Here is a 112843-nt window from a genome sequence, read left to right as displayed (position 1 = left end):
CGGCTTCGCCGTCGTGGCGCGCGTAGTACGTGCCCATCGTGCCCTGCAGTTCCGGAAACTCGCCGACCATGTCGGTCAGCAGGTCGGCCTTCGCGAGGCGCGCGGCGCGCTTCGCTTGCGTGGCGTCGGCGCCGATCGCGGGGGCGATCTCGCCGGCCAGCGCCTCGAGGCGTTCGACGCGCGCGAGCGCCGAACCGAGCTTGTTGTGATAGACGACGTTCGCGAGCTGCGGCACGCGGTCGGCGAGCGGCTTCTTCTTGTCCTGCTCGAAGAAGAACTTCGCATCGGCGAGGCGCGGGCGCACGACGCGCTCGTTGCCTTCGATGATCTCGCCCGGCGTCTTCGTCTCGATGTTCGACACGATCAGGAAGCGCGAGCGCAGCTTGCCGGCGACGTCGGTCAGCGCGAAATACTTCTGGTTCGTCTGCATCGTGAGGATCAGGCATTCCTGCGGAACCTGCAGGAATTCGTCCTCGAAGCGGCACGGATAGACGACCGGCCATTCGACCAGCGACGTCACTTCGTCGAGCAGCGATTCGGGCATCACGACCGTGTCGCCGTTTGCATGCTCGTTCAACTGCGTGCGGATCGTTTCGCGGCGATCGGCGAAGTGCGCGATCACGCGGCCCTTGTCGCGCAGCGTGTCGGCGTACGCGCGCGCATGCTGGATCGCGACCAGGCCGTCGGACAGGAAGCGGTGGCCGAGCGTGGTGTCGCCAGCATCGACGCCGAACGCGGTGACGGGCACGACGCGGTCGTCGTGCAGCACCGTCAGGCGATGCACCGGGCGCACGAACTTCACGTCCGAGCCGTCCGGGCGCTGGTACGTCATGAATTTCGGGATCGGCAGCTTCGCGAGCGCTTCGTCGAGCGCGGCCTGCAGGCCGTCGGCGAGCGTGGCGCCGGCCGCCGAGTAGTTGATGAAGAACGCTTCGGCCTTGCCGTCCTGCGCGCGCTCGAGATCGGCGATCGACAGGTTCGGGTGGCCGAGCGCCGCGAGCTTCTTCGCGAGCGGGGCCGTCGGCTTGCCTTCGGCGTCGAGTGCGACCGACACGGGCAGGACTTTTTCGCGGACTTGCCGGTCAGGCGCGACCGCGCGCACGTTCTGCACGACGACGGCGAGGCGGCGCGGCGTGGCGTAGCGTTCGAACACGAGTTCGCCTTCGACGAGGTCGCGCGCCGCGAGGCGTTGCGCGAGACCTTCGGCGAATGCGTCGCCGAGGCGCGCGAGGGCCTTCGGCGGCAGCTCTTCGGTCAGCAGTTCGACGAGCAGGGGGGCGGGATGATTGTGCGTCATGATTGGAATAAATCTCGTCTCGTCAGTCCTGATCGATCTTGCGTTCGACCTTGAGCGGCGGCGCCCATGCCGGCTGCGCGGCGTCCTGGGCGTCGGTGGTGAGGCCCGGCACGCCCGGCGGATTGCCGAGCATCGGGAAGCCGAGCTTCTCGCGCGAGTCGTAGTAAGCCTGCGCGACGAGACGCGACAGAGCGCGGATGCGGCCGATGTACGCTGCACGCTCGGTGACCGAGATCGCGCCGCGCGCGTCGAGCAGGTTGAACGTGTGGCCGGCCTTCAGCACGAGCTCGTACGCGGGCAGCGCGAGCTGCGCGTCGATCATCTTCTTCGCTTCCGCTTCGTAGCTGTTGAAGAACGTGAACAGCAGGTCGACGTTCGCGTGCTCGAAGTTGTAGGTCGACTGCTCGACCTCGTTCTGGTGGTACACGTCGCCATACGACAGGCGCCGCAGCTCGGGGCCGTTCGGGCCTTGCTCTTCCCACTCGGTCCACACGAGGTCGTACACGTTCTCGACCTTCTGCAGGTACATCGCGAGGCGCTCGAGGCCGTACGTGATTTCGCCGAGCACCGGCTTGCATTCGAGGCCGCCGACTTCCTGGAAGTACGTGAACTGCGTGACTTCCATCCCGTTCAGCCACACTTCCCAGCCGAGGCCCCACGCGCCGAGCGTCGGGTTTTCCCAGTCGTCCTCGACGAAGCGCACGTCGTTCTGCTTCAGGTCGAAGCCGAGCGCTGCGAGCGAGCCGAGGTACAGGTCGAGGATGTTTTCCGGCGCCGGCTTGAGCACGACCTGGTACTGGTAGTAGTGCTGCAGGCGGTTCGGGTTCTCGCCGTAGCGGCCGTCCTTCGGGCGGCGCGACGGCTGCACGTACGCGGCGCGCCACGGCTCGGGGCCGATCGCGCGCAGGAACGTGTGGACGTGCGACGTACCCGCGCCGACTTCCATGTCGATGGGCTGGAGCAGGGCGCAACCCTGCTTGTCCCAGTAGGACTGCAGCGTCAGGATGATTTGCTGAAACGTAAGCATGAAGAGCCTTCGTGGCGCTGGCGCTCCGTTGCGGGCGGCGCTCCGGGCAGGGCCCGGAGGGTCGGCTCGCGCGGCGGCGCGGCTTGTTAGTGTGCTGAAACGCGTAATTTTACCGGATCGGCGGCCGGATGCGACCGGAACGCAGGCGAGGCCGCATCCGGCCGGCTTCCCGCGGCCTGCGCACGCACGACCCGCGGGCGCCGCGCGGCTGCGTGCGGCCCGCCGCGACGCGCATGCCGCGCCGCTTCGCGCGGGCGTTAAGATTGCGCCTATTGCGGCGCGCGCCACGCGTGCCGCGTCACCGCTTGCCGACGCCGACTGCATGGACGCCCCGACCGACATCCTCATTCCGCTGCTTCCGCCATTCCTCGCACTGCTCGGGCAGGCCGCCGACGCGCAGGCGCGCGGCGAGCGCGCCGCGCACGACCTGTGGCTCGCCGCCGCCGCCCATCTGCATGCGGTCGATGCCGACGCGCTCGCGCAGCTCACGACGACACTCGTCGCGCGGCAGCGCACCGCCGACGCGCTGGCGCTTGCCGGATGCGCGGCGCGCGCGCAGCCGGGCGCGGGCACGTACTTCAATCACGGCTATGCGCTGCAGATGGCCGGCCGCCACGCGGATGCCGTCGCGCCGTACCGCGCGGCGCTGGCGATCGATGCCGGCCGGCCGTCGCTGCGCAACAACCTCGCGATCGCGCTGCGGCTGTCGGGCGGCGACCGCGCGGAGGAGATCGCGCTGCTCGACGCGGCCGTGACGCACGATCCGCAAGACGTGCAGGCGTGGATCAATCTCGTCGTCGCGCGGATCGCGACGCACGACCTCGACGGCGCGCTCGCGTGCGCCGCGCGGCTGGCCGCCCTCGCGCCCGACAACGCGCTCGCGATGAACAACGTCGCGATGGCGATGAAGGAGGCGCAGCGCTGGGACGATGCCGAGCGCTGCGCCGTACGCGCGTGCGAGCTGGCGCCCGACGATGCGTCGTACCGCTTCAACCTCGCGATCATCCAGCTCGTGCGCGGCAACTACGCGGCCGGCTGGCGCGGCCACGAGGCGCGCTGGGACGGGGCGGGCGAGTTGCGCGGCCGCCTGCCGGCGCTGCCGGGCCCGCGCTGGCAGGGCGAGCCGCTCGCGGGCAAGACGCTGCTGGTGTGGGGCGAGCAAGGGCTCGGTGACGTGCTGCAGTTCTGCCGCTACGTCGCGCCGCTCGCCGAGCGCGTGCATCGCGAGGGCGGCCGGCTCGTGTGGAATACGTTCCCGCAGGTCGGCACGCTGATGCAGCGCAGCCTCGGCGCGCATGCGGATGGTTTCGGCGCGGGCGGCGGCGTCGACGTGCTGCCGGCATTCGATTACGAGGTGCCGCTGATCGGCCTGCCGCTGATGCTCGGGATGGAAGCGTCGACGCTCGCGTCGTCGGTACCGTACCTGCGGGCCGACCCGGATGCACGCGATGCGTGGCGCGCGCGGCTCGCGGGTGACCGCCGGCTGAAGGTCGGGCTCGTGTGGACGGGCAGTGCGGGCCACCAGCGCAACCCGTTCCGGCGCGTCGGGCTCGAGCGCTATGCCGATGCGTTCCGCGGGATCGACGGCGTCGCGTTCTATTCGCTGCAGCCGGGCGCGCAGGCGGACGTCGAGGCGGCTCGTGCGACCGGCTTCGCGATCGAGGACTTCACGGCCGAGCTGACGAGCTTCGACGATACGGCCGCGTTCATCGGCGCGCTGGATCTCGTGATGACCGTGTGCACGTCGGTCGCGCACCTGGCGGGCGCGCTCGGCGCGCGCACGTGGGTGCTGCTCGACGTGAATCCGCACTGGCCGTGGCTGCTCGAACGCACGGACAGCCCGTGGTATCCGACCGCGACGCTGTACCGGCAGCCGGCGTTCGGTACCTGGGCGCCGGTGATGGAGGCGGTGAGTCGCGACCTGCGAAGCCTGGCCGCGCAGCCGGTTCAACCGGCCCGGCAGGCCTGAGCGGCCGGCCGGTTCGCGGTCATGGGCTGCCGCACGCAGCGGCGGCCGTCTGCGTCATTCGGGCTGGCCGTCGCCGTTCTTCCGGCCGTTGCGCCGGCGCAGCCCCGGCCCGAACGTGAAGCCGAACGCGAGCAGCACGAACGACACCGCGAGCACGATGTTGTTGCCGCTCGTCACGTACGGCGTGAAGCCGCTCGTGCCTTCGATCCGCACGTCGAGCGAGCCGATCGTGAACGGCTTCAGCTGGCCGAGCACGCGCCCGTGTGCGTCGATCGCGGCGGTCATGCCCGTGTTGGTCGAGCGCAGCATCGGCCGGCCCGTTTCGAGCGACCGCATCCGCGCGATCTGCAGGTGCTGGTCGAGCGCGATCGTGTCGCCGAACCATGCGAGGTTCGTCACGTTGACGAGGACGCCGGGCGGCTGCGGGTTGTCGCGGATCGTCGCGGCGATTTCCTCGCCGAACAAGTCCTCGTAGCAGATGTCGGCCATCACGGGCTGGTTGTGCACGAGGAACGGCTTCTGCACGGGCGCGCCGCGCGCGAAGTCGCCGAGCGGCATCTTCATCAGGTTGACGAACCAGCGGAAGCCCCACGGGATGAATTCGCCGAAGGGCACGAGATGGTGCTTGTCGTAGTGATAGATGTCGCGCGAGTTCGGCGTCACGCCGTACAGGCTGTTCGTATAGTCGACGTAGTGGCCGTCCTCGGTCACCGACGCGCCGACCGCGCCGAACAGCACGGCCGAGCCCGTCGTGTCGCTGAATTTGCGGATCGCGACGGCGAACGGCTCGGGCAGCTCCTGGATCATCACCGCGATCGCGGTTTCGGGCGTGACGATCAGGTCGGCCGGCTTTTCGACGATCATCTGCTGGTACATCTTGATCGCCGCGTCGATGCCTTCCTGCTCGAACTTGATGTCCTGCTTCACGTTGCCCTGCAGCAGCCGCACCGTGAGCGGCGCGTTCGCGGGCACGGTCCACGTGACCTGCGACAGCCCGAGGCCGGCCGCGACGAGCGCAACCGCCACGCCGGCCGGCGCGGCGATGCGCACGCGTGCGTAGCCGTTCGCGCTGCCCGCCCCGTCGTCACGCACGGGCGACGGGCGCGCGGCGACGAGCGCCTGCACGACCAGCGCGGCGAACAACGCGAGCACCCACGCGATCCCGTACACGCCGACCACCGGCGCGAAGCCCGCGAACGGGCCGTCGACCTGCGGGTAGCCGCTGGCGAGCCACGGAAAGCCGGTGAACAGGGTGCCGCGCAGCCATTCGCCGAGCGCCCACGCGCTCGCGAAGGCGAACGCGCCGTGCCAGGTCGGCGAGAACGGGCGGGGGTCGGGGGTGCGGCGATGCCACGCATGGCCCGCGCAGAACGACCACAGCCCGGCCGAGAACGCCGGGTACAGCGACAGGTACAGCGCGAACAGCACGAGCGCGCCGCCCGCGAGCGGCGCGGCCATCTCGCCGTACACGTGCATGCTGATGTAGAGCCACCAGATGCCGCTGATGAAGTTGCCGAAGCCGAATGCGCCGCCGGTGAGCGCGGCGCCGCGCCAGCTCGACGTGCGCGTCAGTTGCGCGAAAAACCAGACGAATACGACGAGCTGCAGCCAGCCGCCATGCGGCGTCGGTGCGAAGCTGAGCGTATTGGCCGCGCCGGCGAGCAGCGCGGCCGGGTAGTGCCAGCGCGGCAGCGCGCGGCCGGGCGCCGGCGCGAGAAAGCCGCCAGCCGGGCGGGACGGGATCGGATCGTCCATGTGAAGCGGAAGTGGGCGAGCGGTTGAAGGAAGCGCGGCTGGCGCGGAACGGTCAGTCTTCGTGCGAGGTTTCGGCGCGGCGGCTGGCGAGCGGGTTGCGGCGCACCAGCAGCACGTGAACCTGGCGCGCATCGCCGCGCTGGATTTCGAACACGAGGTTGCCGAGCTGCAGCTTCTCGCCGCGGTGCGGCACGCGTCCGAAATGATGGGTGATCAGCCCGCCGATGGTATCGACCTCGTCGTCGGGGAAATCGGTGCCGAATACCTCGTTGAACTGCTCGATCTCGGTGAGTGCGCGCACGCGATAGCGGCCGTCCGGCCCCGAGATGATGTTGCCGGCTTCCTCGTCGAAATCGTATTCGTCCTCGATGTCGCCGACGATCTGTTCGAGCACGTCCTCGATCGTGATCAGGCCCGCGACACCGCCGTATTCGTCGACGACGATCGCCAGGTGATTGCGGTTCACGCGGAAGTCGTGCAGCAGCACGTTCAGGCGCTTCGATTCCGGAATGAACACGGCCGGGCGCAGCATTCCGCGTACGTCGAACTCGTCTTCGGCATAGAAGCGCAGCAGATCCTTCGCGAGCAGCACGCCGATGACGTTGTCGCGGTTCTCCTCGTACACCGGGTAGCGCGAGTGCGCCTTTTCGAGGACGAACGGGATGAAATCCTCGGGCTTGTCGGCGATGTTGATCGCGTCCATCTGCGCGCGCGGCACCATGATGTCGCGGGCGCACAGATCGGATACCTGGAACACGCCTTCGATCATCGACAGCGAGTCGGCGTCGATCAGGTTGCGTTCGTGGGCGTCCTGGAGGATTTCCAGCAGCTCGCCGCGGGATTCGGGCTCGGGCGAGATGAAGTCGGTCAGGCGCTCGAGCAGCGAGCGCTTTTCTTGCGGTTTGTCGGTTGGCTTACGACTGGGATACGAATCGTTCATGGTGGTGCGCCCGGGTCATGCCGGGGCGCGCGGTCACGGAGTAGGCAAGGATACACCAAGGGCACGACGCGACCGTGTCACCCCGGCCGCACGGCCAGGGTGGGCGGCTCGCGCGGGCCCCGCTCGCGGACGGCCGCGCCGGGCGCGACATCGTCCTCGGGTCCATCCTATCTCAGAAAAAGGGCGAAGGCGCAGCAGCGGTAAAAAACGGGGGCGGAAAGACCGGCGAGGCGCTGCGCGGCAGGCGGCCCGTGTCGGCGGCATTCTGCCGCACGCGCGCGCCGCCGGTGCGCGGTTCAGAACCGCATGCCGGCCGAGCAGCCGCCGCCGGCCGCGCCGTTGGTCGCGGCGCCGCCGCAGCCGAGGATCCCGCAGCCTGACAGCGCGACGCTCGCGGCGACGATCAGCGTGGCGATCCGGTAACGCGACCAGCGTGACGGTTTCATTGGCGGTGTCCTCGTTCGAATGCGCGGGCGTCGTGCCGCATCACCGGCATCGCGCGAGCAACCCTTCCAGCGCACGGTCGGGAATGCCGCTCGCGCGCAGCGCGTCGACCGTGCGGCTCACGTAGTCGAGCGTCGTGCCGTAGCGGCCGGCCGCGCAGCTGAACACTTCCTTCACGACGGGGTCGGTCAGCTTGCCCGTATAGGTCGGTACGTCGCGGCGCATCACGAACGCGAGCGCGTTTACGCGTTCGCCGGTCTCGAGCGAGCACGGCAGCCACGCGGGCCGGTACGAACCCATCGGCATTTCGCGCTTCCACAACGTCTCGAGATGCGGCTGCGCGGTCGGGCCGGAGAGCCGGAATGCGATGCCCGAGCACGAACCGCCGCGATCGAGCGCGAGCACGAGGCCCGGGCGCTCGGGGGTGCCGCGGTTCACGCGCGACCACAGGTAGAGGCCGCGATGGTAGCCGTGCACCTTGCCGCGCACGGCGGCGACGGTCGGCAGACCGGGGTTCCAGATCAGCGAGCCATAGCCGAACAGCCAGAGATCCTGCCGGCCGTCCCAGTCGCGCATCGTGTGCGCGAGCGATGCCGCGAGCTCGTCTTCCGTCAGCAGCCGGCCCGCGCCGATCGACGGCGGGTAGGCGGGCGGCAGCGTCGCGGTGTTGCGCATCGTGCGGACGGCTTACTGGTACGGGTTCGGGAAACCCAGCTTCGCGAGGATGTCGACTTCGAGCGCTTCCATTTCGGCCGCGTCCTCGTCGCTCGTTTCGTGATCGTAACCCTGCGCGTGCAGCGCGCCGTGCACCAGCAGGTGCGCGTAATGGGCCGTGAGCGGCTTGCCCTGTTCGTGCGCTTCCTTCTCGACGACCGGGCAGCACAGCACGAGATCGCCGATCACGGTGCCGTCGGGCGCCGCGTCGTACGCGAAGGTCAGCACGTTGGTCGGGTAGTCCTTGTGGCGGTAGCCGGCGTTCAGCGTGCGGCCTTCGTTTTCGCCGACGAAGCGCACGGTGAGCTGCGCGCTCGCGAACAGCGCCGGCTCGATCCATTCGGCGATCAGCTTGCGCTTGGGCAGCGTCTTGCGCACGTCGCTCGTGATCTCGTCGCCGTACTGCACGGACAGCTCGAGTTCCAGCGCGCGCGGCGCATCGTCGAGGTCGTCTTCGCGCGGCGCGAGCTCGGCGCCGACGTGCAGCGTCACGCTGTCGTAGTGCTCGGGCTGCAGCGCGAGCTTCGCGCGCATCGCCGGATCGTTGTGCTGCGCGACGATCGCGACAGCCGCGTCGCCCGAGCTGCCCGACAGGTCGAACATCAGGCTGCGGCCGTCCGGGAAGTCGATCCGCAGCCCTTGTGCGTTGACGGTCCGGGCCTTGCCCTTCGCATCGAACAGCGAAAGGCGGGGAGATTCGGGCGCGGCGGACTCGGCGCGACCGGACTTGCGGGAACGGGAGGATTTCATGACGCGTGCGGCGATTGGGACGCGTTGAGGATACACCAAACGGCCGATCCCACCCGAATTCAACCAGGCGAAAAAAAGCCCGGCGCGCCGTGTGGCGGGCCGGGCCGGCAGGCCGGGGCAGCACGCGTGCGCGGCCGCTCAGCCGTCCTGATGCTGCGCGTGGAACTCGTCGTATGCCTCGACGATGCGCGCGACGAGCGGATGGCGTACGACGTCGGCGCTCGTGAAGCGCGTGAGTGCGATGCCGCGCACGCCGCCGAGCACCTGCTGTGCTTCGACGAGACCGCTCTTGTGGCCGCGCGGCAGGTCGACCTGGCTCGTGTCGCCGGTCACGACCGCCTTCGAGCCGAAGCCGATCCGCGTGAGGAACATCTTCATCTGCTCGGGCGTCGTGTTCTGCGCCTCGTCGAGGATGATGAACGCGTGGTTCAGCGTGCGGCCGCGCATGTACGCGAGCGGCGCGATCTCGATCATCTGGCGCTCGAACATCTTCGCGGTCTTGTCGAAACCGAGCAGGTCGTACAGCGCGTCGTACAGCGGACGCAGGTACGGGTCGACCTTCTGCGCAAGATCGCCCGGCAGGAAGCCGAGCCGTTCGCCGGCCTCGACGGCCGGGCGCGTCAGCACGATCCGCTTGACCTGGTCGCGCTCGAGCGCGTCGACCGCGCATGCAACCGCAAGGTAGGTCTTGCCGGTGCCGGCCGGCCCGATGCCGAGCGTCACATCGTGCGACAGGATCTGCTTCAGGTACTCGCGCTGCGCGGGCGTGCGGCCGCGCAGGTCGGCACGCCGCGTGTACAGCTTCGGCCCGGGCTCTTCTTCCGGCTCGCTGGCGTCGAGCTGCACGACGGGCTCGTCGAACGGATGGTCGGGGTCGCCGCGGAAGCGCACGTCGACCGTGTCCTGGCGGCCGTTGCCGGTCGTGTGGCGCACTTCGACCAGCGCGAGCTGGATGTCGTCGACCGACAACGGATCGCGCGCGCGGTTGTAGAAGTTTTCGAGCGCGGCGAGCGCGAGCTTGGCGCCGCGCCCGCGGATCGTGATCCGGTGGCCGCGCCGCGCGAGCGTGACGTCGAGTGCCTGTTCGATCTGCCGCAGGTTCTCGTCGAGCGGGCCGCAGAGGTTGGCGAGGCGCGCGTTGTCGTCGCGCGGGGCAGTGAATTCCAGTGCTTGGACGGTCTTCAAAGTAGCGTCGGGCTCCTGTTGAGCGTCAATCAGTGGGTGGCCGCGCTCGCGTCGTCGCTGACGAGCACGAGCTCGCCGCGCAGCGAGTGCGGGTACGCGTGGTTGATCTTCACGTCGATCATCTGGCCGATCAGGCGCGGGTGCGACGCAAGCGGCGCCGGGAAATTCACGACCCGGTTGTTCTCGGTGCGGCCCGCGAGTTCGTTCGGGTCCTTGCGCGACGGGCCCTCGACGAGGATCCGCTCGACCTTCCCGACCATCGACTCGCTGATGCGCGCGACGTTTTCCTCGATGGTCGCCTGCAGATGTTGCAGGCGTTTGAGCTTCACTTCGCGCGGCGTGTCGTCGTGCAGGTTCGCGGCCGGCGTGCCGGGGCGCGGGCTGTAGATGAACGAGAAGCTCGTGTCGTAGCGCATCTCGTGCACCAGCGCCATCATCTTGTCGAAATCGTCCTCGGTCTCGCCGGGGAAGCCGACGATCATGTCGGTCGACAGCGACAGGTCGGGGCGGATCGCGCGCAGCTTGCGGATCACCGACTTGTATTCGAGCACCGTGTAGCCGCGCTTCATCGCCATCAGGATACGGTCGGAGCCGTGCTGGACCGGCAGGTGCAGGTGGCTCACGAGCTTCGGCACCTTCGCGTAGGTGTCGATCAGGTGCTGCGTGAATTCCTTCGGGTGCGACGTCGTATAGCGGATCCGCTCGATGCCGGGGATGTCGGCGACGTATTCGATCAGCGTCGCGAAATCGGCGATGTCCGACGAGCCGGCCGCCAGCGCGCCGCGGTATGCGTTCACGTTCTGGCCGAGCAGCGTGACTTCGCGCACGCCCTGGTCGGCGAGGCCGGCCACTTCGGTCAGCACGTCGTCGAGCGGGCGCGACACCTCATCGCCGCGGGTGTACGGCACCACGCAGTAGCTGCAGTACTTCGAGCAGCCTTCCATGATCGACACGAATGCGCTCGGCCCTTCGACGCGCGCGGGCGGCAGGTGGTCGAACTTCTCGATTTCCGGGAACGAGATGTCGACCTGCGCGCGGCCGCTCTCGCGGCGCGCGTCGATCATCTGCGGCAGGCGATGCAGGGTTTGCGGGCCGAACACGAGGTCGACGTACGGCGCGCGCGACACGATCGACGCGCCTTCCTGGCTCGCGACGCAGCCGCCGACGCCGATCAGCAGGCCGGGCTTCGCTGCCTTCAGCTCGCGCGCGCGGCCGAGATCGGAGAACACCTTCTCCTGCGCCTTTTCACGCACCGAGCACGTGTTGAACAGGATGATGTCGGCGTCTTCCGGCGTGTCGGTCTTTTCGAGGCCTTCGGAGGCATTGAGCACGTCCACCATCTTGTCCGAGTCGTACTCGTTCATCTGGCAGCCGAAGGTCTTTACGTAAACTTTCTTGGTCATGGGGATTCGCCGTTCGCAGTGGTTGACCTGGGGGCGTCGTCAAGGGTGAATCGGGACGGCCGTGCGCTGCACGCAGATGCGCGCAGCGAGCAGGAAAAGCCGTCGGGAAAGCCTTCCATTATAGCTTTTCGCGCCGCTCGGGACGGGCGGCGGGTTGCGGCCGCGCGACGCCGGCTGTCAGGTTCCGACCCCGGATCGGCGATGCGCCGGCCGTCAGCGGCACGCGTTCAGCAGGTCGTCGAGCGCGGCTTCCTCGCGCGCGAAGCGTTCGGCGAGAAAGTCGAGCAGCACGCGCACGCGCGGCGCCATGTAGCGCTTGCCGGGGTAGATGGCGTGCAGCGGCGCACCCTGGTGCCGCCAGTCGGGCAGCAGGACCGTGAGCCGCCCCGCGCGTATGTCGTCGGCGACATCCCAGATCGAGTTCAGCACGATGCCGTGCCCGCGTAGCGCCCACTCGCGGGCGAGGCCGCCGTCGTTGGTCTCGAACGCGGTGGCGAGCGGCACCGTGCAGGTTTGCGAGTCGCCGTCGCGCGTGAAGTGCCACGTGTTCATCGGCCCGGACGCGACCGTGATCACGTTGCAGGGAAATCGGGCGAGATCGTGAGGATCGCGCGGCGCGCCGTGACGGGCGACGAACGACGGCGCCGCGCACGGCACGCGCCGGTCCGCGGCGAGCCGGCGGGCGATCAGCGCGCCATCGGGCGGGGCGGCGAAGCGGATCGCGAGATCGATCTCGTCCTGCCACAGGTTGACCGTCGAGTCGGACGCCGTGAGCGAGAACGTGACGTCCGGGTAGCGCACGGTGAATTCGTCGAGCCAGTCGAGCAAGCGGCGGCGGCCGAAATCGGATGTCGCCGACAGCCGCACCCGGCCGCCGACGACGTTGCGGCCGGCCTGCAGCAGCGCGTTGGCGTCGTCGAGCGCCTGCAACCCCTGCCGGCACCCGTTCAGGTACAGGCGGCCCTCGTCGGTGAGCCGCAACTGCCGGGTCGAACGGTCGAACAGCCGGGTCGCGACTGCCGCCTCGAGCTTCGCGAGGCGCGCGCTCGCGGCAGCCGGCGTGAGGTTCAGCTTGCGCCCGGCGGCCGACAGGCTGCCCAGTTCCGCGGCTTCGACGAACAGCCGGATATCGCCCAGTCGGTCCATGCGATTTTCCAGAAATATTTGAAAATGGTTCAAATGCCACGCCAATTATCAAATATAGGCGTCTTCGGGACAATGCGCGCACATCCCGCTTCTTGTGCGGTGCGGCACCGACCGGTCGCCGCGGCCGCCGCCTTCCGGAGAACGTCATGCCCATTCCGTTACTGGCGCTCGCGATCAGCGCCTTCGCCATCGGCACCACCGAATTCATCATCATGGGCCTGCTGCCCGAAGTCGCGCACGACCTGGCCGTGTCGCTGCCGTCGGCCGGCCTGCTCGTCACCGGCTATGCGCTCGGCGTCGCGGCCGGCGCGCCGCTGCTCGCGGTGCTGACGAGCCGCATGCCGCGCAAGGCCGCGCTGCAACTGCTGATGGCGATCTTCATCGTCGGCAACGTGTTGTGCGCGACCGCGTCCGGCTACGCGATGCTGATGGTCGCGCGCGTCGTCACGTCGTTCGCGCACGGATCGTTCTTCGGGATCGGCGCGGTGGTCGCCGCGTCGCTCGTGCCGACCGACAAGCGCGCGAGCGCGATCGCGCTGATGTTCACCGGGCTCACGCTGTCGAACGTGCTCGGCGTGCCGTTCGGCACGTTCGTCGGCCAGCTGCTCGGCTGGCGCGCGTCGTTCTGGATCGTCGCCGCGCTCGGCGTGCTGGCGCTCGGCGGCGTGGCGGCGCTCGTGCCGAACCGTCATGACAGCGGGCCGGTCGGCCTCGGTCACGAAGTGCGCGTGCTGAAGGAGCCGCAGGTATGGCTCGCGCTGCTGATGACGGTGCTCGGCTTCGGCGGCGTGTTCGTCGTGTTCACGTACATCGCGCCGATTCTGGAAACCGTGTCCGGCTACTCGCCGCGCGCGGTCGCGCTGGTCCTCGTGCTGTTCGGCGCCGGGCTGACGATCGGCAACACGCTCGGCGGCAAGCTCGCCGACCGCGCGCTGATGCCGTCGCTGATCGCGATCCTCGTCGCGCTGATGGCCGTGATGGCCGTGTTCGCGAAGACGAGCCACCTGCCGGTCGCGGCCGCCGTCACCGTATTCGTCTGGGGGATCGCCGCGTTCGCGACGGTGCCGCCGCTGCAGGCGCGCGTGGTCGAGAAGGCCGCGAGCGCACCGCATCTCGCGTCGACGCTGAACATCGGCGCGTTCAACGTCGGCAATGCGGGCGGCGCGTGGCTCGGCGGCCTCGCGCTGGAACACGGCTTCGCGCTCGACGCGCTGCCGTGGGTCGCGGTTGCGGTGACGTTCGCGGCGCTGGTCGTCACGTGGTTCGCGATGCGGCTCGACGCGCGCGGCCCGGCACGCGGCGCGGCGCCGGCCGCGCAGTGAGCGTTGCCGCGGCGAGCAGGCGGTGACGCGATAGCGGCAGGAAAAGGTTCGCGAGAAACGCATTCCTCCGCGATGCTGATAACGGTGTGAAGATAACTTCGTTTGCCCGTGCAAGGCCGGGTGATAGCGTTTCGATACGCGCCAAGGCTGGCGCAACCCGATTCCGATCCCGGCTTACCCCATACGCAGGGCCGCGCAGCGGCCCGGAGGCAATGCTATGTCTTCATCCCTGGCGCTCGTGCGCGACGTGTCTTCCTTCGAGTCCGGCAATGCTGCCGACCTGCGCGCGTCCGCGTCGCTCGACCTCCTCGAGCAGGTCGTCGGCGTGAACCTCGCGCGCTTGCGCGCCGAGCGGCAGCTGTCGCTCGATGCGCTCGCGCGGCTGTCCGGCGTGTCGCGCGCGATGCTCGCGCAGATCGAATCGGCGCGCAGCGTGCCGTCGATCAAGGTGCTCTGCAAGATCGCAGCGGCATTGAAGGTGTCGGTCGCTGCGTTCCTGCGCCGCCATGCGGTGAACGGCTTCGAGCATCTGGCGGCCGAACGCGCCTCGCGCGTCGTCAGTTCGAACGGCCGTTTCTCGGCACGCGCGCTGTATCCGGAAGGCGAGCCGGCCGCAGCCGAATTCCACGAGCTGCGGATCGCGCCGCTGCATACGGAGCCCGGCGCGCGCCGCGCGCCCGGCACGACGGTCAACCTCGTCGTCAGCGAAGGCACGCTCGAAGTCAGCGTGCACGACCGTCGCCAGTTGCTCGCGACCGGCGACGCGATCGTGTTCGATGCCGACCAGCCGTACAGCCTGCGCAACCCGGGCGACAGCGAAGCGCGCGCGTTCCGCGTGACGGTGAGCCCCGAGGTGCCGCCGCGCTGGCTCGTGCCCGACGCGGCGCACGCGGCCCACTGACCGGGCGGGCAGTACGAGTACGGAACGGCCGCTTTGCCGCTGTTGCGCGGGAGCGCGGCCAGGTGATCGGCCGTTCGGACGATGCCGTTAGACGGAGTCGTCAGTAAGGTTTTAGGTGTGGTTCGCTGCGCTTCGCGCGCGGCTGCGGTATGCTTGGCCCGCCGGTGACGGGGAACCCCCGTCCGGCAATCAGTGCGTCTTCAGGGCGGGGCGAAATTCCCCACCGGCGGTAGGCTGGCGTAAGCCGGCGAGCCCGCGAGCGCCCGCGCATCCGCGCGGGGTCAGCAGATCTGGTCGAATGCCAGAGCCGACGGTCATAGTCCGGATGAGAGAAGATGTGCAGATAGTCATGTCCGTCAGGGCCGCTTCGCGACGCATGCGAAGCGGGTTGTCGTTCTGTCTGTTTGCAATGCCCTGAAACGTTTTTCGCCCAAATCGTATTTGCGAGGAGCGTTTCACATGTCCTTGATGTCCGTATCGTCGGCACCCGCCGACGCCTTTGCCGATCTCCCGTTGCTGGATTCCGAACCGGTGCCGCCGCGCATCGCCGCTGCGCTCGACGCGATGCGCGCAGGCCGTGCGGTCGTGCTGCAGGATGACCACGACCGCGAGAACGAAGCCGACCTGATCGTCGCCGCCGAGCGCATCACGCCCGAGACGATGGCGCTGCTGATCCGCGAGTGCAGCGGCATCGTGTGCCTGTGCCTGACCGACGACACGGTGCGCGCGCTCGAACTGCCGCCGATGGTGCAGACCAACGAGAGCCGCAACGGCACCGCGTTCACGGTGTCGATCGAAGCGCGCGAAGGCGTGCATACCGGTGTGTCGGCGGCCGATCGCGTGACGACGATCCGTGCGGCGATCGCGGAAGGCGCAAAGCCGCACGACATCGTGCGGCCCGGCCACGTATTTCCGTTGCGTGCGCAACCGGGTGGCGTGCTCGCGCGCCGCGGTCACACCGAAGGCACGGTCGACCTGTCGATCCTCGCGGGCCTGAAGCCGGCCGGCGTGCTGTGCGAGCTGATGAATCCGGATGGCACGATGACGCGCGGCGACGAGGTCGAGCTTTTCGCGCAACGGCACGGGTTGCCGATGCTGACGATCGCGGAACTCGTCGAGTTTCGCGAGGCGCTGGCGGCCGCGCGCGAGCGCTGCTGCGAACCGGCCTGAGTGAACGGAAGGCGGGTGCGTTCGCGCACCCGTGGCGGGCCGGATCGACCCGATCCGGCCTGACTGGCAATCAGGACTGCACGTCGCCGAATTCGCCGCGCATGCCGGCTTCGACGAGCGACGGCAATTCGTCCATCTTGCGCATGATCCGCGTGATGCCCATCGCACGCAGCGCGTCCGCGTAGTTGTCGGGGATGTGGCTCGCGCCGACGAACGCGATCGTCTTCATCCCGGCCGCGCGCGCGGCATTCAACCCCGATACGCTGTCCTCGACGACGATGCAGCGCGCCGGCGCCACGCCGAGCGTCCGGGCCGCATGCAGGTACACGTCGGGGTAGGGTTTCGGGCGCGCCACCTGCTCGGAACTGAATACGCGCTCGCCGAAGATCTCGGTGAGCGCCGCGCGTTTCAGCGAGTTGCGCACGCGTACGAGCCGGCTGTTCGATACGACGGCCGCCGGCAGCGTGACCTTCAGCAGCGCGTCGCGCACGCCGGAGATCGGCGCGAGCGATTGCGCGAGCGCGACCTCGATGTTGTGCTCGATGGTCTCGATGAAGTTCGCGGGCATCTCGATCCCGAAGCGGGATTCGATCCCGGCGAGGAAGCGCGACGTCTGCTGGCCGAATGCCGATTTCGCGGCGGCTTCGAAATCGAGGTTCGGGAACGTGGCGGACAGCGTATCGAGCAGCACGCGGTCGGCGATGACTTCGCTGTCGACGAGCACGCCGTCGCAGTCGCAGATGAGGTGATCGAGCATGGTGATGAAAATGCGGTAGACCGGCGACGCCGATCAATTCGCCATCATACGTGCTTTCACGCGCGTGCCGCGCGACGTTTCGGCAAATTTGCCCGATGCGGGCGCGCGGTTGCCGCATTCCGTGCCGCCGCCGCGCCGATCGCCCGATGGCGGCAGCCCGGGTGCCCGGGCCGCCGCTGTTTGTCGCGTTACAGCTCGATCACGCGCCCCGTTTTCCACGACGTCATCGCGGCTTCGGCCAGCTCGAGCGCGGCGAGTCCGTCGTCGATCGTCGTCCGGACCGGCGTGCCGTCGCGCAGCGCGTCGACGAAGTGCGCGATCTCGGCCGCGTACGCATGCCGGTAGCGCTCGAGGAAGAACGGCTGCGGCACGTCGGCCGCGATGCCGCCGGCGAGCCAGGCGCTCACCTCGGTCGGCCGCACGTTGCCGGCCTGCAGCATCCCGTTGCTGCCGAGCAGCTCGAAGCGCTGGTCGTAGCCGTAGGCCGCGCGCCGCGACGTGTTGATCTGGCACAGCAACCCGCGCCGCGTGCGGATCGTCACGGCCGTCGAATCGATGTCGCCTGCTTCGTGTACGGCCGGGTCGGTCAGGCAACTGCCGGTTGCGTGCAGCGTCTGCGCTTCGTCGCCGAGGATCCAGCGGAACACGTCGAAGTCGTGGATCAGCATGTCCTTGAAGATGCCGCCCGAGCTGCGGAGGTAGTCGGCCGGCGGCGCGCCCGGGTCGCGGCTCGTGACGACCAGCATTTCCGGCGCACCGATCTCGCCGCGCTCGACACGTGCCTTCAGCGCCGCGAACGTCGGGTCGAAGCGGCGCTGGAAGCCGATCATGCAGGTCACGCCGGTGCGCCGCACGACGTCCGCACACGCGCGCGCGCGTTCGACGGTCAGGTCGACCGGCTTCTCGCAGAACACGGCCTTGCCCGCGTTCGCGGCCGCGACGATCAGGTCCGCGTGCGTGTCGGTGCTCGACGCGATCACGACAGCCTGCACCGACGCGTCGCCGAGCGCGCGCTCGATGTCGGCGACCTGCGCGCCGTGCGCGTGCGCGAGCGCTTCGGCCGACGGCGCATGCCGGTCGATCACGTACCTGAGCTTCGCGCCCGGATGGCGCGCGAGATTCGCCGCGTGGATCTTGCCGATCCTGCCCGCGCCGAACAAAGCGAATTCGATCATTCCGTTCTCCTGTTGATTCGATTGTTTTCCAGGCACGCGACATGCGTCGGCAGCGTGCCCTGATGCTGTATCAGCGATCCGCCAGTTCACCGCGCACGTAGTCGATGCTCGCCCGCAGCCGCGCTTCGATGTCGCCGGCCTCGGCGATCTCGCTCGCGAACGGCTCGAACGAGAACGCGCCGCGGTAGCCGCGTGCAAGCAGTTCGCGCAGTTGCCGGAGGTTGCCGAGCCGGTCGGCGCGGCCGACCAGCACGCGGTGGCCGTCGCGCATCCGGTCGACCGGCAGGTCGGCTTCCTCGACACCGGAGATGTGCACGAGGCCCGTCAGGTTCGGGAAGAAGATGTCCTCGCCGGACAGGTGGTGGTGGAACGTGTCGTGCACGAGCCGGAACACCTGTTCGCCCGCCGCGTCGTAGAGGCCTTTCACCGCATCCGACTTGCGGCGCAGCGCGCATTCCTCGAAGCCGAGCGGCTCGATGAAGCCGAGCAGGTTGCGTGCTTCGAGGATCGGCTTCAGCGCCTTCAACGACTTCACGAGATCCGCATGGCGCGCGTCCGCGTCGCGCGTGTCGTTGCGGCTGTTGGTCGGGCACAGCACCAGCGCACGCGCGCCGCATTGCGCCGCGTAGTCGGCCAGCACGGTCGCTTCGTCCGCGCGCTCGGCGTTCCATTGCTCGAAGCGCTGCAGCGCGTTGATCGTCAGGATCGTCACGCCGCCGGCTTCGGCGGTTGCGCGCACGGCCGCGGCCGGCGTGCCGTCGGCGATCTCGACGCCGTCGAGATCGTTGCGAATCTCGATCGTGTCGACGCCGAGGCGCCGGCACAGTGCGACGTAGCGGTCGAGCGGCAAGCGCGGCGCGCTCATCCGGTTCAGCGAAAAATGGAAGGCTTGCGTCATCGTTCTGTCCTTGGGGCTTGAGTGGGGGCGGGGTCCGAATCAGGTGCCGGTGCGCGTGGCGAGGGCGTGCCACGTGTCGCGCAGCCAGTGCGCACACGCGACGTTGTTGTCGAAGATCGAATAGCGTGCGCCGCCGCCGTAGTCGGGAAACGGGATGAACTCGCAACTGATCTGTTCGAGCTGCGTCGGCCGCGCGTGAATCTGCGCGCGCAGCAACTGACGCAGCGCGGCTTTCCACGTGTCGAGCGCCGCCGCGTGCCATTCGCCGTGATAGGCGCCCGGCGCAGGCGCGACGAACGGGTACTGGATGCCGCGCCCGGGCCGGCCGTCCGCGCGGCGCATCCAGCGGTTGTCCGGATTGTTCGGCGCGACGCTGCGCGCATGCGCATGCCGGACCCAGCCGCGCGCGATCCAGTCGGTGTAGAAGGCCGCGGGCGAAGCCGGGTCGAGCCGCGCGCGGCCGTCGTCGGCGGGGTCGCGCAGGCCCGATGCATCGAGTTCGGGGCGATTGCCGATCTTGAACAGCAGGTGCGAATGATCGAGCGTGATCCGGAACGGTGCGCCGGCCTGCTCGACGTGCTGCGCGACGCGCGCCACGCGCGCGAAATCCTCGCTCCACATGTCGACGTGCACTTCGAGGCTCGGCAGGCAGCCAACCGGCTCGCCGCGTTCATAGGTACGCAGGTAGAAATCGGCGACTTCGCGGTCCGACAGAGGGTGGCCGTCCGCGTGATGCGCGAACAGCTGGCAGTTGAGCACCGTGCTGCCGAGGCGTGCGCCCGCGTCGACGATCTCGGCGACGTGCGCTTCGTCGCGGCCGGCGCGCCAGATGCCGCCGATCACGCGAATCGGCAGCGCATGGCGGTCGACCCGCGCGAAATACGGCGACAGGTCTTCACCGCGCACCGGGTTCTTTTCGACGTAATCGAACACGCCGGCGCCGGCGACCATCCGGAAGCGTTCGGCGGGCGCGGGCAACGGCAGGCCGTCGTGTTCGAGCACGCCGTCGAGGTTCACGCCGATGAGGATCGGTTCAGCCATCGTCTCCTGTCCATTGCTGTCCTGCGGATGGCTGTCCAATGTACGGATGCGCGGCGCGGGCTGCATGACCGACGTTGACGAAAAATCGCCAATGCGGCGGTCGATTTTTTCGCCAGGCGCACGCGGCGCGTTGCGCGGCGCGATTCACGGCTGCAGGTACGCGCTCGTCCTCACGTTCGCCGGGCAGAACACGCGGAATTCGACCGGGTCGCCGGGTGGCGGCTGTTCGACGATCCCGCACGCATGCAGCACGTGCTGCAGTGCGGAAATCGCCTGGCCGTCCGGATCCTGGTCGATCGCGAGATCCATCGCGCCGGCTTCGATGAAGGCGCGGTGCTGGTCGATCATCTCGTGGCCGATCCACACGACGCGCCCGATGGCGCCGGCCTTGCGCAGCGCCGCTTCGATGCCGGCCGAGCCGGCGCCGCTGTTGTAGATCGCGACCACGTCGTCGTGCGCCTGCAGCGCTTTCGTCACCGCACGGTAGCAGCGGTCGTCCTGGTCGAGCGTTTCGACCGGCTCGTCGTCGCAGCGGATCGCGGCGAACGCGTCGGCGAGCTGGTCGCGGCAGCCGGCCATCCGGTCGGCGTGCGCGCGGTAGCCCATGCGCCCGCCGAGCAGCAGCGCGCGGCCGGGGCGCGCCGCGAGGCGGCCGATGTAGTAGCCGGCCGTGCGTCCGGCGCGGTAGTTGTCGATGCCGGCGAAGTGCGCGCGATCGATGCCGCCGATGTCGGTGACCATCGTGACGACGGTCTCGCCGCGCGCGATCGCGCCGGCCAGTGCGTCGCGCACGCGAGCCGTGTCGCGCGCGGTGACGATCAGCGCCGCGCGCCGGTACGCGGGCCGTTCGATCAGCGCGGCGGCGCGTTCGTCGTCCGCGGCGGGCAGGATCGTCCGGTGCACGACCACGCGCCGGTCGAGCATCTGCAGCGAGCGCTGCAGCGCCTGCTGGAGCCGCCGGAAGAACGGCGCGTCGGTGTCCGGCAGCAGCACGTCGACGTGGATCAGCCCGTGCCGCGTGTCGGGCAGCAGCCGCGGCACGCCGAGCTGCCGTGCGGCCGCCACCACGCGTTCGCGCGCCTGCGCGGACACGCTGCCGCGCTCGTTCAGCACGCGGTCGACGGTGGTCGTGCTGACGCCCGCGAGCGCCGCGATCTCGTCGAAGCGCGCGGTGCGCTTGCGCCAGCGCGGCCCGGATTCACCTGCCATGGTCGTCTCCATCGTTGGGGTCGCCATCGATCGCGTGGCGTTGCCGGACACGCTAAAGCGATGGCGAAATTTCGTCAACGTTTCGATTGAGCAGCGCAGGCCGGGGGCCTAATTTTGATTCCATGGCGAAGCGCTCGTTGCGCTTTCCCCGCACCAGAAACCAGGGAGACAGACGTGGCTCAACCCGACCACCCGGCGCGCGACCGCATGGCGGCACGCCGTCAGGAATACAGAATGACCGGCGGCGCCGGCGAGCGCGCGCAAGCGGCAGGGCTCGTCAACGCCGCATGGTACCGGTGCGCGGTGCCGCGGCCGCTGATGAAGCGGCTGATGCAGCGCGGCGATGCGCGTGCGATCCGCGACACGCTGATCTGGTACGCGGCGATCGCGATCAGCGGCGGGCTCGCGTGGCTGGCGTGGCGCGCGCATTCGGCGTGGGCGATCCCCGCGTTCTTCGTGTACGGCACGCTTTACTGCAGCCCGGCCGACTCGCGCTGGCACGAATGCGGGCACGGCACCGCGTTCCGCACACGCTGGATGAACGACGTGCTGTACCAGGTCGCATCGTTCCAGGTGTTCCGCCGCGCGACCGCATGGCGCTGGAGCCATGCGCGGCATCACACCGATACGCTGATCGTTGGGCGCGATCCCGAAATCGCCGCGCCGAAGCCGACCGACTGGCTTGCGCTCGCGCTGAACGTCGTCGCGCTGAAGCATGTGGCCGGCGAGCTGCGCAAGATGATCGCGGTGTCGTTCACCGGCCGGCTCGACGACGAGGAGCGCACCTATGTGCCCGAATCGGAATGGCGCAAGGTCGTGCGCGAGTCGCGCATCCATCTCGCGGTGTACGCGCTCGTGGCCGGTGCGTCGTCGTATTGGCACACGATCCTGCCGCTGCTCTACATCGGCCTGCCGAGCCTGTACGGCGCGTGGCTGTACCTGTACTTCGGCCTGACGCAGCACGCGGGCATGCCCGAGAACGTGCTCGATCACCGGCGCAACTGCCGCACCGTGATGATGAATCCGGTGTTCCGCTTCCTGTACTGGAACATGAACTATCACGTCGAGCACCACATGTTCCCGATGGTGCCGTTTCACGCGCTGCCGGAACTGCACGACGCCGTGAAGGCCGACATGCCGCCGCCGTACCGCAGCACGCTGGCCGCGTACGCGGAGATCGTGCCGGCGCTGGTCCGGCAGACGCGCGACCCGTCCGACTATGTCGTGCGGCCCGTGCCGGACGCCGTGCGTGCATGACCGTCATCGAACCCGCCCACCAAGGAGACACGCAACATGACGCAATGGATCGACACCGGTGCGCTCGACGACATCGACGATGAAGACGTCGCGCGCTTCGACCACGACGGCCGTACCTACGCGATTTACCGGATCGACGGCGAGGTCTATGCGAGCGACGGCCTGTGCACGCACGAGCAGGTGCATCTCGCGGACGGGTTCGTGATGGATCACGTGATCGAATGCCCGAAGCACAACGGGCGCTTCGACGTGCGCGACGGCAGGCCGCTGTCGGCGCCCGCGTGCGAGAAGCTGCGCACGTACCGCGCGAAGATCGAAGACGGCCGCATCCTGATCGAGGTGTGACGCGATGATCGACGACCGGGTGATGGCGATCGTCGGCGCCGGCCACGCGGGCGGCCGCGCGGCGCAGGTGCTGCGCGAGTCCGGCTGGCGCGGGCGCATCGTGCTGATCGGCGCGGAGGCGCACCTGCCGTACGAACGGCCGCCGTTGTCGAAGGGCGTGCTGACGGGCGAGCGCAGTGCGGCGCAATGCCGGTTGCGCGATCCGGACGCATGGGCGGCGGACGGCATCGAGCCGGTGGTCGGAACCGTCGAGCGCATCGATCCGCACGCACGCGAAGCGCGCGTGTCGGGCGGGCGGGTGTTTGGCTACGAGGCGCTGCTGCTCGCGACCGGCGGCCTCGCGCGCCGCCTGGCTGTTCCGGGTGCGGCGCTCGATGGCGTATTCGCGTTGCGCACACTCGACGATGCGGCGGCACTCGGCGCGCGGCTCGTGCCCGACGCGCGGATCGTGCTGATCGGCGGTGGTTTCATCGGTCTCGAAGTGGCGGCGTCGGCACGATTGCGCGGTTGCCGCGTGAGCGTGCTCGATGCGGCGCCGCGCCTGCTCGGGCGCGCGGTACCGGAGACGATCGCGGCGCGCGTGCACGCCCTGCACGAAGCGCAGGGCGTGGCGATCCGCGTGAACCGGAAACCCGTTGCGATCGAGCGGACGTCCGGCGGTGCGCTGGCGGTCGTGCTCGACGATGGCGACACGCTGATCGCCGATACGGTCGTCGCCGGCGTCGGGATCGAGCCGGCCGACGAACTGGCGCGCGACGCGGGCCTCGCGGTCGAGCGCGGGATCGTCGTGAACGCGCAGCTCGAGACGTCGGCGGAAGGCATTTTCGCGGCTGGCGATGTCGCGGTGTTTCCGAGCGCCCTGTCGGGGCGGCCGGTTCGGCAGGAGACGTGGCACGGCGCCGAGACGCAGGCACGCATCGCGGCCCGCAACATGCTCGGTGCGGGCGAGCCGTATCGCGATACGCCGTGGTTCTGGTCCGATCAATACGACGCGCAGTTGCAGGTGGCCGGGGAGCCGGCGCTCGGCGAGCGGTCGGTTGCGCGCGTGCTCGACGACGATGCTGAAATCCATTTCCATTTCGATGCGGGCACGCGGCTCGTCGCTGCAAGCGGCTTCGGCCGTGCATCGGGATTCATCAAGGAAATGCGCGTGGCGAGAATGCTGGTCGAGCGCGGGATCGACGTGACGCCGGCAGCCGTCGCGGACGTCGACGTGAAGCTGAAATCGCTGGTGAAGGCCGTGAGTGACCGGTAGCGGCCGGGAGGCGAGACGGGGAAATGAAGCGCGCGACGCCGAACGCCGCGCGCTTCGTTCAAACCGCGATCAGATCGTGGTGTGCAGGTGCAGATACAGGCCGGCGGCCGCGGCGCCGCCGAGCAGCGGGCCGACGACGGGCACCCATGCATAGCGCCAGTCGCTGTCGCGCTTGCCGGGAATCGGCAGCAGCGCGTGCATGATGCGCGGCGACAGGTCGCGCGCGGGGCTCATCGCATAGCCGGTCGGGCCGCCGAGCGAGATGCCGATGCCGAGCACGAGCAGGCCGACGGGCAGCGCGTCGAGTGCGCCGAGGCCGACCTGCGGCGATGCGAGGTACAGCACGCCGAGGATCAGCACGAACGTGCAGATCGCTTCGGTCAGCACGTTGTGCGTGACGCTGCGGATCGCCGGCGCCGTGCAGAACACCGCGAGCTTCAGGTCGGCATCGGCTTCCTTCGCGAAGTGCTGGCGATAGGCGAGCCACACGAGCAGCGCGCCCGCCATCCCGCCGAGCATCTGCGCGAGGATGTAGCCGCCGACTTTCGACCACGCGAACTTGCCCGCGAGCGCGAGGCTGATCGTGACGATCGGGTTCAGGTGCGCGCCGCTGAACGACGCGGTCACGTAGACGGCGACGAAGACGGCCATCGCCCAGCCCATCACGATCACGATCAGGTCCGCGCCTTTGCCCTTGGTCTTTGCAAGCAGCACGTTTGCGACCGCGCCGTTGCCGAGCAGCACGAGGATCGCTGTGCCGATGAATTCTGCAATATAAGGTGACATGGTTGTCTCTCGTATGTCGCGGCGGACTCGCGGGTGGCGCGGTCCGCCGGTGTTGTTGTATTTCGTTGGGAAGTGTCGGGATTACTGGGCGTCGTCGGCCCAGGCCTTCGCGGCGCGCACCGCACGCTGCCAGCCCGACATGCAGCGTTCGACCTGCTCCTTCGGCATCGACGGCGAGAAGCGGCGATCGAGCTGCCACTGGTCGCGCACTTCGTCGAGGTTCTTCCAGTAGCCGATCGCGAGGCCCGCGAGATAGGCCGCGCCGAGCGCGGTCGTCTCGGTGATCTGCGGACGCACCGCGTCGACGCCGAGCAGGTCGGCCTGGAACTGCATCAGCAGGTTGTTCGCGCTCGCGCCGCCGTCCACCCGCAGCTCGCCGATGCTGATGCCCGAATCGGCTTCCATCGCGGCCAGCACGTCGAGCGACTGGTACGCGATTGCATCGAGCGCCGCACGGGCGAGGTGCGCGGAGGTCGTGCCGCGCGTGACGCCGAACACCGAGCCGCGTGCCCGCGCATTCCAGTGCGGTGCGCCAAGGCCGGCGAACGCGGGCACGAGGTAGACGCCGTCGGTGTGCGGCACGCTCGCGGCGAGCGCTTCGATTTCAGCGGCCGTCTTGATGATGCCGACGCCGTCGCGCAGCCATTGCACGACCGCGCCCGCGATGAAGATGCTGCCTTCGAGCGCGTACTGCACGTCGTTGCCGATCTGCCAGGCGATCGTCGTGACGAGGTTGTTCTTCGACTCGATCGGCTTGTCGCCGGTGTTCATCATCAGGAAGCAACCGGTGCCGTAGGTGTTCTTCACCATGCCGGAGGTCGTGCACATCTGGCCGAACAGTGCCGCCTGCTGGTCGCCGGCGATACCCGCGAGCGGGATCTTCGACGCGAACACGGTGGTCTTCGTGTGGCCGTAGATTTCCGACGAGGCCTTCACTTCCGGCAGCATGCTGCGCGGGATGTCGAGCAGTTCGAGCAGCTCGTTGTCCCATTCGCGCGTGTGGATGTTGAACAGCATCGTGCGCGATGCGTTCGTCACGTCGGTCACGTGCAGTTCGTGCTTCGTGAAATTCCACACGAGCCAGCTGTCGACGGTGCCGAACGCGAGCTTGCCCTGCTTGGCCTTCTCGCGTGCGCCCGGCACGTTGTCGAGGATCCAGCGGATCTTGGTTCCGGAGAAGTACGAGTCGATCGGCAGGCCGGTCTTCGCGCGCACCTTCGCTTCGAGACCCTGCTTTTTCAGCGAGTCGCAGAAGTCGGCCGTGCGGCGGTCCTGCCAGACGATGGCGTTGTAGACGGGCTGGCCCGTTTCGCGATCCCAGACGATGGTCGTCTCGCGCTGGTTCGTGATGCCGATCGCGGCGATCGACGTGCCGTTCATGCCCGTGCGCGTGACGGCTTCGGCGGCGACGCCGGCTTGCGTCGACCAGATTTCCTGCGGGTCGTGCTCGACCCAGCCGGGTTGCGGGTAGATCTGTTCGAATTCCTTCTGGGCGATCGATACGATATTGCCCTGGCGGTCGAACAGCATCGCGCGGGAACTCGTGGTGCCCTGGTCAAGCGCGAGGATGTACTGATCCTGCATGTCTCTCATCTCCATCCGTGAATTGGCGTAGTTGTGATGCGCGCCGCATGGTGGGCGGCGCGTCGGTGAATCAACGTCGGTAAGACAACTGCAACTGCAATCGGATCACGCGTGCGGCGCGTGCGCGGCGGCGAACCACGCATCGACCGCGGCCGTCACCGCGTCCAGCGTGCCCGGCGTGACGTGCAGGCCGAGCTTCGAGCGGCGCCACAGCACGTCCTGCGCGCAGGTCGCCCATTCGGCGTCGCGCAGGTAGCGCAGTTCGGCGTCGTGGATGCCCGGCGCGATTTCGGCGCCGAGATCGGCGAGTGACGTCGCGCCGTCGACCACGCGCTCCGCGCGCGTGCCGTATGCACGCGCATAGCGGCGGGCGAGCGCGGCGGGCAGCCACGGATGGCGTTTCGCGAACGCGCTGGCGAACACGTCGAACTTTGCGTTCGCGATGTCGCCGCCCGGCAGTGCGACGCCGGCCGTCCAGGTTTTCGCGTCGCGGCCGAGCGCGCGGCACAGCATGTCGCCGGCTTCTTCCGCGAGCTTGCGGAACGTCGTGATCTTGCCGCCGAACACCGACAGCAGCGGGGCGCCCGCACCGTCGTCGAGCTCGAGGCGGTAGTCGCGCGTGACGGCCGACGCGTTTGTCGCGTTCTCGTCTTCGAGCAACGGGCGCACGCCCGAGTAGGTCCAGTGCACGTCGGCCGGCGAGATCTTGCGCTTGAAGTAGCGGTTGATCGAATCGCACAGGTACTGCGTCTCGTCGCGATCGATCGCGACCTTCGCGGGATCGTTCGTGTATTCGACGTCGGTCGTGCCGATCAGCGTGAAGTCGTGTTCGTACGGAATCGCGAAGATGATCCGCTTGTCCGGGTTCTGGAAGATGTACGCGTGATCGTGATCGAACAGGCGGCGCGTGATGATGTGGCTACCCTTCACGAGCCGCACGCTGTGCTGCGCGCCGCGGCCGAGCGCGCCGTGCAGCACGTCGCCGACCCACGGGCCGGCCGCGTTCGCGATCGCGCGCGCATGCACGACGCGGATCGAACCGTCGGCGTGCTGCAGTCGCGCTTCCCATTCGTCGCTGCGGCGTTCGGCGGAGACGAGCTTGGTGCGCGTCAGGATCTCGGCGCCGCGCTCCTTCGCATCCATCGCGTTCAGCACGACGAGGCGTGCGTCGTCGACCCAGCCGTCGGAATACACGAAGCCGCGCTTGATCGAATCGATCAGCGGTGCGCCGGCCGCATGGCGGCGCATGTCGATGCCGCGCGAGCCGGGCAGCAGTTCGCGTTTCGCGAGGTGATCGTAGAGGAACAGGCCGATGCGGATCAGCCAGGCCGGACGCAGGTTCGGCATGTGCGGCATAACGAAGCGCAGCGGCCACATGATGTGCGGTGCCGCGCGCAGCAGTGTCTCGCGCTCCTGCAGCGCCTTGCGCACCAGCCCGAACTCGTTGTACTCGAGGTAACGCAGGCCGCCGTGAATCAGCTTCGTGCTGGACGACGACGTGTGCGACGCGAGGTCGTCCTGCTCGCAGAGCATGACCGACAGGCCGCGGCCGGCCGCATCGCGCGCGATGCCCGCGCCGTTGATGCCGCCGCCGACGACGAGCAGATCGTAGCGATTCGGTTGGGTCACCTGCTGTCCTTATCGTCTGTTGAAATGGGGTGAACACGAAATGTTCGAATTCGAAATTTAACGAACGAAATCGAAAAAGTAAAGTTCGAAAAAGCGGGGCCAGTAGCGTCCGGCGCGATCCCGGACGATACTGGCGGAATCGACCGTTTCGCGAGGTGAATCATGCGTATTGGGATGTGGGCCGGCGTGTGCGCCGTCTTTCTGGCGGGGTGCAGCGCGGGCATGCCGCCGCTCACCGGCAACTGGCGGGCGCCGTCGTTCGTCGACCTGCAGACATCGTGCGGCGGCACGGCGCGCGACTGGGGCGCGGACGCGCAGCCGGTCTACTCGACGCTGTACGACGCGTATGTGGCGAAACGGTATCGCGGGCTGACCGAAGCGAACTATTGTGCGTTCGTAAACGAACTTTCGACCCACTATGTGGCGCCTGACGCGGCGGCGCGCGCCGGCTGGATCGCGTATTTCAACGGGGCGCGCGCACAGGCCATCAGCTGGCGGGCGGCGGTCGATCCGACGCTGCGCGGCGGTTGAAGCGGGCTGCGGAGAACGGGCGGGACAAGCGGAAGCGACCGCGTGGCCGGGGATCCGGCTACGCGGTCAGGTCAGGAACGGCGGAATTTCACGAATAGCGGTACTTGATGGATCGCAGCGCGGCGTCGCCGGTCTCGGTCACGCAGTATTTGCGCCCCGAACCGAGCCCTTCCAGGCGAACGAGCTGCTGTTCGAGCAGGATGTCCAGTTCATCCCGATCCATGTCGCGCTGATCAGGCGCGTCCTTCACAAGCAATAGCGTGGCGAATTCATGCGGACTCAGCATCGTTCTCTCCATGGCAATCGGACTGCCCGCGCGGCCGGCGCACACGCCGACGCGCGATACCCCGCGGGGTATGGCTTGGGGGGAAAGCTGTATTCGCCGGCCCTGCGGTTCGCACTCGCCCTGGCACAGGCGGATCGGGCGAACGGGCCGGGGAACTGGAGTCTAGTCGAGCACGCAGGCAACGACAAATCGTGCCCCGTTAATTTTCCGTTTGACAGGAGCGGGCACCGCAAGCGGTTCGCGCGCGGCGCCAACTTCTTGATTTCACTTGAAGTTTCAGGTGCGGTGCAGCATCGCAGCCGTCATTCCGCGATGTACACCTGGGTGCCGGCGGCGGCCACCGTATCGGCCATCTCCGGCGGCAGCGGCTTGTCGGTGAAAAGCGCGTGCACCTGGCTCAGATGGCCCTGGCGCACCAGCGCCGGGCGGCCGACCTTCGAATGGTCGGCCACGAGGTAGACCGTGCGCGCGTGCTGCATGATCGCCTCGGCCACGCGCACCTCGCGCGTGTCGAAGTCGCGCAGCGTGCCGTCGGCCTCGATCGCCGACGTGCCGATGATCGCGTAGTCGACCTTGAACTGCCGGATGAAGTCGATCGCGAGCTCGCCGACGATCCCCTTGTCCCACGGCCGCACGATGCCGCCCGTGATCAGCACCTCGCAGTCGGGGTAGCCGCTCATCATCGACGCGACGTTCAGGTTGTTCGTGATCACGTGCAGCCCGTGATGGCGGTTCAGCGCGCGCGCGACTTCCTCGGTCGTCGTGCCGAGGTTGATGAACAGCGATGCCTGGTCGGGGATGTGCGACGCCGCGAGCGCCGCGATGCGCCGTTTCTCGTCGTGGAACATCCGCTGGCGCGCGGTGTACGACACGTTCTCCGAGCTGGTCGGCAGGCTCGCGCCGCCGTGGTAGCGGCGCAGCAGGTTCAGGTCGGCGAGCCAGTTCACGTCGCGGCGGATCGTCTGCGGCGTCACCGCGAAGTGCGCGGCGAGATCGTCGACGGTCACGAAGCCGTCGCGCTGCACCCATTCGAGCAATTCCTGCTGGCGCGCGTTGAGGGTGAGGCGGGGATCTCGGGTCATGGCTCGATGGTCGTGTCGTGAGACGGAGCAGGTATTGTAAGGGCGGCAACGCCGTTCGGCCGGCCTGGCCCGCACGGCGATGCTCGATTCATGCGGAAATCGCATGGATTCATGTGACAAATGAATTTGTGCGATTCCACCGATCGCGCTGCAATGGCGGATTGCCCGCGCGCGCGGGCGCGTTCATTCAGCTTTCGACGAGGTGGCATCGATGACTGGCTTCAACTGGCACAACCCGTATCCGACGACCCGCATTCCGGTATTCGCGCGCAACGTCGTGTCGACGTCGCACCCGCTGGCCGCGCAGGCCGGGCTGCGGATGCTGTGGAAGGGCGGCAATGCGGTCGACGCGGCGCTGGCCGCCGCGGCTGCGATCACCGTCGTCGAGCCCGTGTCGTGCGGGCTCGGCGGCGATGCGTTCGCGCTCGTGTGGGACGGTGAGCGGCTGTCCGGGCTGAATGCGTCGGGGGTCGCGCCGGCCGCGTGGAACGTCGACTACTTCCGCAAGCGCCACGGCGAGGATGCGCGCGGCTTCGCGAACAAGCCGACGCGCGGCTGGGACACCGTCACCGTGCCGGGCGTGATCGCGGGCTGGGAAGCGCTGCATGCGAAGTTCGGTTCGCTGCCGTTCGCGGACCTGCTCGAGCCGGCGATCGAGATCGCGGAGCGCGGCTATGCGGTGCCGCCGATCGTCGCGCACAAGTGGGCGGCGGCCGTTCCCGAACTGCAGGGCCTGCCGGGCTTCGCGGACACCTTCATGCCGCGCGGCCGTGCGCCGCTCGTCGGCGAACGCATGTGCCTGCCCGGTCATGCACGGACGCTGCGCGCGCTCGCGAAGGACGGTGCCCGTTCGTTCTACGAAGGCGCGCTCGCCGAGCGCATCGCGGCGTTCTCGCGCGAAGGCGGCGGCGCGATGACCGAAGCCGACCTGCGTGCGTACCGGCCGGAATGGGTCGAGCCGATCGGCAAGCGCTTCGGCCGCCACACGATTCACGAGATCCCGCCGAACGGGCAGGGCATCGCCGCGCTGATCGCGCTGGGGATTGCCGAACATGCGGGCGTGACCGATTGGCCGCTCGATTCGGTCGACTCGCAGCATCTGCAGATCGAGGCGATGAAGCTCGCGTTCGCGGACGTCTATCGTTACGTCGCCGATCCGCGCGCGATGGACGTCACGCCGGAGCAGATGCTCGACGATGCGTATCTCGCCGGGCGCGCGAAGCTGATCGACCCCGCGCGTGCGACGCACTTCGGCGCCGGCCGGCCGCATTCGGGCGGCACGATCTACCTGTCGGCCGCCGACGAGCGCGGGATGATGGTGAGCTTCATCCAGTCGAACTACATGGGCTTCGGTTCGGGGCTCGTCGTGCCGGGCACCGGCATCGCGCTGCAGAACCGCGGGCACGGCTTCTCGATGGACCCGGCTTCGCCGAACGTCGTCGCGGGCGGCAAGCGGCCGTTCCACACGATCATCCCCGCGTTCGTCACCGAGGAAGTCGACGGCCGCACCGAGGCCGTGATGAGCTTCGGCGTGATGGGCGGCGACATGCAGCCGCAAGGCCACCTGCAGACCGTCGTGCGGATGCTCGGCTACGGCCAGCAGCCGCAGGCCGCATGCGATGCGCCGCGCTGGAAGGTCAACCGCGACTTCACGCTCGACGTCGAATCCACGATGAATCGCGCGACCGTCGACGCGCTGGCCGCACGCGGTCATACGATCAAGTCGATCGACGATCCTTACATGGATTTCGGCTCGGGGCAGTTCATCTGGCGTCTCGACCGCGACGATCGCGAGCGCGGCTACGTGGCCGCGAGCGACAGCCGGCGCGACGGCCTGGCAGCCGGTTTCTGACGGATCGCTTCCGTTTTGCGCGCTCGACGGGCGGCCGAATGGCCGCCCGTTTCGTTTGGCGCGGCCATACCATCGAACGTGCGCAAGCGGTTTGAAGGACTCGTCTAACGAACGGCAACAGACGCTGTGGAACTGCGCTTGTCCGGTATGGTCAGTGCTCTGGAGCACGAACATCAAAGTCCGGCTAAGATGCCTGGATGGTTCGGCCGGACCAATTCACTATAAACGACGTAAAACGCCGCCTGCGGGAAGGCTGGCGCCTGTGCCGAAGGCATGGGCCGGCCCCCGCGCGACGACTGGGAGCGCACCACCATGGACACCAAAACGACGCATGTGATGCCGTGGCGTATCGAGGACATCGACCTGAACCGGATCGATCGTCAGCGTGCGGCCGCGAACGAGGATCTGCTGCTGCTGCTGTGCGCGTCGTCGTTCATCGAAAGCGGCTCGGATCTCTACACGAGCAATCTGAGCACATTCTTCAATGACGATCCGGAAGTCTCCGCATGGCTCAACAATGCATGGGAGCACGAAGAATTGCAGCACGGCCGCGCGTTGAAGGCGTACATCGCGCACGTATGGCCCGAGTTCGACTGGGATACCGCCTTCGCGAATTTCTTCGCCGAGTACTCGAAGACCTGCTCGGTCGAGGCGTTCGAGAAGACACGTGCACTCGAGATGGTCGCGCGCTGCGTCGTCGAGACCGGCACGGCCACGCTCTATCGCGCGATCAACGAGTGCTCGGACGAGCCGGTGCTGAAGGAAATCACCGACAACATCCGCACCGACGAAGTGCGCCACTACAAGCACTTCTTCAAGTTCTTCAAGAAGTACAACCAGGTCGAAGGCAACGGCCGGCTCGCGGTGCTCGGCGCGCTGATGCGCCGCGTGATGGAAATCAAGAACGAGGATTCGGAGATCGCGCTGCGCCACGTGTTCGCGATCCGCTACCCGGATCGCATCGGCGACAATCAATACAACCGCGAGCGTGCCGCGCGCATCAATTCGCTCGTCCGGCGCAACCTGTCGGCCGACATGTGCGTGAAGATGCTGCTCAAGCCGCTCGACCTGCCCGCGAAGATCCAGCCGGGCGTCCACTATCCGCTCACGAAGATCACGCGGCACGTTTTCCTGCGCTGATCGCCTCGGCGCGGCCTGCCGCGCGTATGCTGGTGCCTTCGCATCCGATCCGCACCAGAGCCACGCCATCATGACCGATACCCATCGCCACGCACTCGAACAATGGACGTTCGACGCGTGGCCGCCGGCCGTCGTTTCGCTGTTCGACGGCACCGCGCTCGAGCGTCATGCCGACATTGCCGCATCGCTGATCGTCGCGACCGACGACGGCCAGTTGCGCACGACGCTGCTCGGTGTCGGCGAGATCTATGCGCGCGATGCGCGCACGCTGCTGATCGCGCTATGGCCGCAGTCGCGGGCGGCGCGCGCGATCGCGCAACGGCGCACGGCCGCGTTGACGCTCGTCGCGGACGGCGCGTTCTTTCAGGCGCAACTGGAGATGATGCCGCTCGAAGGCGACTTCGGCGGCCTGGCCGGATTCGCTGCGACGATCGCGCACGGCGATGCGCAGCGGGTCGGCTATGCGCGCCTCGCGACAGGCGTCACGTTCACGCTGGAAGGGGAGCGCGCGGCGGTGCTCGCACGCTGGCAACGCCAGGTCGAGCACCTGCGGCGCGCAGCCGCGCGGCTTCAGTGACCGCGCTGGCCGCTGCGCGACGAGCGGTTGCGGTTCGGGTGCGCGGCATTGCCGTTCGCCGGGCGTGCGCCGTTGCCGCCACCCGCCGGACGTCCGCCGCTATTCCCGCCGGCGCCGGCACCGCCTTGCGTGCGCGGCTTCGCGGCCTTCTGCTGCGACGTCTTCGGTTGCGCGTTGCCTTCGCGTTTCGCGGCCGGCTGGCCTGAGCCGCCTGCACGCGGCTGGCGATTGCCGCCGCCACCGCCACCGCCGCGCGGTTGCTGCTGGCCGCGGCGCTGCTGGATCGGCTCCGGCTTCGCGTGCGGATCGGGTTCGAAGCCCGCGATCACTTCCTGCGGAATCTCGCGCTTGATCAGCCGCTCGATGTCGCGCAGCAGCTGCTTTTCGTCGACACACACGAGCGACACGGCTTCACCGGTCGCGCCTGCGCGGCCCGTGCGGCCGATCCGGTGCACGTAATCCTCGGGCACGTTCGGCAGGTCGAAGTTGACGACGTGCGGCAGCTGGTCGATGTCGATCCCGCGCGCGGCGATATCGGTCGCGACGAGCACCTGCAGCGTGCTGTTCTTGAACTCGGCCAGCGCGCGCGTACGGGCCGACTGGCTCTTGTTGCCGTGGATCGCCATCGCGCTGATGCCGTCCTTCGTCAGCTGTTCGGCGAGCCGGTTCGCGCCGTGCTTGGTACGCGTGAACACGAGCACCTGGAACCAGTTGTGTTCGCGGATCAGGTGCGTGAGCAGCTCGCGCTTGCGATCGCGGTCGACCGGGTGGATCTTCTGCGCGACGCTTTCGGCGGTCGTGTTGCGGCGCGCGACTTCGATCAGCGCGGGCGAATCGAGCAGGCTGTCCGCGAGCGCCTTGATTTCATCGGAGAAGGTGGCCGAGAACAGCAGGTTCTGGCGCTCCGGCGGCAGCTTCGCGAGCACGCGCTTGATGTCGTGGATGAAGCCCATGTCGAGCATCCGGTCGGCTTCGTCGAGCACGAGGATGTCGAGATCCGACAGGTCGATGGTCTTCTGCTGCATGTGGTCGAGCAGGCGGCCCGGCGTCGCGACGACGATGTCGACGCCGCGCTTGAGCGCATCGATCTGCGGATTGATGCTGACGCCGCCGAACATCACGGTCGAGCGCAGCTTCAGGTACTTGCTGTATGCCCGGACGCTTTCCTCGACCTGCGCGGCGAGTTCGCGCGTCGGCGTGAGGATCAGTGCGCGCACCGCGCGCTTCGCGCCGCGATTGTCCGCGTAGAACGTGTGCAGGCGTTGCAGGATCGGCAGCGTGAAGCCGGCGGTCTTGCCGGTGCCGGTTTGCGCGCCGGCGAGCAGGTCGCCGCCGCCGAGGACGGCAGGGATCGCCTGCTGCTGGATCGGAGTCGGCGACGTGTAGCCGAGCTCGTTGACCGCCTTGACCAGCGGTTCGGCCAGGCCGAGAGATTCGAAAGACATAGATACCACTCTTGAGTTTTATGATCGGCGACACCTCGCGCGGCCCGCGCGGGGACTGGCATCGCAAAAAGCAAAGGGGCGCGGCTGCGGTTTCCCGCAGCCGCGCCCCGTTTGCGTCACGCGTTATTTAGTCAAGCGGCGCGGAACGCAGGTCACTCACCTGTTGTGGCGAGATCGGCGTACCGTTGTTGCCCCACGACATCCGGATGTACGTTACTACTGCTGCGACTTCCTGGTTCGACAGCGACTGCGCGAACGGCGGCATGCCGTACGGACGCGGGTTCTTGAACGTGCTCGGCGGATAGCCGCCATTCAGCACCATGCGGATCGGGTTGACCGCCGATTCCATCATGATCGAGTGGTTGCCCGCGAGCGGCGGATAAGCAGGCGGCTTGCCCGCGCCGGTTTCGGCGTGGCAGGTCGCGCAGTTGTCCGCGTAGATCTTCTTGCCCTGGTCGAACAGCGCGTTGCCGAATTGCTTCGACGGCTCGTATTGCATGTTCTTCGGCGCTTCAGCCTTCTGCGGGATCGACTTCAGGTACGTCGACATTGCGCGCGTATCTTCGTCGGTCATGTACTGCAGGCTGTTGTGGACCACGTCCGCCATCGGGCCGAACACCGCGCCCTTGTTCGACACGCCGGCCTGCAGCAGGTCGGACAGCTCCTGCACGTGCCAGTCGCCGAGGCCGAGTTCCTTGTCGTTCGTCAGCGACGGCGCATACCAGTTCTGCAGCGGGATCAGGCCGCCGGCGAACGCCGACGAGCTCACCGGGCCGCCCATCATGTTGATCGACGTGTGGCACATCGAGCAGTGGCCGAGGCCTTCGACGAGGTAGGCGCCGCGGTTCCATTCGACCGATTTCGTCGGATCCGGCTTGTACTCGCCTTCCTTGAAGAACAGCGTGCGCCAGCCGATCAGCAGGTTGCGGTTGTTGAACGGGAACTTCAGTTCGTGCGGACGGCTCGGCACCGATACCGGTGCGACCGAGCGCAGGTACGCGTAGATCGCGTCCGAATCCGAGCGCGTGACCTTCGTGTAGCTCGCGAACGGGAAGCCAGGATACAGCAGGCTGCCGTCCTTCGAACGACCGGTGTGCATCGCGCGGTAGAAGTCGTCCGACGTCCACTTGCCGATACCGTTCTGGTCGTCCGGGGTGATGTTCGGCGTGTACATCGTGCCGAACGGCGTCGCCATCGGCAGGCCGCCCGCGAACGACTTGCCGCCGCGCACGGTGTGGCACGCGATACAGTCGCCGACGCGCGCGAGGTATTCGCCCTTCTTGATCAGCGCGGCCTGGTCGGCCGGCGTGGCCGCGACGGCGGCAGCGCCGTGCAGCGTGTCGTTGCCCGGCCACAGGACCGGCACGAGGGCGGCGGCCGCGACGATCGCGACGGCCGAGAGTGCAAACAGGGACTTGCGTTTCATTGTGTCTGTCTCCCTTGCCTTATTGCGGTTCGCTGCCGCAGGCGAGCGGAGTCTTCATCGAACGCGCCGGGGCCGGCACGGGGTTGGCGGGCGCCGGTTGTGCGGCGAGCCATGCGGTCACGGCCGTCACGTCTTCGTCGGACAGCTTCGACGCGATGTCGTGCATGCAATCCGGTGCCTTCGCGTGGCGGTTGCCCGAGCGCCAGGCGCCGAGCTGCGCGCTCAGGTAATCGGCGTGCAGGCCGACGAGGCCCGGGATCGCCGGCTGCATGCCGGTCAGCCCTGCGCCGTGGCAGGCCACGCAGGCCGGCAGCTTGCGGGACGGATCGCCCTGCGTGACGAGCTGCTTGCCGCGTGCGAGCGTCGCGGCCGGCAGCGTCGGCTTCGCCGGCGTCGGGTACGGCGGACGTTCGGCCGAGAAGTGCTCGGCGATTTCGCGCAGGTAGTCGTCGTTCAGGTACGTCAGCAGGTAGTTCATCGGCGGGTACTTGCGCCGGCCGTCACGGAAGTTGACGAGCTGGTTGTACAGGTACTCGGCCGGCTTGCCGGCAAGACGCGGGAAATAATCGTTGTCCGTGCCCTGGCCGTGAACGCCGTGGCATGCGGTACAGCCGCGCACGCGCTCGGCCATGGTATCGGGTGCCTTGAGCGGCGCCTGCTGGGCGTGCGCTTGCTCCGTGGGCTTGGTCTGCGCTTGGGCAGCGCTCATAAGGCCCGCGCCGCCGATCATCAGAACGGCGAGCAGCGGACGGAAGAGGCGTCTTGAAGACACACGAGACTCCATGTTTATTCGTCGGGGACCTTGTCCGGGCTACGATCGGCTCGGCGCATGGACGGCAGGACAGCCGGGCTGCTGCGACGCGGCATTCTATCATCGATGGGTAATGACGGCTATTTGGCAAAAGGACATCGGTTCCTGTCTGTTTGCGACTTGCGACAATTTGACGCGCATTGCTGCGCCGCTGTGTGAACCGGCGTGCGTTTTCACCATCGAAGACCGTACACTCGCGGGTCGCGCGGCGCCGCCTCCGCCGCTGGTCCAGTCATTTCTCCCGTTTCCGGATTCATCGATGACGTTTTCTACCGTGCCGTTGCTTGCCTCACGCTGTCCGTCCCGTTGCCGCCGCCTTGCCGGCCCGTCGCTGTCGGGAGGGGGCGCGCGATGAAGTTCGACAGCTTGTGGATCGGTCAGGTCGCGCTCGCGGCGCTGATGGACGCCGCGTTCGCGATGGCGGTCGGCTCGGCGCTGCTCAAGGCGTGGCTCGGCAAGGACGGCGCACGGCCGGTCATCGCGCCGTCGCATCCGGCGTGGCTGCGCGCGCAACATTCGCTGGTCGCGGCGGCGCTGGCGCTGGTGCTCGCCGATCTCGGCTGGCTCGTCTACGAGGCCGCGACGATGAGCGGCTCGGGGCTCGGCGGTGCGTTCGCCGCGATTCCGACCATGCTGATGCAGACGCACACGGGCTTCGCGTGGAGCGTCGCGTTCGCCGGTGCCGTGCTGCTCGCGATCGTCGCGCTCGCGAAGCCGGACGGCCGGGTCGCACACGCGGTGCTGTGGCTCGCGGTGATCGTGGTCGCGGCGGGCAAGGCGTCGCTCGGCCACGCGGCCGATACGGGCGCGCTGTCCGCGGCGGTCGGCGTGCACACGCTGCACCTGCTCGCGACGGCCGTGTGGGGCGGCCTCGTGCTCGCGGGCGGGCTCGCGGTGCTGCCGACGCTGGGTTCGTCGGTCGCGCGCGGCGCGCTGATCCGCATCGGCCAGCACCTGTCGCGCACGTCGATCATCGCGGTCGTGTTCGTGCTCGGCACGGGCGTGCTCAACGCGATCCGCGGGCTTGGCGGTTCGCTTGCGCCGCTCGACGGCAGTACGTGGGGTCGCGTGTTGCTGCTGAAGCTGCTGCTCGTCGCGCTCGCGCTCGTGCTCGGCGGCCTGAACCGCTTCTCGGCGCTGCCGCGCCTGCGCCGCACCGCGTCGACCGAGGATGCACACACGTTCCGCAACATCCTGCATCTCGAAGGGATGACGATGATCGGCGTGTTCATCGCGGCGGCCGTGCTGTCGTTCAGCGTGCCGGGGTTCGCGGCGCTCGGCTGACCGCGGGTTCCGTGCGGGGCAGCGTAGCGATGCTCGTTGTCGACGCCCCGCGGATCGCAGAAGCAAAAACGGCCGCCTGTCGGGCGGCCGTGTCGAAGCCGGTGCGCGGCGTGATCGTCGCGCATGCCGGTTCATCCGATTCCTTCATCACCACTCGGCGACGCTGCCGTCCGCATGGCGCCACACCGGGTTGCGCCAGCGGTGGCCCGTCTTCGCCATCTCGCGCACCTTTTCCTCGTTGACGTCGATGCCGAGCCCCGGGCCTTGCGGGATCGCGACGAAGCCATCCTCGTAGCGGAACACTTCGGGGTTGCGCAGGTAGTCGAGCAGGTCGTTGCCCTGGTTGTAGTGGATGCCGAGGCTCTGTTCCTGGATGAACGCGTTGTAGCTGACCGCGTCGAGCTGCAGGCACGCGGCGAGCGCGATCGGGCCGAGCGGGCAATGCAGCGCGAGCGCGACGTCGTAGCTTTCCGCGAGCGTCGCGATCTTGCGGCACTCGGTGATGCCGCCCGCGTGCGACGCGTCGGGCTGGATGATGTCCACGTAGCCGCCCGCGAGGATGTGCTTGAAGTCCCAGCGCGAGTACAGCCGCTCGCCGAGCGCGATCGGCGTGTTGGTCTGGTTGACGATGTCGCGCAGCGCCTCGGCGTTCTCCGACAGCACCGGTTCCTCGATGAACATCAGCTTGTACGGGTCGAGCTCCTTCGCGAGCACCTTCGCCATCGGCTTGTGCACGCGGCCGTGGAAGTCGACGCCGATCCCGACGTGCGGGCCGACCGCGTCGCGCACGGCCGAGACGTTCGCGATCACCTGTTCGACCTTGTCGTAGGTATCGACGATCTGCAGCTCCTCGGAGCCGTTCATCTTCACGGCCTTGAAGCCGCGCTCGACGACCGCGCGCGCATTGTTCGCGACGTCGCTCGGCCGGTCGCCGCCGATCCACGAATACACCTTGATGCGATCGCGCACCTGGCCGCCCAGCAGCGCGTGCACCGGCACGCCGTGATGCTTGCCCTTGATGTCCCACAGCGCCTGGTCGACGCCGGCGATCGCGCTCATCATGATCGGGCCGCCGCGGTAGAAGCCCGCGCGGTACATCACCTGCCAGTGGTCCTCGATCAGCAGCGGGTCGCGGCCGACGAGGTAATCGGCCAGCTCCTGCACGGCGGCCTCGACCGTATGCGCGCGGCCTTCGACGATCGGTTCGCCCCAGCCGACGATGCCTTCGTCGGTTTCGATCTTGAGGAACAGCCAGCGCGGCGGGACGACGAAGGTTTCGAGGCGGGTGATTTTCATGACGCGAGTCTCCATGGTTGACCGGCGCGGCCGCTCGGGCGCGGCGCACGGTCGCGTGCTTTCACGGTTATCCTAGCGTAGCCCGATAAAAAATAGTATTAATAGCATTATTGTGCAGATAGTGGGCAGCCGGCCTGCCGGCTCACCGGAGAACGATCATTCAACGCGACCTGCATGGACAGACGGCCTTCCGGCTCGCGACGGCGATCCTGCGCGGCGACTATCCGCCCGAATCGCTGCTGCCGAGGGAGCCCGACCTGATGGAGATGTACGGCGTGAGCCGCACGGTGATGCGCGAGGCGCTGCGCACGCTGACGTCGAAGGGGCTGGTCGAATCGCGGCCGAAGGTCGGCACGCGCGTGCGGCCGCGCCGCGCGTGGAACCTGCTCGATGCCGATCTGCTCGACTGGTACGCACGCGTCGCGCCGCCGCTCGCATTCGCGCTGAAGCTGCAGGAGATGCGCGAGATGATCGAGCCGTACGCGGCCGCGCTGGCCGCGCGTACGCATACGCCCGAAGCATTCGTCGCGATCGACGACGCGGCGCGCACGATGGCCGCCGCGCGCAACGTCGACGAATGGGTGCGCGCCGACCTGCGCTTTCACCTGAGCGTGCTCGAGGCCGGCGGCAACGAGCTGCTGGTGCCGCTCGGCGCGCTGATCGACCGCACGCTCGAGGCGCAGCTGCACCTGAACGCGCGCCGGGCCGACGTCTACAACGCGTCGCTCGCCGAGCACGTGGCCGTCAGCGACGCGATCCGCGTGCGCGACGAGGACGGCGCGCGCCGCGCGATGGCGACGCTGCTCGCGGTGACGCGCGCGCGAATCGAGATGTCGTGACGGAAAGGGGCGGGCGGCGAGGCGCCGTCAGGCGTTCGCGCAGCCGCCCGGCTTGACGATGCGTTCCGTCGACGCCGGGTACTTCGCGAGCAGGCTCGCCGAGCGCCGCGGGCGTGCGACCAGGTCGCCGCCGCAGTTCGGGCAACGGCCCTTCAGCACGTCGTCGGCGCAGGTCGCGCAGAACGTGCATTCGAACGTGCAGATGCGTGCTTCCGTCGAATCGGGCGGCAGGTCCTTGTCGCAGCATTCGCAGCCGGGGCGCAGTTCGAGCATGACGGTTTTCCTTGGTTGGATAGGGTCGGGACGCGCGCCGCCGGAGATTGCGTGCGACGCATGCGAGCGCTACTGTACGCGTTTGGATCGGCCTGGCCAACGGTGTTCCGCCCCGGGTGCCGTCGATGCGCACGGGCCGCACCGGGAGACGACCATGCTTTATCGCGGCAGCTGTCACTGCGGAGACGTGAAGTTCGAGGCGGAAGGCGACCTGCAGGGCGTGATGGCCTGCAACTGCTCGATCTGCCAGCGCAAGGGCGCGCTGATGTGGTTCGTGCCGCGCGATCACATGACGGTGCTCACGCCCGACGAAAATCTCGCGACCTACATGTTCAACAAGCACGTGATCCAGCATCGCTTCTGCAAGCGCTGCGGGATTCACACGTTCGGCGAGGGTGTCCATCCGAACGGCACCGCGATGGCCGCGATCAACGTGCGCTGCCTCGAGGGCGTCGACCTCGACGCGCTGCCCGTCACGCACTACGACGGCCGCTCGCACTGAGCGGCGCGCCGGCGCGTGCGCACACGCGCCGCGATCAGGACGGTTGCACGGCCGCCGTGCCCGGCGCAGGCGTTTCCGCTTGCGGCGCGGGGCCGGCGGTGCGCGTGCCGGCGTTGGCCGGACGTTCGATCAGCGGCGCGAGTGCCGGCGCCATCGACTTCAGCAACTGCACGGCCATCGCGCTCGTGAAGTCGTAGCGGGCTGCGTACGGCTCGTGCGCGGTCGCCGTCAGCACGCCGAAGAACCGGTCGCCGATCACGAACACGAAGGTGCCGCTGCGGTTGACCTTGCGCGACTCGATCAGGCGCGCGCCACGCGCATAGACGTTGAAGCGCTGGTCGCCCGTGCCCGTTTTGCCGTATACATCGAGCGTCTTGCCGTCCGGCAGCGTGAGCCCGCCCGCGAGGCGGCGCGCGGTGCCGTTGAGCACGACGTCGCGCAGCAGCGTGTGCGCGACGTTGACGATTTCCGGCGACAGCATCGGCTGCGGCTGGGCAGCCGCGCGCACGAAGCGCGTTTCGTACGGCGTGCCCTGCGCGAAATCGAGCCGCGTGATCGTCTCGGTCGGCGCCTTCTGGCCGCCGTTTGCGATCAGGCCGATCAGTTTCGCGAGCGCATCGGGCTGGTCGCCCGATGCGCCGATCGCGGCCGCATAGGACGGCGTGACTTCCGCGAACGGGTAGCCGAGCGCGCGCCACGACTTCGTGATCTCCGCATACGCGCGCAGCTCGACCATGCGGCGGATGCGCCGGTCCTGCGTCGCGTGGTATCGCGTCTTGTACAGCCACGAATACGTGTAGAAGCGCGCGTCGCGGCTGTCGCGCTGGACGTCGGCGAGCGGCGCGGCCGGGTGCGCGCGCAGGTAGTTGAGCGTCCACAGCGCGAGCGGATGCACGCTCGCGATATAACCGCGGTCGTTGAGGTTGAAGCGGTCGATCGCGTACTTCGCGTAGAGCGCGGCGAGATCGTCGTCGGACAGCGACGCGGCAGGCGTGCCCTTCAGCTGCGCGCGCATCTGCGCATCGAACCACGCGAGCGATTCGTTCGGCGCGACGCTGCGCAGCACCGTCGCGATCTTCGGCGGCGACTTACGCACGTCCTTCAGCATCAGCGCGAGCGCTTCGTCGGGCGCCTTGCCCGCATAGCGCGTGTAGTAGCGCTTCACGTAGACCTGGCTTTCGCCGTCGACGAACTGCTGCAGGTAGTGCTGGCGCTGCACGGGATCGTTGAGCCACGACGACGACGGGCCGGCCGCCTGCAGCGTCTCGTAGTGGACGATGTCGCGCATCAGCCGTACGAACACCAGGTTGACCGAGTGCTCGAACGCCGCGTGCAGCGTCAGGATGCGGCCGTTGTCCGACTTCTCGAAGTTCGAGAACACCTGCGCGCCGCCGCCCGTGTAGAACACGTCGGGGCTCGCCGAGTACTTGCGTTCGACGGCCGCGTCGAGCATCGCCTGGAGCGAGCGGTCGCGCGTATGCGACAGGTAGTCGAGCGCCCAGTGCGACAGCCCGTCGATCGGATCGGGCTTCACGCGCGCAAGCTCCGCGTTCGACAGGTTCGCGTAACGCGCATGCAGGTCCGACACGATCTGCAGGTACGTGATCAGCGTGCGCAGCTTCGCGGTCGAGCCGAGGTTGATGCGGCCGCCGCGGTTCACGTCGAACGGCTCGTTCACGCTGTCGGTCTGCACGCGCAGCATGTTCGCGCCGTTGCGGCGCTCGTACAGCGTGAAGCTGTACGTGAGGTGCGACGGATCGTCCTTCGGCGCGAGCATTTCGAATCCGTACAGCCCGGCGGCCTGCGCGCCGTCGCGCGTCGACGCCAGCGCGAGCCGTGCGGCGACGGCCTGCTGCACGCCGTTGTCGAGCGTGCTCGTCGCCTGCAGGTCGAGCTGGTCGAGCTGGTACAGGTCGCTGATGCCGAGCGCCGACAGCAGCGACGCGCGCGCGGACGTCACCGCCTTGCGCGACACGAACGACTGCACGTGCGCGGCGGCCGGCGGCGCGCTGCGTTCGATCTGCGCGGCGAGCGCGGCATCGCGCAGCGCCGGCGAGATCACGCCGCCGGTCGACAGCAGCCGCAGGTAGCTGTCGGTCAGCTTCTGCAGCGCCGGGTAGCCGCGATTGAGGAAGTACGACGGCGCGCGTTGCGCGATGATCAGCGACAGCACCTCGCGGAACGTCTTGCCCTGTTCGTCGACGTTGTCGCCGGTGGTCGGCGCCGACAGGATCCGGTTCACGTCGTTGAGGTCGCGGCCGTACCACGCGGCGAGACCGTCGCCGATGCCGGTGATTTCGCCGATGTGCGGCCGCGCGGCGAGCGGCACCGAGTTCAGGTAGCGCACGACGATCGTGCGGCGCGCGAGCATCGTCTGCGGGCCGTTCAGGTACGCGCGCACCGACGCGGACGCGATCTGCCGCAGCTTCTCCGGCGGCGTCGCGGTGCGGCCCTCGGGCGAATGGCGGAACTTCTCGATCTGCGTCGCGAGCGTGCTGCCGCCCGGGCGCGCCTGATGGCGGTTGACGACGTGCAGCGCCTGGTCGGCGAGCGCGCGGCTGAAGCGCCCCCAGTCGATCGCCGGGTTGCGGTTCGGCTCGTTCGCGTCGAGCAGGTAGCGATCCTCGATGAACAGCAGCGAGTCGGTGATCACGTGCGGCACCGTGTCGAAGTCGGCATAGACGCGCTGCGGGAACACGGTCGCGAACAGCGGCGAGCCGGTCGAATCGAACAGCATCAGGCCCGTCTGGTCTTTCTCTTCGTAAGGGAGGAACAACCCGCGATCGCCGAGCGACAGCATCCGCTGCGAATCGCGCGCCTGCTTGCTGACGACGAAGCCGCGTGCGAGCAGCCGCTGCTGGAACGCCGGAATCAGCGCGTAACCGAAGCGCTGGTCGTACGGGCCGTTCGCGGGGAAGCGGATGTGATCGCTCGGGCCCGTTTCGACCGTGTAGCCGACGTCGCGGGTGAGCTCGGACAGGTAGTGCGCCTGCATCCGGGACGTTTCGATCTCGGTCTGCACGAGCCGCGCAACGATCGCCACCGCGATCAGCAGTGCGGCGAGCAAAGACCACTTGACCCACGTCCAGACCGATGCAAGGCCGGTCACACGCGGCAGGATACGATTCAGCGGCCGATTCATGGCGGCGTCTCCCTGAGGGCGCGGGTTGTCCGGCCGCACCCCATTAAGGATTAGTGTAGTCCTCCGCAGCGGGCTGCCAAGGGCGGTTGACTACCGAGATGCGTGGATGCAACGCGCGTGCCTGCGACGCACGGCAGCCTGCGCTGCGGTGCGGTGGTGCACGCCGTCGCGGCGTAACGTTTGCGCGTCTGGCGCGGACGCGTCCGCGCGGCAGGGATGCCGGCGGGCAGGCTCGCGCAGCCGGGCTGGCGGACGACGCACCGGTTTCGTGCGCTGCGGCATCGCTGCAAATCGGGCCGGAACCCGTTCAGGAAATGGTCGTCGCCGCATGGCGGCGCTACGGGTTTCCGCGATAGCCGCGCGCGCCGGCGGCGAGTAGGATCGCCGGATGTGCGGCGCATTTCCGCTGACGCCCGGAGTCTCATGACGATCCATCCCGTCGCGCTCGTGTGCACGGCCATCCTCGGGCTGCTGCTGTTCGGGCTCGGGCTCGTCGTGTCCGTCACGCGCTTTCGGCACACCACCGGAAGCGGGTGTGCGCCTGATCCGGAGAACGGGCTGCACAAGGTCGTGCGTGCGCACGGCAACACGGCCGAATACGCGCCGTTTCTCGCGGTGCTGTTTCTCTATTCCGGCGCGCACGATCCGTCGCGCGGAATCCTCGCGCTGATCGTCGCGGCAACCGTGTGCCGCTGCCTGCTGGTGATCGGATTGCTCGCGTGGCCGACGATGGCCGACCCGAATCCCGTGCGTTTCATCGGCGCGCTCGGCACGTATCTGTGCGGCGCCGCGCTGTGCATCGCGCTGTTCTTCTGAGCGACGGCGCTACCGCCACAGCAGCTTCGCGCGATCGTGCCGGCGCACGGCCTCGACGAAGCAGTGGATCAGGTAGTCGCAGGCAATCGTGTTCAGCGCGTCACGGCGCGTGAGCACGCCGACCGACACGGCCGGAATCGTTTCTTCCACGTCGATCGCGACCATCCGCTCGCGAATCCAGTCGACTTCCATGAAGCGCTTCGGCACGCACGACACGGTGTCGGTATGCACCGACAGCGAAAACGCCGCGCTGAACGACGTGCATTCGACGATCGGCTGCGGCGCCGGATAGCCGTGCGCGACGAACACGTCCTGCAGCAGCCGGCCGATGCTTTCCGGTGACGTATTGAGGATCCACTGCGCATCCTGCAGCTGCGCGAGCGACGTGCAGTGACGCAGCGGATTGCTTGCGCGCGTCATCAGGATCAGTTCGGATTCGAGCAGCGGCCGGAACGTGAATTCCGGCGACAGCCGTGTCGCGTCGACGATCGCAATCACGAAGTCGAGCGAGCCGTCGCGCAGCCGCGGCAGCGCGGTGTCGAGAAACCCTTCGCGCACGTCGAGGCGGATCGTCGGCATCCGCTGGCGGAATGCGTCGAGCGCGGCGGGCAGGAAGCCGAGCGACATCAGCGGCGTCAGCGCGCATGCGAGCGCACCTTCCTTGCCGCCCGACAACTGGATCACATCGTCGCGCGCGTGCTGCATCTCCGCGAGGATCAGCCGCGCGCGCGCGTAGACGGCCTGCCCGAAACGCGTGAGCTGCGCGCCGCGCGCGTTGCGCGTGACGAGCGGCACGCCGAGATCGAGTTCGAGTTCGCGGATCGCCTTTGTCAAAGCGGGCTGCGACAGGTGGATCGCGCGCGCGGCCGCGCGCAGGCTGCCGTGTTCGGCGATGGCGGCAAGTGCCCGGAGCTGGTGGTGTTTCACGGCGTGGCGGGGCGCGGCGGCAGTGGCGACGTTCGTATCCTACACCGCGCCGTCGCGTGGAAAGCACGTGATAACCGTGCGTTATCACGATCGAAAAATGTCGCTCCGGGCTGCGTATTTTGAATGCCTAGACTGCATGCGCAGGCCGTCGAACGGGCCGCGCACACGATACGCACAACCAGTACGGAGACACACCTTCATGAAGGCGCCCCGAGCGGACAGCATGTTCGGCGGGCATGTCGGCGACGTTGCCGCATCCCCGTCCAATCGTCAGTTGATCGTCGCCATCACGATCGGCAACGGCCTCGAATTTTTCGACCTCACCGTGTTCAGCTTCTTCGCGGTGCTGCTCGGCAAACTGTTTTTCCCGGCGGTCTCCGCGCAGCAGCAGTTGCTGATGTCGGTCGCGACCTTCGGCGTCGGCTTCATCGCGCGGCCGGTCGGCGGCGTCGCGATCGGGCTCGTCGCCGACCGCTTCGGCCGCGTGCCCGCGATGAACCTCACGCTCGTCACGATGGCGATCGGCACCGGGATGATCGGCGTGCTGCCGACCTATGCGCAGATCGGCATCGCGGCGCCCGTGCTGGTCGTCGTCGCGCGGCTGCTGCAGGGTTTTTCGGCCGGTGGCGAGGTCGGCGTATCGACGTCGCTGCTCGCCGAGCGCGCGCCAGCCGGCGAGCGCGGCTACTACACGAGCTGGCAGTTCGCGAGCCAGGGCGCCGCGGCGCTGGCCGGCTCGTTCGTCGGCTTCCTGCTGTCGTATTGCCTCGATACCGCCTCGCTCGAATCGTGGGGCTGGCGCGTGCCGTTCCTGCTGGGCGTGCTGATCGCGCCGATCGGCCTCTACCTGCGCGCACGCTTCAGCGCGATCGAGCAGCACGCGCCGGCCGCCGCCGCGCGGCGCTCGTCGGCGGTGCTCGGCACCGTGCTGCGGCGCGACGGCGGCGCGGTGCTGACCGCGCTCGGCCTCGTGGTCGGCGGCACGGCCGCGCACTTCATCGTGCTGTATTACATGTCGACGTACGCGATCAAGGTGCTGCACCTGCCGATGGATACCGCGCTGTGGTGCGGGATCCTGTCCGGCGCGGTGATGTTCGTCGCGGCGCCCGTCGGCGGGCGGCTGTCGGACCGCATCGGCAGCAAGCGCGTCGCACTGTGGTCGCGCATCGCGCTGACCGTGCTGATCCTGCCGGGCTTCTGGCTGATCCGCGCGGTGCCGTCGATCGCGACGATGTATGCGGTCGTGATGCTGCTGGCCGCGCTGCATTCGGTCAACGCCGGCGCGAACGGCGTGATCCTCGCCGAGCTGTTCCCGAAGAGCACGCGCGCCACCGCGCTGTCGATTGCGTATGCGGGCGGCGTGTCGATCTTCGGCGGCTTCGCGCAATTCATCGTCACGTGGATGATCGGCGCGACCGGCAATCCCGCGGCGCCCGCGTGGTACGTGATCGTCTGCGGCGTGCTGTCGCTCGTCGCGCTCGCGTTCGCGTCGGATCGCAGCGAACACGATGCGTGATCGCCGCCGCTTCCTTCTTTCCTCTTCGCTCCGAACCGTATGACCGCCACCGTTTCGCTTTCGTCCCCGCCCGCCGACGTCACGGCCGGCGACCTGTGCGACCTGCCCGCCCGCACGATGCTCGACCTGCTGAAGACGCGCCGGATCAGCGCGTGCGACCTGCTCGACGCGCATCTCGCAAGGATCGCAACGGTCAACCCGCGCGTGAACGCGCTCGTGACCGTCGTCGATCCCGACGTGCTGCGTGCCCGTGCGCGTGACATCGACGCCCGCTGGATGCGCGGCGAATGGCAGGGGCCGCTGCACGGGCTGCCGGTGTCGCAGAAGGATCTCACCGCGACGCGCGGCGTGCGCACGACCTACGGTTCGCCGTTGTTCGCCGATCACGTGCCGCAGCATGACGCGCTCGTCGTGCGCCGTTGCGCAAGCGCCGGCGCGTTGACGATCGGCAAGTCGAACACGCCCGAATTCGGCGCCGGGTCGCATACGTTCAACGACGTGTTCGGCGCGACGCGCAACCCGTGGGACCTGACGCGTTCCGCGGGCGGCAGCAGCGGCGGCGCGGCGGCCGCGCTAGCGTGCGGGATGAACGCGCTCGCCTGCGGCAGCGACATGGGCGGCTCGCTGCGCAATCCGGCGGCCTGGAACAGCGTCGTCGGATTGCGGCCGTCGCCGGGCCGGGTGCCGCGCGCGCCGGACCTGAACGGCTGGACGACGCTCGGCGTCGACGGGCCGATGGCGCGCGACGTGGCCGATACCGCGCTGTTGCTTTCGGCGATCGCCGGGCCGAGCGGCGAGACCGCGACCGAGCTCGCGGAACCGGGCGCGCGCTTCGCTCAGCCGCTCGAACGCGACTTCCGCGGCACGCGCATCGCGATGTCACGCGGCTTGCCTGGCGTGCCGGTCGATCCCGAGATCGAGCAGGCGGTCAACGCGCAGGCGCGCGTGTTCGCGGCGCTCGGCTGTGAAGTCGAGTTCGACGATCCCGATCTGTCGGATGCGGAGGACGTGTTCCGCATCGAGCGCGCATGGATGATCGGCACGCTGGTCGACGGATTCGACGATGTGCAGCGCGCGGCGCTGAAACCCGAGATTCACGACGAATACCGGCTGCATCGCTCGCTGACGGCCGCCGATCTCGGCCGCATGTTCGTGCGCAAGACGCGGCTGTTCGAGCGGATGCGTACGTTCATGCAGCGCCACGCGTTCTACGTGCTGCCGACCACGCAGGTGATGCCGTTCGACGTCGACCTGCGCGCGCCCGCGCACGTGCAGGGCGCCGCGAGTACGTCGTACATCGACTGGATGCGGGTGTGCTGGTACCTGTCGTCCACCGAGGCGCCGATCCTGTCGGTGCCGTGCGGCTTCGGCGCGGCCGGTTTGCCGATCGGCATGCAGATCGTCGGTCGCTACCGCGACGACTGGGGCGTGCTGCAGTTCGGCCACGCGTACGAAGTCGCCGCTGGCCGCCGCTGGACCCCGCCCGCGGTCGTCGCCGACGCGATGCGCTAGCCGTCTTCCCCGATGCACCCCTGACCGTTCCGGTTCGCACCGGAGCAGGCCGCGCGCCTGCGGGGGACGCGCACGCCTGCGTTTTGCCATTCGACCCGCGCAATGGAGATCTTCCGATGAAAAAACGGCTGTTGGCAGGCGCGGGTGTCGCGCTGATCGCGGGTGCGGCGCACGCACAGAGCAGCGTGACGCTGTACGGCATTATCGACGAGGGGCTGACCTACACCAGCAACCTCGCCGTCGCCGGCCCGAACGGTACCGTGAGCGGCAAGCCGGCGTGGCGGATGCTCGGTGGCGTGCAGCAGGCGAGCCGCTGGGGGCTGCGCGGCGTCGAGGATCTCGGCGGCGGGCTGGCGGCGGTCTTCACGCTCGAGAACGGCTTCGATCCGAGCACCGGCAAGCTCGGGCAGGGCGGGCTGATCTTCGGCAAGAAGGCGTTCGTCGGGCTGTCGGGGCCGTTCGGCACCGTCACGCTCGGGCGGCAGTACGACACCAACGTCGACTTCCTCGGGCCGCTCGAGGCCGCCGCGCTGTTCGGCGGCTACATGGTTGCGCACCCCGGCGACCTCGACAACGTGAACAACGCGAACTCGACCAACAACGCGATCAAGTTCACGAGCAACGACTACGGCGGATTCCGCTTCGCGGCCATGTACGGCGTGGGCGGCATCGCGGGCGCGGCGACGCGCAACCAGGTGTGGTCGATGACGGCCGGCTACACGCGCGGGCCGCTCGCGGTCGCGGCCGGCTACCTGAATGCGCGCAACCCGAACGTGTCGTTCTTCGGCACGACCGGCAGCCCCGCGCCGGTCACGGGCGGCGTGCCGGGCAACAACATGCTGTCGCCCGTGTATTCCGGCTATGCGTCGGCGCGCACGCTGCAGGTCGCGGCGGCGGGCGGCACGTACGCGATCGGCGCGGTGACGTTCGGCGCGATGTACACGAACACGTCGTTCCGCCAGCTCGGCGACCTGTCGTCCGGGCCGAACCCGGGCGGCGTGTCCGGCAATGCGGTGTTCAACAATGTCGAGGCGAGCGTGCGCTACCAGTTCACGCCCTACCTGTTCGGCGGTGTCGCGTACGACTACACGCGCGGCGGTGGCGTGAACGGCCGCGACGGCGCGACCTATCACCAGGTCGCGGCGGGACTCGACTACTTCCTGTCGAAGCGCACCGACGTGTACCTGACCGCCGTCTATCAGCGCGCGTCGGGCACCGATTCGACGGGGCGGGCGGCGGTCGCCGCGATCAACGGCCCCGGCGCGTCCGCGAACGACCGCCAGTTCGAGGCGCGGATCGGCATGCGGCACAAATTCTGACGGGCGCGCGTGCCGCTGGCGGTGATAAGCTCGCGGGACGCCCGCGACCGACGGGCGGATTCCGATTGCCCGTGCGCGGCCGCGCTGTCGCGTTGCGGCGCGTTTCCGAGGGAAGAACCGACATCATGAGCCGCAAATTCATTCTGAAGGGCGACACGACCGACCATGGCGGCGTGGTGCTCGAAGGGATCGCCAATGCGTCGTTCGACGGACGCGAACTCGCCTATCTCGGCGCACCGGTGTTCTGCGCCGCATGCAAGACGACGGGCGTGATCGTGTCGGACGGCGGCGAGCGGACGATGACCGTGATGGGCAAGGTCGTCGCGCTCGAACACGACCTGTGTCAGTGCGCCTGCACGCCGCTGCCGAAACTGATTCCGTCGCAGGGAACGGGGACGATTTCGGGCTGAAACCCGGCGCGCGGATGCGGTGCCCATCCACGCGTTCTCGATGTGCCGCCGCCAGCCGTCAGACGCTGCCTTCGGTTTCGATCACGAGGATGCGTGCCACGCCGAGCGGATGCGCGACATGCTCGGTACCGGCCGTCGCGTGGAACACGTCACCTGTCTCGAGCACCGTCGCGTGCTCGACGCCGGCTTCGCGGTAGCGCATCTCGACACGGCCGTCGAGCACCGCGAATACCTCCTCGCCATCGTTCACGTGCCATCGATAGGGTGTGTCGGTCCAGTGCAGCCGGACCGTGATGCCGTTCAGGTTCGCGATGTCGAGCGCGCCCCACGCGCGCTCCGCCGTGAATTTCGCACTCCGGATGATGTTCATCGATGGGTTCCCCGGGGTCCGCATTCAGCGCGACATCGCGCGCAGTGCCTGCTCGACGATCGCCTTGCGCTTCGCGAAGCCGGCCGCCGAGCGTTCGGTGACGCGCTTCACGACCGAGGCCGGCGCGGTGTCGGGCGAACCGGCGTCGAACGGCGGTGCGGGCGCATATTCGAGCTGCAGCTGAATCGCCTGCGCTTCTTCGTCGCCGGCCAGTTCCGCGGCGATCGTCAGCGCGAAGTCGATGCCGGCCGTCACGCCGCCGCCGGTGATCAGGTTGCCGTCGCGCACGACGCGCGCGCGCACGGGCACCGCGCCCAACGGTTCGAGCAGCGCGTGGAACGCCCAGTGCGTCGTCGCGCGCCGACCGCGCAGCAGGCCGGCCACGCCGAGCAGCAGCGCGCCCGTGCAGACCGACGTCACGTAGCGCGCGGTGGCCGCGCGTTCCTGCACGAACGCGATCGTGTCGGCATCGAGCAGCAACTCGTTGATTCCGATCCCGCCCGGAATGCAGATCACGTCGAGCGGCGGGCAGTCGTCGAACGTGCAGGTCGGCGCGAGCGCGAGGCCGCTGCTCGACGCGACCGCGTCGCGCGATTTCCAGACCAGATGGACGGCCGCGTCGGGCAGCGACGCGAGCACGTCGTGCGGGCCGGTGAGGTCGAGTTGCTGGACGCCCGGAAACACGAGCAGGCCGATGTGCAGGGTCATGCGAAAACTCCGTGTGGAAGTGACATGCGCCGTCGCCGGCACGGGATGGACAGATCGATTCTAGGCGCGTAGTGTTTGGCGAAATTGCCATATCACCCACGTTTTCAGCCAATCGCCATGCCTGCCGCCCCGCGCTCGATCCTGGTCCTCGCGTTCCCGCGTGCACAACTGCTCGACGTGACGGGGCCGCTGCAGGTGTTCGCCTCCGTCAACGAACTCGCGCTGGAGCGCGGGCAGCCGGCGCCGTATGCGCCGCGCGTCGTCGCTGTCGAAGCGGGGCCCGTCGAAACGTCGTCGGGCCTCGTCGTGATGGCCGAGTCGCTGCGCTCGGCCGCGCGCCATCCCGATACGCTGATCGTTGCCGGCGGCAAGGGCGTGCATGCGGCGTCGAAGGATGCGCGGGTGGTGCGCTGGGTGCGGCAGCAGGCCGGGCGCGCGCGGCGCGTGGCGTCGGTTTGCACCGGCGCGTTCCTGCTCGCCGAGGCCGGCCTGCTCGACGGGCGGCGCGCGGTCACGCACTGGGCGCGCTGCGACGAATTCGCGGCGCGTTACCCGAACGTGCGCGTCGAATCCGACCCGATCTTCATCCGCGAAGGCGCGCTGTGGACGTCGGCCGGCGTGACGGCCGGCATCGATCTCGCGCTCGCGCTGGTCGAGGAGGATCTCGGGCGCGCGACCGCGCTCGACGTCGCACGCGAACTCGTCGTGTTCCTGAAGCGCCCCGGCGGACAGGCTCAGTTCAGCGCGATGCTGTCGATGCAACGCACCGACGACCGGTTCGGCGAACTGCACGCATGGATGGCCGAGCACCTGACGGCCGACCTGTCGGTGCCCGCGCTGGCCGGGCGCGTAAGCATGAGCGAGCGCAGCTTCGTGCGCCACTATCGGGCGGGAACCGGCCGTACGCCCGCGCGAGCGGTCGAGCAGATCCGTGTCGAGGCTGCGCAGCGCCTGCTCGGCGAAACGGCATGGCCCGTCAAGCGGATCGCCGCGCGTTGCGGCTTCGGTTCGGAGGAGACGCTGCGGCGCAGTTTCGTGCGCGTGCTGGGCGTGTCGCCGCAGGGTTATCGCGAGCGGTTCGTGCGGTGACGCACGGCGCGTGACCGGGGCCGGCGCGGTTGCTATCCGGCCTGTCCGGGACTGAACGGAAACCGGTCGGTTTCCAGTCCGAAATGCCGAAACTATTCAGGATCGGAGAACAATAGGCGGGGGCTTGTGCCGGGCCTGCCGCGCGCTTTATTCTGTTCCGTTGGCGATCCGATGGGGGATGCAGCATGGACCGAATCCAGGCAATGGAAGTTTTTACTCGTGTGGTCGACGCGAACAGCTTCACGCGGGCTGCCGATACGCTCGCGATGCCGCGCGCGTCGGTGACGACCATCATCCAGAATCTCGAAGCGCTGCTCGGCGTGCGCCTGATGCACCGGACGACGCGCCGGCTGTCGCTGACGCCGGAGGGCGCCGCGTACTACGAGCATTGCATGAAGATCATCTCGGAAATCGCCGAAGCCGACGCGAGTTTCCAGACCGGCAACCGCAAGCCGAGCGGCGTACTGCGCGTCCACATGCCGAGCTCGCTCGGGCGCCGCATCGTGCTGCCGTCGCTGTCGATTTTCCGGCAGCGCTATCCGGACATCACGCTCGAGCTGGGGCTGTCCGACCGCTATGTGGATCCGGTCGAGGAGGGCATCGACTGCATGATCCGCGTCGGGCCGCTCGAGGATTCGTCGATGGTCGCGCGGCGGATCGGGATGCTGAAGCGCGTGACCTGCGCGTCGCCCGATTACCTCGCCCTTCACGGCGAGCCGCACGAGATTGCCGATCTCGCCGAACACCATGCGGTGAATTTTCGGTCGAGCCACGGCGCGCGGGCGATCCCGTGGGTGTTCATGATCGACGGCAAGCCGTTCGAGGTACGGATGAACGGCGGCGTCACGGTCAACGATTCGGATGCCTATGTGACGTGCGGGCTCGAAGGATTCGGGATGATCCAGCCGACGCTGTTCATGGTGCTGCCGAACCTGCTCGACGGCTCGCTGGTCGAGGTGCTGCCGGACTGCAATCCGAAGCCGAAGCCGATCTCGATCGTTTATCCGCACAACCGCCATCTGTCGCAGAAGGTGCGCGTGTTCGCCGACTGGATTGCCGAGGTGTTCGAGTCGACGCCGTCGCTGGAGGGCGGGGAGAACTGGCGCGGGAAGGTGCAGGAAAAGGCGGCGGTGGCGGCGTAGGACTGCGCGACGAGGCCGGGCGGAAGTAACGGGTGCTGATGCCGCATGCCGCTCGCGGAGCACGGGCGACTTTGAGGAGCAATGAAAAAAGCCGCTGTTTCTTTCGAAACAGCGGCTTTTCGCATTTGGTGGCGAATCAGGGATTCGCGGAAATGCCCTGAAACCCTTGTCCAGCCTCGTTCTGCGGCTGCTACACGTTTTCAGGATAGCAGGTCGGGGTAGCAGCACCTAGCCCTGCTGACGCGTCTGTTCACGGGCAGACCAAATTTATTTGTTGCGGCCCTTATTTTTGTGCCGTGCGCCCCAACGCGCCAAAGCACTGCAATCGTGTAGGGACCTGTCCATGTACCAATCGTCAGGTGTTCCCTCAATTTCTCGGGCAAATATGCCGTAATATCCTGTGTCGCGGTAAAACGTGCTGACGCGGCCTGTCGTCGTGGCGACTGCGCAACCCTGTCAGACCTTCGCACCGCGCATTGACAACGCGCGTCTGTCGCCTGGCTTACATCGTCTATAGCCGGTCGGAAGGCACGGAAGAAAAAGTTAAGTCCTCGCCGAGGGGAGACCGAAGTTGAACACCCAGTCGTACCTGGCCGCCGTGCCTGCACCGGTGCTCGTTACCAGCGTCGCGCTGGCCGCGCTCGTCATCGCCGTCGTTGCTGCATTTCTCCTGCCTGCCCTGAAACACTGGTTCCGGCTGAGAGATATCCAGAATCGGATATCTCAATTCGCCCCCCAAAATTACCCCGCCCAGTTCAAGGCCGTGTTCAAGAGCGACCGTCGCCTTGCTCATCTCTGGAGCGAATACGAAGAGTCGCTGCACGTTCAGCGGGAGGAGCGGGATGGGCAGATGGTTGTGCGCGCGGTTCGCGCCACCGTGCCCGCTGAGCTGTATTTCAACGGCCAGGTCGTGGTCGACAGCCGCCTGCGCACGGAGTTTTTTAAGCATGTTCCGGGTATTTTCACCGGCATCGGTATTATCGGTACCTTCAGTGGACTGATTGAAGGTCTGGATGCATTTCAGGTGAGCGAGAACGCTGCCACCGTACGCAACAGTCTTGAGTCGCTGATGCATTCCGTGGGGGAGGCGTTTCTTGTGTCGGCCTCCGCGATTGCCGCTGCGATGATAATGACGTTTCTCGAGAAGCTTCTGCTGGCCGCGCTCTACCGGCGGACAGAGGAAATTGCGCATGCGATTGACGCGTGCTTCGAAGCTGGGGCCGGCGAAGAATACCTGTCGCGATTGGTCAAAGCGTCGGAGGAGTCGGCCAGTCAATCGAAAATCCTGAAGGATGCGCTCGTCAGTGAGCTGGGTGAACTGCTGCGCGAATTAACGGGTGCGCAGATAGCCGCCGGCAGAGAGCAACAAACGCTGGCTGCTGAAGCGGCTCGCCAGAACAACGTCGCTTTGGGTAACGCGATTGCCGAAAGCATCCAGCAGGGTCTCAAGGGACCGCTCGAAGAAATCGCCGCCACCGTGAAAAGCGCCAGTGGTGACCAGAGTGAGAGCGCGGTGCGCATGCTGCAGGATGTGATGGCGAGCTTCAGCCAGCGGCTGAATGACCTGTTTGGCGGCCAGATTTCCGGTCTCAACGAACTCAATCAGCAGACTGCCAGGAGCATCCAGGAGGCTGTGGGCACGTTGCACACGTTGGTCGCAAACATCGAGGCTTCGAGTCAACGTTCGACTGACACGATGGCACAGCGGATGGCTGAGGCCATTGAGAAGATGGAATCTCGGCAGGAAGCGATAAACGCCCAGTCCGCCGCATTTGTCGAGCAGATTCGCGAGCTCGTTGCGACTTCCCAGTCGGAGACAAGCCAGAAGCTGCAGACGACGCTGGAAACACTCGGCACGCAGGTCACCCAGATGCTGGCGACGCTCAGCGGGGCGCAGAAGGAAGTATTTGAGAATAACCGGGCGCGTGAGAGTGCCATGGCGGAACGAGCCACGGGTGCGGTCGCAACGATGTCCGAGTCGGTTGATTCTGTTGTCAGGGAGCTCGGAGCCGCGACTACCCAGATGGCTCAGAGTGTCGCCGCCCTGACGCAAGCCACGACATCCTCGGTGGACCGGATGAACGCAGGCGCCGAGGTGCTGGGTACGGCATCGCGCAACTTTGCGGCGGCAGGCGAGCGCGTTTCGGGCGTGATGGGGCAGGCAGCCAGCGTGTCAACAAAGCTGGCCGAGACGTCGGGCAGTTTGACGAGTGGGGCGGGGGCAATACAGGAGCTGTTGAGAGATTACCGTGCTCACCGGGACGCTATTGGTCAGCTGGTTACCGAACTACGCGCAACGGTCGACGCCGCTCGCAAGGAAGCGACGCTGACCGGCGATATTCTCAGTCGTATTGAGAGCTCCGCAACCCGTCTTGGAGCGGCACAAGTGCAGGCCGACGAGTACCTTGCTGGCGTCAGCCGGGTGCTCGGGGAGGCACATACTTCCTTCGCCACGGAGGTCAGGCGCACGCTCGACAAGGCAAATACTGAATTCCACACGAAACTCACGTCGGCAGTCGGGCTACTTTCGTCTGCAGTGGGCGAGCTCGAGTTGACGCTCGCGTCAATGGGGACACTCGTACCGGTGAGGAAGTAAGCGATGTTCGGAGCCCGGATAGTCGTCAAGCGCGGCGGTCGCGATGAGGCAGAAAAGCCGTTCTGGATATCATTCGCCGACCTGATGACCGCACTGATGGTGCTCTTTCTCGTCGTCATGGGCGTAGCGTTGCTTGCAGTGACCAAGGATGTGACCGAGAAGGAAAAGCGCGAGGAGCAGCACCGCAAAGACATTGAGCTTATTCTGGACCGCTTTCAAAGCGCCGCGAAGCGGTATAACGGTATCAAGGTAGACCGCGACCGACACGTTATCGACTTTGGTGACCGCGCTCGCTTCGCATTCGGGAAGTCGAATCTGGCGCCCGAACAGGAAGAAGTACTGCGCCAGTTTGTTCCCGAAATCTTGGCACGGGCGAATGACGACCTCGGTAAGCGAGTCCTGAAGCGGGTCGTGGTCGAAGGCTACACGGACAGGACTGGCACGTATCTCAGCAATCTGAATCTCAGCCTGCAGCGCAGCGAACGCGTGTTATGCAGCATGTTCGCAACTGATGGCGCGAGCCTGCTCAACGAGGACCAGAAGGAGAATGTGCGCAATCTGTTTCTGGTCGGCGGGTACTCGTTCAATGACTCCAAAGACACGGACGAAGAGAGTCGCCGCGTCGAGATGCGTATCGAGTTTCTTGGTGTCGGTGAGCAGCGCCCGCCGGTAGCTGCGCAAATAGGCAATTTCGGCGACTGTGCATTGCGATGAGTGCACTTGACCATTTGGCGTCCCTGCTACGCCCATCGCTCGGCGAAGGCGCCAAAACAACGATATCGGGCGGTGGCATTGATGCCCTGCTGGTAGAGATGAAGGCGCGCTTGAAGTCTGGAGGTGGCAGAACACCTTCGGAAGACCATCAGCTTGACGCCGTACGCCGCTACTGGGATAGCCAGGAAGTAAGCACCTTTCGGGATGCCTATCTGCTGGCGTGGAGTCTTTGCATACCTCATTGTCCACGCGGCCCGTGTGTATTGGAGGACCGACCTCGCCTGCAAGGCGTTCTGGACGGCATCGATGGGTACAAATCCAAGACGAGCGCATACAGACGCTGCTATCAGGGACTGGTCAAGAGCTACTTCACCTATGACGCAGACGCGCCCGAAGTGCCTCCCGTCGGCCGAAAAAACTGGGGCGTGTTGCGGGACTACCTTCACGACAACAACGGCGATATTCGCGACAGAGGGCCGGGTCCGGAGTGGGTCGACACCGCCGCCAAAAACAGGCAGCTTTTCGGGGAGGCACCCTGTGCGCCCTACGTAAGCGCTCTGCTGCAGGGTGACGCGTCATGCATTGACGACCTGTGCGAGCAGCTTCAAATCGGGAAGGGGTCCTGGTTTTTGCGACAACTGGTTCTTGCTCAGGTGGAGGGCGCCACGAAGCTGGGTCACGGTGAGTTCCAGCATCTCCTGCCGCGACTGCTCGGTCTGCTAGCCAATAATGAAGTGCTGCGCGACCGCGGGATGATTATGGTCCTCGACCGCTATGCGCAGGTGCCCGGTACCATCTTGCATCCGGGTCTCCGTGACCATGCCGTTTCCTGGTGGGGGAATCCGTGGCTTCCGTCGAATGCGACACGTTGGGGAGGCGTTGTGCCGGCGGCGCGTTCAATGGTGGCTGAGTGGCTGAAGCTCGAGTTCATCGAGACATTTTTTACCAAGCTCGCGGAGGACGGACTTGGCGACCCGCGTCGGATGGAGTTCTGGAAACGGTACGTCAAGGCCATCGACCACATCGAGTTTGCATTGGGTTCGTTCGCGCGAAATTCAAGGGAGCAGGACTTCGTCGCACTGCGCAGGAAAATGGCAGGGCTTACCTGCGAGCTCGAGGCTCCAGGGGCAAACAATGCTTTCATCATGACGATGGGCAATCTCGTCGCCGTGGAATTCAGTGGACTGGGAAATGCTCTGTATGGCTACGATGCCGGGCGTTCGATACCGTTTGATACGAGCCGCACACTGGGGCTATCGGTAGGCGGAAACAATTCGCTGAAGCAGAAACGAAGGAGCATCCTTTGGCTCAGCCATCAGGACGGTATTCACGGTTGGTCAAAATGGGAAGACATGTTTGAGGCGACGTTGCGCAAGGAGTTTGGCATTCTCCCGTCCGCTTCAGCGCCGTGGGGCACCGATAGAAGTTCGCAACCCCTGCAGTCGTTGTCCTCCGGGAAGCGTGGCGCTGCTGACTCATCGTTGAATCGGGACAAGACGCACCCCGAGTCCTACTCGCATGTCGCCCTCCGACGCTTCGCTGCGATACATGGACTGGAAGTCGACGACAAGACATCTATGGGCGGCAACCTTTGGGTCCGCGGCGCCAGTAGCGACGAAATGGTCAATCAGGTGCTGACGCGGTGGGGATTCCGCGCCAAGCCGGGCAAGGGGTGGTGGAGATAGGTCGAACCGTGTTCAAGCTATTCAAGAAAGCAAAAGAGCGTGACCTCACGTCATGGAGACGATTCTGGTCACCCGCCGGACTAGTCCTGACCCGCCATCCGGCAGCGGACGGCGTGGCGGTTGATGGGAGTCTGGTCGAAGGCTATCTCACTCAACTGACCGATGACGGACTGGCCGGGCAAACCGAAGACGGATTCCTGCTGGATTGGGATTCGCTGTACGCGGCGATTGAGCGGCCGGACTACGCGGCATTGCGCGACATTCTTCAACTTCCCTCATTCACTGCGACCCGTCCTGTTCTTCGAAGCAGTCATTCGTTGACGGACCGCGACTTTGCTATTGCACTGGATGGATGGTATGCCGACGATGGGGGCCAATTTCGTGGTGCACTCACCGGCCCGGTCATGGCGGACGGACCCACGGAGGCGCTCATGCGCCCCGCCCAGTGGGAGCTGTTCAAGACCGTGGTTGCGTTCTCACGGCGTGGAGAAGACGAGCGTACCGATGTGGCCAATCGCCAGGGCTGGGGGCGAATCCGCAAGCTTGCGCTTGCAGCGGGTGCTCGACTTGATGATTTCCTTTACCGGTCGGTGGTGCTGAGCCCAGAAAAACTTCATATCGGGCTAAGGCGCTCGGACAGCGTATCCGATGACCACGTGGTTGAAATTGAGCCGGGTTTCGAAGGAGCCCCTCCGGACTGGCTCGACACGTTTGACCGGGCGCGTGAGATTCGTGACCGATATGACATCGTCACCCCGGAGGGTATCGTTCAGGTTCTGGTCACGCCCAAAGTGCGGACCGTGTTGCGCGAAATCAAGCGACTGCCCGGGCGGCGTGTAGCCGGCTCGCGAGCTCAGGCGTTCCTGCTGAATCCCTATGCCGCGCTGGGCGCTGATGCTATCGACGTCATCGAAGAGGCGCAGTTTGAGCAGGCGCGTGAGGAGGCTGGTCTTGATTACGAGCGTTTCGTGCCGATATTCGAGCGCGACGGCGCCGGCTATCCGGTGCAGGTTGGCCTGCTTATCGAAACAGCGGTAGCGAGTGGCCCAACTTCCTCTGAAAGCCATTGGCTCGACGACCACGAACTATCAGCTTTTATCAAGGCGCTGTCAAAGGCGCTCGCGCTTGGTTATCAACTCCTCGCTTGGCAGGGCTATGACTTGGTCGTGCAAGGGGATGCCGAGCAGCATTTAAGGGACCTGACGGCAGCGCTGATGCAGCGTCAGACTCCGCCGACACTTGTTTCCTATGCCCAGATACATGACCTGAGCGGTTATTCAGCTCGCATCGAGTCCATTGGTGTTGAAAAGCCTTACCACTCAGCGTACATCGCGAAGAAGAACGAGCAGGAGGGGTGGTTTCCTGACAATGTCCTGCCGGTCGTGGTCTACCAACCGAAAGATGGAGGCGAGCCGGTCGCGGTCCCAACCAGCAAACCTGCCATTGAACAGCTCAGGAAGGTCATGCAGGCCGCCGAGGCCAAGGGCACAACCGAGCTTGATGTCTCGTGGCTGAAGGACCCGATTTCGCTATCGGACGCGAAGGAGATGGTTACGACGTTCGAGAACGTCTTTTCCTCGCTGGATTCCGATAAGCCATTTGACCCGGAGCATATCCCACGCTCGCGACGCGAGGAGCGAAGCCCCAAAAAGCAGCTTGTGCTGCGGGCAAATATCCAGGCGCTCGAGTATGAGGAGATACGCCGTGAGGCATTGCAGGCCGTGCCGGCGCAACCGAAGCTCCCCACGAGCATCCGGCCTGAGTTCACGCTTCTGCCGCACCAGCATGCTGGGCTCGCGTGGATGCAGCATTTGTTCAGTCTGCAGGCCGATTACCAAGTCAGGGGAGCAATCCTCGCAGACGATATGGGGTTGGGCAAGACGTTCCAGCTGCTTGCGCTGATGGCGTGGCTGCTAGAGCGGGAGCCGGATATGGACCCCATGCTGGTTGTCGCTCCCGTCTCACTGCTCGAAAACTGGGCAGAGGAGGCGAATAAGTTCTTTGAAGCCGGTGCGCTCCCGCTCCTGACTGCCTATGGCGAGAGTCTCACCGGACTTCGAGTGCCACGTGGTCAGATTGACCAGCGTCTGCAAGCTGAGGACGGTCTCGTCAAGTTTTTGAAACCGGACTGGGTTGGCGACGCAAAGGTGGTCCTGACGACGTATGAAACGCTGCGAGACCTGGAATTTTCCTTCGCCGCCCAGAAGTGGTCATTGATGGTGTGCGACGAAGCCCAGCGCATCAAAAACCCGGCCGCAATGGTGACGCGTGCTGCGAAGAAACAGAACGTTGCGTTCAAGATTGCCTGTACTGGAACACCAGTTGAAAACACGCTGGCGGACATGTGGTGCCTGTTTGACTATGTGCAACCCGGTTTGCTGGGCGCCCTGAACGATTTCGGTCAGCGGTACCGAAAACCGATTGAAGCCAAGACCGACGAGGAAAAGGCGCGTGTCGAGGAGTTGCGGGCACGTATCTCGCCGCAGATTCTCCGGCGTCTCAAGACGGAAGTCGACACCGGACTGCCGCCCAAAATTGTCGTCGAAGACTGCAGAAAGCTAGCGATTTCGAATGTCCAGCGCAATCTGTACGCCAAAGCAGTAGAGAGTTTTGCGAAGCGCAACGAACCGAACCATACGACACCGTTCAAGAACCACCTCGGACTGCTGCACTACCTGAGGCTGCTATGTACGGACCCACGACCCTATGGCCTGGGCGTGTTCAAGCCAGAACCCTTGGGCGAGTATCGCGCGAAGTCACCCAAGCTCGACTGGCTTCTCAAGCAGCTTCACGAAATCGAGGTCAAAGGCGAGAAGGCTATCGTTTTTTGTGAATTTCGCGAGATTCAGCGTCTATTGCAGCACTACATCGAGGCCGAGTTCAGGTTACGTCCGGACATCATCAATGGTGATACGAGCGCGTCGTCGAGTCATGTTGCCAGTCGCCAGAAGAGAATCAAGTCATTCCAGGATACGCCCGGCTTTGGTGTCTTGGTGCTTTCGCCAGTTGCTGTTGGGTTTGGCGTCAATATCCAAGCGGCAAACCATGTCATTCATTACACGCGTACCTGGAACCCCGCCAAGGAGGACCAGGCCACTGACCGCGCGTACCGCATCAATCAGAAGAAACCGGTCTACGTCTACTACCCCGTTGTTCAAGCACCCGACTTTACGACGTTCGACGTCAAGCTCGACCAGTTGCTCGTCTATAAACGGGGCCTCGCCGAAGACATGCTGAATGGTGCAGGCGATGTGGCGCCGGCGGACTTCAATATTGCGGATGTCGTCCCAGAGGCACAGAGCGCCAATATTGATGAGCGCATCACTCTCGATTTGGCGCTTCGCATGAGCTGGCAGCACTTCGAATGTCTTGTGGGAGCGCTTTGGAGCAAGCGTGGCTACAACTGCTACCGCACGCCTGGAACAAATGACAACGGCGTCGACGTTGTTGCTATTGACGGTAACCGAGGACAGCTTATTCAGGCTAAGACGAGCGGAACCGATGGAACAAGGTTGGGATGGGAGGCCGTTAAGGAAGTTGTGGCCGGGGAGGCGTTCTACCGCCGTAGACATCCCGGCGTGGCTTTCGAAAAGGTCTGTGTGACGAATCAGTTCTTCAACCGGCAGGCGCATGAGAACGCGGCATTAAACGTTGTGGAACTGTTGGACCAAAAGCATCTCGCGGACCTGCTTGAGCGACATGTCGTGACAATGCTTGAGGTGGAGCGGATGTTGTTCGCCGAATGGCAGACAACGGAATCAGTAGTGTGAATTCTGTCCAGGCGTGTTGATTAACGGAAGCGGCCACCTGCCTGAGGGAACTACACGTTGACCTGTTGTATATCGCCAGTCCGCTACTGTCCTAGCGCGGTTCCACGAGCTCGTCATCAGGAGCTGAGCGACGGTCGCAGAATCGTTCGGATGTCGCTCTAAGTTGAATGAAGGCGCTCCTATCTGGGCGCCTTCATTGATTATCCGCTCTGACGATACTGTGAGTGTTGATAGCCGACCAAAACTGACCCGTTTGCGGCAAATTTTTTCATCGAAAATTGACCCACATGTTCGAATGCCTGCTTGGGACGCCAAGCAGGAGAACCGGAGTGATTACGGTGAGCATGTTGGCCAAAATCCGGCGGATGCACTTCCGCGATGGCGTCCCTCTTCGGGACATTTCTCGACGTACCGGGTTGTCCAGAAACACGATCCGACGATGGCTGCGAGAGCCATCCACTGGCGAGCCAAAGTATCCGAAACGTGCAAGCAAGAGTGTCATCGACGCTTGAGCGGAACAACTGCGTCAGTGGTTGATTGCTGACTCACGTCGGCCCAAGCGAGATCGACGCACAGCAACGCAGATGTATGAGGAATTGCGCGCTGCTGGCTACGACGGGAGCTATCAACGCGTCTGCGCATTTGTGCGGAGCTGGAAGCAGGAGCGGGATGAGGGTCCGCAGCGCGGTGCGTTCGTGCCTATGTCATTCGAATATGGGGACGCGTTCCAGTTTGACTGGAGCTGTGAAGACGTCTTCATCTGTGGGTTGCGCCGGCGCCTCGAAGTGGCGCATGTAAAGCTCGCTGCAAGCCGGGCATTCTGGCTGGTCGGGTACCACACCCAAAGTCACGAAATGTTGTTCGATGCACACGCCCGCGCCTTCGTCGCGTTCGGCGGGGTGCCTCGTCGCGGCATTTACGACAACATGAAAACTGCGGTCGACAAAGTTGGTCCCGGCAAGGAATGGGCTATCAACGCCCGCTTCCATGCGATGTGCAATCACTACCTGTTCGAGCCGGAATTCTGCAACCGTGCCGCTGGCTGGGAGAAAGGAGTCGTCGAGAAAAACGTTCAGGATCGGCGTCGCCAGATCTGGCATGAGGCGATCCGGATGCGTTGGGAGTCGCTCGACGTTCTTAATATCTGGCTAGCGGAGCGCTGCCGTCAGGCATGGGGGTGATGGCCTCGGTCCGGCACGGCGTTTCCAGGCTCAGCCAGATTTCGGTCCGGTCGAGCAGGGGGGGCGCAGTTGCAGCGGCACCTTGCGGCGGAAGTAGTAATGGGTCGAATCGGCGCGGGTGGTCAGGTAGGGGTGTTTCACGGTGTGCTCTCCAGGTTGAGGTAACAGTGGCGTGTAGCACCCGCGCTCGGAAAATCGCCCGCATCTAAAACGGTTGGCCGCTTTAGATGCGTAATGCGCCTGTTCGGGCGCATTACCGGCATTCCAGAACAAAAAAGCCGCTGCTTCTCACGAAGCAGCGGCTTTTTCTTGAAACTGGTGGCGAATCAGGGATTCGAACCCCGGACCTGCGGATTATGATTCCGTCGCTCTAACCGACTGAGCTAATTCGCCGTGAAGAATCAAATTATGTAGACATACCGCCGGGCTGTCAACAGCTTTTTCCATCTTCCGTGAAAAAAGTTGCCGGCCGGCCCATGGCGACCTGGCGGCGGGGCGGGTTGCCGGCCGCCGGAACGACCGTCCGGCAACCGCTTCCCGCCCGCCCGTACAACCTCAATCCTGCGCGTAGATGTTCGAGTCCTTCGTCTCCTTGACGAACAGCAGGCCGATCACGAACGTGGCCAGCGCGATCACGATCGGATACCAGAGCCCGGAATAGATGTCGCCCTTCGCCGCGACGATCGCGAACGCGGTCGCCGGCAGGAAGCCGCCGAACCAGCCGTTGCCGATGTGATAGGGCAGCGACATCGACGTGTAGCGGATCCGTGTCGGGAACATCTCGACCAGCATCGCCGCGATCGGGCCGTAGACCATCGTCACGTAGATCACGAGGATCGTCAGGATCACGATCGTCATTGGCCAGTTGAGTTGCGCCGGATCAGCCTTCGCCGGGTAGCCGGCTCCCTTCAGCGTCGACGCGAGCGTCTTGTCGAACGCCGCGCCCTGCGCCTTCGCGTCGGTCGCCTTGCCGTCGTAGGTCTGGATCACCGTGTCGCCGACCTTGATCTCGGCCTGCGTGCCGGCCGGCGCCGCGACGTTCTCGTAGTTCAGGCCGGCCTTCGAGAGCGCGCTCTTCGCGATGTCGCACGAGCTGGTGAACTTCGACGTGCCCACCGGGTTGAACTGGAACGAGCAGGTGGCCGGGTCGGCGACGACCGTGATCGGCGCCTTCTGCGTCGCGAGCTCGAGCTGCGGGTTCGCGTAGTGCGTGAGCGCCTTGAACAGCGGAAAGTACGTCAGCGCCGCGATCAGGCAGCCCGCGAGGATGATCGGCTTGCGGCCGATCTTGTCCGACAGCGAACCGAAGAACAGGAAGAACGGCGTGCCGATCAGCAGGGCGATCGCGATCAGGATGTTCGCGCTGGCACCGTCGACCTTCAGCGTCTGCGTGAGGAAGAACAGCGCGTAGAACTGGCCCGTGTACCACACGACGGCCTGGCCGGCCGTCAGGCCGACGAGCGCGAGGATCACGATCTTCAGGTTCTTCCACTGGCCGAACGCTTCGGTCAGCGGCGCCTTCGACGTCTTGCCTTCCGCCTTGATGCGCAGGAACACCGGCGATTCGTTCAGCTGCATCCGGATCCACACCGACACCGCGAGCAGCAGGATCGACGCGACGAACGGCACGCGCCAGCCCCAGCTGCCGAATGCTTCCTCGCCGATGAACGTACGCACGCCGAGGATCACGAGCAGCGACAGGAACAGGCCGAGCGTGGCGGTCGTCTGGATCCATGCGGTATAGAAGCCGCGACGGTTCGCCGGCGCATGTTCGGCGACGTAGGTTGCCGCACCGCCGTACTCGCCGCCGAGCGCGAGGCCCTGCAGCAGCCGCATCGCGATGAAGATCACGGGCGCGGCGATGCCGATCGACGCGTAGCCGGGCAGGAAGCCGACCACGAACGTCGAGATGCCCATGATCACGATCGTCACGAGGAACGTGTGCTTGCGGCCGACCATGTCGCCGAGCCGGCCGAACACGATCGCGCCGAACGGCCGCACCGCGAAGCCGGCGGCAAAACCGAGCAGCGTGAAGATGAACGCGGCGGTCGGATTGACGCCGGAAAAGAAACTCTTGCTGATGTAGGCCGCGAGTGAACCGGCCAGGTAAAAGTCGTACCACTCGAACACGGTGCCGAGCGACGACGCGAAGATCACCTTCTTCTCTTCGCCCGTCATCGGCGAGTGCGAAATTTGCCCGCCTAACGTTGCCATGAATCGTCTCCAAGTCCCTTGATATAGATGTGCGGCCGCCTTGGGTGGGCGGGCCTGTCGACGATTATTGGCATGGAAACTTACGGCGGACTGACTCGCGCGTACAAAACGACTGCGCGTTAACCCGCGCCGAATCGGCTGCTTCTGGTGTCGATCATGCGGTGAACGTCCGGCAAATTGCCGGTTTCGACACAATTGCGCCGGGCCGCGGACGCGTGAGTCAGGGTTAATCCGGGGCCGTACCGGTCAGCGGCAGGCTGACGCGCACGAGCGTGCCGGCAAGGCGCGGCGTGCGCTGGTAGACGTGATCGTCGAGCGTCAGCGTGCCGCCGTGCTGCGTGGCGATCTCGCGCACGATCGCGAGCCCGAGGCCGCTGCCGTCGCCTTCGCGGCCGAGGATCCGGTAGAAGCGCTCGACGACGCGCTCGCGTTCGGCGGCCGGGATGCCGGGGCCCGTATCCTCGACTTCGAGATGCACGAACCGCGCCGCCGGGTCGGCATGCACGCGCACGGTGATGCGGCCGCCTTCGGGCGTGTAGCGGATCGCGTTGTCGATCAGGTTGCCGAGCATTTCGCGCAGCATCACCGGATTGCCGTCGACGTCGAGCGGTGCGTCGTCGGGCGGCCCCTCGTAGCCGAGATCCATCCGCTTCGCGAGCGCGGCCTGCACCCAGTCGCGCACCGCGCGCCGTGCAAGCGCGGCGATCTCGACCGGTTCGAACGTGAGCCCGCTCGCGCGGTTCTCGGCGCGCGCGAGCGCCAGCAATTGCGTGACGAGCCGCGCGGCCTGCTCGGAACTCGTCGCGATCTGTTCGAGCGAGCGCTGCACGTCCGGCGGGACCGGGTGGCGCAGCGCGAACTCGGCCTGCGTGCGCAGGCCCGCGAGCGGCGTTTTCATCTGGTGCGCGGCGTCGGCGATGAAGCGCTTCTGCAGCGCCATGTTCTGTTCGAGACGCGCGAGCAGGTCGTTGAACGACGTGACGAGCGGCTCGATCTCGGGCGGCGCGCGCTGCGCCTCGACGGGCGACAGGTCGTCGGGCCGCCGCGCGCGGATGTGCGCCTGCAGCGCGTTGAGCGGCGCGAGCCCGCGCGACAGCCCGAACCACACGAGCAGGATCGCGAGCGGCAGGATCACGAACTGCGGCAGGATCACGCCCTTGATGATGTCGTTCGCGAGCGCGTTGCGCTTGTCGAGCGTTTCGCCGACTTGCACGAGCACGGGCTGCGTGCCGCCCGATTGCGGCAGTGCGACCGTCGTATACGCGACGCGCACGTCGTTGCCGCGCAGCAGGTCGTCGCGGAACACGACGACGCCCGGCGGCGGGCGGTCCTCGTCGCGCGGCAGCGGCATGTCGGCTTCGCCCGCGACCAGTTCGCCGCGCGTGCCGAGCACCTGGAAGTAAACGCTGTCGACGTTGTCCGCGCGCAGGAAGTCGCGCGTCTGCTCCGGCAGCGTCAGCTCGGCGACGCCGTTCACCGGATGGATCTGCCGGGCGAGCACGTACGCGTTGGTTTCGAGCGCGCGGTCGAACGGGCTGTTCGCGATCGTCTTCGCGACGAGGTAGGTGACGGCGATGCTCATCGGCCACAGCAGCAGCAGCGGCGCGAGCATCCAGTCGAGGATTTCGCCGAACAGCGAGCGCGGGCGCGGTGCCTCGGGCGATTCGGTTTCGTCGGGCGGCGCGAACGGGTTCTCGTAGCGCGCGTCGCGCGCTTCGTCGGCGGCCGACGACGGTGCGCCGGTCGGGGGGCGGGAGTGGGCCGGCGTGGCCATCGCGGCGACGCCCGGTGTCAGCGCAGCGGCGTGCCGGCCACCGCGGGCTGGGGCGCTGTCGCGTCGGCCGGCGCGGCAGGCGCGACCTTCTCGAGGCAATAGCCGAGGCCGCGCACGGTCGAGATCCGCACACCGCTCGGCTCGATCTTCTTGCGCAGCCGGTGCACGTAGACTTCGATCGCGTTGTTGCTGACTTCCTCGCCCCATTCGCACAGGTGATCGACGAGCTGCTCCTTCGACACGAGCCGGCCGATCCGCTGCAGCAGCACTTCGAGCAGGCCGAGTTCGCGCGCGGAGAGATCGAGCACGTGATCGTTCGCATACGCGATGCGGCCGACCTGGTCGAATGCGAGCGAGCCGTGCCGCACGACGGTCGGGCCGCCGCCCGCACCGCGCCGGGTCAGCGCGCGCACGCGCGCCTCGAGCTCGTTGAGCGCGAATGGCTTGGCCATGTAGTCGTCGGCGCCGAGGTCGAGCCCCTTCACGCGTTCGTCGACGCTGTCGGCGGCGGTCAGGATCAGCACGGGGAGGTTGGAATTGCGCGCGCGCAGGCGCTTGAGCACGTCGAGCCCGGACATTTTCGGCAGCCCGAGATCGAGGATCAGCAGGTCGAAAGTCTGCATCGACAGCGCCGTATCGGCATCGACGCCGCTCTTCACGTGGTCGACCGCATAGCCCGATTGGCGGAGTGACCGGGTGAGTCCGTCCGCGAGTATGCTGTCATCTTCGGCGATGAGGATTCGCATGTTGCTGACCGATGGCCGGCGGGGCATTCGCGCCGACGCGGCTGTCTCCGGAGTTATTCGTGTACAACGCCCTGAATTGCGGGCTTGCATAAACTACTGTTTTTTTATACAGTGTCTGCATTCGGCGGCGCTTGAAAGCGGGCGCGCCTCTAACAGACGCTGCTCATCATAGCAAAGGACGATTCATGGAAGATAGCAAGAAGGGCTCCGGGATGACCGCCGAGAAGAGCAAGGCGCTGGCGGCCGCACTCGCGCAGATCGAGAAGCAGTTCGGCAAAGGGTCGATCATGCGCATGGGCGACGGCGAGGCGGCCGAGAATATCCAGGTCGTCTCCACGGGCTCGCTGGGTCTTGATATCGCACTAGGCGTCGGCGGCCTGCCGCGTGGCCGGGTCGTCGAGATCTACGGTCCGGAATCGTCGGGTAAAACCACGCTCACGCTGCAGGTCATCGCCGAACTGCAGAAGCTGGGCGGCACCGCAGCGTTCATCGACGCCGAGCACGCGCTCGACGTTCAATATGCCGCGAAGCTCGGCGTGAACGTGCCGGAGCTGCTGATCTCGCAGCCGGACACCGGCGAGCAGGCGCTTGAAATCACCGACGCGCTGGTGCGCTCGGGCTCGATCGACATGATCGTCATCGACTCGGTCGCGGCGCTCGTGCCGAAGGCCGAAATCGAAGGCGAGATGGGCGATTCGCTGCCGGGTCTGCAGGCCCGCCTGATGTCGCAGGCGCTGCGCAAGCTGACCGGCACGATCAAGCGCACGAACTGCCTCGTGATCTTCATCAACCAGATCCGGATGAAGATCGGCGTGATGTTCGGCAACCCGGAAACCACGACGGGCGGCAACGCGCTGAAGTTCTACTCGTCGGTGCGTCTCGACATCCGCCGGATCGGCTCGATCAAGAAGAACGACGAGGTGATCGGCAACGAAACCCGTGTGAAGGTCGTCAAGAACAAGGTATCGCCGCCGTTCCGCGAAGCGATCTTCGACATCCTGTATGGCGAAGGCATTTCGCGCCAGGGCGAGATCATCGATCTCGGCGTGCAGGCGAAGATCGTCGACAAGGCGGGCGCCTGGTACAGCTATAACGGCGAGAAGATCGGCCAGGGCAAGGACAACGCGCGTGAATTCCTGCGCGAAAATCCGGAAATCGCACGCGAGATCGAGAACCGCATCCGCGAATCGCTCGGTGTCGTCAGCATGCCCGATGGCGTGAGCCACGAAGCCGAGGCGATGGACGAAGAAGAGTGATGGTTGCGCGCCGAGGTCAGGCCGGCGAGCCGGAAGAGAGCGACGCGCCCGAAGCGGCGGGTCGCTCTGGCCGGCGAGCCGGATCCTCGGGCGCCGGCCGGCGGGTTGCAGGCAGCCATGCCGCGAACCGCACCGCGACGAGGGCATCCGATGATGCCCTCGTTTCGTTTGAGATTGCCGCGCCGGACGACCCGTTCGACGACGGCGAATCGTTCGACGCACACGACCGCTCCCGCCGTCGCGTGTCCGGTGTCCGCTTCCCGGGCGATCGCGCCGCCGACGCGTCGGCGCCGGCAAGGGAAGACGTCTACACACGCAGCAGCCAGCATCCACGCCGCACGCGCCGTGCGTCCGGCGCTTCTTCCAGTACGTCATCAGGCGACACGCCGGGCGCCACCGAACGCAAGTCGTCAAAACCGCAACGTTCGTTGAAGGGCCGCGCGCTCGGCTATCTGTCGAGGCGTGAATACAGTCGTGCGGAACTCGCGCGCAAGCTCGCGCCTTACGTCGGCGAAGACGAATCCGTCGAACCGGTGCTCGATGCGCTGGAAAAGGAAGGCTGGCTGTCCGACGCGCGCTTTGCCGAGAGCCTCGTGCATCGCCGCGCATCGCGTGTCGGCGTCGCGCGGATCGTCAGCGAGCTGAAGCGTCATGCAGTCGGCGACACGCTCGTCGAGGAAGTAAACGCGCAGCTGCGCGAGACCGAATGGGCGCGTGCGCAGGCGGTCTGGCGCAAGAAATTCGGTGCACTGCCGCAAACGCTGGCCGAGCGTGCGAAGCAGGCACGCTTTCTCGCCGCGCGCGGCTTCTCGAGCGCGACCATCGTGAAGTTGCTGAAAGTGGGCGACGATTTCCCGATCGACGATTGAGCGGCCGATCGCGCGCGTGACGCGCGATATTGCTGCAATGCAACCGTTTCCGGACAGGCGGGAATACCCGCCGTCGCGTCAAACTGTCTCAAATACCCAATATGCTAAAATCCGTGGGTTTTCCTCTTCGGCCTCAACCTCCAGCATGCCGCTATCCGAGCCCGTGCCCCGTCAGTTGCGACATCGACGCGCAATCCGAGCGGAAGCCTACGAGCGCGGCGACGGCTTGTGGGACATCGAAGCCTGCCTGACCGACCACAAGCCGCGGGATGTCGCGCTTGCGTCGGGCATCCGGCCCCAAGGCCTGCCGATCCACGAACTCTGGCTGCGCGTGACCATCGATCGTGACCTCAATGTCGTCGACGCCGAAGCGTCTTCGGAATGGGTGCCCTATCCCGGTCACTGTCAATCCGCCCCTCCTGCCTATCGGGCCCTCATCGGGCTCAATCTCTTCCGCAATTTCCGCCGCAACGCGAACCGGCTGCTCGCCGGCGTCGCAGGCTGCTCCCATCTCACCGAACTGTGCGCCGTGCTGCCGACGGCAGCGATCCAGGCGTTCGCCGGTGACGTGTGGAACGTGCGCGAAGAGGGCGGCGAAGGACCGGATCACGACGGCGCGCACGCCGAACCGCCTTTCCAGCTCGGCCGCTGCCGTGCGCTGCGGTTCGACGGCGAGGTCGTGCGGCAGTACTACCCGCGCTGGTATGGCCCGATTCGGCCGGATATGCCCGGTGAAGGCAGCACGAAGGAATGAACGGAAATCATTCGAAGAAGCGTCTTAAGCGACTTTTCATCCAACTCTCAGACTGAAGGGAATCACGCATGAAGATTCACGAGTACCAGGGTAAGGAAATCCTGCGGAAATTCGGAGTCGCGGTACCGCGCGGCAAGCCGGCGTTCTCGGTTGAAGAAGCCGTCAAGGTGGCAGAAGAGCTCGGCGGCCCGGTATGGGTCGTGAAGGCTCAGATCCACGCCGGTGGCCGTGGCAAGGGCGGCGGCGTGAAGGTGGCGAAGTCGATCGAGCAGGTCCGCGAATACGCGAACCAGATCCTCGGCATGCAGCTCGTCACGCACCAGACCGGTCCGGAAGGCCAGAAGGTCAACCGTCTGATGATCGAAGAAGGCGCCGACATCAAGCAGGAACTGTATGTCAGCCTCGTCGTCGATCGCGTGTCGCAAAAGATCGTTCTGATGGGTTCGAGCGAAGGCGGCATGGACATCGAAGAAGTCGCCGAAAAGCACCCGGAACTGATCCACAAGGTCATCGTCGAGCCGTCGACGGGCCTGCTCGACGCTCAGGCCGACGACCTCGCCGCGAAGATCGGCGTGCCGGCTGCTTCGATTCCGCAAGCGCGCGCGATCCTGCAAGGCCTGTACAAGGCATTCTGGGAAACCGACGCATCGCTGGCTGAAATCAACCCGCTGAACGTCTCCGGCGACGGCAAGGTCACCGCACTCGACGCGAAGTTCAACTTCGACTCGAACGCGCTGTTCCGCCATCCGGAAATCGTTGCGTACCGCGATCTGGACGAAGAAGATCCGGCTGAAATCGAAGCGTCGAAGTTCGACCTCGCGTACATCTCGCTCGACGGCAACATCGGCTGCCTCGTGAACGGCGCAGGCCTCGCGATGGCAACGATGGACACGATCAAGCTGTTCGGCGGCGAGCCGGCGAACTTCCTGGACGTCGGCGGTGGCGCGACGACCGAGAAGGTCACGGAAGCGTTCAAGCTGATGCTGAAGAACCCGGATCTGAAGGCGATCCTCGTGAACATCTTCGGCGGCATCATGCGCTGCGACGTGATCGCGGAAGGCGTGATCGCCGGTTCGAAGGCCGTGAACCTGAACGTGCCGCTCGTCGTGCGCATGAAGGGCACGAACGAGGACCTCGGCAAGAAGATGCTGGCCGATTCGGGCCTGCCGATCATCTCGGCGGACAGCATGGAAGAAGCTGCGCAGAAGGTCGTCGCGGCTGCCGCAGGCAAGTAAGCGCGCGCTAATGAACACGCATGGCGGCGCGGTTTGCACGCGACGCCAATCGAACAGAGGTCAAAATACATGTCGATTCTGATCAACAAGGACACGAAGGTCATCACGCAGGGCATTACCGGCAAAACCGGTCAGTTCCATACGCGCGCCTGCCGTGAATATGCAAACGGCCGCGAAGCATTCGTCGCGGGCGTGAACCCGAAGAAGGCCGGCGAAGATTTCGAAGGCATTCCGATCTACGCAAGCGTCAAGGAAGCGAAGGCAGAAACCGGCGCGACCGTGTCGGTCATCTACGTTCCGCCGGCAGGCGCAGCGGCTGCGATCTGGGAAGCGGTCGAAGCCGATCTGGATCTCGCGATCTGTATCACGGAAGGCATCCCCGTCCGCGACATGATCGAAGTGAAGGACCGCATGCGTCGCGAAGGCCGCAAGACGCTGCTGCTCGGGCCGAACTGCCCGGGCACGATCACGCCGGACGAACTGAAGATCGGCATCATGCCGGGTCACATCCACCGCAAGGGCCGCATCGGCGTCGTGTCGCGTTCGGGCACGCTGACGTATGAAGCCGTTGCGCAGCTGACGGCACTCGGCCTCGGCCAGTCGTCGGCAGTCGGTATCGGCGGCGACCCGATCAACGGTCTGAAGCACATCGACGTGATGAAGATGTTCAACGACGATCCGGATACGGATGCGGTCGTGATGATCGGCGAAATCGGTGGTCCGGACGAAGCCAATGCGGCAGAGTGGATCAAGGACAACATGAAGAAGCCGGTCGTCGGCTTCATCGCGGGCGTCACGGCGCCTCCGGGCAAGCGCATGGGCCACGCCGGCGCGCTGATCTCGGGCGGTGCGGATACGGCCGAAGCGAAGCTGGAAATCATGGAAGCGTGCGGCATCACCGTCACGCGCAACCCGTCGGAAATGGGCCGTCTGCTGAAGAAGGCGCTGTAATATTTCCCTTGGGTTCGTCCTGCAGAAAACGCCGGCTTTGCCGGCGTTTTTTGTTATGCTCGCGCAATGAATTCGTAAGCACCGGGCATGCATCGCGCATGTGCCGGCGATGAACCGGGCCGCCTGCGAGGCGGCCGCTGTCCTGTCCTCACCGCCATGCTCGAATTCCTGACATCGCTGCATTGGGGCGCCGTTCTCCAGATCGTCGTCATCGATATCCTGCTCGGCGGCGACAACGCGGTCGTGATCGCGCTCGCCTGCCGCAACCTGCCGGCGAACCAGCGGTTGCGCGGCGTCATCTGGGGCACCGCGGGGGCGATCCTGCTGCGTGTCGCGCTGATCGCGTTCGCGGTCGCGCTGCTCGACGTACCGTTCCTGAAGCTCGGCGGCGGGCTGCTGCTATTGTGGATCGGCATCAAGCTGATGGCGCCGGCCGGCGACGCGCACGACGACATCAAGCCAGCCAGCCGGCTGTGGGATGCCGTGAAGACGATCGTGATCGCCGATGCGGTGATGAGCCTCGACAACGTGATCGCGATCGCCGGCGCGGCCGAACAGGCCGATCCGTCGCACCGGATCGCGCTCGTGATATTCGGGCTCGTCGTCAGCGTGCCGATCATCGTGTGGGGCAGCACGCTCGTGCTGAAGCTGCTCGACCGCTTCCCGATCGTCGTGGCGTTCGGCGCCGGGCTGCTCGGCTGGATCGCGGGCGGGTTGATCGTGAACGACCCGGTCGGCGACCGCTGGCCGGTGCTCGATACGCCGCAGGTGCTCTACGGTGCGAGCATCGCCGGCGCGCTGTTCGTCGTGGCGATCGGCTTCGCACTCAAGAAGCGCCACGGCGCGCCGCGCACACACTGACTGGCCGTCCGGCCGACTGCCGGTTTCGCGGCCCGCTGGCTACGATCGAAACGCCTGCCTTGATCGGCAGGCGTTTTTCGTTTCCGGAGCCTGCCATGTTCGAAGCCTTTTCCGTTTCCCTGTTCCGTCGCGTTGCCGCCGATCTGCGGCGCGCGAACCGGCCCGTGCCGCGCTGGCGGCTGGCCGGCTTCACGCTGATCGAATTGATGATCGTGCTGGCGATCGTCGGCGTTGTCGCCGCCTATGCGATTCCCGCGTACCAGGATTACCTCGCGCGTTCGCGCGTCGGCGAGGGACTCGCGCTCGCGTCGTCTGCGCGGCTCGCGGTCGCCGACAACGCGGCGAGCGGTGCGAGCCTCGACGGCGGCTACAGCCCGCCTGCCGCGACCCGCAACGTCGAATCCGTTGCGATCGACGCCGCTACCGGCCAGATCACCGTCGCGTTCACCACCCGCGTCGCCGCGGCCGGCACGAATACGCTGGTGCTCGTGCCGTCCGCGCCCGACAAGGTCGACGCGCCTACCGCGCGTGTGCCGCTTAAAAAGGGGGCGATACAGGCCGGCGCGATCGCGTGGGAGTGCTTCGCGGCCGGCAAGGACGCGTCGTCGCTGCCGGCGCCGGGAGCCGGGCCGTTGCCGGGAGATGCCGCGACGCTGCCCGCGAAATATGCGCCTGCGGAGTGCCGCGCGTAGCGCGGGAAGGAGGCGGCGGCGGTGCGTGCGAGGTGCCGGCCGCCGCTTCGGCCGGCGGGGGCCGCCACCCCGCGCCGGGTCGTGGCGCGATGGCCCCGCACAGAGGGGGGAAAGTTTTGTATAGTGCGCCGGTTGCTGACATCCGGTTCGCTCATGCCTTCTACTTTTTCCCGTTCGTTGTCGCTCGTTGCGCTGGCTGTCGCCCTGATCGTGCCGTACGCGATCACGAATCACACGTATCCGATCCCGACCTTCTATTCCGAGTTTTCCGCGCTGGTGCTGTATTTGCTGGTGGGGCTGTCGGTTGTGCTGCTTACCCGCAGCAACCGCCAGGCCCAGCCGTTCGCTGCGCCGGCCGCGTTCGTCGTGCCGCTCGGGTTTGCCGCGGTGCTGATCGCGCAGACCGTGCTGATCCCGCTCAAGGTGCCGTCGATGAACTGGCTGGCGGTCGGCTACCTCGCGGCCGCGCTGGTCGCGATGCAGGCCGGCTATGCGCTCGCGCGCGACGGGATGGCGGAAGCCGTGTCGCGGATGATGGCCGGTGCGCTGCTCGTCGGCGGTGTGTTCGCAGTCGGCACCCAGTTCGTGCAGTTGTTCCACCTCGAGTCGGCCGTCTCGCCGTTCGTCGTGGTGTACAACGTCGCGGTCGACCGCCGTCCATACGGCAACATGGCGCAGGCGAACCATCTGGCCAGCTATATCGCGTTCGCGCTCGCGGGCGCGCTGTACCTGGTGCAGACGCGCCGGCTCGCGGTATGGGCGTGGTTCGTGCTGTCGCTCGTGCTGTCGGTCGGTCTCGCGCTGACGGTGTCGCGCGGGCCGTGGCTGCAAGTTGCGGTGATGGTCGTCGCGGGCTTCTGGATGGCGTGGGTCGAATCGCGTCGCGCGCAGGGCAATGCACGTGCATGGCTGATACCGGTCGTGCTCGCGGTCGCATTCATCGCGGTGAACGTCGCGGTGCGCTGGGCCAACGTGCACTATCACCTGAATCTCGCCGAGTCGGCGGCCGACCGGATGCGCGACGCGGGGCAGATCGCGCCGCGCCTCGCGTTGTGGAAGTACGGGCTCGCGATGTTCCGCGAGCATCCGCTGCTCGGGGTCGGCTGGGGTGAATTCCCGTCGCACCAGTTTGCGCTCGTGCGCGCGCTCGGCGGCGTCGAGATCGCGAACAACTCGCACGACATCTTCATCGACCTGCTCGCGAAATCCGGTCTCGTCGGTCTTGGTGTGCTCGTCGTCACGCTCGTGACGTGGTTCGTGCGCGCGGTGCGCGCGCCGCAGTCGAGCATGCGCGTGTTCGGCTTCGCGCTGATCGGCATCCTGCTGATGCATGCGCTGGTCGAGTATCCGCAGCAGTACATGTTCTTCCTGCTGCCCGCGATGTTCGTGATCGGGCTGCTCGACGTGAAGCCGCTGCGCATCCTGCCGGGCCGCGCGGCATTCGGGCTGTTCGCGGTGCTGTCGTTCGGCGGCGTGCTGGCGGCCGTGCCCGTGCTGCGCGACTACCAGCGCGCGGAAGTGCTCTATTACGGCAGCGATCCGGCCGCGCAGTACCGCGATGCGCCGTCGCTGCTGTTCGGCGCGTGGGGCGAGTACGGTGCGGCGACGCTGCTCACGATTTCGCCGGACGATTTGCCGGCCAAGCTCGCCGCGCATGAGCGCGCGATCGCGCTGCTGCCCGGCGAGACGGTGCTGCGCCGCTATGCGGTGCTGCAGGCGCTGGCCGGGCGCGAAGCCGATGCGCTCGATACCGTCGCGCGCCTGCATGTGTTTGCGAAGGAATTGAAGGACTGGCCGCAGCAACTGGCGCTGCTGTACAAGCTGTGCGACCAGCAACCGGCGCTGAAGACGTTCAGGGCGGCTGTCGTCGCGAAGTACGGGGAAGTGCCGGCCGAGGCCGCCGACGACTCTGACGACGACGATTCGGATTGATGTGCGATGGCGCTCGCCGGAACGGGGAATGCCGGCGGTCGTCGCGCCGCGGTGAACGGGAAGCCGACGCCGGGCAGGGCGGCCCGGCGCGCACCGTGCGAATCCGGTCGGGTATCGATTACCTCGCGGATTGAAGGATTCCGGTCGAATGGGCGGTGATTCGCGTCAATCATTGTCAAATCGCCGCCGCTGACCGGGCGGCGCGTGCACAATGCGCGAAAGCGCTCGCGTGCCAGTCTGCGCGGGGGCGTAGCCGGCGCGAACAGGGAAGGCTTCCTGGCTATCCGGGAAGTCCACCGGGCAGGATCGCGGCCGAACATTGATCGGCCGTGCGGCCGTAACGGGGCGCCGGTCCGATGGCCGCGGCGCAGTGCGACACATGCCATGCGGCCGGGGGAGGGCTTCCGGTGCGTGGCGCGTGCGTCCAGAACAGTGCTGAAGAACGATATTCGACCATGGCCATTCGCTCGACCTACCTGATCCTGCCCGCCGTCGCGATGCTGTTTTCCGGCTGCGCGATGCTGTCGTCGTCGCAGGAAAGCAAGCTCACCTGCCACATTCCGCGCGCCGTCTATCCGGACACCGCGAAGCCGCTCACGCGGCCGGCGACCGTGCTTGTGCGCGCGCTGATGACGACCTCCGGCGAAGCGCAGAACGTCACCGTGACGACCAGCAGCCGCAATGCGGCAGCCGACCGTGCGGCCGTCGAAGCGATGACGCACGCAAGCTGCGTGCAGACGGGCGCGACCGCGAATCCGTTCCTGCTGACCCAGCCGTTCGTATTCGAACCGCAACGCAGCCAGTGACGCGCGCGGCGCAGGTCAGCGATTCATTCGTTGTATGGATGGGCTTTTCGGGGCGTCCGTCGTTCGAACGCGGCGTCGTTACGTCCGATGATTCCCGGTGAAGCGCGCGATCATCCTGCGACGTCTTCCGCCTTCCAGTCTCCCGACTTCCCGCCGCGCTTTTCCCGCACGCTCACGTCGGTGATCACCATCCCGCGATCGACGGCCTTGCACATGTCGTAGACGGTCAGCAACCCGACCTGCACGGCCGTCAGCGCTTCCATCTCGACACCGGTCCGGCCGAACGTCTCGACCTGCACGACGCAGTGGACGCCCGGCAACGCGTCGTCGAGTTCGAACTCGACGGCCACGCGCGTCAGCGCGAGCGGGTGGCACAGCGGAATGAGATCGGCCGTGCGCTTGGCGCCCTGGATCGCCGCGATGCGCGCGACGCCGAGCACGTCGCCTTTCTTGGCCTTGCCGTCGCGGATCAATGCGAACGTGGCCGGCAGCATCCGGATCGTGCCGCGCGCGATCGCGATGCGACGGGTTTCCTGCTTGTCGCCGACGTCGACCATGTGCGCATGGCCGGCGGCATCGAAATGGGTAAGTCCTGACATGTCTTCCTCTAGTGGAGCGGAGTGCGCGCGCACGTCCCTCGATCCTGCGTCGCGATCGGCCGGGGTGCCGAGTCCCATACCGGCGCCACGAACCAATCCAGCGTCTCAACGGGCGCCTATCATAGCAGCGGCATTCGCGTCCCCGGGGGCGCAGATGACGCGCGCGCGGCACGGGACAGTCGCCGCGGCGCCGGTACAATGGCCCGAATATTCAGACCAAACGCCGCGATGCGCGCCGCTCGCGCGGGACGGCGTCGTTTTCATCCTGCCATGCGTGTGAAACAGTTGCTTGCCGTGTCGCTGTCGGCGGCGCTCGCGCTGCCGCCGGGCGGCCATGCGCAGAGCGCGTCCGCGCCACCGCTCGAGCCGGCGGCCGGCGGCTCGACGTCGATTTCCACCGTGCCGTCCGGCATCGCGACTGGCGTGTTCGGTACGTACGGCGGCGCGGAGAGCCGGTTCTCGGGCGCCGTTGGCGCATCGGCGCCGGTCGCGAGCCTGCGCGCGCCGCTGCGTGCGCTGGAACTGCCCGACCTCGGCGACGGCTCCGGCGGTTCGCTGACGCCGCGGGCCGAGCGCCGGCTCGGCGAGCGCGTGATGCGCGAAGTGCGGCGCGATCCCGATTATCTCGACGACTGGCTCGTGCGCGACTACCTGAACGCGATGGCGGCGCGGCTCGCGGCCGCGGCGGCGGCGCGCTTCATCGGCGGCTACGCGCCGGATTTCGACCTGTTTCCGGTGCGCGATCCGCAGATCAACGCGTTCTCGATGCCGGGCGGCTTCATCGGGATCAACAGCGGGCTCGTCGTCACGACGCAGACGGAGTCGGAGCTTGCGTCGGTGGTCGGCCACGAGATGGGCCACGTGCTGCAGCGGCATATCGCGCGGATGATCGGCGCGAGCGAGAAGACCGGCTACACGGCGCTCGCGACGATGCTGCTCGGCGTGCTGGCCGGTGTGCTCGCGCGCAGCGGCGATCTCGGCAGTGCCATTGCGGTGGGCGGACAGGCATACGCGGTCGACAACCAGCTGCGCTTCTCGCGTTCGGCCGAGCGCGAAGCCGATCGCGTCGGCTTCCAGCTGCTCGCGGGGGCGGGCTACGATCCGTACGGGATGCCGGGCTTCTTCGAGCGGCTCGACCGCGCGTCGATGGGCGACGCGGGCGTCCCGGCCTATGCGCGCACGCATCCGCTGACCGGCGAGCGGATCGCCGACATGGAGGATCGCGCGCGCCGCGCGCCGTACCGGCAGCCGCGCCAGTCGGCCGAATACGGGTTCGTGCGGGCACGGCTGCGCATCCTGCAGAACCGGGCGCCGACCGACATCTCGGCCGAGGCGCGCCGGATGCAGCTCGAGATCGACGATCGCACGGCGCCGAACGTCGCGGCGAACTGGTACGGCATCGCGCTCGCGAACGTGCTGCTCGCCGAATACGACGCGGCCGGCAAGGCGCTCACGTCGGCCCGCGCCGCGTTCGATGCGCGCGAGCGGCGCGAGGACGATCCGGAAACGAGTTCGCCGAGCCTCGACGTGCTGGCCGCCGACATGGCGCGCCGCGCGGGCCGGACCGACGACGCAGTCAGGCTCTCGGCGCTCGCGCAGCGGCGCTGGCCGGCGTCGCACGCGGCGATCGTCGCGCATCTGCAGGCACTGATTGCCGCGCGCCGCTTCGCCGAAGCGCAGACGCTTGCCCGCGCGCAGGCGAAGGCCGATCCCGAGCAGCCGGACTGGTGGGATTACCTCGCGAAGTCGAGCGACGGCAAGGGCGACGTGCTTGCGCGGCGCCGTGCGCTCGCGGAGAAACTCGCGCTTGACGGCGCGTGGCCGTCGGCGATCCGGCAACTGAAGGAAGCGCGCGACGCGAAGGACGTGTCGTTCTACGACCAGTCGATCATCGGCGCGCGGCTGCTGGAATTCGAGGCGCGCTACAAGGAAGAGCGCGACGACGAGAAGAACGGCCGCGGGTAGCGGCCGTCGCGCGGCGCACGCGGACGGTGCCGCGGCGGGTCAGTTGCCGCTGTCTGCCGCGTCGCGTGCGTGGCGCGCCGGGCTGGCGATGTAGCCGAACCGTGCGGGCACGTCGGCGCACGTGATATGGCCAAGCGGCAACGCGTGGCCGTCGCGCCAGCGCAGCACGGGCGGCTCGGCCTCGAAATCCGCGTGATCGGCGAACAACCCGAGATCGTGATCGTGCAGCGCCGCGACGCGCGGCGGCGTGCCGGCCGCACGAAACAGTACGCCACCCCCATCGTCGAGCCAGGCTTCGTCCGGTTCGAACGACGCGCCCGTCTGGTCGGTGAGCGTGAGCAGTCCGTCGCGCTCGGCGAGCCGCACGACCCACGGCGTATACGCGAGCTCGACGTACACGCGCTGCGGCCCGTTCTGGAAGAACCACTGGCCTTGCGCGTCGCATTCGTAGTTGCGGCCGATGAACGCGTTCAGCGCCGCATGCCGGATCGGCGAGCCGAGTTCGCCGGCCGCCTGCGCCGCGTCGTCGCGCAGCCGCCATTCGCCGCGCCGGTCGAGCAGCAGCCAGCCGGTGCAATGCGGCACGTTCGGCCATTTGGCGAGCGCCTGCCTGACGATGTCATCCATGGTCGACGAATTTCGAGCAATAGCCGAACACCCGCGCCGACAACCAGTCGAGGCGGCCGGGGAACGGCCCGGTCATGAATCCCGCGTGCCCGCCGGCTGCCGGCTGGTCAAGCTCGACGGCCGGCGACACGTCGGCCGGGCCGGGCAGCGCCGATTCGGGCAGGAACGGGTCGTTGCGGGCGTTGAGGATCAGCGTCGGCACGTCGATTGCGGGCAGCAGCGGCCGTGTCGTCGCCTTCGTCCAGTAGTCGTCGGCGTCCGCGAAGCCATGCAGCGGCGCGGTCACGACTTCGTCGAAGTCGCGCATCGTCACGGCCTGCAGCATCGCTTCGCGGTCGAACAGCCCCGGGTACTGGTCGAGCTTCGCGAGCGCCTTGCGCTTGAGCGTCTTCAGGAAGCTGCGCGTGTAGACCATCGCGAACCCCTGCGACAGCGCGCGGCCGCCCGCATGGACGTCGATCGGCGTCGAGATCGCGGCGGCGGCGTGCACGATCGACGTGTCGCTGCGATGCTCGCCGAGCCAGCGCAGCAGCACGTTGCCGCCAAGCGACACGCCGGCCGCGACGAGCGGCCCGCGATGCTGCGCGGCGAGCCGGCGCAGGATCCAGTCGACTTCGGCGCTGTCGGCGAGATGGTAGAAGCGCGGCTGGCGGTTGATTTCGCCGCTGCAACTGCGAAAGTGCGGTACGACGGCGTGCCAGCCCTTCGCGCGCGCGGCGGCCATCATCTCGAGCGCGTAGTGCGAGCCGGAACTGCCTTCGAGGCCGTGGAACAGCACGAACAGCGGCGCATCGGGCGCCGGCGCCGCACTGTCGAGATGCGCGACCCAGTCGAGATCGATGAAGTCGTGGTCGGGGGTTTCCCATCGCTCTCGCCGGTAGGCGACTACCGGACGCCGCGCGAACAGCGCGGGCACGATGGTTTGCGCATGGCTGTTCGGTAGCCAGCGCGGTGCGCGATAGCGCAGTGTGTCGTCGTCTGGGGCCGGGGCCCCGGTCAGCGGCGAGGTGGGCGGAGAAGCCGTACTCATGATCGCCCCGCGTATGCGTTGCTTCGTCTTTTCGTCAGTGCAGCGGGCCCTGACCATGACGGATTTTGGCGGCGAACTGCCCGGCCGCCTGTTCGGGAATCGGGCTCGCGTGGATGTGCGCGATGCGCCATTCGCCGCGTTCGTGAATCATCACGTACGTCGCGAAAACCATGTCGGGTTCGGCCGTCAGGTCGGCCTGCTGATGCGCTTCGGCGATCGTATAGACGACCGTGCCGAGGCTGTCGTACACGCGGATGTCGAGCGGCTCGATCGTCACGGGGCGCGTGGCGAGCCGGTTCGCGAGCCCGCTGCGAATCTGGTCGAGGCCGTGCAGATGCTCGCCGTCCGCCCATACGCAGCTGGCGAAATCCTCGTCGATCCACAACGCCAGCAGCGCGTCGAGATTGGCATCCGCGACGGCCTGGTAGTAGGCGTTCAGCGTATCGGCAGCGGCTTCGAAAAGGCGGGCAAAACGTGGCATCGGGGTTGTCTCTCGCGCGCGTCGCGCGCCGTATTCAGCACGGCGGCCCGCAAGGAGCCGCCGCACACCGGTGAATCGGATTGCCCGGCGCGCCGTGCGACGCTGCCGGTCAGGGTCAGCGCTGCCCGACGAGCATGCCGCGCAAATCGCCGAATACCTGCTCGGGACCGAGTTCGCGCAGGCACTTCAGGTGGCCGAGCGGGCACTCGCGTTCGAAGCAGGGACTGCATTCGAGATGCAGCCATTGTACCTTCGCCAGGTCCGACAGCGGAGGGGTGTGGCGCGGATCGGTCGATCCGTACAGCGCGACGAGCGGCCGGCGCAGCGCGGCGGCGACGTGCATCAGCCCCGAATCGTTGGTGACGACCGCGTTCGCGCGCGCGATCAGCGCACACGCCTCGGACAGCGACGTCTGTCCGCACAGGTTGCGCACGTTCGGCGCATGGTCGGCGATCGCCTGCGCGGCTGCCGCGTCCTTCTGCGAGCCGAGCGCGACGATCTGCGTATACGGGAACGACTGATGAACGATCGTCGCGAGCGCCGCGAAGTGCTCGGGCGGCCAGCGCTTGGCCGGGCCGTATTCGGCGCCCGGGCAGAACACGACGAGCGGCTTGCGCGTATCGAGATTGAAACGTGCGGACACGCGCGCCGTCTCGTTCAGGTCGGCGTCGAGGCGCGGCGCGGGCAGCGTCTTCATCGACTCGGGCAGCTTCGCGCCCGGCGCGTAGGCAAGTGCCGCGTAGTGGGTCGTCATCGGCGGCCGCTCGCCCGACTTGGTCGGATTCGCGTGCCGCACGTTCAGCAGCCCGTAGCGGTGCTCGCCCGTGTAGCCGATCCGCAGCGGGATGTTCGCGAGCCACGGGATCACCGCGGACTTCAGCGAATTCGGCAGCACGTACGCCGCGTCGTAGCCGACGTCGCGCAGGTCGCTCGCGAGCTGCCAGCGGCGCAGCAGCTGCAGCTTGCCATGCGCGAGATCGGTCGCGTAGACATCGTGGATCTCAGGCATCCGCTCGAGCACGGGCGCGACCCACGAGGGCGCGACGGCATCGATTGCGATGCGGGGATGGAGCTTTTTCAGCAGCGCAAAAAGCGGCTGCGCCATCAATGCGTCACCGATCCAATTCGGTGCGATAACCAGCGCTCGACGCATCAGGTCGACTTCCGATGTCGTAATGAAGCGCGGCGCATGGGCGCCGCGTTCGGGTTGCCAGAATGGGGAAGGGCGGCGCGCCGGATTTCCGGCTGCGCCGCCTTGCGAGTCGGCGGGCCCGCGGGCCCGGCCGCCCGGGCTCAGTGGCCCTTGACGACCTCGCCGTCGCGCAGCTTGTAGCGCGTGCCGCAGTACGGGCAGCGCGCTTCGCCGTGCGACACGTCGATGAAGACGCGCGGGTGCGCGCTCCAGCGTGCCATGGCCGGGTTCGGGCAGTAGGCGGGAAGATCCTTGGCCGTCAGCTCGACCAGCGGCATTTCCTTGATTTCACTCATGAGACTTTCTCTTATCACTCTTTTGTGGGGCGGTCGGGGCGCGGCGCGCTCAGACCTTCGTCAGCCAGTGCGCGTACTTCGCGTTCTTGCCCGACACGATATCGAAAAACGCCGACTGGAGCTTTTCCGTGACGGGGCCGCGCGCACCGCTGCCGATCGTGCGGTTGTCGAGTTCGCGGATCGGCGTGACTTCGGCGGCGGTGCCGGTGAAGAACGCCTCGTCGGCCGTGTAGACCTCGTCGCGCGTGATGCGCTTCTCGATCACTTCGATGCCGGCGTCCTTCGCGAGCGTGATGATCGTGTCGCGCGTGATGCCGTCGAGGCACGACGACAGGTCGGGCGTGTACAGCTTGCCGTTGTTCACGAGGAAGAAGTTCTCGCCCGAGCCTTCCGACACGTAGCCGTCGACGTCGAGCAGCAGCGCTTCGTCGTAGCCGTCGGCGGTCGCTTCCTGGTTCGCCAGGATCGAGTTCACGTACCAGCCCGACGCCTTCGCGCGCACCATCGACACGTTCACGTGGTGGCGCGTGAACGACGACGTCTTCACGCGGATGCCCTTCGCGAGGCCGTCTTCGCCGAGGTACGCGCCCCACGGCCATGCGGCGATCGCGACGTGGATCGTGTTGCCCTTCGCGGCCACGCCGAGCTTTTCCGAGCCGACCCAGATGATCGGGCGCAGGTAGCCCGACTCGAGCTTGTTCTCGCGCACGACTTCGAGTTGCGCGGCTTCGAGCGTCTCGCGGTCGAACGGCACGTCCATCTGGAAGATCTTCGCCGAATTCAGCAGACGTTTGGTGTGCTCGGGCAGGCGGAAGATCGAGGTGCTGCCGTCGGCCGCCTTGTACGCGCGCACGCCCTCGAAGACGCCCATGCCGTAGTGCAGCGTATGGGTCAGGACGTGGATCTTGGCGTCGCGCCAGTCGATCAGCTTGCCGTCCATCCAGATCTTGCCGTCGCGGTCGGCCATTGACATAGATTTCTCCTGGGATGCGGTTGTATGCAGCGTTGAGCCGGAAAGACGCTTATTTTAGCGTCATTTGGCGGCGATCCGGTCGGTCGGCGCGGGGCCGGCGCTATAATCGTCCGGTACCGATTCCAATAACGATGGGACGTACCGGCAGGAGGCGCCGGCGCCCCGACGAACCGCCCGCTGCGGCCCGCTCTCCCATGCTCGCTCGATTGTCCGCCACCGACCGCTTTGCGCTGATCCAGGGCGCGCGCGACTATTCCCCGACATTGATGGCGATCCTGTCCTGGGGCCTCGTCACCGGCATCGCGATGAGCAAGTCGGTCATGACGCTCGGGCAGGCGAGCGCGATGTCGATCTTCGTCTACGCGGGCTCGTCGCAGCTCGCGGTGCTGCCGCTCCTCGCGGCGAAGCTGCCGATCTGGACCGTGCTGCTCACGGCCGCGATGGTCAACATGCGCTTCGTGATCTTCAGCGCCGGGCTTGCCCCCCATTTTTCCTACCTGCCGCTGTGGCGGCGCCTCGCGATCGGCTATTTCAACGGCGACGTGATCTACCTGCTGTTTCAGAAACAGGGCTTTGCCTACGGCCACGTGCCGGGCAAGGAAGCGTATTTCTGGGGGATGGCGCTCGCGAGCTGGGTGTCGTGGCAGGTGTCGTCGCTCGCCGGCATCCTGCTCGCGAGCTTCTTCCCGGCAAGCTGGGGGCTGGAACTGGCCGGCACGCTCGCGCTGATCCCGATCATGGTGTCGGCGGTCGCGAACCGCTCGACGCTCGCGGCCGTCGCGGTCGCGGGCATCGTGTCGCTCGTTGCTTTCGACCTGCCGTACCGGCTCGCGCTGCCGCTCGCGGTGCTCGCCGCGCTCGCGGCCGGCTGCACGGCCGACTTCTTCGTCGAACGGGCCGACTGGCGGCGCATCCGCACCGAAACCGTGCACGAAAAGGAAATCGAATGAGCGCGACGGAGATCTGGATCGTCATCATCGGGATGACGGTCGTCACGGCCGTCACGCGCGCGCTGTTCCTGATCGGCGGCGAGCGCACCGTGCTGCCCGAACGTGCGCAGCGCGCGCTGCGCTACGCGCCGGCCGCCGCGCTGGTCGCCGTCGTGCTGCCCGACGTGCTCGAAACGCCGGCCGGGCTGTCGTTCGCGCTGACCAACCATCCGTTCTACGCGGCGCTCGCCGGCCTCGGCTGGTTCTTGTGGCGGCGCAGCATGCTCGGCACGATCGTCGTCGGGATGCTCGTGTTCACCGCGCTGCGCCTGGTCTTCTGATGGGCTGCCGCTCCGGCCCGCCGGGCGCCGGCCGTCCGCGCACCTGCATTGCTGCGTTGCGGCAATGTGTCCGTTGCCGCGCGCGATCCCAAATAGGCGGAATTCGCCGCCCGCGGGTCAGTCTGCCGGGTGGATCGGCTAGAATGCCCGTTCGAGATTTTTTACCCGTGCGCGTCATGCGAACCGCCAGCCACGGCCGCATCCGGCGCCCTTTCGCGGCAGCCCGCGCACATCCAGCGTGAATCCCCTTTCCCCATCCACTACTTCAATTTGTCCAACATGAGCCAAGTCAAGCGTCTTACCGACCTGATCGCCGCCGGCCAGCTCGCCGGCAAGCGGGTGTTCATCCGCGCCGACCTGAACGTCCCGCAGGACGACCAGGGCAACATCACCGAAGACACGCGCGTGCGCGCGTCCGTGCCGGCCATCCAGGCCGCGCTCGACGCCGGCGCGGCCGTGATGGTCACGTCGCACCTCGGCCGTCCGACCGAAGGCGAATTCAAGCCGGAAGACTCGCTCGCGCCGGTCGCGAAGCGCCTCGCCGAGCTGCTCGGCCGTGACGTGCCGCTGGTGTCGAACTGGGTCGAGAACGGCGTGAACGTCGCGCCGGGCCAGGTCGTGCTGCTCGAGAACTGCCGCGTCAACAAGGGCGAGAAGAAGAATTCGGACGAGCTCGCCCAGAAGATGGCGAAGCTCTGCGACGTGTACGTGAACGACGCATTCGGCACCGCACACCGCGCGGAAGCGACCACCCACGGGATCGCGAAGTACGCGCCGGTCGCGTGCGCGGGCCCGCTGCTGGCCGCCGAACTCGATGCGCTCGGCAAGGCGCTCGGCAACCCGGCACGCCCGCTGGTGGCGATCGTCGCCGGTTCGAAGGTGTCGACCAAGCTGACCATCCTGAAGTCGCTGGCCGGCAAGGTCGACCAGCTGATCGTCGGCGGCGGCATCGCCAACACGTTCATGCTCGCGGCCGGCCTGCGGATCGGCAAGTCGCTCGCGGAAGCCGACCTCGTCAACGAGGCGAAGGCGATCATCGACGAAGCGCGCGAGCGCGGCGCGTCGGTGCCGATCCCGACCGACGTCGTCACCGCGAAGGAATTCTCGCCGACGGCCGTGGCCACGGTGAAGCAGGTCGCCGACATCGAAGCGGACGACATGATCCTCGACATCGGCCCGGATACCGCCAAGGCGCTCGCGAGCCAGCTCGAGAAGGCCGGCACGATCGTGTGGAACGGCCCGGTCGGCGTGTTCGAGTTCGACCAGTTCGGCAACGGCACCAAGACGCTCGCCGAAGCGATCGCCAAATCGTCCGCGTTCTCGATCGCAGGCGGCGGCGACACGCTCGCGGCCATCGCGAAGTACGGCATCCACGATCAGGTCAGCTACATCTCGACGGGCGGCGGCGCCTTCCTCGAGTTCCTCGAGGGGAAGAAGCTGCCGGCGGTGGAAGTGCTCGAAACGCGGGCGGCCTGAGCGTGGCGGCGCGCGCAGGGGTGACGAAGGCCGTGCGCTCCGCGAAAGCGGAGCAGCCGGCCGGCGCGGGCAAGCGCAAACGCGCGCCCGCGCGGGCGAACACCGCCCCGCGCGCACCGGCGGCTGCCGGCGACGCGGCCGCACAGCACCACGAGATTCAGAACAAAGCGATGCCGGGCGCAAGCACCGGCACGCCCCCCGGAACGGCCGCCGCTGGGCCTGCCGCTTCCGGCTCTCGCAGCGTTTCACCCAGCGCATCCACCTTGATCCAGATGAGGAGTTTCATGCAGCGCGCCACCAAGATAGTCGCCACGATCGGCCCGGCTTCCAGTTCGCCGGAGATTCTGCTGCAGATGATGCAGGCGGGCCTCGACGTCGTGCGGCTCAATTTTTCGCACGGCACGGCCGACGATCACCGCCAGCGCGCCGAGATGGTGCGCGAGGCCGCCCGCAAGGTTGGCCGCGAGATCGCGATCATGGCCGACCTCCAGGGCCCGAAGATCCGCGTCGGCAAGTTCGAGAACGGCAAGACCACGCTCGTGCCGGGGCAGCCGTTCATCCTCGACGCCGCCTGCGAACTCGGCAACGACGAGCGTGTCGGCCTCGACTACAAGGAACTGCCGCGCGACCTGCGCCCGGGCGACCTGCTGTTGCTGAACGACGGCCTGATCGTGCTGACCGTCGAGCGCGTGCTCGGCGACGAGATCCACACGACCGTCAAGGTGGGCGGCGAGCTGTCGAACAACAAGGGGATCAACCGCCAGGGCGGCGGCCTGTCGGCGCCGGCGCTGACCGCGAAGGACATGGAAGACATCCGCACCGCGATGTCGCTCGGCGCGGACCTCGTCGCGGTGTCGTTCCCGAAGAACGCGACCGACATGGAAATGGCGCGTCAGCTCGCGAACATCGCGGGCGCGCCTTACGGCATCAAGCCGAAGATGATCGCGAAGATCGAGCGCGCGGAAGCGATCCCGGCGCTGCAGAGCATCCTCGACGCGTCCGACGGCATCATGGTCGCGCGCGGCGACCTCGCGGTGGAAGTGGGCAACGCGGCCGTGCCGGCGCTGCAGAAGCGGATGATCCGGATGGCGCGCGAGTCGAACAAGCTCGTGATCACCGCGACGCAGATGATGGAATCGATGATCCATGCTCCCGTGCCGACCCGCGCGGAAGTGTCGGACGTCGCGAACGCGGTGCTCGACGGCACCGACGCGGTGATGCTGTCGGCCGAGACGGCCGCCGGCAAGTACCCGGTCGTCACGATCGAGACGATGGCGGCCGTCTGCGTCGAAGCGGAAAAGTCGGAACACGTCGAGCTCGACAAGGATTTCCTCGACCGCACGTTCACGCGGATCGACCAGTCGATCGCGATGGGCGCGCTGTTCACCGCGTACCACCTCGGCGCGAAGGCCATCATCGCGCTGACCGAATCGGGCGCGACCGCGCTGTGGATGTCGCGTCACTACACGCACGTGCCGATCTTCGCACTGACGCCGCGCGTCGGCAGCGAGCGCACGATGGCGCTGTACCGCAACGTGACGCCGCTGCACGTCGACTTCAACAGCGACCGCGATTCGGCGCTGCAGGCCGCGCTCGAGATCGTCGTCAAGCAGGGCTATGTGCAGCACGGCGACATGGTCGTGCTGACGGTCGGCGAGCCGATGGGGCAGGCGGGCGGCACCAACACGCTGAAGATCGTGCGGGTCGGCGAGCACTATTGAGCGCCGACTGAGCATCGGGCCGGCCTGCGGGCCGGCCGTCCGGATCGGCTGAAAATGGATCCGGCACCGTTTTTCACGCAAAAGCCGCGTGGGGTCCGAAGCCCCGCGCGGCTTTTTTTCTTCTTTTTGCCCGCATTGTGCCGTGCGAACGTAACAAATTGCGAGTCGGCGCCACCAGGCGGTCGGAATCGGAGGCGCTTCGCGATAAAATGCGGCTATTCGACGCTCAGCCGCGCCGCGCCACCCCGGTCCAAACGGGGGCGGATGCCGCGCCGGCGTCAGGGCGCACCGGTTTTCATTCCAAGGAGTTCCACAATGCCTCTCGTATCAATGCGTCAATTGCTGGACCACGCGGCAGAGCAAGGTTATGGCCTGCCGGCCTTCAACGTGAACAACCTGGAGCAGGTCCAGGCGATCATGGCGGCGGCGGACCAGGTCGGCGCGCCCGTGATCATGCAGGCATCGGCCGGCGCGCGTAAGTACGCGGGCGAGCCGTTCCTGCGCCACCTGATCGAAGCAGCAGTCGAGTCGTACCCGCACATCCCGGTCGTGATGCACCAGGATCACGGCCAGTCGCCGGCAGTCTGCATGGGCGCGATCCGCAGCGGCTTCACGAGCGTGATGATGGACGGTTCGCTCGAAGCCGACGGCAAGACGGTCGCGTCGTACGAGTACAACGTCGACGTGTCGCGCAAGGTCGTCGAGATGGCGCACTCGATCGGCGTGACGGTCGAAGCCGAACTCGGCGTGCTCGGCTCGCTCGAGACGATGAAGGGCGACAAGGAAGACGGCCACGGCGCGGAAGGCACGATGACCCGCGAGCAGCTGCTGACCGATCCGGAGCAGGCCGCCGACTTCGTGAAGCTCACGCAGTGCGACGCGCTCGCGATCGCGATCGGCACGTCGCACGGCGCGTACAAGTTCTCGAAGAAGCCGACGGGCGACATCCTGTCGATCCAGCGCATCAAGGAAATCCACGCGCGCATCCCGAACACGCACCTGGTGATGCACGGCTCGTCGTCGGTGCCGCAGGAGCTGCTGGCCGAGATCCGCGAATTCGGCGGCGACATGAAGGAAACCTACGGCGTGCCGGTCGAGGAAATCCAGGAAGGCATCAAGCACGGCGTGCGCAAGATCAACATCGACACCGACCTGCGTCTCGCGATCACCGGTGCGATCCGCCGCTACCTGTTCGAGAACCCGGGCAAGTTCGATCCGCGCGACTACCTGAAGCCCGCGCGCGAAGCGGCGAAGCAGGTTTGCGTCGACCGCTACCTCGCGTTCGGCTGCGAAGGCCAGGCCGGCAAGATCAAGCCGGTGTCGCTCGACAAGATCGCCGAGCAGTACAAGTCGGGCGCGCTTGCGCAGGTCGTGCGCTGAGACTGTAGTACGATTGCCCCGCCGCAAGGCCGGGGCTGGCCGCCCGGTTGCCGGATCTGATCCGGCCCCGGCAGCCGTTCCGTCCGGCCGAACGAGGGCCGGCCGGCAACCGCCGGGCGTTGTCGCCCGCCGGTTCGCCGACGTATTGCAAGACCGCCGTTCCCGCCTGCCGCGGGGAACGGCGTTTCCCTTTTTGTTTGGCTCCTTATCTGCGAAAAGACGATGTCTACCCTTTACGAATCCACGCTCCGCTCGCTGCCGCTCCTCGGTCGCGGCAAGGTCCGCGATAACTACGCGGTCGGCAACGACAAGCTCCTGATCGTCACGACCGACCGTCTGTCGGCATTCGACGTGGTGATGGGCGAGCCGATTCCGAACAAGGGCCGCGTGCTGAACCAGATGGCGAACTTCTGGTTCGACAAGCTCGCGCACATCGTGCCGAACCACCTGACGGGCGACGCGCCGGAAGCAGTCGTCGCGGCCGACGAGGTCGAGCAGGTGAAGGGCCGCGGCGTGGTCGTCAAGCGCCTCGAGCCGATCATGATCGAAGCGGTCGTGCGCGGCTACCTGGCGGGCAGCGGCTGGAAGGAGTACCAGGCGTCGGGCGCCGTATGCGGCGTGCAGCTGCCGGAAGGCCTGCAGAATGCGCAGAAGCTGCCCGAGCCGATTTTCACGCCGGCCGCGAAGGCCGAGATGGGCGAGCACGACGAGAACATCACGTTCGAGGAAACCGAGCGCCGCATCGGCACCGAGCTGGCCGCGACGATCCGCGACATCTCGATCAAGCTGTACAAGGAAGCGGCCGATTATGCGGCGACGCGCGGCATCATCATCGCCGACACGAAGTTCGAATTCGGCCTCGACAACCACGGCAAGCTGTACCTGATGGACGAAGTGCTGACGGCCGATTCGTCGCGCTTCTGGCCGGCCGACCAGTACGAAGTCGGCACGAACCCGCCGTCGTTCGACAAGCAGTTCGTGCGCGATTGGCTCGAGGCGCAGCCGTGGGGCAAGACGGCGCCGGCGCCGGCGCTGCCGGCCGACGTCGTCGAGAAGACGGCCGCGAAGTACCAGGAAGCGCTCGAGCGCATCACGGGCCAGTCGCTCGCCTGATCGAGGAAAGGAAGACATGAGCGAAGTCCAGACTGCCCACACGCACAGCGCGCCGCTCATCGGCGTGCTGATGGGTTCGAGTTCCGACTGGGACGTGATGAAGCACGCGGTCGCGATCCTGCAGGAATTCGGCGTACCGTACGAAGCGAAAGTCGTGTCCGCACACCGGATGCCCGACGAGATGTTCGACTATGCGGAGAAGGCGCGCGAGCGCGGGCTGCGCGCGATCATCGCGGGCGCCGGCGGCGCCGCGCACCTGCCCGGCATGCTGGCCGCGAAGACCACGGTGCCGGTGCTCGGTGTGCCGGTCGCGAGCAAGTATCTGAAGGGCGTCGATTCGCTGCACTCGATCGTGCAGATGCCGAAGGGCGTGCCCGTCGCGACGTTCGCGATCGGTGAGGCCGGCGCGGCCAATGCCGCGCTGTTCGCCGTGTCGATCCTGTCCGGCAACTCGGTCGACTATGCGAACCGGCTCGCCGCGTTCCGCGTGCGCCAGAACGAAGCCGCGCACGCGATGGTGCTGCCGCCGCTGGAATGACGGCGCACCGGCGGCCGCGCGTCGCGGCTGCCTGACCTCCCCACTGCGGCGGGCAGCGCCCGCCGCGACCGACCACTGACATGACCGCAACTCCTGATTCCGTTTCCCCGATCCTGCCCGGCGCGTGGCTGGGCATGGTCGGCGGTGGCCAGCTCGGCCGCATGTTCTGCTTTGCCGCCCAGTCGATGGGCTATCGCGTCGCCGTGCTCGATCCCGATCCGACGAGCCCCGCCGGCGCGGTTGCCGACCGCCACCTGCGCGCCGCGTACGACGACGAGGCCGCGCTCGCGGAACTGGCCGACCTGTGCGACGCCGTGTCGACGGAGTTCGAGAACGTGCCGGCCGCGAGCCTCGATTTCCTCGCGCGCACGACGTTCGTCGCGCCGGCCGGCCGCTGCGTCGCGGTCGCGCAGGACCGGATCGCGGAGAAGCGCTTCATCGAGGCGTCGGGCGTGCCCGTTGCGCCGCACGTCGTGATCGAATCGTCGGCGGCACTTGCCGCGCTCGACGATGCCGCGCTCGACGCGGTGCTGCCGGGCATCCTGAAGACGGCGCGTCTCGGCTACGACGGCAAGGGCCAGGTGCGTGTGAGCACCGTGCAGGAAGCGCGCGATGCGCATGCCGCGCTCGGCGGCGTGCCGTGCGTGCTCGAGAAGCGCCTGCCGCTGAAATACGAAGTGTCGGCGCTGATCGCGCGCGGTGCGGACGGCCGCTCGGCCGCCTTCCCGCTCGCGCAGAACGCGCACCACAACGGCATCCTCGCGCTGACGGTCGTGCCGGCGCCGGCCGCCGATGCCGCGCGTGTCGCAGAGGCGCAGCAGGCCGCCGTGCGGATTGCCGATACGCTCGGCTACGTCGGCGTGCTGTGCGTCGAATTCTTCGTGCTGGAAGACGGCTCGTTCGTCGCGAACGAAATGGCGCCGCGCCCGCACAACTCCGGCCACTACACGGTCGATGCGTGCGCAACGAGCCAGTTCGAGCAGCAGGTGCGCGCGATGACGCGCATGCCGCTCGGCAACCCGCGCCAGCATTCGCCGGCCGCGATGCTGAACATCCTCGGCGACGTGTGGTTCCCGAACGGTGCGGCGGCCGATGCCGTCACGCCGCCGTGGGACACGGTCGCGGCGATGCCGACTGCGCACCTGCACCTGTACGGCAAGGAGGACGCGCGCGTCGGCCGCAAGATGGGCCACGTGAACTTCACTGCGCAGACGCGCGACGAAGCCGTTGCCGCCGCCACCGCATGCGCGCAGCTGCTGCGCGTGCCGCTCGACTGAGGCGCCGGCCGATGTCCATCGATCTCCCGAAGTCCGTGACGCTCGCCCAGATCGACGCGGCCGCTGCGCTGCTCGACGCGGGGCAGCTCGTCGCGTTCCCGACCGAGACCGTCTACGGGCTCGGCGGCGACGCGGCGAATCCCGAAGCCGTCGCGCGCATCTACGCGGCGAAGGGGCGGCCCGCGAACCATCCGGTGATCGTGCATCTGCCGCCGGGCGGCGATCCCGGCTACTGGGCCGACGAACTGCCGGCCGATGCGCACGCGCTGATCGATGCATTCTGGCCGGGCCCGCTGACGCTGATCCTGAAACGCCATGCGCGCATTCCGGACGCCGTGAGCGGCGGGCAGGATTCGGTCGGGCTGCGCTGCCCGTCGCATCCGGTCGCGCAGGCGCTGCTGGCCGCGTTCAGCGCGCGGCGCGGCGGCCACGGCGGTGTCGCGGCACCGTCCGCGAACCGGTTCGGCCACGTGAGCCCGACGACCGCACAGCACGTGCGCGACGAATTCGGCGACACCGTGCACGTGCTCGACGGCGGCGCATCCGAAGTCGGCATCGAATCGACGATCCTCGATCTGTCGCGCGGTTTCCCGGCGCTGCTGCGCCCGGGCCACGTGACGCCGCAACAGATCGCCGACGTGCTCGGCCGTGCGCCGCAGCTGCCGGATGGCAGCGATGCGACCGCACCGCGCGCGTCGGGCACGCTGAAAGCGCATTACGCGCCGCGCACGCCGCTAGCGCTGCTGCCGTTCGACGCGCTCGAGCCGCTGCTCGCGGCTGCGCAAACCGACGGCGAACGCGTCGCGCTCGTGGCCCGTGCGTCGCGCGCGGGGCGCTGGGCGCAGGCCGACGGCGTGCATTTCGTCGCGGCGCCGGAAGATCCGCAAGCCTATGCGCGCGACCTGTACGGGATGCTGCGTGCGCTCGATCGTGCGCAGGTTGCGCGCATTCTCGTCGAGAAGCTGCCCGAAACGGTCGAATGGATCGCGGTCAACGATCGCCTCGGCCGCGCGGCGGCCGCGTTCGAAGCACGCGACTGACACCCGTTTCGCTTGACGAATAGAAAACGCCCGACCGGCAAACCGGTCGGGCGTTTTCGTTTGGGCGCGTGGCCGGCGGCTTACTTGCCGACGCCGGATTTCGCGATCTGCTGTTCGACGAACTGCGCGAACAGTGCATGCAGGCGCGTCGTCGGGTGGACCGTGTCGGCGAACATGTAGGTCTGGTCCGCGTTCGCGACCGTGTAGGTCTGCTGCGAGCAGAACAGCGACGAGCCGAATGCGGTTGCATTCGCGACACCGTACTGCGTGGCGGCCTGCACCATCGCCTTCAGGTTACAGGCGGTGTCGGTGTTCGACACGGCGAAGCCGTTCGCCTTGTAGTTCGCGAGGATGCCGTCCTGCCACGTGAACGTGTCGAGCAGCACGTACTTGGTCGTGTCGACCTTGAGTGCCTGCAGCGTCGCGGCGAGCGTGCCGTTGAACAGCATCGACAGTTGCGTGAGGGTCGTCTGCGTGCCGCCTTGCAGCGCGAGCGGCGTGCCGCCGATATCCGGCACGTTCGACACGAACACGTGCGTCGCGCCGGCGGCGACGATTTGCTGCACGAGACCCGCGAGCTGTTGCGCGGCAGCGCCGATGTTCTGCTGCAGTTGCGTCGGCGTGATCGCGCCGGCCTGCAGCGCCGCGACCTGGTAGAAGATGTCGTTCGCGCCGCCGTTCAGCAGCACGATCTGGCCGCCGTTGAAGCTGCCGTGCTGCGACACGTATTGCTTGACCTGGTCGGCGATCGGCGTCGTGGTTGCCTGCGCGAAGTCGGCGTTCGGCACGCTGGCGTCCGCGTGGCCGATGCCCGGCTGCTGCGTCACGCGCGAGCCGCCCTGCGCGTAGCCGAGGCCGCCGGTGGCCTGCAGCGGGATGCCGAAGCCGCCCTGGTTCGCGGGCTGCAGCGTGTCGCCGTAGTACTGCGCGACGTTCTGCGTCCACACCTGGCCCGGGTTGGTCGTGAAGCGGCCGCCGCCGAAGCCGAGCTTGATCTGCGAGTAGGTGCCCGCATCGGACAGGCTGTCGCCGAACGACACGACCTGCATCTTCACGCCCGACGGCGGCGTGTTCGATGCGCTGCTGCTGTTGTTGTCGTCACCGCCGCCGCACGCGGCGAGCAGCGCGAGCGCGGCGCCGGCGATCGCGACCTGCGCGGTGCGCAGCATGCGCTGACGGGTGCGGGAAGGTGCGTGTTGTTGTGTCTGCATCGTTCGATCTCCTCGTAGATATGGCCTGATGTGTTTCTCATCTGCCGCGTGCCTGCTCGGTTCCGGGCTGCGCGGCGGCCGTTGGCTAAAACGGTTTATTGGTCACGCGCAGCTGCCAGCGGGACGGTGCGCGGATCCTGGTTCGCGGCCTCGGCGATCTGCGCATGATAAGCGCTCGCCCATTCGGGCGGGCCGAAAATCGCGCGCAGCTTGTTGCGCCATCCGTCGACGTGCAACGCGTCGGCCGCCAGCGAACCCCACTCGTGGAACGTCGCGACGAGCGGGTTGTTCGAGCCGAGCCGCTCGACGATCCCGTACTGCGGCGGATCGTCGGGCGTCTCCTCGACATAGCTGCCGAACAGGCGATCCCAGATCACCAGGACGCCTGCGTAATTGCGGTCGATGTAGCGTGCGTTGCGTGCATGGTGTGCGCGGTGGATCGACGGCGTGTTCAGCACGTACTCGAGCCAGCCGAGCTTGCCGATCGCCTGCGTGTGCACGAAGAACTGGAACGCGAGGTTGATCAGCACGATGCCGACCACCTGTTGCGGCGGGAAGCCGGCGAACGCGAGCGGCAGCCAGAACACCCACATGCCCGCGACGGGGTACATCAGGCTCTGGCGGAACGCGGTCGAGAAATTCATCCGCTCGGACGAGTGGTGCACGACGTGCGCGGCCCACAGCCAGCGCACGCGATGGCTCGCGCGATGGAATACGTAGTAGAGGAAATCCTGTGCGACGAACAGCACCGCGAACGACAGCCAGCTGTCGTGCCACGTGAACAGGCGATAGTGCTGGTAGCAGTACGCATAGACGGGGATCACGAACAGCCACGCGATCTTGTCGGCGCCCTGGTGCATCAGGGCGAGCGCCGCGTTGCACAGCGTGTCGCGCCATGCGTAGACATGGTCCTGCGCACGTGTGCGGGCGAGGTGCCAGGCCTCCCACGCGATGCAGAGCAGGAAGACGGGCGCCAGCGCGAGCAGAAGCAATTCGACGTCGAATCGCATGGGCGTGTCTCCTTCTTTCCCCTGCAAGCCATGAGGCCGGGCGTGTGGCCCGTTGTAGATATCGGTCAGGCCAACAGCCTACGCAATCGCCACGCGCAAGGCGAGGGGGCAGCGTAGAGGGTTCCCTCTGAGGACAGGGTTTCTACGGAAGCCGCGCGGCACGGGGCCGGGCGGTGTGGCCCTGTTTTGTGGGGGCGGTTTTCGGGCGGGGCGTCGTGCGCGGGCGGCGGGGGGCGTTTCAAACCGCGCAGCGCCGAATTCCGCCTGCGAGGTGGTGCGGGGCTGCGCGGGTCGCCCGTCAGGGCGACCCGCTGCGGGCGGCGTTGCGCTTCAGTGCGCGCCCGCGTAGATCCACTCGAGCAGCGTGTCGTGCGCGGCGCGCGCGCCTTCCGCGTGATCGTTGTTGATGAAGCTGACGACGATGTAGCTGTTGCCGTCGGCCCCGCCGACATAACCGGCGATCGCGCGCACGTCGCGCAGCGTGCCGGTCTTGATGTGCGCGTTGCCGAGCACGCCGGCGTTGGTGAGGCGGTTCTTCATCGTGCCGTCGATGCCGGCGATCGGCAGCGAATCGACGAACGTCTGCGCGACGGGACTCGCGTTCGCGGCCTGCAGCAGGGCGGCGAGCGACAGCGCGCTCACGTGCTCTTCGCGCGACAGGCCCGAGCCGTTCTCGAGCACGAGGTCGGGCATCGCGATGCCGCTCTTCTGCAGGAACGCCTGGATCGCGCGGCTCGACTGCTCGGGCGTCGCGGGCGGCTTGCCGCTGACCGCGCCGATCGTCAGGAACAGGTTGCGCGCCATCACGTTGTTGCTGAACTTGTTGATGTCGTAGACGATGCTGCCGAGCACCGGGCTGTGATGCACGGCGAGCGGCCGCGCGGTGGTCGGCACCTTGCCTTCGCTCACGGGCCCCGCGATCGTGCCGCCGTCCTGCTGCCACAGCGCGAGGAAGCCACGCGCGAAGAACGTCGTGTGATCGAGGATCGCGAGGTTGGTCGTGTGCGCGCCGCAGCGCAGCGGGTAGTCGCCGGCGAACGACGCGGTCATGATGCCGCCGCCGGCCGTCAGCGTCGGGCGCGCGGCCGCGGCAGCCGCGCTGCACGAGCCCGAGCCTTCCACGAGCTGGTTGTCGATCGACAGGTCCGCGAGCGGCGGCAGCACGTCGACGGCCACCTTGCCGTCGTCGCCCGGCGTGACCGTGAACGACACCGCCTTGAACGCGTACAGCAGCGGATCGGGGCCGACGTTGTACGGCGCGCTGGCGTCGTCGTCGAACGACGGCAGGTCGCGCGTCGACGCCGCGAAATAGCTCTTGTCGAGCACGAGGCCGCCGGCCACGCGCTTGACGCCGGCCTTGCGGAGCTTGTCGACGAGGTCGATCAGCTCTTCGGGCACGAGCTTCGGATCGCCGGTGCCCTTGATGTACAGGTTGCCCTGCAGCGTGCCGTCGGGGTCGATCGTGCCGTCGGCGTACGCGGTCGTGCGCCAGCGGTAGTCGGGGCCGAGGATCGACAGGCCCGAGAAGGTCGTCACCAGCTTCATCGTCGAGGCCGGCAGCATCGGCCGGCTCGCATTCCACGCGATCAGCGGTTCGGGATCGCCGACGCGCTCGACGACGACGCTCATCGCCGAGGCCGGCACCTTCGCGCGTTGCAGCGCGACGAGCACGGACGCCGGCAGGCCGGCCGCGCGCGCGGCCGGCGACACGACGACGGCCTTGCGCGCTTCCTTGTGGGACTTCTTGCGGGCCTGCGCGGACGGCGCGAACGCGAGGGCCGTGCAGGTGGCGACGACGGCTGCTGCGCGCAGGCAGACGCGGGCGCGGGGGGCGAACCGGGTGGAAAGATCGGAAATCGGCATGGGCGAATACGGGAAAAGCAGGGGCTCGGGCAGGGCGCGCGGCGGCGCCGAAGCGCACATTGTAGAGACAAGTCCGCGCAACCCCCTTGCAGTCCGCCTTACTGTTGCATTGCAGGGTGCCGCGCACGCGATTCGCGGCGCTACAATGGTCGGCGTGTTTGACTCGCTCCATGGATGCCTGTCCCGATGCGGATACTGCTTGTCGAAGATGATCGAATGATTGCCGAGGGCGTGCGCAAGGCGCTGCGCTCGGACGGCTTTGCGGTCGACTGGGTGCAGGACGGCGACGCGGCGCTCACGGCGCTCGGCGGCGAGACGTACGATCTGCTGCTGCTCGATCTCGGCCTGCCGAAGCGCGACGGCATCGACGTGCTGCGCACGCTGCGCGCACGCGGGCTGTCGCTGCCGGTGCTGATCGTCACCGCGCGCGATGCCGTCGCCGACCGCGTGAAGGGGCTCGACGCGGGCGCCGACGACTACCTCGTCAAGCCGTTCGACCTCGACGAACTGGGCGCGCGGATGCGCGCGCTGATCCGCCGCCAGGCCGGGCGCAGCGAGTCGCTGATCCGCCACGGCGCGCTGACGCTCGATCCCGCTTCGCACCAGGTGACGCTCGACGGCGTGCCCGTCGCGCTGTCCGCGCGCGAGTTCGCGCTGCTCGAGGCGCTGCTCGCGCGGCCGGGCGCGGTGCTGTCGAAGAGCCAGCTCGAGGAAAAGATGTACGGCTGGGGCGAGGAGATCGGCAGCAACACGGTCGAGGTCTACATCCACGCGCTGCGCAAGAAGCTCGGTTCGGATCTGATCCGCAACGTACGCGGGCTCGGCTACATGGTCGTCAAGGAAAGCTGACGCGTGAGGTCGATTCGTCATCAATTGCTGATCTGGCTGCTCGCGATCGTCGTCGCGGGCGTGGGCATCGCGGGCTGGCTCATCTACCGGCAGGCGCTCGCGGAAGCGAACGAACTGTTCGACTACCAGCTGCAGGAAATCGCCGCGGCGCTGCCGTCGGAGCCGTTCTCGCAGGTGTTCGGCTCGCGCACCAACGGCGACGAAGGCATCGTGATCCAGATCTGGAACCGCAACGGCGTGCTGATGTACTTCTCGCATCCGCGTGCGCCGATCGCGCCGCGGGCGGAACTCGGCTTCTCGACCGAGCGCACCGATCGCGGCGAGTGGCGCGTGTACGGTGCGATCGTCGGCGACAACGTCGTGCAGCTCGCGCAGCCGCTGTCGGTGCGCAACCGGCTGGCGGCGAACGTCGCGCTGCGCACGCTGTGGCCGCTGATCGTGCTGCTGCCGTTCCTCGGTGCTGCCGTGTGGGTGATCGTCGGTCGCGGGCTCGCGCCGCTCGGTCGCGTGACGCGCGCGGTCGAGGCGCGCCGGCCGGAAGCGCTCGATCCGTTGCCCGACGCGCGCTTGCCGCTCGAGGTGCAGCCGCTCGTCCGCGCGCTGAACGGGCTGCTTGCGCGGCTGTCGGCCGCGCTCGATACGCAGAAGGCGTTCGTCGCCGACGCCGCGCACGAGCTGCGCACGCCGCTCGCGGCCGTGCAGATCCAGGCGCAGCTGGTCGCCCGCGCGAAGGACGATGCATCGCGCCGCGAGGCGGTCGCGGATCTCCAGGACGGCGTGTCGCGCGCGACGCGCCTCACCGAGCAGTTGCTCGCGCTCGCACGCGCCGAGCCGGACGGCGCGACGATGCGCGAACCGGTCGACCTGCAGGCGCTGCTCGCCGAATGCGTGGCCGCGCATGCGCCGCTCGCACAGCGGCACAACATCGATCTCGGCTTCGAGGAAACGCGTGCGGCGAGCGTCGTTGCGGACGTCGGCGCGCTGCGCGTGATGTTCGGCAACCTGCTCGACAACGCGGTGAAGTACACGCCGGACGGCGGCCGCATCGACGTGTCGTTGACGAGCGACGCGGCCGGCCGCGCGTGCGTGCAGATCGGCGACAGCGGGCCCGGCATTCCGGCGGACGAGCGCGAGCGCGTGTTCGACCGCTTCTATCGCGACAGCACGGCACGTGCACGCACCGACGTGTCGGGCAGCGGCCTCGGGCTTGCGATCGTCAAGCGCGTGGCGGCGCAGCAGGGCGCGACGGTGTCGCTCGGCGATGCGGCCGCGGGCGGCCTGCTCGTCAGCGTCGTGTTCCGCGATGCCGAGATGCCGGCCCAGGCGCCGCAACCGTCCGAATCCGTGTGAAGCGTGCCGCCGGGGCGGGCGCCGGCGGCCGCTTAAGCCCCGCTTAAGGCTGATTAAGCCTCCTTTAAGTCAGGGTCGTTACGCTGCGTCCTAACAAAGAGGAGGTCCTACGATGAACACCCGATTCCTTGCGCGCGGCGCCGTCGCGGTCGCCGTGGCGGCCGCCCTGTCGGCCGGCTATTTCGCCGGCACCCGTCGCGCCGATCCGCAGATCATCACGCCCGCGCAGGCTGCCGCACTGATGCCGGCCGAAGCGGCCGCCAAGACCGGCATCCCCGATTTCTCCGGGCTCGTCGAGACCTACGGCCCGGCGGTCGTGAACATCAGCGCGAAGCACGTCGTGAAGCAGGTGTCGCGGCGCGTGCAGCAGCCGCAGCTGCCGATCGACCCGAGCGACCCGTTCTACCAGTTCTTCAAGCACTTCTACGGCCAGGTGCCGGGCATGGGCGGCGACGCGCAGCCGGACGACCAGCCGAGCGCGAGCCTCGGCTCCGGGTTCGTCATCAGCTCCGACGGGTACATCCTCACCAATGCGCACGTGATCGACGGCGCGAACGTCGTCACGGTCAAGCTGACCGACAAGCGCGAATACAAGGCGAAGGTCGTCGGCGCCGACAAGCAGTCCGACGTCGCGGTGCTGAAGATCGACGCGAGCGGCCTGCCGACCGTGAAGATCGGCGATCCGGCGCAGAGCAAGGTCGGCCAGTGGGTCGTCGCGATCGGCTCGCCGTACGGCTTCGACAACACGGTCACGTCGGGCATCATCAGCGCGAAGTCGCGCGCGCTGCCGGACGAGAACTACACGCCGTTCATCCAGACCGACGTGCCGGTGAATCCCGGCAACTCGGGCGGCCCGCTGTTCAACCTGCAGGGCGAGGTGATCGGCATCAACTCGATGATCTACTCGCAGACGGGCGGCTTCCAGGGCCTGTCGTTCGCGATCCCGATCAACGAGGCGATCAAGGTGAAGGACGAGCTCGTGAAGACGGGCCATGTGAGCCGCGGCCGCCTCGGCGTCGCCGTGCAGGGGCTGAACCAGACGCTCGCGAGTTCGTTCGGGCTGCCGAAGCCGGACGGCGCGCTCGTCAGCTCGGTCGACCCGAACGGTCCGGCCGCGAAGGCCGGCCTGCAGCCGGGCGACGTGATCCTGTCGGTCAACGGTTCGCCGGTCGCCGATTCGACGTCGCTGCCCGCGCAGATCGCGAACCTGAAGCCCGGTTCGAAGGCCGACCTGCAGATCTGGCGCGACAAGTCGAAGAAGTCGCTCAGCGTGACGCTCGGCGCGATGGCCGATGCGAAGCTCGCGTCGAACGACGGCGGGCCGGTCGAGCAGGGCCGCCTGGGCGTCGCGGTGCGGCCGCTGTCGCCGCAGGAGCGCAGTGCCGACAACCTGTCGCACGGGCTGATCGTGCAGCAGGCCGGCGGGCCGGCCGCCAACGCGGGCATCCAGCCCGGCGACGTGATCCTCGCGGTCAACGGCCGCCCGGTCACGAGCCCCGAGCAGTTGCGCGACGCGGTCAAGGGAGCGGGCAACAGTCTTGCTCTGCTGATCCAGCGCGATAATGCACAGATCTTCGTGCCGGTCGACCTGAGCTGACCGGTATGGCCGACGGCCGGCCAGGCCGGCCGCGGCGGGCGCCGCCGCCGCTCGGTCGCGTGACGCAGCGCCCCGTATGTGTTCCGACCCCAAGGAGAGAGCCATGCAATATCTACGCAACGTGTCCCGATTTGCCGTCGCGGCGGCGCTGGCCGCCGGCCTCGCAGCCGGTGCGACCGGCGCGTACGCGCAGTCGGACGGCTTGCCCGCCGCGCGCCAGCAGGGCGACGTCACCTTCGTGTCCGGCGGCGTCGGGCAGGACGAATCGACGGCGTTCCAGCGCAACGAAGCGAAGTGGCCGCTGGCGCTGCGCTTCACCGGCAAGGGCGGCGAGTTCCTGGCCGACGTCCATGTGCGGATCGTCGACGGCAAGGGTGCCGAGGTGCTGAAGACCGACGCGCGCGGGCCGTACATGCTCGTGCAGGTGCCGCCCGGGCGCTATACGGTGCATGCGTCGTACCAAGGCAACGACGAGTCGCGCGCCGTCACCGTCGGCGCGAAGGGCGGCGCGAAAACCGCGTTCCAGTGGAGCGCGCAGTAGCACGCCGCGCGCGGCCCGGGCGCGGGTCGCGCAATCGGACGAAGTTTCGCCCATAATGAAAGCCACGGCACCCGTGCCGTGGCTTTTTTCGTTTCCTGCCCCCGGCCCGCCGGCCGCCCGAAGGAGAAACGATGTCCGATGCAGCCGACCCTCGACTTGAAATCGTGCCGAACCGTCATCGCGTGCGCGTGATTCATCGCGGCATCACGTATGCCGATTCGCATGGCGCGCTGACCGTGCGCGAAACGGGGCTCCCGGACATCCATTACCTGCCGCGCAGCGACGTCAACATGCGCCGGCTCGTGAAATCCGGCACCACGACGGCCTGCCCGTACAGGGGGCAAGCCGTGCACTTCGATTTGCAGACCGAAGACGGCGTGATCGAGAACGCCGCATGGAGTTACGAAGAACCGAAGGAGGCGGCGTCCGTGCTTGCGCACTACGTCGCCTTCGATGCCGCACGGATCGACAGTCTCGTCGAGACGTCCTGATGCGGCGCGCGTTCATCGGGGAGGCGTCATGGAACTGAACGACACGTTACGCGTACCGCTCGCGCCGCCTGTCGTGCGGGATGCGCTTGAAGATCTCGCATTGCTGCGGGCGAGCTTCGACCATTGCGAATCGTTCGTGAAACTCGCACACGGCGAGTTCGCGTTGACGATCACGGTGCCGCTCGGGCCGCTGCGCGCCCGCTACGACGTGCGCGCGCACGCGGCCGCCGAGCACGGCGATGCGGAGGGGCAGCCGCGCCGCGTGCTCAACTTCAAGGCGCGGGCCGACGGCCTCGGCGCGCTGCGCGGCCAGGTCGAACTCGTGCTGATGCCGGACGACGACGCGAGCGCCACGCGCATCGAGTATGTCGTCTGGGCGACGGCGAGCGGGCCGCTGGCCGAGCTGCCGGGGCGGCAGATCGACAATGCGCTGCGCGAGTGGACCGACACCTTCTTCCGCGAGTTTTGCGCAGTCGTGCAGGCGAAGCACGGCCTCGCGCCGAATCGCGCGCGCTCGCACGCGCAGCGGCGCCAGCACGTGTTCCTGCGGCCGGCATCGCTGGTGGCCGCGACGAAGCGTTCGCTGCCGCCGCATCTCGGCGGCGCGCTGACCGGTCGTGCCGCCAGTGCGCTCCCGCATCGCGGTTCCGGCACGGTGCCCGTCTGGGCATGGGCGGCGATGATCGTGTTCGTCGCGCTGCTGCTTTATGCGGCGCGCTGGATCAACGGCGCCTGAGCGGCCGGCCGGTTCCCCCGGTTCCACTTTACGGCCTGCGCGCCGACCGCGAGGCGGGCGTTACCGTCCCGCATCGGCATCGGCCGCGGCGCCGCGAAATTCCCTTCGATAGGCAGATGGCGACGTGCCGAGCGCGCCCGCGAAATGCTGGCGCAGCGACACGCTAGAGCCGTAGCCGGCCGCCTGCGCGATCGCGTCGATCGATTGCCCGGTGGTTTCGAGCAGGTGCTGCGCACGCGCGAGCCGCTCGGCCTGCAGCCACGCGGTGACGGTCGTGCCCGTCGCCTGGCGGAAGTGGCGCGTGAACGTACGGCGGCTCATCAGCACGCGTTCGGCGAGCGAATCGACGCTGTGCGCGGCGTCGAGGTGCGCCCGCACCCAGTCGAGCAGGCCCGCGAGCCGCGCATCGCGCGGGTGGGCGGCGACCGGCTGCGGCACGTACTGGGCCTGCCCGCCCTGGCGGTGCGGCGGGATCACGAGGCGGCGCGCGATCTGGTTCGCGGCGTCCGAGCCGAAGCGGCGCCGCACGACGTGCAGGCAGCAGTCGAGCCCCGCGGCCGTGCCGGCCGACGTCATCAGGTTGCCGTCGTCCACGTACAGCACGTCGGGATCGAGTTTCACGCGCGGAAAGCGTTGCGCGAAATCGTCGGCCCACGCCCAGTGCGTGGTGGCCGGGCGGCCGTCGAGGAGGCCTGCCGCGGCGAGCACGTACGCGCCGAGGCACAGCCCGACGAGTTGCGCGCCACGGGCGGCGACCGCGCGGACGGCATCGAGCATCGCGTCGGGCGGCGCTTCGTCCGGGTCGCGCCATGCCGGCACGATGACGATGTCCGCATCGTCGAGTGCGTCGAGCCCGTACGGCGCGGTGATCGTGAAGCCGCCCGTCGTGGACAGCGGGCCGCGCTCGGCCGAGCAGACGCGGAACTCGAACACGGGTGACGCGGCTGCGTCGCGTTCCTTGCCGAACACGACGGACGGCACCGACAGGTGGAACGGGCTGATGCCGTCGTATGCGATTACGGCGACGACGGTCGGTGCGGTCGGAACGGGCGGGGCGAACGGCGAAGCGGGCGACGCGGGTGATGCAGCGGCGGTCATGGCGGGCTCCGGATGGGCGATGGCCCGATTCTATCGAAGAATGGCTATCGGGCCACTGTCCGCACCGGCGACGCGGCTCGACAATGCATCGCATCGCGCTGCTGGCTGTCCCGTTCCGGGGCGGGGCAGCGCCCCCGGACCAGGAGCCCGCCATGTCGAACGCCGTCCCGTCTTCCGTTTCCCAGCCTGCTGCCCGCCGTGCGCTGATCGTGATCGACGTCCAGAACGAATACGTGACGGGCAGTTTGCCGATCGAGTATCCGCCGCTCGATGTGTCGCTCGCGAACATCGGCCGCGCGATCGACGCCGCGCATGCGGCCGGCGTGCCGGTGATCGCGGTCCAGCACGTTGCACCGGCCGGCGCGCCGATCTTCGCGCCCGGCAGCGACGGCGTCGCGCTGCACGCGGTGGTCGCCAGCCGGCCGTACGCGCACCTGATCGAGAAAGCGCAGGCGAGTTCGTTCGCCGGCACCGGTCTCGCTGCGTGGCTCGACGCGCACGGGATCGACACGCTCGTGGTGGCCGGCTACATGACGCACAACTGCAATGCCGCAACGGTCTATCACGCGGCGCATGCGGGGCTGAAGGTCGAATACCTGGACGACGCGACGGGTGCGCTGCCTTACGAGAACGAAGCGGGGGCGGCGAGTGCCGAAGAGATTCACCGCGCGTACACGGTGGTGTTCCAGTCGAATTTCGCGGCGGTGATGTCGACCGACGCGTGGATCGCGGGACTGGCCGGCGCACCGGTGCCGGCGCGCGATTCGGTGGCCGCGTCGAACCGGCGGGCCCGCGCGCATCGCGCGAAGGCGGCCTGACCCGGCCGGAGAGGCGGGGGCGGCCGCGCCGTCAGTCGCCGTCCTTCAGCATCGCCGGGCTGTAGCGCAGCATGTCGAAACAGCCGTCGACGAGCTTTTCCGCATGCTGCTCGGCGTCGATCTCGTCGGGCAGCATCAGCATGTCCCGCACGAAGCCGCTGACGAGCGTGTGCAGCATCAGGGTCGCCCGCCACGTATCGAGCCGCTCGGGCAGCAGCTTGAGCCGCACGGCCACTGCGAGATCGGCGTCGATCGTGTGCAGCGCCTCGCTCATCCCCGCGCGGTTGCGCTGCAGCAGCGGCTCCATGTCCGCGACGTACTCGCACTTCATGAACAGGATGCTGAACACGCGCCGCAGCTGCGAGTCGCGCTGCACGCCGAGCAGGCACCAGATCAGGATCTGCCGGACCTTCTCGAGCGGATTGCCGCCCGGCGCGTCGAGCGGCATCCGCTTCAGTTCGTCGATCGGCAGAAATACGCGGTCGAACATCGCGTCGAACAGTTCGCTCTTGTTCGCGAAGTGCCAGTAGATCGCGCCGCGCGTCACGCCGGCGTGCTGCGCGATATCCGCGAGCGACGTGTGCGACACACCCTTCTCGAAGAACACGTGCTCGGCGGCGTCGAGAATGCGGTTGCGCGTCTCGAGCGCCTCCTCCTTGGTACGTCTGACCATGTGCAGGCCTGAATGGATCGGTCGTAGGTGAATATAGGGTCTGCAACCCTCGCAGCCGTCATGGAGACGGGCTATGCTTGCCACTGGTAACAATCCGTAAGACTGGACCGTCGGCAGGGCACAAACGGGCTTTTTACATACATTCGTGAATGTATATACAATACCACCCTACGATCGAATGACCCAAGTGGCAATCAGTTAATATCCCACTCTGCTGATTCCCGCCAAAGTACCTGTCCGCAGTTCGCGGCATCCCCGTCGGCACGGAGGTCTCGTGCCGACGTGCTGTATCTAGTAGTCCAGTAATTCAGGTGTTCGATCTGCGCCGCGAGGCGCATCCGTGTTGCGCTCCCGCCGGGTGCTGCACTTATTCCATTGGCTATACACAGAGGTCGCTCCATGCGCGTCGAACGGGTTCCATACCGCTTGATCACTGTCGCGGCAGCCGCGGTTTTCCTGGCTGCATGCGGAAAAAAAGAATCGGCACCGCCGCCGCAAACGCCGGAAGTCGGCGTCGTCACCGTCCAGCCGCAAGCCGTTCCGGTCTTCACCGACCTGCCGGGCCGCACCAGTGCATTCCTCGTCGCGCAGGTCCGCGCACGGGTCGACGGCATCGTGCTGCGCCGTGAATTCACCGAAGGCACCGACGTCAAGGCCGGCCAGCGCCTCTACAAGATCGACCCGGCGCCGTACGTCGCCGCGCTGAACAGCGCGAAGGCGACGCTCGCGAAGGCGCAGGCGAACCTCGTCACGCAGAACGCGCTGGTCGCGCGCTACAAGGTGCTGGTCGCCGCGAACGCGGTCAGCAAGCAGGACTACGACAACGCGGTGGCCACGCAAGGGCAGGCCGCTGCCGACGTCGCAGCCGGTAAGGCGGCGGTCGACACCGCGCAGATCAACCTCGGCTATACGGATGTCGTGTCGCCGATCACCGGCCGCGTCGGCATTTCGCAAGTGACGCCGGGCGCGTACGTGCAGGCGAGCCAGGCCACGCTGATGTCGACCGTGCAGCAGCTCGATCCGGTGTACGTCGACCTCACGCAGTCGAGCCTCGACGGCCTGAAGCTGCGCCAGGACGTGCAGAGCGGCCGCCTGAAGACGAGCGGCCCGGGCGCGGCGAAGGTGTCGCTGATCCTGGAAGACGGCAAGACCTACTCGGAAGCGGGCAAGCTGCAGTTCTCGGACGTGACGGTCGACCAGACCACCGGCTCGGTGACGATCCGCGCGGTCTTCCCGAACCCGGGCCGCGTGCTGCTGCCGGGGATGTTCGTGCGCGCACGGATCGAGGAAGGCGTGAACGAGAACGCGTTCCTGGTGCCGCAGATCGGCGTCACGCATGACCAGAAGGGCCAGGCGGTCGCGATGGTGGTGAACGCCAGCAACAAGGTCGAGCCGCGTCCGCTGAAGACGACCGGCATGCAGGGCCCGAACTGGGTCGTCGAAGGCGGTCTGCAAGCGGGCGATCACGTGATCGTTCAGGGCGTCGACAAGGTGCGCCCGGGTGCGACCGTGAAGACGGTTGCCGCCCAGCTCGCGCCGGCGGCCGATGCCGCACCGGGCGCTGCTGCCGCCTCCGCCGCACCGGCTGCCGCCGGTTCCGGCGCCGCTGCTGCTTCCGGTGCCGCTGCATCGGGCGCCGCGCCGGCGAGTGCTGCCGCTGCTTCGAGCGCGCAATAACAGGGAGCCTGTTTCATGGCAAAGTTTTTTATCGATCGCCCGATCTTCGCGTGGGTGATCGCCATCATCCTGATGCTGGCCGGGGTCGCGTCGATCTTCACGCTGCCGATCTCGCAGTATCCGACGATCGCGCCGCCATCGATCCAGATCACCGCGAACTACCCGGGCGCTTCCGCGAAGACGGTGGAAGACACGGTGACGCAGGTGATCGAGCAGCAGATGAGCGGTCTCGACAACTTCCTGTACATGTCGTCGACGAGTGACGACTCGGGCAACGCGACGATCACGCTGACCTTCGCGCCGGGCACCAACGCCGACATCGCACAGGTCCAGGTGCAGAACAAGCTGTCGCTCGCGACGCCGGTTCTGCCGCAGGTCGTGCAGCAGCTCGGCCTGTCGGTGACGAAGTCGAGCAGCAGCTTCCTGCTGGTGCTCGCCTTCAACTCCGAAGACGGCAGCATGAACAAGTACGACCTCGCGAACTTCGTGGCGTCGCACGTGAAGGATCCGATCAGCCGGTTGAACGGCGTCGGTACCGTCACGCTGTTCGGCTCGCAGTACGCGATGCGGATCTGGCTCGACCCGAACCGCCTGACCAACTACGGCCTCACGCCGGTCGACGTGTCGACCGCGATTGCCGCGCAGAACGTGCAGATCGCGGGCGGCCAGATCGGCGGCACGCCGTCCACGCCGGGCACGATGCTGCAGGCGACGATCACCGAATCGACGCTGCTGCAGACCCCTGCGCAGTTCGGCAACATCCTGCTGAAGGTCAACCAGGACGGCTCGCAGGTTCGCCTGAAGGACGTCGCGAAGATCGAGCTCGGCGGCGAAAACTACAACTTCGACACGAAGTACAACGGTCAGCCGACCGCGGCACTCGGTATCCAGCTCGCGACCAACGCGAACGCCCTCGCCACTGCGAAGGCCGTGCGCGCGAAGATCGACGAACTGGCGCCGTTCTTCCCGCACGGTCTCGTCGTGAAGTACCCGTACGACACGACGCCGTTCGTGAAGCTGTCGATCGAGGAAGTGGTCAAGACGCTGCTCGAAGGTATCGTGCTCGTGTTCCTCGTGATGTATCTGTTCCTGCAGAACCTGCGGGCGACGATCATCCCGACGATCGCGGTGCCGGTCGTGCTGCTCGGTACGTTCGCGGTCATGTCGATGGTGGGCTTCTCGATCAACACGCTGTCGATGTTCGGCCTCGTGCTCGCGATCGGCCTGCTGGTGGACGATGCGATCGTGGTGGTGGAGAACGTCGAGCGGGTGATGGCGGAAGAGGGCTTGTCACCGAAGGAGGCGACCCGCAAGGCGATGGGCCAGATCACCGGCGCGCTGGTCGGTATCGCGCTCGTGCTGTCGGCCGTGTTCGTGCCGGTCGCGTTCTCCGGCGGCTCGGTCGGTGCGATCTATCGTCAGTTCTCGCTGACGATCGTGACGGCGATGATCTTGTCGGTGCTGGTTGCGTTGATCCTGACGCCGGCCTTGTGCGCGACGATCCTCAAGCCGATCCCGCAGGGCCATCACGAAGAGAAGAAGGGTTTCTTCGGCTGGTTCAACCGCACGTTCAACAACAGCCGCGACAAGTACCACGTCGGCGTGCACCACGTGATCAAGCGCTCGGGCCGCTGGCTCATCATCTATCTGGTCGTGATCGTCGCGGTCGGGCTGCTGTTCGTGCGCCTGCCGAAGTCGTTCCTGCCTGATGAAGACCAGGGCCTGATGTTCGTGATCGTGCAGACGCCGTCGGGTTCGACGCAGGAAACGACCGCGAAGACGCTCGCGAACATTTCCGACTACCTGCTGAAGGACGAGAAGGAAATCGTCGAGTCGGCGTTCACGGTCAACGGCTTCAGCTTCGCGGGCCGCGGCCAGAACTCCGGTCTCGTGTTCGTGCGCCTGAAGGACTACTCGCAGCGTCAGCATGCGAACCAGAAGGTGCAGGCGCTGATCGGCCGGATGTTCGGGCGTTACGCGGGCTACAAGGACGCGATCGTGATCCCGTTCAACCCGCCGTCGATTCCTGAACTCGGCACGGCTGCGGGCTTCGACTTCGAGCTGACGGACAATGCCGGTCTCGGCCACGATGCACTGATGGCCGCGCGTAACCAGTTGCTCGGGATGGCCTCGAAGGATCCGACGCTGCAGGGTGTCCGTCCGAACGGCCTGAACGATACGCCGCAGTACAAGGTCGACATCGACCGCGAGAAGGCGAATGCGCTGGGCGTGACGGCGGATGCGATCGACCAGACGTTCTCGATCGCGTGGGCGTCGAAGTACGTGAACAACTTCCTCGACACCGACGGCCGGATCAAGAAGGTCTACGTGCAGGCAGACGCGCCGTTCCGGATGACGCCGGAAGACATGAACATCTGGTACGTGCGCAACGGGTCGGGCGGGATGGTGCCGTTCAGCGCGTTCTCAACCGGTCACTGGACGTACGGTTCGCCGAAGCTCGAGCGTTACAACGGCGTGTCGGCGATGGAAATCCAGGGTCAGGCCGCACCGGGCAAGTCGACTGGTCAGGCGATGACCGCGATGGAAGGGCTCGCGAAGAAGCTGCCGGTCGGTATCGGCTATTCGTGGACGGGCCTGTCGTTCCAGGAAATCCAGTCGGGTTCGCAGGCGCCGATCCTGTACGCGATCTCGATCCTCGTCGTGTTCCTGTGTCTCGCGGCACTGTATGAAAGCTGGTCGATCCCGTTCTCGGTGATCATGGTGGTGCCGCTCGGCGTGATCGGCGCACTGCTCGCGGCGACGATGCGCGGCCTCGAAAACGACGTGTACTTCCAGGTCGGCCTGTTGACCACGGTGGGCTTGTCAGCGAAGAACGCGATCCTGATCGTGGAATTCGCGCGCGAGTTGCAGGTGACCGAGAAGATGGGGCCGGTCGAAGCCGCGCTGGAAGCGGCGCGCCAGCGGCTGCGTCCGATCCTGATGACGTCGCTCGCGTTCATTCTCGGCGTGATGCCGCTCGCGATCAGCAACGGTGCGGGCTCGGCGAGCCAGCATGCGATCGGCACGGGCGTGATCGGCGGGATGCTCACGGCAACGTTCCTCGCAATCTTCCTGATCCCGATGTTCTTCGTGAAGATCCGTGCGATTTTCAGCGGCGAGCGGGAAGATGCCGACGAGGCATTGCGTCTGGCTCAGGAGCATGCGAAGCACGAAGAGACGCCGGGCAACGGCGACGAAGGCAACAAGGGACAGTGATGATGCAAAAACACGCTTTGACTGCAACCGCGGTCGCACTGGCCGCCGCGCTCCTTGCCACGGGCTGCACGATGGCGCCGCATTACAAGCGGCCCGACGCACCTGTCGCGCAGGCGTACCCGGCCGGCGGCGTCTATGCGACGCAGCCGGGTGCGGCCGGCGCGCGCAGCGCGAACGGCCAGGCGGCGACCGCCATCGGCTGGCGCGAATTCTTCGTCGATCCGCGCCTGCAGCGGCTGATCGAGATCGCGCTGAAGAACAACCGCGACCTGCGCGTGTCGGTGCTGAACATCGAGGCGGCGCGCGCGCAGTACCAGATCACGCGCGCGGGCCTGTTCCCGACGCTCAACGGTACGGGCACGGGCAACATCCAGCGCCTGCCGGCCGGTGTGTCGACGACGCAGCAGCCGCTGATCACGCGCAGCTACAACGTCGGGCTGTCCGC

The 112843-nt window shown here is 67.2% G+C and carries 99 protein-coding genes, 1 tRNA gene, 1 pseudogene and 1 riboswitch (1 of these 102 cut by a window edge); of the genes and pseudogenes, 55 read left to right on the top strand and 46 right to left on the bottom strand.

From position 1 onward, the window contains the following. Positions 1-1297, bottom strand: partial view of a glycine--tRNA ligase subunit beta gene (gene glyS, locus BLA15945_RS19520; RefSeq protein WP_174993180.1) — the 5' portion only. 803 nt of this gene lie to the left of the window's left edge; 1297 of the gene's 2100 nt are visible here — the first part of the coding sequence; the start codon lies at positions 1295-1297; its stop codon lies beyond the left edge, outside the window. A 22-nt stretch (positions 1298-1319) separates the two neighbouring features. Then, on the bottom strand, positions 1320-2324 hold the full coding sequence (glyQ, locus tag BLA15945_RS19515) for a glycine--tRNA ligase subunit alpha (protein ID WP_081051793.1): 1005 nt from the start codon (positions 2322-2324) through the stop codon (positions 1320-1322). Between the two features lie 322 nt (positions 2325-2646). Between glyQ and BLA15945_RS19510 the strand changes: the two genes are divergently transcribed. Continuing rightward, entirely contained in the window at positions 2647-4293 is a 1647-nt protein-coding gene (locus BLA15945_RS19510; RefSeq protein WP_174993179.1) for a tetratricopeptide repeat-containing glycosyltransferase family protein, read from the top strand. Positions 4294-4347: 54 nt separating this feature from the next. Here the strand turns inward: BLA15945_RS19510 and lnt are convergent, their stop codons facing one another. From lnt to BLA15945_RS19470, 8 genes are all read right to left on the bottom strand, one after another. Continuing rightward, positions 4348-6048: an apolipoprotein N-acyltransferase gene (gene lnt / locus BLA15945_RS19505; protein ID WP_174993178.1), complete on the bottom strand. Its 1701-nt coding sequence runs from the start codon at positions 6046-6048 to the stop codon at positions 4348-4350. A gap of 52 nt (positions 6049-6100) precedes the next feature. Further along, entirely contained in the window at positions 6101-6988 is an 888-nt protein-coding gene (locus tag BLA15945_RS19500) for an HlyC/CorC family transporter (protein WP_059233250.1), read from the bottom strand. Between the two features lie 296 nt (positions 6989-7284). After that, the gene (locus BLA15945_RS19495) at positions 7285-7434 is read right to left on the bottom strand and encodes a hypothetical protein (protein WP_174993177.1); all 150 of its coding nucleotides are present in this window, start codon (positions 7432-7434) and stop codon (positions 7285-7287) included. A 40-nt stretch (positions 7435-7474) separates the two neighbouring features. Beyond that, the gene (locus BLA15945_RS19490) at positions 7475-8107 is read right to left on the bottom strand and encodes a gamma-glutamylcyclotransferase (protein ID WP_059233251.1); all 633 of its coding nucleotides are present in this window, start codon (positions 8105-8107) and stop codon (positions 7475-7477) included. 12 nt (positions 8108-8119) lie between these two features. Then, positions 8120-8896: an rRNA maturation RNase YbeY gene (ybeY, locus tag BLA15945_RS19485; RefSeq protein WP_059233252.1), complete on the bottom strand. Its 777-nt coding sequence runs from the start codon at positions 8894-8896 to the stop codon at positions 8120-8122. Between the two features lie 138 nt (positions 8897-9034). After that, positions 9035-10081, bottom strand: a complete 1047-nt coding sequence (locus tag BLA15945_RS19480) for a PhoH family protein (RefSeq protein WP_059233253.1) — start codon at positions 10079-10081, stop codon at positions 9035-9037. A 29-nt stretch (positions 10082-10110) separates the two neighbouring features. Continuing rightward, a complete protein-coding gene (miaB, locus tag BLA15945_RS19475) occupies positions 10111-11484 on the bottom strand; it encodes a tRNA (N6-isopentenyl adenosine(37)-C2)-methylthiotransferase MiaB (RefSeq protein WP_174993176.1) in 1374 nt (457 codons plus the stop codon). Positions 11485-11697: 213 nt separating this feature from the next. After that, positions 11698-12630, bottom strand: coding sequence for a LysR family transcriptional regulator (locus BLA15945_RS19470; protein ID WP_174993175.1), 933 nt, complete (start codon positions 12628-12630; stop codon positions 11698-11700). Positions 12631-12776: 146 nt separating this feature from the next. Between BLA15945_RS19470 and BLA15945_RS19465 the strand changes: the two genes are divergently transcribed. From BLA15945_RS19465 to ribB, 3 genes are all read left to right on the top strand, one after another. Then, the gene (locus BLA15945_RS19465) at positions 12777-13952 is read left to right on the top strand and encodes an MFS transporter (RefSeq protein ID WP_174993174.1); all 1176 of its coding nucleotides are present in this window, start codon (positions 12777-12779) and stop codon (positions 13950-13952) included. Positions 13953-14169: 217 nt separating this feature from the next. After that, positions 14170-14853 (top strand): helix-turn-helix domain-containing protein, encoded by a 684-nt coding sequence (locus BLA15945_RS19460; protein ID WP_059233257.1) that lies wholly within the window; start codon positions 14170-14172, stop codon positions 14851-14853. 192 nt (positions 14854-15045) lie between these two features. Next, positions 15046-15194, top strand: a riboswitch (FMN riboswitch). A gap of 118 nt (positions 15195-15312) precedes the next feature. Continuing rightward, entirely contained in the window at positions 15313-16023 is a 711-nt protein-coding gene (gene ribB / locus BLA15945_RS19455; protein WP_059233258.1) for a 3,4-dihydroxy-2-butanone-4-phosphate synthase, read from the top strand. A gap of 70 nt (positions 16024-16093) precedes the next feature. Here the strand turns inward: ribB and BLA15945_RS19450 are convergent, their stop codons facing one another. From BLA15945_RS19450 to BLA15945_RS19430, 5 genes are all read right to left on the bottom strand, one after another. Continuing rightward, positions 16094-16780, bottom strand: a complete 687-nt coding sequence (locus BLA15945_RS19450) for an HAD family hydrolase (protein ID WP_059233259.1) — start codon at positions 16778-16780, stop codon at positions 16094-16096. A gap of 188 nt (positions 16781-16968) precedes the next feature. After that, complete coding sequence (iolG, locus tag BLA15945_RS19445; RefSeq protein WP_174993173.1) at positions 16969-17955, bottom strand: inositol 2-dehydrogenase; 987 nt, start codon at positions 17953-17955, stop codon at positions 16969-16971. A gap of 70 nt (positions 17956-18025) precedes the next feature. After that, positions 18026-18853 (bottom strand): TIM barrel protein, encoded by an 828-nt coding sequence (locus BLA15945_RS19440; RefSeq protein WP_174993172.1) that lies wholly within the window; start codon positions 18851-18853, stop codon positions 18026-18028. A 39-nt stretch (positions 18854-18892) separates the two neighbouring features. After that, on the bottom strand, positions 18893-19894 hold the full coding sequence (locus BLA15945_RS19435; protein WP_174993171.1) for a xylose isomerase: 1002 nt from the start codon (positions 19892-19894) through the stop codon (positions 18893-18895). A 144-nt stretch (positions 19895-20038) separates the two neighbouring features. Then, positions 20039-21103 (bottom strand): LacI family DNA-binding transcriptional regulator, encoded by a 1065-nt coding sequence (locus BLA15945_RS19430; protein WP_174993170.1) that lies wholly within the window; start codon positions 21101-21103, stop codon positions 20039-20041. A 174-nt stretch (positions 21104-21277) separates the two neighbouring features. On the opposite strand from BLA15945_RS19430, the gene BLA15945_RS19425 reads away from it, so the two are divergent. From BLA15945_RS19425 to BLA15945_RS19415, 3 genes are read left to right on the top strand one after another with little or no spacing between them, the layout of a single operon-like run. Continuing rightward, a complete protein-coding gene (locus BLA15945_RS19425) occupies positions 21278-22360 on the top strand; it encodes a fatty acid desaturase family protein (RefSeq protein WP_174993169.1) in 1083 nt (360 codons plus the stop codon). 36 nt (positions 22361-22396) lie between these two features. Then, positions 22397-22705, top strand: a complete 309-nt coding sequence (locus BLA15945_RS19420; protein ID WP_059233264.1) for a non-heme iron oxygenase ferredoxin subunit — start codon at positions 22397-22399, stop codon at positions 22703-22705. Between the two features lie 4 nt (positions 22706-22709). Further along, positions 22710-23960 (top strand): NAD(P)/FAD-dependent oxidoreductase, encoded by a 1251-nt coding sequence (locus BLA15945_RS19415; protein ID WP_174993168.1) that lies wholly within the window; start codon positions 22710-22712, stop codon positions 23958-23960. A 69-nt stretch (positions 23961-24029) separates the two neighbouring features. Here BLA15945_RS19415 and BLA15945_RS19410 read toward each other — a convergent pair whose 3' ends face one another. The 3 genes from BLA15945_RS19410 to glpD all read right to left on the bottom strand — a co-directional run bounded on the left by BLA15945_RS19410 (position 24030) and on the right by glpD (position 27959). Beyond that, a complete protein-coding gene (locus BLA15945_RS19410) occupies positions 24030-24746 on the bottom strand; it encodes an MIP/aquaporin family protein (protein WP_059233266.1) in 717 nt (238 codons plus the stop codon). An 81-nt stretch (positions 24747-24827) separates the two neighbouring features. Next, the gene (gene glpK / locus BLA15945_RS19405) at positions 24828-26330 is read right to left on the bottom strand and encodes a glycerol kinase GlpK (RefSeq protein ID WP_059233267.1); all 1503 of its coding nucleotides are present in this window, start codon (positions 26328-26330) and stop codon (positions 24828-24830) included. 105 nt (positions 26331-26435) lie between these two features. Continuing rightward, positions 26436-27959, bottom strand: a complete 1524-nt coding sequence (gene glpD / locus BLA15945_RS19400; protein WP_174993167.1) for a glycerol-3-phosphate dehydrogenase — start codon at positions 27957-27959, stop codon at positions 26436-26438. A 162-nt stretch (positions 27960-28121) separates the two neighbouring features. Here glpD and BLA15945_RS19395 point away from each other — a divergent pair, with 162 nt between their 5' ends. Beyond that, entirely contained in the window at positions 28122-28490 is a 369-nt protein-coding gene (locus BLA15945_RS19395) for a hypothetical protein (protein ID WP_059233269.1), read from the top strand. Between the two features lie 88 nt (positions 28491-28578). Here the strand turns inward: BLA15945_RS19395 and BLA15945_RS19390 are convergent, their stop codons facing one another. Together BLA15945_RS19390 and BLA15945_RS19385 are read right to left on the bottom strand one after the other, a co-directional pair. Next, positions 28579-28776, bottom strand: coding sequence for a hypothetical protein (locus BLA15945_RS19390; protein WP_006477892.1), 198 nt, complete (start codon positions 28774-28776; stop codon positions 28579-28581). Positions 28777-29078: 302 nt separating this feature from the next. Next, the gene (locus BLA15945_RS19385) at positions 29079-29858 is read right to left on the bottom strand and encodes a DeoR/GlpR family DNA-binding transcription regulator (RefSeq protein ID WP_014896128.1); all 780 of its coding nucleotides are present in this window, start codon (positions 29856-29858) and stop codon (positions 29079-29081) included. A 211-nt stretch (positions 29859-30069) separates the two neighbouring features. On the opposite strand from BLA15945_RS19385, the gene BLA15945_RS19380 reads away from it, so the two are divergent. The 3 genes from BLA15945_RS19380 (at position 30070) to BLA15945_RS19370 (ending at position 33427) form a co-directional block, all read left to right on the top strand. Further along, the gene (locus tag BLA15945_RS19380) at positions 30070-31710 is read left to right on the top strand and encodes a gamma-glutamyltransferase family protein (RefSeq protein ID WP_174993166.1); all 1641 of its coding nucleotides are present in this window, start codon (positions 30070-30072) and stop codon (positions 31708-31710) included. Between the two features lie 312 nt (positions 31711-32022). Next, a complete protein-coding gene (locus BLA15945_RS19375; protein ID WP_059233270.1) occupies positions 32023-32850 on the top strand; it encodes a ferritin-like domain-containing protein in 828 nt (275 codons plus the stop codon). A 70-nt stretch (positions 32851-32920) separates the two neighbouring features. Continuing rightward, positions 32921-33427 carry a hypothetical protein gene (locus tag BLA15945_RS19370; RefSeq protein WP_059233271.1) on the top strand — a complete coding sequence of 169 codons (507 nt, stop codon included), beginning with the start codon at positions 32921-32923 and terminating at the stop codon, positions 33425-33427. Here BLA15945_RS19370 and BLA15945_RS19365 read toward each other — a convergent pair. The 3 genes from BLA15945_RS19365 to BLA15945_RS19355 all read right to left on the bottom strand — a co-directional run bounded on the left by BLA15945_RS19365 (position 33421) and on the right by BLA15945_RS19355 (position 37082). Then, complete coding sequence (locus BLA15945_RS19365) at positions 33421-34872, bottom strand: DEAD/DEAH box helicase (RefSeq protein ID WP_059233272.1); 1452 nt, start codon at positions 34870-34872, stop codon at positions 33421-33423. The two genes, BLA15945_RS19370 and BLA15945_RS19365, sit on opposite strands and share 7 nt — an antisense overlap. Positions 34873-34999: 127 nt before the next feature. Then, positions 35000-36298 (bottom strand): c-type cytochrome, encoded by a 1299-nt coding sequence (locus BLA15945_RS19360; protein WP_059233273.1) that lies wholly within the window; start codon positions 36296-36298, stop codon positions 35000-35002. 19 nt (positions 36299-36317) lie between these two features. Beyond that, the gene (locus tag BLA15945_RS19355; protein WP_034189042.1) at positions 36318-37082 is read right to left on the bottom strand and encodes a c-type cytochrome; all 765 of its coding nucleotides are present in this window, start codon (positions 37080-37082) and stop codon (positions 36318-36320) included. Between the two features lie 378 nt (positions 37083-37460). Here BLA15945_RS19355 and BLA15945_RS19350 point away from each other — a divergent pair, with 378 nt between their 5' ends. Next, on the top strand, positions 37461-38393 hold the full coding sequence (locus BLA15945_RS19350; protein WP_059233274.1) for a copper resistance D family protein: 933 nt from the start codon (positions 37461-37463) through the stop codon (positions 38391-38393). A 147-nt stretch (positions 38394-38540) separates the two neighbouring features. On the opposite strand, the gene dgoD is transcribed toward BLA15945_RS19350, so the two are convergent. Next, positions 38541-39689, bottom strand: a complete 1149-nt coding sequence (dgoD, locus tag BLA15945_RS19345) for a galactonate dehydratase (RefSeq protein WP_059233275.1) — start codon at positions 39687-39689, stop codon at positions 38541-38543. A 134-nt stretch (positions 39690-39823) separates the two neighbouring features. Here dgoD and BLA15945_RS19340 point away from each other — a divergent pair, with 134 nt between their 5' ends. Continuing rightward, complete coding sequence (locus BLA15945_RS19340) at positions 39824-40528, top strand: FadR/GntR family transcriptional regulator (RefSeq protein ID WP_174993201.1); 705 nt, start codon at positions 39824-39826, stop codon at positions 40526-40528. A gap of 27 nt (positions 40529-40555) precedes the next feature. Here BLA15945_RS19340 and BLA15945_RS19335 read toward each other — a convergent pair whose 3' ends face one another. Further along, on the bottom strand, positions 40556-40801 hold the full coding sequence (locus BLA15945_RS19335) for a DUF1272 domain-containing protein (RefSeq protein ID WP_059233277.1): 246 nt from the start codon (positions 40799-40801) through the stop codon (positions 40556-40558). A gap of 154 nt (positions 40802-40955) precedes the next feature. Between BLA15945_RS19335 and BLA15945_RS19330 the strand changes: the two genes are divergently transcribed. Then, positions 40956-41303: a GFA family protein gene (locus BLA15945_RS19330; RefSeq protein ID WP_059233278.1), complete on the top strand. Its 348-nt coding sequence runs from the start codon at positions 40956-40958 to the stop codon at positions 41301-41303. 34 nt (positions 41304-41337) lie between these two features. On the opposite strand, the gene BLA15945_RS19325 is transcribed toward BLA15945_RS19330, so the two are convergent. Beyond that, complete coding sequence (locus BLA15945_RS19325; protein WP_174993165.1) at positions 41338-44445, bottom strand: transglycosylase domain-containing protein; 3108 nt, start codon at positions 44443-44445, stop codon at positions 41338-41340. A 423-nt stretch (positions 44446-44868) separates the two neighbouring features. Here BLA15945_RS19325 and BLA15945_RS19320 point away from each other — a divergent pair, with 423 nt between their 5' ends. Further along, positions 44869-45261, top strand: coding sequence for an MAPEG family protein (locus BLA15945_RS19320; protein ID WP_174993164.1), 393 nt, complete (start codon positions 44869-44871; stop codon positions 45259-45261). 9 nt (positions 45262-45270) lie between these two features. Here the strand turns inward: BLA15945_RS19320 and BLA15945_RS19315 are convergent, their stop codons facing one another. Then, entirely contained in the window at positions 45271-46188 is a 918-nt protein-coding gene (locus BLA15945_RS19315; protein ID WP_174993163.1) for a LysR substrate-binding domain-containing protein, read from the bottom strand. A 199-nt stretch (positions 46189-46387) separates the two neighbouring features. Here BLA15945_RS19315 and BLA15945_RS19310 point away from each other — a divergent pair, with 199 nt between their 5' ends. The 4 genes from BLA15945_RS19310 (at position 46388) to BLA15945_RS19295 (ending at position 50945) form a co-directional block, all read left to right on the top strand. After that, positions 46388-47704: an MFS transporter gene (locus BLA15945_RS19310; protein ID WP_174993162.1), complete on the top strand. Its 1317-nt coding sequence runs from the start codon at positions 46388-46390 to the stop codon at positions 47702-47704. Positions 47705-47743: 39 nt separating this feature from the next. Further along, a complete protein-coding gene (locus BLA15945_RS19305; protein WP_174993161.1) occupies positions 47744-49216 on the top strand; it encodes an amidase in 1473 nt (490 codons plus the stop codon). Positions 49217-49332: 116 nt separating this feature from the next. After that, positions 49333-50535: a porin gene (locus BLA15945_RS19300; RefSeq protein ID WP_174993160.1), complete on the top strand. Its 1203-nt coding sequence runs from the start codon at positions 49333-49335 to the stop codon at positions 50533-50535. 125 nt (positions 50536-50660) lie between these two features. Beyond that, entirely contained in the window at positions 50661-50945 is a 285-nt protein-coding gene (locus BLA15945_RS19295; protein ID WP_174993159.1) for a PAAR domain-containing protein, read from the top strand. 58 nt (positions 50946-51003) lie between these two features. On the opposite strand, the gene BLA15945_RS19290 is transcribed toward BLA15945_RS19295, so the two are convergent. Together BLA15945_RS19290 and BLA15945_RS19285 are read right to left on the bottom strand one after the other, a co-directional pair. Beyond that, positions 51004-51315 (bottom strand): cupin domain-containing protein, encoded by a 312-nt coding sequence (locus BLA15945_RS19290; RefSeq protein WP_174993158.1) that lies wholly within the window; start codon positions 51313-51315, stop codon positions 51004-51006. A gap of 24 nt (positions 51316-51339) precedes the next feature. Next, entirely contained in the window at positions 51340-52023 is a 684-nt protein-coding gene (locus BLA15945_RS19285; protein ID WP_174993157.1) for a DJ-1/PfpI family protein, read from the bottom strand. A gap of 117 nt (positions 52024-52140) precedes the next feature. Here BLA15945_RS19285 and BLA15945_RS19280 point away from each other — a divergent pair, with 117 nt between their 5' ends. The 7 genes and pseudogenes from BLA15945_RS19280 to istA form a co-directional block, all read left to right on the top strand. Then, positions 52141-53112 (top strand): GlxA family transcriptional regulator, encoded by a 972-nt coding sequence (locus BLA15945_RS19280; protein WP_174993156.1) that lies wholly within the window; start codon positions 52141-52143, stop codon positions 53110-53112. Between the two features lie 185 nt (positions 53113-53297). Beyond that, a complete protein-coding gene (locus tag BLA15945_RS19275) occupies positions 53298-54254 on the top strand; it encodes a LysR family transcriptional regulator (protein WP_059233288.1) in 957 nt (318 codons plus the stop codon). A 571-nt stretch (positions 54255-54825) separates the two neighbouring features. Then, on the top strand, positions 54826-56850 hold the full coding sequence (gene zorA, locus BLA15945_RS19270; RefSeq protein ID WP_174993155.1) for an anti-phage ZorAB system protein ZorA: 2025 nt from the start codon (positions 54826-54828) through the stop codon (positions 56848-56850). Positions 56851-56853: 3 nt separating this feature from the next. Continuing rightward, positions 56854-57564: an OmpA/MotB family protein gene (locus BLA15945_RS19265; RefSeq protein WP_174993154.1), complete on the top strand. Its 711-nt coding sequence runs from the start codon at positions 56854-56856 to the stop codon at positions 57562-57564. After that, the gene (locus BLA15945_RS19260; RefSeq protein ID WP_174993153.1) at positions 57561-59249 is read left to right on the top strand and encodes an EH signature domain-containing protein; all 1689 of its coding nucleotides are present in this window, start codon (positions 57561-57563) and stop codon (positions 59247-59249) included. The genes BLA15945_RS19265 and BLA15945_RS19260 overlap by 4 nt, the downstream gene beginning before the upstream one ends. 8 nt (positions 59250-59257) lie before the next feature. Then, a complete protein-coding gene (locus BLA15945_RS19255; protein WP_174993152.1) occupies positions 59258-63019 on the top strand; it encodes an SNF2-related protein in 3762 nt (1253 codons plus the stop codon). A gap of 338 nt (positions 63020-63357) precedes the next feature. Beyond that, positions 63358-64194 (top strand): annotated as a pseudogene (gene istA / locus BLA15945_RS19250) (IS21 family transposase); the annotation flags it as partial. A 322-nt stretch (positions 64195-64516) separates the two neighbouring features. On the opposite strand, the gene BLA15945_RS19245 reads toward istA, so the two are convergent. The 4 genes from BLA15945_RS19245 to BLA15945_RS19230 form a co-directional block, all read right to left on the bottom strand. Next, positions 64517-64593 (bottom strand) — tRNA-Met (locus BLA15945_RS19245). 162 nt (positions 64594-64755) lie between these two features. After that, the gene (locus BLA15945_RS19240) at positions 64756-66414 is read right to left on the bottom strand and encodes an MFS transporter (protein WP_174993151.1); all 1659 of its coding nucleotides are present in this window, start codon (positions 66412-66414) and stop codon (positions 64756-64758) included. 226 nt (positions 66415-66640) lie between these two features. After that, entirely contained in the window at positions 66641-68188 is a 1548-nt protein-coding gene (locus BLA15945_RS19235) for a sensor histidine kinase (protein ID WP_174993150.1), read from the bottom strand. A 17-nt stretch (positions 68189-68205) separates the two neighbouring features. After that, on the bottom strand, positions 68206-68934 hold the full coding sequence (locus tag BLA15945_RS19230) for a response regulator transcription factor (protein ID WP_059233291.1): 729 nt from the start codon (positions 68932-68934) through the stop codon (positions 68206-68208). 185 nt (positions 68935-69119) lie between these two features. Between BLA15945_RS19230 and recA the strand changes: the two genes are divergently transcribed. From recA to BLA15945_RS19185, 9 genes are all read left to right on the top strand, one after another. Next, entirely contained in the window at positions 69120-70190 is a 1071-nt protein-coding gene (recA, locus tag BLA15945_RS19225; protein WP_059233292.1) for a recombinase RecA, read from the top strand. Beyond that, on the top strand, positions 70190-71059 hold the full coding sequence (recX, locus tag BLA15945_RS19220) for a recombination regulator RecX (protein WP_174993149.1): 870 nt from the start codon (positions 70190-70192) through the stop codon (positions 71057-71059). Before recA ends, recX begins: the two co-directional genes overlap by 1 nt. Before the next feature lie 145 nt (positions 71060-71204). Then, entirely contained in the window at positions 71205-71813 is a 609-nt protein-coding gene (locus BLA15945_RS19215; RefSeq protein WP_059233294.1) for a DUF2889 domain-containing protein, read from the top strand. A 68-nt stretch (positions 71814-71881) separates the two neighbouring features. Beyond that, complete coding sequence (gene sucC / locus BLA15945_RS19210) at positions 71882-73048, top strand: ADP-forming succinate--CoA ligase subunit beta (RefSeq protein ID WP_059233295.1); 1167 nt, start codon at positions 71882-71884, stop codon at positions 73046-73048. 69 nt (positions 73049-73117) lie between these two features. Then, a complete protein-coding gene (gene sucD / locus BLA15945_RS19205; protein ID WP_006477916.1) occupies positions 73118-73999 on the top strand; it encodes a succinate--CoA ligase subunit alpha in 882 nt (293 codons plus the stop codon). Between the two features lie 156 nt (positions 74000-74155). Beyond that, the gene (locus BLA15945_RS19200; RefSeq protein WP_059236632.1) at positions 74156-74860 is read left to right on the top strand and encodes a TerC family protein; all 705 of its coding nucleotides are present in this window, start codon (positions 74156-74158) and stop codon (positions 74858-74860) included. A gap of 95 nt (positions 74861-74955) precedes the next feature. Next, positions 74956-75552: a pilin gene (locus tag BLA15945_RS19195; protein WP_059233296.1), complete on the top strand. Its 597-nt coding sequence runs from the start codon at positions 74956-74958 to the stop codon at positions 75550-75552. Between the two features lie 153 nt (positions 75553-75705). Next, positions 75706-77484 (top strand): PglL family O-oligosaccharyltransferase, encoded by a 1779-nt coding sequence (locus BLA15945_RS19190; protein WP_059233297.1) that lies wholly within the window; start codon positions 75706-75708, stop codon positions 77482-77484. Between the two features lie 455 nt (positions 77485-77939). Further along, positions 77940-78290 carry a TonB family protein gene (locus BLA15945_RS19185; protein ID WP_059233298.1) on the top strand — a complete coding sequence of 117 codons (351 nt, stop codon included), beginning with the start codon at positions 77940-77942 and terminating at the stop codon, positions 78288-78290. 110 nt (positions 78291-78400) lie between these two features. Here BLA15945_RS19185 and moaC read toward each other — a convergent pair whose 3' ends face one another. Next, positions 78401-78889, bottom strand: coding sequence for a cyclic pyranopterin monophosphate synthase MoaC (gene moaC, locus BLA15945_RS19180; RefSeq protein WP_059233299.1), 489 nt, complete (start codon positions 78887-78889; stop codon positions 78401-78403). Between the two features lie 270 nt (positions 78890-79159). On the opposite strand from moaC, the gene BLA15945_RS19175 reads away from it, so the two are divergent. Beyond that, the gene (locus BLA15945_RS19175; protein WP_059233300.1) at positions 79160-80854 is read left to right on the top strand and encodes a M48 family metalloprotease; all 1695 of its coding nucleotides are present in this window, start codon (positions 79160-79162) and stop codon (positions 80852-80854) included. Positions 80855-80893: 39 nt separating this feature from the next. On the opposite strand, the gene BLA15945_RS19170 is transcribed toward BLA15945_RS19175, so the two are convergent. From BLA15945_RS19170 to BLA15945_RS19145, 6 genes are all read right to left on the bottom strand, one after another. Then, positions 80894-81481, bottom strand: coding sequence for a DUF2946 family protein (locus BLA15945_RS19170; RefSeq protein ID WP_174993148.1), 588 nt, complete (start codon positions 81479-81481; stop codon positions 80894-80896). Beyond that, positions 81474-82511, bottom strand: a complete 1038-nt coding sequence (locus tag BLA15945_RS19165) for a hydrolase (RefSeq protein ID WP_059233302.1) — start codon at positions 82509-82511, stop codon at positions 81474-81476. The genes BLA15945_RS19170 and BLA15945_RS19165 overlap by 8 nt, the downstream gene beginning before the upstream one ends. Before the next feature lie 34 nt (positions 82512-82545). Then, complete coding sequence (locus BLA15945_RS19160) at positions 82546-82992, bottom strand: nuclear transport factor 2 family protein (protein WP_034178922.1); 447 nt, start codon at positions 82990-82992, stop codon at positions 82546-82548. 115 nt (positions 82993-83107) lie between these two features. Further along, on the bottom strand, positions 83108-84145 hold the full coding sequence (gene waaF / locus BLA15945_RS19155) for a lipopolysaccharide heptosyltransferase II (RefSeq protein ID WP_059233303.1): 1038 nt from the start codon (positions 84143-84145) through the stop codon (positions 83108-83110). Positions 84146-84285: 140 nt separating this feature from the next. Continuing rightward, the gene (locus BLA15945_RS19150; protein ID WP_006749970.1) at positions 84286-84480 is read right to left on the bottom strand and encodes a zinc-finger domain-containing protein; all 195 of its coding nucleotides are present in this window, start codon (positions 84478-84480) and stop codon (positions 84286-84288) included. A 49-nt stretch (positions 84481-84529) separates the two neighbouring features. Further along, complete coding sequence (locus BLA15945_RS19145; protein WP_059233304.1) at positions 84530-85453, bottom strand: branched-chain amino acid transaminase; 924 nt, start codon at positions 85451-85453, stop codon at positions 84530-84532. Between the two features lie 194 nt (positions 85454-85647). Here BLA15945_RS19145 and BLA15945_RS19140 point away from each other — a divergent pair, with 194 nt between their 5' ends. The 3 genes from BLA15945_RS19140 (at position 85648) to BLA15945_RS19130 (ending at position 88199) form a co-directional block, all read left to right on the top strand. Then, positions 85648-86403, top strand: coding sequence for an AzlC family ABC transporter permease (locus tag BLA15945_RS19140; RefSeq protein ID WP_059233305.1), 756 nt, complete (start codon positions 85648-85650; stop codon positions 86401-86403). Beyond that, positions 86400-86723, top strand: a complete 324-nt coding sequence (locus BLA15945_RS19135) for an AzlD domain-containing protein (RefSeq protein WP_059233306.1) — start codon at positions 86400-86402, stop codon at positions 86721-86723. The genes BLA15945_RS19140 and BLA15945_RS19135 overlap by 4 nt, the downstream gene beginning before the upstream one ends. Before the next feature lie 279 nt (positions 86724-87002). Further along, the gene (locus BLA15945_RS19130) at positions 87003-88199 is read left to right on the top strand and encodes a phosphoglycerate kinase (protein ID WP_174993147.1); all 1197 of its coding nucleotides are present in this window, start codon (positions 87003-87005) and stop codon (positions 88197-88199) included. A 157-nt stretch (positions 88200-88356) separates the two neighbouring features. On the opposite strand, the gene BLA15945_RS37865 is transcribed toward BLA15945_RS19130, so the two are convergent. After that, positions 88357-88485 carry a hypothetical protein gene (locus BLA15945_RS37865; protein WP_021164118.1) on the bottom strand — a complete coding sequence of 43 codons (129 nt, stop codon included), beginning with the start codon at positions 88483-88485 and terminating at the stop codon, positions 88357-88359. Here BLA15945_RS37865 and pyk point away from each other — a divergent pair. The 6 genes from pyk (at position 88484) to BLA15945_RS19100 (ending at position 95268) form a co-directional block, all read left to right on the top strand. After that, complete coding sequence (gene pyk / locus BLA15945_RS19125) at positions 88484-89920, top strand: pyruvate kinase (RefSeq protein WP_174993146.1); 1437 nt, start codon at positions 88484-88486, stop codon at positions 89918-89920. The two genes, BLA15945_RS37865 and pyk, sit on opposite strands and share 2 nt — an antisense overlap. Before the next feature lie 315 nt (positions 89921-90235). After that, positions 90236-91300, top strand: a complete 1065-nt coding sequence (fba, locus tag BLA15945_RS19120) for a class II fructose-bisphosphate aldolase (RefSeq protein ID WP_059233308.1) — start codon at positions 90236-90238, stop codon at positions 91298-91300. Positions 91301-91522: 222 nt separating this feature from the next. Further along, positions 91523-92413 (top strand): phosphoribosylaminoimidazolesuccinocarboxamide synthase, encoded by an 891-nt coding sequence (locus BLA15945_RS19115; protein WP_039360621.1) that lies wholly within the window; start codon positions 91523-91525, stop codon positions 92411-92413. A 16-nt stretch (positions 92414-92429) separates the two neighbouring features. Then, entirely contained in the window at positions 92430-92951 is a 522-nt protein-coding gene (gene purE / locus BLA15945_RS19110) for a 5-(carboxyamino)imidazole ribonucleotide mutase (protein ID WP_050014544.1), read from the top strand. Between the two features lie 80 nt (positions 92952-93031). Continuing rightward, entirely contained in the window at positions 93032-94228 is a 1197-nt protein-coding gene (locus BLA15945_RS19105) for a 5-(carboxyamino)imidazole ribonucleotide synthase (RefSeq protein ID WP_059233309.1), read from the top strand. 11 nt (positions 94229-94239) lie between these two features. After that, a complete protein-coding gene (locus BLA15945_RS19100) occupies positions 94240-95268 on the top strand; it encodes an L-threonylcarbamoyladenylate synthase (protein ID WP_174993145.1) in 1029 nt (342 codons plus the stop codon). 80 nt (positions 95269-95348) lie between these two features. Here the strand turns inward: BLA15945_RS19100 and BLA15945_RS19095 are convergent, their stop codons facing one another. The 3 genes from BLA15945_RS19095 to dacB all read right to left on the bottom strand — a co-directional run bounded on the left by BLA15945_RS19095 (position 95349) and on the right by dacB (position 99352). After that, the gene (locus BLA15945_RS19095; protein WP_059233311.1) at positions 95349-96479 is read right to left on the bottom strand and encodes an SGNH/GDSL hydrolase family protein; all 1131 of its coding nucleotides are present in this window, start codon (positions 96477-96479) and stop codon (positions 95349-95351) included. Positions 96480-96574: 95 nt separating this feature from the next. After that, on the bottom strand, positions 96575-97489 hold the full coding sequence (locus BLA15945_RS19090) for a sterol desaturase family protein (RefSeq protein ID WP_059233312.1): 915 nt from the start codon (positions 97487-97489) through the stop codon (positions 96575-96577). Between the two features lie 330 nt (positions 97490-97819). Beyond that, positions 97820-99352, bottom strand: a complete 1533-nt coding sequence (gene dacB / locus BLA15945_RS19085; protein WP_059233313.1) for a D-alanyl-D-alanine carboxypeptidase/D-alanyl-D-alanine endopeptidase — start codon at positions 99350-99352, stop codon at positions 97820-97822. Between the two features lie 186 nt (positions 99353-99538). Here dacB and BLA15945_RS19080 point away from each other — a divergent pair, with 186 nt between their 5' ends. The 6 genes from BLA15945_RS19080 to BLA15945_RS19055 all read left to right on the top strand — a co-directional run bounded on the left by BLA15945_RS19080 (position 99539) and on the right by BLA15945_RS19055 (position 104916). Beyond that, entirely contained in the window at positions 99539-100201 is a 663-nt protein-coding gene (locus tag BLA15945_RS19080) for a response regulator (protein WP_059233314.1), read from the top strand. A gap of 3 nt (positions 100202-100204) precedes the next feature. Further along, positions 100205-101551 carry an ATP-binding protein gene (locus tag BLA15945_RS19075; RefSeq protein WP_059233315.1) on the top strand — a complete coding sequence of 449 codons (1347 nt, stop codon included), beginning with the start codon at positions 100205-100207 and terminating at the stop codon, positions 101549-101551. Positions 101552-101663: 112 nt separating this feature from the next. Then, positions 101664-103148, top strand: a complete 1485-nt coding sequence (locus BLA15945_RS19070; RefSeq protein WP_059233316.1) for a DegQ family serine endoprotease — start codon at positions 101664-101666, stop codon at positions 103146-103148. 103 nt (positions 103149-103251) lie between these two features. After that, on the top strand, positions 103252-103689 hold the full coding sequence (locus BLA15945_RS19065; protein WP_059233317.1) for a carboxypeptidase-like regulatory domain-containing protein: 438 nt from the start codon (positions 103252-103254) through the stop codon (positions 103687-103689). 131 nt (positions 103690-103820) lie between these two features. After that, a complete protein-coding gene (locus BLA15945_RS19060) occupies positions 103821-104180 on the top strand; it encodes a DUF427 domain-containing protein (RefSeq protein ID WP_174993144.1) in 360 nt (119 codons plus the stop codon). Positions 104181-104208: 28 nt separating this feature from the next. Then, positions 104209-104916 (top strand): CoxG family protein, encoded by a 708-nt coding sequence (locus BLA15945_RS19055; RefSeq protein WP_059233319.1) that lies wholly within the window; start codon positions 104209-104211, stop codon positions 104914-104916. Between the two features lie 60 nt (positions 104917-104976). Here the strand turns inward: BLA15945_RS19055 and BLA15945_RS19050 are convergent, their stop codons facing one another. Further along, entirely contained in the window at positions 104977-106014 is a 1038-nt protein-coding gene (locus BLA15945_RS19050; RefSeq protein WP_174993143.1) for a helix-turn-helix domain-containing protein, read from the bottom strand. Positions 106015-106166: 152 nt separating this feature from the next. Between BLA15945_RS19050 and BLA15945_RS19045 the strand changes: the two genes are divergently transcribed. Continuing rightward, positions 106167-106832 (top strand): cysteine hydrolase family protein, encoded by a 666-nt coding sequence (locus BLA15945_RS19045; protein ID WP_174993142.1) that lies wholly within the window; start codon positions 106167-106169, stop codon positions 106830-106832. A gap of 31 nt (positions 106833-106863) precedes the next feature. Here BLA15945_RS19045 and BLA15945_RS19040 read toward each other — a convergent pair whose 3' ends face one another. Then, positions 106864-107505, bottom strand: coding sequence for a TetR family transcriptional regulator (locus BLA15945_RS19040; RefSeq protein WP_059233321.1), 642 nt, complete (start codon positions 107503-107505; stop codon positions 106864-106866). 399 nt (positions 107506-107904) lie between these two features. On the opposite strand from BLA15945_RS19040, the gene BLA15945_RS19035 reads away from it, so the two are divergent. From BLA15945_RS19035 to BLA15945_RS19025, 3 genes are all read left to right on the top strand, one after another. After that, positions 107905-109182 (top strand): efflux RND transporter periplasmic adaptor subunit, encoded by a 1278-nt coding sequence (locus BLA15945_RS19035; protein WP_059233322.1) that lies wholly within the window; start codon positions 107905-107907, stop codon positions 109180-109182. Between the two features lie 15 nt (positions 109183-109197). Beyond that, positions 109198-112398 (top strand): efflux RND transporter permease subunit, encoded by a 3201-nt coding sequence (locus BLA15945_RS19030; RefSeq protein ID WP_059233323.1) that lies wholly within the window; start codon positions 109198-109200, stop codon positions 112396-112398. Then, positions 112398-112843 (top strand): TolC family protein (locus BLA15945_RS19025; RefSeq protein ID WP_174993141.1); only part of this gene is annotated, 446 nt, incomplete at its 3' end. The genes BLA15945_RS19030 and BLA15945_RS19025, both read left to right, overlap by 1 nt.

The sequence above is a fragment of the Burkholderia arboris genome, assembly GCF_902499125.1.
GTDB classification, from domain to species: domain Bacteria; phylum Pseudomonadota; class Gammaproteobacteria; order Burkholderiales; family Burkholderiaceae; genus Burkholderia; species Burkholderia arboris.
This window is presented reverse-complemented; position numbering and strand designations above follow the sequence as displayed.

What these genes read in the sequence shown, in the direction of transcription:
- glyQ (WP_081051793.1), bottom strand. Translation starts at nt 2,324, where the DNA reads ATGCTTACGTTTCAGCAAATCATCCTGACGCTGCAGTCCTACTGGGAC.
- BLA15945_RS19510 (WP_174993179.1), top strand. Translation starts at nt 2,647, where the DNA reads ATGGACGCCCCGACCGACATCCTCATTCCGCTGCTTCCGCCATTCCTC.
- lnt (WP_174993178.1), bottom strand. Translation starts at nt 6,048, where the DNA reads ATGGACGATCCGATCCCGTCCCGCCCGGCTGGCGGCTTTCTCGCGCCG.
- BLA15945_RS19500 (WP_059233250.1), bottom strand. Translation starts at nt 6,988, where the DNA reads ATGAACGATTCGTATCCCAGTCGTAAGCCAACCGACAAACCGCAAGAA.
- BLA15945_RS19495 (WP_174993177.1), bottom strand. Translation starts at nt 7,434, where the DNA reads ATGAAACCGTCACGCTGGTCGCGTTACCGGATCGCCACGCTGATCGTC.
- BLA15945_RS19490 (WP_059233251.1), bottom strand. Translation starts at nt 8,107, where the DNA reads ATGCGCAACACCGCGACGCTGCCGCCCGCCTACCCGCCGTCGATCGGC.
- ybeY (WP_059233252.1), bottom strand. Translation starts at nt 8,896, where the DNA reads ATGAAATCCTCCCGTTCCCGCAAGTCCGGTCGCGCCGAGTCCGCCGCG.
- miaB (WP_174993176.1), bottom strand. Translation starts at nt 11,484, where the DNA reads ATGACCAAGAAAGTTTACGTAAAGACCTTCGGCTGCCAGATGAACGAG.
- BLA15945_RS19470 (WP_174993175.1), bottom strand. Translation starts at nt 12,630, where the DNA reads ATGGACCGACTGGGCGATATCCGGCTGTTCGTCGAAGCCGCGGAACTG.
- BLA15945_RS19465 (WP_174993174.1), top strand. Translation starts at nt 12,777, where the DNA reads ATGCCCATTCCGTTACTGGCGCTCGCGATCAGCGCCTTCGCCATCGGC.
- BLA15945_RS19460 (WP_059233257.1), top strand. Translation starts at nt 14,170, where the DNA reads ATGTCTTCATCCCTGGCGCTCGTGCGCGACGTGTCTTCCTTCGAGTCC.
- ribB (WP_059233258.1), top strand. Translation starts at nt 15,313, where the DNA reads ATGTCCTTGATGTCCGTATCGTCGGCACCCGCCGACGCCTTTGCCGAT.
- BLA15945_RS19450 (WP_059233259.1), bottom strand. Translation starts at nt 16,780, where the DNA reads ATGCTCGATCACCTCATCTGCGACTGCGACGGCGTGCTCGTCGACAGC.
- iolG (WP_174993173.1), bottom strand. Translation starts at nt 17,955, where the DNA reads ATGATCGAATTCGCTTTGTTCGGCGCGGGCAGGATCGGCAAGATCCAC.
- BLA15945_RS19440 (WP_174993172.1), bottom strand. Translation starts at nt 18,853, where the DNA reads ATGACGCAAGCCTTCCATTTTTCGCTGAACCGGATGAGCGCGCCGCGC.
- BLA15945_RS19435 (WP_174993171.1), bottom strand. Translation starts at nt 19,894, where the DNA reads ATGGCTGAACCGATCCTCATCGGCGTGAACCTCGACGGCGTGCTCGAA.
- BLA15945_RS19430 (WP_174993170.1), bottom strand. Translation starts at nt 21,103, where the DNA reads ATGGCAGGTGAATCCGGGCCGCGCTGGCGCAAGCGCACCGCGCGCTTC.
- BLA15945_RS19420 (WP_059233264.1), top strand. Translation starts at nt 22,397, where the DNA reads ATGACGCAATGGATCGACACCGGTGCGCTCGACGACATCGACGATGAA.
- BLA15945_RS19415 (WP_174993168.1), top strand. Translation starts at nt 22,710, where the DNA reads ATGATCGACGACCGGGTGATGGCGATCGTCGGCGCCGGCCACGCGGGC.
- BLA15945_RS19410 (WP_059233266.1), bottom strand. Translation starts at nt 24,746, where the DNA reads ATGTCACCTTATATTGCAGAATTCATCGGCACAGCGATCCTCGTGCTG.
- glpK (WP_059233267.1), bottom strand. Translation starts at nt 26,330, where the DNA reads ATGCAGGATCAGTACATCCTCGCGCTTGACCAGGGCACCACGAGTTCC.
- BLA15945_RS19395 (WP_059233269.1), top strand. Translation starts at nt 28,122, where the DNA reads ATGCGTATTGGGATGTGGGCCGGCGTGTGCGCCGTCTTTCTGGCGGGG.
- BLA15945_RS19390 (WP_006477892.1), bottom strand. Translation starts at nt 28,776, where the DNA reads ATGCTGAGTCCGCATGAATTCGCCACGCTATTGCTTGTGAAGGACGCG.
- BLA15945_RS19385 (WP_014896128.1), bottom strand. Translation starts at nt 29,858, where the DNA reads ATGACCCGAGATCCCCGCCTCACCCTCAACGCGCGCCAGCAGGAATTG.
- BLA15945_RS19380 (WP_174993166.1), top strand. Translation starts at nt 30,070, where the DNA reads ATGACTGGCTTCAACTGGCACAACCCGTATCCGACGACCCGCATTCCG.
- BLA15945_RS19375 (WP_059233270.1), top strand. Translation starts at nt 32,023, where the DNA reads ATGGACACCAAAACGACGCATGTGATGCCGTGGCGTATCGAGGACATC.
- BLA15945_RS19370 (WP_059233271.1), top strand. Translation starts at nt 32,921, where the DNA reads ATGACCGATACCCATCGCCACGCACTCGAACAATGGACGTTCGACGCG.
- BLA15945_RS19365 (WP_059233272.1), bottom strand. Translation starts at nt 34,872, where the DNA reads ATGTCTTTCGAATCTCTCGGCCTGGCCGAACCGCTGGTCAAGGCGGTC.
- BLA15945_RS19360 (WP_059233273.1), bottom strand. Translation starts at nt 36,298, where the DNA reads ATGAAACGCAAGTCCCTGTTTGCACTCTCGGCCGTCGCGATCGTCGCG.
- BLA15945_RS19355 (WP_034189042.1), bottom strand. Translation starts at nt 37,082, where the DNA reads ATGGAGTCTCGTGTGTCTTCAAGACGCCTCTTCCGTCCGCTGCTCGCC.
- BLA15945_RS19350 (WP_059233274.1), top strand. Translation starts at nt 37,461, where the DNA reads ATGAAGTTCGACAGCTTGTGGATCGGTCAGGTCGCGCTCGCGGCGCTG.
- dgoD (WP_059233275.1), bottom strand. Translation starts at nt 39,689, where the DNA reads ATGAAAATCACCCGCCTCGAAACCTTCGTCGTCCCGCCGCGCTGGCTG.
- BLA15945_RS19335 (WP_059233277.1), bottom strand. Translation starts at nt 40,801, where the DNA reads ATGCTCGAACTGCGCCCCGGCTGCGAATGCTGCGACAAGGACCTGCCG.
- BLA15945_RS19330 (WP_059233278.1), top strand. Translation starts at nt 40,956, where the DNA reads ATGCTTTATCGCGGCAGCTGTCACTGCGGAGACGTGAAGTTCGAGGCG.
- BLA15945_RS19325 (WP_174993165.1), bottom strand. Translation starts at nt 44,445, where the DNA reads ATGAATCGGCCGCTGAATCGTATCCTGCCGCGTGTGACCGGCCTTGCA.
- BLA15945_RS19320 (WP_174993164.1), top strand. Translation starts at nt 44,869, where the DNA reads ATGACGATCCATCCCGTCGCGCTCGTGTGCACGGCCATCCTCGGGCTG.
- BLA15945_RS19310 (WP_174993162.1), top strand. Translation starts at nt 46,388, where the DNA reads ATGAAGGCGCCCCGAGCGGACAGCATGTTCGGCGGGCATGTCGGCGAC.
- BLA15945_RS19305 (WP_174993161.1), top strand. Translation starts at nt 47,744, where the DNA reads ATGACCGCCACCGTTTCGCTTTCGTCCCCGCCCGCCGACGTCACGGCC.
- BLA15945_RS19300 (WP_174993160.1), top strand. Translation starts at nt 49,333, where the DNA reads ATGAAAAAACGGCTGTTGGCAGGCGCGGGTGTCGCGCTGATCGCGGGT.
- BLA15945_RS19295 (WP_174993159.1), top strand. Translation starts at nt 50,661, where the DNA reads ATGAGCCGCAAATTCATTCTGAAGGGCGACACGACCGACCATGGCGGC.
- BLA15945_RS19290 (WP_174993158.1), bottom strand. Translation starts at nt 51,315, where the DNA reads ATGAACATCATCCGGAGTGCGAAATTCACGGCGGAGCGCGCGTGGGGC.
- BLA15945_RS19285 (WP_174993157.1), bottom strand. Translation starts at nt 52,023, where the DNA reads ATGACCCTGCACATCGGCCTGCTCGTGTTTCCGGGCGTCCAGCAACTC.
- BLA15945_RS19280 (WP_174993156.1), top strand. Translation starts at nt 52,141, where the DNA reads ATGCCTGCCGCCCCGCGCTCGATCCTGGTCCTCGCGTTCCCGCGTGCA.
- BLA15945_RS19275 (WP_059233288.1), top strand. Translation starts at nt 53,298, where the DNA reads ATGGACCGAATCCAGGCAATGGAAGTTTTTACTCGTGTGGTCGACGCG.
- BLA15945_RS19265 (WP_174993154.1), top strand. Translation starts at nt 56,854, where the DNA reads ATGTTCGGAGCCCGGATAGTCGTCAAGCGCGGCGGTCGCGATGAGGCA.
- BLA15945_RS19260 (WP_174993153.1), top strand. Translation starts at nt 57,561, where the DNA reads ATGAGTGCACTTGACCATTTGGCGTCCCTGCTACGCCCATCGCTCGGC.
- BLA15945_RS19240 (WP_174993151.1), bottom strand. Translation starts at nt 66,414, where the DNA reads ATGGCAACGTTAGGCGGGCAAATTTCGCACTCGCCGATGACGGGCGAA.
- BLA15945_RS19235 (WP_174993150.1), bottom strand. Translation starts at nt 68,188, where the DNA reads ATGGCCACGCCGGCCCACTCCCGCCCCCCGACCGGCGCACCGTCGTCG.
- BLA15945_RS19230 (WP_059233291.1), bottom strand. Translation starts at nt 68,934, where the DNA reads ATGCGAATCCTCATCGCCGAAGATGACAGCATACTCGCGGACGGACTC.
- recA (WP_059233292.1), top strand. Translation starts at nt 69,120, where the DNA reads ATGGAAGATAGCAAGAAGGGCTCCGGGATGACCGCCGAGAAGAGCAAG.
- recX (WP_174993149.1), top strand. Translation starts at nt 70,190, where the DNA reads ATGGTTGCGCGCCGAGGTCAGGCCGGCGAGCCGGAAGAGAGCGACGCG.
- BLA15945_RS19215 (WP_059233294.1), top strand. Translation starts at nt 71,205, where the DNA reads ATGCCGCTATCCGAGCCCGTGCCCCGTCAGTTGCGACATCGACGCGCA.
- sucC (WP_059233295.1), top strand. Translation starts at nt 71,882, where the DNA reads ATGAAGATTCACGAGTACCAGGGTAAGGAAATCCTGCGGAAATTCGGA.
- sucD (WP_006477916.1), top strand. Translation starts at nt 73,118, where the DNA reads ATGTCGATTCTGATCAACAAGGACACGAAGGTCATCACGCAGGGCATT.
- BLA15945_RS19200 (WP_059236632.1), top strand. Translation starts at nt 74,156, where the DNA reads ATGCTCGAATTCCTGACATCGCTGCATTGGGGCGCCGTTCTCCAGATC.
- BLA15945_RS19195 (WP_059233296.1), top strand. Translation starts at nt 74,956, where the DNA reads ATGTTCGAAGCCTTTTCCGTTTCCCTGTTCCGTCGCGTTGCCGCCGAT.
- BLA15945_RS19190 (WP_059233297.1), top strand. Translation starts at nt 75,706, where the DNA reads ATGCCTTCTACTTTTTCCCGTTCGTTGTCGCTCGTTGCGCTGGCTGTC.
- BLA15945_RS19185 (WP_059233298.1), top strand. Translation starts at nt 77,940, where the DNA reads ATGGCCATTCGCTCGACCTACCTGATCCTGCCCGCCGTCGCGATGCTG.
- moaC (WP_059233299.1), bottom strand. Translation starts at nt 78,889, where the DNA reads ATGTCAGGACTTACCCATTTCGATGCCGCCGGCCATGCGCACATGGTC.
- BLA15945_RS19175 (WP_059233300.1), top strand. Translation starts at nt 79,160, where the DNA reads ATGCGTGTGAAACAGTTGCTTGCCGTGTCGCTGTCGGCGGCGCTCGCG.
- BLA15945_RS19170 (WP_174993148.1), bottom strand. Translation starts at nt 81,481, where the DNA reads ATGGATGACATCGTCAGGCAGGCGCTCGCCAAATGGCCGAACGTGCCG.
- BLA15945_RS19165 (WP_059233302.1), bottom strand. Translation starts at nt 82,511, where the DNA reads ATGAGTACGGCTTCTCCGCCCACCTCGCCGCTGACCGGGGCCCCGGCC.
- BLA15945_RS19160 (WP_034178922.1), bottom strand. Translation starts at nt 82,992, where the DNA reads ATGCCACGTTTTGCCCGCCTTTTCGAAGCCGCTGCCGATACGCTGAAC.
- waaF (WP_059233303.1), bottom strand. Translation starts at nt 84,145, where the DNA reads ATGCGTCGAGCGCTGGTTATCGCACCGAATTGGATCGGTGACGCATTG.
- BLA15945_RS19150 (WP_006749970.1), bottom strand. Translation starts at nt 84,480, where the DNA reads ATGAGTGAAATCAAGGAAATGCCGCTGGTCGAGCTGACGGCCAAGGAT.
- BLA15945_RS19145 (WP_059233304.1), bottom strand. Translation starts at nt 85,453, where the DNA reads ATGTCAATGGCCGACCGCGACGGCAAGATCTGGATGGACGGCAAGCTG.
- BLA15945_RS19140 (WP_059233305.1), top strand. Translation starts at nt 85,648, where the DNA reads ATGCTCGCTCGATTGTCCGCCACCGACCGCTTTGCGCTGATCCAGGGC.
- BLA15945_RS19135 (WP_059233306.1), top strand. Translation starts at nt 86,400, where the DNA reads ATGAGCGCGACGGAGATCTGGATCGTCATCATCGGGATGACGGTCGTC.
- BLA15945_RS19130 (WP_174993147.1), top strand. Translation starts at nt 87,003, where the DNA reads ATGAGCCAAGTCAAGCGTCTTACCGACCTGATCGCCGCCGGCCAGCTC.
- pyk (WP_174993146.1), top strand. Translation starts at nt 88,484, where the DNA reads ATGCAGCGCGCCACCAAGATAGTCGCCACGATCGGCCCGGCTTCCAGT.
- BLA15945_RS37865 (WP_021164118.1), bottom strand. Translation starts at nt 88,485, where the DNA reads ATGAAACTCCTCATCTGGATCAAGGTGGATGCGCTGGGTGAAACGCTG.
- fba (WP_059233308.1), top strand. Translation starts at nt 90,236, where the DNA reads ATGCCTCTCGTATCAATGCGTCAATTGCTGGACCACGCGGCAGAGCAA.
- BLA15945_RS19115 (WP_039360621.1), top strand. Translation starts at nt 91,523, where the DNA reads ATGTCTACCCTTTACGAATCCACGCTCCGCTCGCTGCCGCTCCTCGGT.
- purE (WP_050014544.1), top strand. Translation starts at nt 92,430, where the DNA reads ATGAGCGAAGTCCAGACTGCCCACACGCACAGCGCGCCGCTCATCGGC.
- BLA15945_RS19105 (WP_059233309.1), top strand. Translation starts at nt 93,032, where the DNA reads ATGACCGCAACTCCTGATTCCGTTTCCCCGATCCTGCCCGGCGCGTGG.
- BLA15945_RS19100 (WP_174993145.1), top strand. Translation starts at nt 94,240, where the DNA reads ATGTCCATCGATCTCCCGAAGTCCGTGACGCTCGCCCAGATCGACGCG.
- BLA15945_RS19095 (WP_059233311.1), bottom strand. Translation starts at nt 96,479, where the DNA reads ATGCAGACACAACAACACGCACCTTCCCGCACCCGTCAGCGCATGCTG.
- BLA15945_RS19090 (WP_059233312.1), bottom strand. Translation starts at nt 97,489, where the DNA reads ATGCGATTCGACGTCGAATTGCTTCTGCTCGCGCTGGCGCCCGTCTTC.
- dacB (WP_059233313.1), bottom strand. Translation starts at nt 99,352, where the DNA reads ATGCCGATTTCCGATCTTTCCACCCGGTTCGCCCCCCGCGCCCGCGTC.
- BLA15945_RS19080 (WP_059233314.1), top strand. Translation starts at nt 99,539, where the DNA reads ATGCGGATACTGCTTGTCGAAGATGATCGAATGATTGCCGAGGGCGTG.
- BLA15945_RS19070 (WP_059233316.1), top strand. Translation starts at nt 101,664, where the DNA reads ATGAACACCCGATTCCTTGCGCGCGGCGCCGTCGCGGTCGCCGTGGCG.
- BLA15945_RS19065 (WP_059233317.1), top strand. Translation starts at nt 103,252, where the DNA reads ATGCAATATCTACGCAACGTGTCCCGATTTGCCGTCGCGGCGGCGCTG.
- BLA15945_RS19060 (WP_174993144.1), top strand. Translation starts at nt 103,821, where the DNA reads ATGTCCGATGCAGCCGACCCTCGACTTGAAATCGTGCCGAACCGTCAT.
- BLA15945_RS19055 (WP_059233319.1), top strand. Translation starts at nt 104,209, where the DNA reads ATGGAACTGAACGACACGTTACGCGTACCGCTCGCGCCGCCTGTCGTG.
- BLA15945_RS19050 (WP_174993143.1), bottom strand. Translation starts at nt 106,014, where the DNA reads ATGACCGCCGCTGCATCACCCGCGTCGCCCGCTTCGCCGTTCGCCCCG.
- BLA15945_RS19045 (WP_174993142.1), top strand. Translation starts at nt 106,167, where the DNA reads ATGTCGAACGCCGTCCCGTCTTCCGTTTCCCAGCCTGCTGCCCGCCGT.
- BLA15945_RS19040 (WP_059233321.1), bottom strand. Translation starts at nt 107,505, where the DNA reads ATGGTCAGACGTACCAAGGAGGAGGCGCTCGAGACGCGCAACCGCATT.
- BLA15945_RS19035 (WP_059233322.1), top strand. Translation starts at nt 107,905, where the DNA reads ATGCGCGTCGAACGGGTTCCATACCGCTTGATCACTGTCGCGGCAGCC.
- BLA15945_RS19030 (WP_059233323.1), top strand. Translation starts at nt 109,198, where the DNA reads ATGGCAAAGTTTTTTATCGATCGCCCGATCTTCGCGTGGGTGATCGCC.